The sequence below is a fragment of the Streptomyces sp. NPDC020597 genome, from assembly GCF_044335095.1.
Classification (GTDB): Bacteria; Actinomycetota; Actinomycetes; order Streptomycetales; family Streptomycetaceae; genus Streptomyces.
In genome coordinates, this window is the sequence record NZ_JBIRUL010000004.1 from 222,474 (window position 1) to 335,888 (window position 113,415).

Sequence of the window (113,415 nt, forward strand, 5' to 3'; positions counted from 1 at the left end):
GGGGGGCGCATCCGCCCGGGGGGCGGGGGGGCCCCCCCCGGGGGGGGGGGGGGGCGGGGCCCCCCCCCCCCCCCCCGCCCCCGCGTCGTGCCTAGCCGTTCTTGATGCGGTTCGTCAGCTCGGTCACCTGGTTGTAGATGGAGCGTCGCTCGGCCATCAGATTGCGGATCTTGCGGTCCGCGTGCATCACGGTCGTGTGGTCGCGGCCGCCGAACAGCGCGCCGATCTTCGGCAGCGACAGGTCCGTCAGCTCGCGGCACAGGTACATGGCGATCTGCCGGGCCGTGACCAGCGCGCGCCCGCGGGAGGTGCCGCAGAGGTCCTCGATGGTGAGGCCGAAGTAGTCGGCCGTCGCACCCATGATGGCCGTCGAGGTGATCTCCGGCGCCGAGTCCTCGCCGCCGGGGATCAGGTCCTTGAGGACGATCTCCGTCAGGCCCAGGTCCACCGGCTGCCGGTTGAGCGACGCGAACGCCGTCACCCGGATCAGCGCGCCCTCCAGTTCACGGATGTTGCGGGAGATCCGCGAGGCGATGAACTCCAGCACCTCCGGCGGGGCGTTCAGCTGCTCCTGCACCGCCTTCTTGCGCAGGATCGCGATGCGCGTCTCCAGCTCCGGCGGCTGGACGTCGGTGGTCAGACCCCACTCGAAGCGGTTGCGCAGCCGGTCCTCGAGGGTCACCAGCTGCCGGGGCGGCCGGTCGCTGGAGAGCACGATCTGCTTGTTGGCGTTGTGGAGCGTGTTGAAGGTGTGGAAGAACTCCTCCTGCGTCGACTCCTTGTCCGCGAGGAACTGGATGTCGTCGACGAGCAGGATGTCCATCTCGCGGTACCGCTTGCGGAAGCTGTCGCCCTTGCCGTCCCGGATGGAGTTGATGAACTCGTTGGTGAACTCCTCCGAACTCACGTACCGCACGCGCGTGCCGGGGTAGAGGCTCCGCGCGTAGTGCCCGATGGCGTGCAGCAGGTGCGTCTTGCCGAGGCCCGACTCCCCGTAGATGAACAGGGGGTTGTAGGCCTTCGCGGGCGCCTCGGCGACAGCGACGGCGGCCGCGTGCGCGAACCGGTTGGAGGCGCCGATGACGAACGTGTCGAAGAGGTACTTCGGGTTCAGCCGGGCCGTCGGCTCGCCGGGACCGGCCGTCGCGGGTGACTGCGACGACGAGCCCCCGGCCCCGCCGCCCTGGCCGGGGCCGGCCGGGCCGCCGCGGTGCGGGTGCCCGGGACCGGCCGGCGGCTCGGACAGTTCACGCCGGCCGTGGTCGCGCTGGTCGTAGTCGGGGCGCGACGGCTCGTACTCCGTGCGGCCGCGGTCGTACGGCGGACGGTCCACAGGCTGGGGACGGTAGTCCTGGGACGGCGGACCGTAGGAGTCCTGCGAGGGCGAACCGTACGGGTCCTGGGCCGGGGCCCCGCCGTAGGAGTCGTGGGACGAGGGCGACGCGTAGGGGTCGCGCTCGGGGAAGCCGAGCCGCTGCTGCTGCCAGCCGTACTCGTCCTGCTGCGGCCGCGGCCAGGCGCCCGGCTCGGGGCGCTGGTACTCCGACGGGTAGGCGGGCCGCGCGGTGGGCAGCTGGTCCGCGCGGGAGCCCGGCTGCTGGTCGGGGCGCGTGCCGGGCAGCTGGTCGCCGGGCCCCGGGGGCAGTTGGTCGCCGCGGTGCCGGCCATAGCCCTCGTACCGGCCCTCGTACGCGGGCTGGTTCCCGGACTCGTACCGGCCCTCCTGGCCGTCCTGGCCGTCGTAGGGCCCGGCGGGAAGCTCCTGCTCGTCGTAGCGCGCGTGCTGCGGTGCGGACGGCGACGGAGGGGGCGAGGGCTCGCCGACCGAGTCGTCGACGGTGATCGCGATGCGGATCGGGCGGCCGCACTCGCGACTCAGCGTCTCGCTGACGATCGGCGCGAGGCGGCCTTCGAGGACGCTCTTGGCGAACTCGTTCGGCACGGCCAACAGGGCGGTGTCGGCGACCAGCGCGAGCGGCTGGCAGCGGCGGATCCAGCGTTCGTCCTTCACCTCGACGCCCTGGGCGCGTCCCTCCCCGAGGAGCTGCTCCAGTACTCGTGGCCACACTGCGGCAAGATCGGCAGGCACGTCAGCCACAGGGCACGCTCTCTCGTGGGTCCCACGAACGTGTGAGTGTGGGACGGTCGGGATTCATATGGGGCGGGGCAGGGACAACGGAACGAATCGGAGTTCAGCCACGGTAGTCAGGGCGGCGGGTACGGTTCAAGTTGTTGTCCCCAGGCTGTGGACAGTGTCTCCCTGTGACCACCGGTTTGACCGGATGGCGTAGCCGCGCGTACCGTAACCAGGTCGAGTTGTCGATGGCTGCTGCCGCCTGCCTCCGATGGGCACAGATCGCGTCAGGTGATCGGGAAGCGGTGCACTCGGGCGTTGACCGCGAGCTACCTCGTGGGCGCACGGTGACAGCCAGGACGGCACCCCGCCACCACCGATTGATTTCTGGAGCCCCCGAGTGAGCAAGCGCACCTTCCAGCCGAACAACCGCCGTCGTGCCAAGACCCACGGCTTCCGCCTGCGGATGCGCACCCGCGCCGGTCGCGCGATTCTCGCGAACCGCCGCAGCAAGGGTCGCGCGAACCTGTCCGCCTGAGCCTGATCAGGTCATGACGTCGTGCTGCCTACCGAGCATCGGCTGAGGCGGCGCGAGGACTTCGCGACCGCGGTACGACGAGGTCGTCGGGCCGGCCGCCCGACCCTCGTGGTCCATTTCAGAAGCGGTGCCACGGACCCGCACGCGCCTGGGGAGAGCGCTCCCCCGACGCGTGCGGGTTTCGTCGTGAGCAAGGCTGTGGGCGGTGCGGTCGTACGCAACAAGGTCAAGCGCAGACTGCGTCACCTGATGCGCGAGCGAGTCACCCGGTTTCCCCCCGGTAGCCTGGTAGTCGTACGGGCGTTGCCCGGGGCGGGCGACGCCGACCACGCACAGCTGGCCCAAGACCTGGATGCCGCCCTCGTACGGCTACTGGGAGGGGGCGCGCGATGAAGTACCCGCTGCTGGCTCTGATCAAGCTCTACCAGTGGACGATCAGTCCGCTGCTCGGGCCGGTGTGCAAGTACTACCCGTCGTGCTCCCACTACGGCTACACGGCCATCGACCGACACGGTGCGATCAAGGGAACGGCTCTCACCGCCTGGCGCATCCTGCGGTGCAATCCGTGGTCGCTCGGCGGCGTGGACCATGTTCCGCCGCGCAAGCGCCCGCGGTGGCACGAAATGCTGCGTGACGCCTGGCGTGCACGCAGGGGCGGGACCTCCGCCGCCGAAACGGCCACCGGAGCCCCGACTGCTTCGGGCCCGGCCGCAGAGACACCGTCCCATGCCCAAGGAGCATGATTAGTGGACACGATTGCCAGCCTCTTCAGCTTCATCACGACACCTGTCTCCTGGGTCATCGTCCAGTTCCACAAGGTGTACGGGTCCATCTTCGGCCCCGACACCGGGTGGGCCTGGGGCCTGTCGATCGTGTCTCTGGTGATCCTGATCCGTATCTGCCTGATCCCGCTCTTCGTGAAGCAGATCAAGTCGACGCGGGCCATGCAGACGCTCCAGCCCGAGATGAAGAAGATCCAGGAGCGCTACAAGAACGACAAACAGCGTCAGTCCGAAGAGATGATGAAGCTGTACAAGGAGACGGGCACCAACCCGCTCTCCTCGTGCCTTCCCATCCTGGCGCAGTCCCCGTTCTTCTTCGCCCTGTACCACGTGCTCAACGGCATCGCGACGGGCGACCAGATCGGCGTCATCAACGAGCAGCTGCTGGAGAGCGCCCGCAAGGCGCACATCTTCGGCGCTCCGCTGGCGGCGAAGTTCACCGACGGCGCGGCGAAGGTGGAAGCGCTCGGCGCTTCGCTGACGGACGTCCGCGTGGTCACCGCGATCATGATCGTCCTGATGTCGGCCTCGCAGTTCTTCACACAGCGCCAGCTGATGACGAAGAACGTCGACACCTCGGTGAAGACGCCGTTCATGCAGCAGCAGAAGATGCTGATGTACGTCTTCCCGGTCATGTTCGCCGTCTTCGGCATCAACTTCCCCGTCGGTGTCCTCGTCTACTGGCTGACCACCAACGTGTGGACCATGGGCCAGCAGATGTACGTCATCCGCAACAACCCGACGCCGGGTTCCAAGGCTCAGGCCGCGTACCTGGAGCGCCTGTACAAGCACGTCACGCAGCACGGCAAGACCCGTCGCCGCAGCGAGAAGGCCATCGTCAAGGCCATCGTGGCCAAGGGCCGCGACCGCAACGACGCCGAGCGCAAGTTCATCAACGGGCTGACCAAGGTGGGCTTCGCCGCCCAGGCCGACGGCAGTGTGGTCAAGAGCGAGGCCCAGGCCGCCGCTCAGGCCGAGGACAGCGCGCAGACGAGCGCGGTCGCCAAGCGTCAGCAGCCCAAGCGGCAGTCGAAGTCCCAGCGCCAGTCCACGGCCCCCAAGGCGGCCGGTGAGACCACCTCGCTGAGCAAGTCCGACGAGCCGGAGGACACCAAGCCCTCCTCGGCCGCCGGCGACGCCAAGCAGGCCACGTCCAAGCCCGGCAGCGCCGGCCGCAGCAAGGCCCAGTCCGGGCAGCGCAAGGGCGGCCCGCAGCGCCCCAAGTCCCCGTCCAAGAAGTAGAAGGAGCCCATCCCGTGACGGAAGGCACCACCTCCGCCGCCGCCGAGGGTGCAGACACCCTGACCCGCCTGGAGCAGGAGGGCGAGATCGCGGCGGACTACCTCGAGGGTCTGCTGGACATCGCCGATCTCGACGGCGACATCGACATGGACGTCGAGGCCGACCGCGCCTCAGTGTCGATCATCAGCGACGCGGGCACCCGTGACCTGCTGAAGCTGGTCGGCCGCGACGGCGAGGTGCTGGAGGCGCTGCAGGAGCTGACGCGCCTGGCCGTGCACCGGGAGACCGGCGACCGCAGCCGGCTGATGCTGGACATCGCGGGCTACCGCGCCAACAAGCGCGCCGAGCTCTCCGAGCTGGGGGCCAAGGCGGCCGCCGACGCGAAGAACAGCGGCGAGCCGGTTCGGCTGAAGCCGATGACGCCCTTCGAGCGCAAGGTCGTCCACGACGCGGTCAAGGCCGCGGGGCTGCGCAGTGAGTCCGAGGGCGAGGAGCCGCAGCGCTTCGTCGTCGTGCTGCCCAACTGATTCGGTACGTACATCACCCCGGCCCCGTCTGTTGTGCAGACGGGGCCGGTCTTTGTCAGCCTGGTAGTTCTGGTGGTCGGCGCTCGAAGCGCTGATGCGGTACGGAAGGACGGTCCCCGTGACGGAGGCAGCGGAGCTCCCCTCTGCGCCCGATGTGGCACGCGAGGTATTCGGCGATCGCTTCGATGATGCGGTCCGATACGCCGAGCTGCTGGCCGAGGCAGGCGTGCAGCGTGGGCTCATCGGCCCGCGCGAGGTGCCTCGCCTGTGGGAGAGGCACCTGCTGAACTGCGCGGTGCTCTCCGAGGTCGTGCCGGAAGGGGTGACCGTGTGCGATGTGGGCTCGGGTGCCGGGCTGCCGGGTATCCCCCTGGCGCTCGTGCGGGAGGACCTGAAGATCACCCTGCTCGAGCCGCTGCTGCGCCGTACCAACTTCCTCACCGAGGTCGTCGAGCTCCTGGGCCTGGACCATGTGACCGTCGCCCGGGGCCGCGCCGAGGAGGTCATGGGCTCGATGCCACCGGTCCATGTGGTGACCGCCCGCGCCGTGGCCCCGCTGGACCGGCTCGCCACCTGGGGCATCCCGCTGTTGCGGCCCTACGGCGAGATGCTCGCTCTCAAGGGCGACACCGCGGAGGAGGAGCTGAAGAGTGCGGCCACCGCCCTCAGCAAGCTGGGCGCGGTGGGCACCTCCATCCTGCAGGTCGGTGAGGGAGTCGTCGACCCGCTGTCGACGGTCGTGCGGGTCGAGGTCGGGGAAAGCCCAGGCGGTGTGCGGTTCGCGGCAAAGCGGGCCAAGGCGGCGCGGACCGGCCGGGCCCGGCGACGCCGCTGAGGCGTACTCCACACAAGCTGCCCGTCCTCCTCGTCGCGGAGTGTCGCAACGGTCCGGCCGCAGGCGCTGTGCATCGTGTTTCACGTGAAACGTCGCTCCCTGCTCCACGGCATCATCAGTCGCGGCCGCGCCGCAGCCGAACCCCGCGACCGCAAGCCTCTCGGTTCACTCGATAAGGTGCGCGAGTTGTCCACAGAGGCGGATTTCTCCACAGAAGACCAGGCCTCACTGGTTCACGACCCCGAAGACATGGGAGGCTCTGTTCATTGCGAGCCTGAAGTCGAGGAGAGTGAAGCCTTGCGGTCCGACGCAAACATCGCGGGACCGATGACCGATCCGGTCCCCGGTCCCCGTACCGAGTCATTCGGGGAGGATGTTTCACGTGAAACACCGCCTCCGATGGATGACACCCCGATCGGTCGTGCTGCCCAACTCGCTGTGGAGGCTCTAGGCCGCGCCGGCGAGGGCCTGCCACGCCCTGAGCAGACCCGTGTGATCGTCGTCGCCAACCAAAAGGGCGGGGTGGGCAAGACGACGACGACCGTCAACCTTGCTGCGTCCCTGGCCCTGCACGGTGGCCGTGTCCTGGTGGTCGACCTCGACCCGCAAGGCAACGCGTCCACGGCGCTGGGGATCGATCACCACGCCGAGGTACCGTCCATCTACGACGTGCTGGTGGACAGCCGCCCGCTTTCAGAGGTCGTCCAGCCCGTTCCCGATGTAGAAGGTCTCTTCTGCGCCCCGGCCACGATCGACCTGGCCGGTGCGGAGATCGAACTGGTCTCCCTGGTGGCCCGTGAGAGCCGGCTGCAGAGAGCGATTCAGGCGTACGAGCAGCCGTTGGACTACATCCTCATCGACTGCCCGCCCTCCCTCGGCCTGCTGACGGTCAACGCGCTGGTGGCCGGCGCGGAGGTGCTGATCCCGATCCAGTGCGAGTACTACGCACTGGAGGGACTGGGCCAGTTGTTGCGCAACGTCGACCTGGTGCGGGGGCACCTCAACCCCACCCTGCATGTGTCGACCATCCTGCTCACCATGTACGACGGCCGGACGCGCCTTGCGTCGCAGGTCGCCGAAGAGGTGCGCACCCATTTCGGCGAAGAGGTGCTGCGGACGAGCATTCCCCGCTCCGTCCGCATCAGCGAAGCGCCGAGCTACGGGCAGACGGTGCTGACCTACGATCCCGGATCGAGCGGCGCCCTCTCCTATCTTGAGGCAGCACGAGAGCTTGCGCTGAAGGGCGTAGGGGTCAGCTATGACGTCACGCACGCCCATATCGGCGCTCAGAACAACCCGAACATGGTGGAGGGCGTCCAGTGAGTGAGCGACGGAGGGGGTTGGGCCGTGGTCTTGGTGCGCTGATCCCTGCTGCCCCGACGGAGAAGACGCCGGCTCAGGCCGCGGTCGGCGGAGGGTCCACCTCCCCGGCGGCTGTGCCGGTGCTGACGACCGAGCGGGGGGTGGCCGCGGCGAAGGTGGCCACGCTGCCGGCTGTTTCACGTGAAACAGAGGACTCGTCCGCGAGCAGCGTCCTTGAGTCACCTGCGCCGCCCATCGGGGCGCACTTCGCCGAGATTCCCCTCGACCAGATCACGCCGAACCCGCGCCAGCCCCGTGAGGTCTTCGACGAGGATGCCCTGCATGAGCTCATCACCTCCATCCAGGAGGTCGGGCTCCTTCAGCCGGTCGTGGTGCGACAGATCGGCCCCGGGCGCTACGAGCTCATCATGGGCGAGCGGCGCTGGCGGGCCTGCCGTGAGGCCGGCCTGGAGGCGATCCCGGCGATCGTGCGAGCCACGGACGACGAGAAGCTGCTCCTGGACGCGCTCCTGGAGAACCTCCACCGCGCGCAGCTGAACCCGCTGGAAGAGGCGGCCGCTTACGATCAACTGCTCAAGGACTTCAACTGCACGCATGATCAGCTGGCGGACCGTATCGGCCGGTCCCGTCCGCAGGTCTCCAACACCCTGCGCCTGCTGAAGCTCTCGCCGGCGGTTCAGCGCCGGGTCGCGGCCGGGGTGCTGTCCGCGGGTCACGCCCGGGCGCTGCTCTCGGTCGACGACTCGGAGGAGCAGGACCGGCTGGCCCACCGCATTGTTGCCGAGGGACTCTCGGTGCGAGCGGTCGAGGAGATCGTGACCCTGATGGGCTCGCGTCCGCAGACGGCCCAGCGGGCCAAGGGGCCGCGGGCCGGTGGCCGGCTGTCGCCGGCGCTGACCGACCTCGCGACACGGCTGTCGGACCGCTTCGAAACGCGGGTGAAGGTCGACCTCGGACAGAAGAAGGGGAAGATCACCGTCGAGTTCGCCTCGATGGAGGACCTCGAGCGCATCCTCGGCACGCTTGCTCCCGGAGAGGGGCCCGTGCTGCAGAAGGGCGTCAGCGGTGGCGCAGAGGAGACGGAAGACTGAGCGGCGGCACAGCCCGGGCAGCCTCGGGCTGAGGAGCCAGTGAGCGTGAGCGAGCCGTTTCCGGTTGTCTACCGGAACACGGCTCGCTCTTTGCTTGCGGGCAGTATCGATGGTCTCGCATGGTGGATACGATGCGGAGGGGTTGTGGCGCATCCACCTGGCAGTACCTCGGACCGGGAGGCGAGGGCATGCGAACGATGAGCCGGACCGGACTGGTGAGCGCAGGACTGGGACTGGGGGCGGTCGGCGGATTCGTCGGCAGTCTGCTCAGAGAACGGGGCGCTCTGACAGCCGCTCGCGAAGCCGCGGGCGAAGGAAGCGAGGAACAGCCTTCATGGGGCGTCGGCTCGTACCGCTCACGCTGGACAACCTTCAGGACCTTCCCAGACGCTGTCGCTCGTGTGTCTTCTGGGAACTGGACCCCGTCAGGGGTGAGGCCGCGGTAAAGGCGGGGACATCCGCTCTGGAGAAGGAGTCCTGGATCTCCGCCGTCCTGTTGGACTGGGGATCATGCGGCAGGGTCGTCTATGTGGACGACGTTCCTGTGGGCTTTGTTCTCTACGCGCCGCCCGCCTACGTGCCCCGCTCGACGGCGTTTCCCACGAGTCCCGTGTCGCCGGACGCCGTGCAGTTGATGACCGCGTTCATCATGCCGGGGTACCAGGGGCAGGGGCTCGGCCGGGTGATGGTCCAGACGGTCGCCAAGGATCTGCTGCGACGGGGCTTCAAGGCGATCGAGGCATTCGGCGACGCCCACTGGTCGGGGCCGGCCTGTGTGCTTCCTGCCGATCATCTGCTGGCGGTGGGCTTCAAGACGATGCGCTCTCATCCCGCACATCCCCGCCTGCGGCTGGAGCTGAGGACGACCCTCTCCTGGAAGGAAGACGTGGAGATGGCGCTCGACCGTCTGCTGGGGGCGGTCCAGAAGGAGCCCGCACTACGGCCTCTGTAGAGGGGCTCCGCGAGGCCTGGCGTTCGGCGAGCTCATGTTTCACGTGAAACGTGTGTGGGCCGACCCGAAGGGCCGGCCCACACACGTTCGTCGTGTAGCTGCGCGATGCCGCACGCGCGGTGCGTCACTCGGAGATGAAGGTCTCCAGGTCGCGTACGAGCGCGGCCTTCGGCTTGGCGCCGACGATGGTCTTGGCGACCTCGCCGCCCTGGTACACGTTCAGCGTCGGGATCGACATGACGCCGTACTTGGCAGCCGTGGCCGGGTTCTCGTCGATGTTGAGCTTGACGATCTCGATCTTCTCGCCGTGCTCTGCGGCGATCGCCTCGAGGGAAGGAGCGATCTGGCGGCACGGACCGCACCACTCGGCCCAGAAGTCCACCAGGACGGGCTTGTCGCTCTTGAGGACGACCTCTTCGAAGTCGGCGTCGGTCACATTCTTCAGGGTGCCGGCCACAGGGGGCTCCTTAATTCTCTGTGCGGTGGGGCGGGGAGGGGGTCAGACGGTGGTCTTCTCGGGCTCGGCCTGCTCCTCGTCGGCGAGAGCGGCGAGGTAGCGCTCAGCGTCGAGAGCGGAGGAACAGCCGGTGCCGGCTGCGGTGATCGCCTGGCGGTAGGTGTGGTCCACGACGTCGCCGGCGGCGAAGACACCGGTCAGGTTGGTGCGGGTGGACGGGGCGGCGACCTTCAGGTAGCCCTCCTCGTCGAGGTCGAGCTGACCCTTGAAGAGCTCGGTGCGCGGGTCGTGGCCGATGGCGATGAACAGACCGGTCACCGCCAGGTCCGACAGCTCGCCGGTCTTGAGGTTGCGCAGCTTCAGCCCGGCAAGCTTCGGATCGCCGTGGATCTCCGCGACCTCGCTGTCCCAGATGAACTTGATCTTCGGGTCAGCGAAGGCACGCTCCTGCATCGCCTTGGAGGCGCGCAGGGTGTCCCGGCGGTGGACGATCGTCACCGACTTGGCGAAGCGCGAGAGGAAGGTCGCCTCCTCCATCGCGGTGTCGCCGCCGCCGATCACGGCGATGTCCTGGTCCTTGAAGAAGAAGCCGTCACAGGTGGCACACCAGGAGACACCGCGGCCGGACAGGGCGTCCTCGTTCGGCAGGCCGAGCTTGCGGTGCTGGGACCCGGTGGTCACGATGACGGCCTTGGCGCGGTGGATCGTGCCGGCGGTGTCCGTGACGGTCTTGATCTCACCGGTGAGGTCCACGGAGACGATGTCGTCGGGGATCAGCTCGGCACCGAAGCGCTCGGCCTGGGCGCGCATGTTGTCCATGAGCTCGGGGCCCATGATGCCGTCCTGGAAGCCGGGGAAGTTCTCGACCTCGGTGGTGTTCATCAGAGCACCGCCCGCGGTGACGGCACCTTCGAACACCAGCGGCTTCAGCGACGCGCGCGCGGTGTACAGCGCGGCGGTGTAGCCGGCGGGACCGGAGCCGATGATGATCACGTTACGGACGTCGCTCACGGCTGGATTCCTCGTCTCTGGGGACTGCATCGGTCGAGCGGTGGGAGCCACTTGGACTCTCACCCCACCCAACGGATCCTAAGGGGCGCGCATTCCCGCTGTGTCCGGGCACACGGAGGGACGAGACCGCAGGGAACGCCGGCGCAGAGACGATGCAGGACAGCGGGTGTCGGCAGCGCGGAAAACTTCGTGTCAGCGACGGGGGTAAGAGGTCGTCAGGAGAACGTCGGCCGGACTCGCCGACGGGTGGGTCACACAGGCCTTGTCCACGATGTAGGCGTCGACCCGTGTGCTGTCCGCTGTGTCGGGGAGCACGACGAGCAGAGCTGCCGTCCCTTGATACGTGCCCTCTTCGGTGGCGAGAGCCGCGTCGCTGCGTCCGATTCCCTGCTGCACGCACGACGGAACCGTGGGCTGTCGCAGGACCCGCGGCGATCCGTTGCCGGTCTCGCCGCCGGTCTCTCCGTGGATGCCCATGCTCTGCGGGGTCCTGGAGCCGCCGGCCTTGGACAGGAGCGCGGCGACCCGGCCCTCGAGCTTGCTCGTGGAGAAGGTGTCCGGCGGGGCGGACTGATGTGCCAAGGTGCCCGGGCTCCCCGCGTCCGTGAGGGACGACACCAGGACCGAGCCGAGTCCCAGCGCCGCCGCGGTGAAGACCGCGCCGAGGACGACTACCTGACGACGACCGAGCCGCTTGCGGTTGGCGCGGCCCTCCCGGCCCGTGTGGGGTTTGCGGCCCGGCCCCGTGGTGGCGCTGCGGGCATGCCCCGGGGGGCGGCCTGACGCCGCCGCTGTTTCACGTGAAACAGCGGCCGCTTCCGCGTCGGTGGTGAGGGACGCGGATGCCTCGTGGACATCGTCCTCACCGGGGGGCGCGACGCTCGGCAGAGCCTCGGCGGCGAGGGCGGCGTCGATACGGCGGGCGACGTCGTCGGGCATCCGCGGCGGTTCGGACTGAGCGCCGAGGAGGCTTCGAATCTCCTCCAGCGAAGCATGGACGTCCGCGCACAGGGTGCAGGTGTCCAGGTGCCGGCGGACCACGGCGCTCCGGGCGGGATCGAGCAGGCCCTCGGTGAGGTCGGAGATCTCTGCGACATCCGGGTGTCCGGTCGTGTCCGTCGTCGATGTCACGCCCGCCCACCTCCGCCCTTCACAGCAGCTGAATCGCCTGTCCCGGCGCTGTCCGGACCCTCCACGTGAGGTTCCGCTGCCGGTGGGACGGATGTCCCCTGCGCCCGGTTCCGTCCTGGAGCGCCTTCTCTTCCGCCGGCCTCGGGATTCCCCTCGGTGTCACCGCCGTCCGGTCGTAGATGGGTGAGCAGGGGCAGGAGTCTTGCTCTGCCACGGGCGCAGCGGCTTTTGACCGTGCCGGTCGGCACGTCGAGCACGCGAGCGGCCTCGGCGACGGGGTAGCCCTGCATGTCCACGAGGACCAGTGCGGCCCGCTGATCGGGCGGGAGGGTGCCGAGCGCTTCGATGAGCTGGCGGTGCACGTCGTTGCGTTCCACGGGGGCGGACGCGGACTCGTGCGGCTCCAGCAACTGCTCCAGCCGCTCGGCGTCGTCGACCGGTGACGTCTTGCGGGAGGCCGCCTTGCGGGCGCGGTCCAGACAGGCGTTGACCGTGATGCGGTGCAGCCACGTCGTGACGGCGGACTGGCCGCGGAAGGTGTGGGCGGCCCGGTAGGCGGACACCAGGGCGTCCTGGACGGCGTCAGCGGCTTCCTCGCGGTCTCCCAGCGTGCGCAGGGCCACCGCCCAGAGGCGGTCACGATGTCGCCGTACGAGCTCACCGAAGGCGTCGGGATCGCCTTCGACGTGGCGGGCGAGGAGGTCCGTATCGCTCACCGCGTCGTGTGCGGCGCCGTTCGCCATGGGCCTCCTCCCCCTCCGGTGAGACGTCAGCCCGTGAACTTCACGTCGGTGATGGCCTGCTTGTAGCCGGCGCCGGTCCATTCGTCGCCGGCGTTCTTGGGCGCGGCGGTGATCCAGACGAGAACGTACCGCGTCTTCACCGCCGTCTTGGCGGAAATCTTCAGTTCCCGTCCGGACGTCCGGGCGTCCGCGATCTTCTTCATCGACGTGAGAGGCGCCGACGACGAGAGCGAGTCGGCCGCGTACAGGCCGGCGGCGGTGTAGTCGCCGCCGTAGAGAAGCCCTATCGAGACCCCCGAGACCTCCTTCTCCGAGCCGAGGTCGTAGACGATGCCCACGCCCTTCTTGTACGGCGCGAGCACGGGCCCGGCGTCGAACGAGCGCGACCGCCAGTACGTCGAGCTGTCTCCGTCGTAGGTGAGCTTCGCGTCGTTGGCGTGCTGCGGGGTGCCGTCCGGGTAGTACTCGGCGGCGTCGTGGATCTTGAGCACGCTGACCGGCTTGGGCGCCGCGCTGTTCTTGTCGCCCTCGTCCGTCGTCTGCGTCTGGTTGGTGTCGTCGGGCTTGCTCCGGTCCATCAGGGCGTCCGCGAGCTGCCAGCTGCCCAGTCCGAGTGCGGCGATGAGGAGGGCGGAGACCGCCCACTTCAGGGCCTTGCCGGTGCGGCTCTGCAGCGGAGGCGGCGGCACCGGCACACGCTGTGTGGCGGCCGGGTGCGGCGCGGGGCGGCCGTAGGTGCCCTGCTGGTAGGTCGTGCGCTGGTACTCGGGCGGGGCGGTGAAGGCCGGCTCCGGCGGGCGGATGCGGGGCATCTCGCCGATCGCCTTCACCAGTTCCTCCGGCGTGGTGCAGGCGGCCTCATGCCGGGAGGCGGTCGCGCCGTCGTTCACCAGCGCGCGCATGGACAGCTCCGACAGCCCGCGGTGGACGCCGGCACGCACCTGGTCGGGTGCGATCAGCCCGACGTCCTTGGGTAGGCCGGACAGCCCGTAGGCGTCGTTCTCGTAGGGCCAGCGCTGGGTGAGCGCCGCATAGAGCAGGGCGCCGATCGCCTCGGTGTCGGTGCGCTGAGGGGTATCGGTGGAGACGCCGCGCAGGGCGGCGTTCACGGCGAGGCCGCGGATGCGCCACTGTCCTGAGGAGGTGCGCAGCACGGCGTTGGGGTTCAGCCGCAGGTGCGACAGTCCTTCGCGATGCGCCGCGGCCATCGCGGAGGCGATCTGACTGACCATCTGGTAGGCGTCGTGCGGCTCCAGCGGACCGGCCGCGAGCAACGCGGTCAGTTCGGTGGCGTCGGGCAGCCACTCGTGGACGACGTAGACGAGGTCGTTCTCCTCGACGGCGTCCAGCACCTGGACGAAGCGGGGATCGCCCAGCAGGGCGGAGGATCGGGCCGCGGCCAGCACCGAACGGGCCCGTGAGTGGTCCGCGGGCAGGATGTGGACGCCCACGGCCCGGCGCAGTTTCTCGTCGACCGCACGCCAACTGCTGAAGCCGTCCAGACGGGTGACGCACTCTTCGAGGCGGTAGCGTCTGGCGAGCTTGTGACCGCTGTGCAGTTCCGGCGGTGAGGCCTTTCCGGGATGTTCCGTCCCGCCGCTCCCTTGTGCCTCGTCGCTGTCCGTGTCCTGCTCCCGGTTCTTGACCACCCCGTCGGCCGTGGACTGGTCCGCTTGTGCGGTCAGCGGCTCGTCACCGCTGTTGTCTGCCACGTCGACGGCAGCTGTGCTCCGTTCCGCCACCGTCGTTCCTGCCTCCCCATCCATTGCGCGCCGTCCGACCTCGTGCGCGCCGTCCGACGCCGAACCCAATTGTGCCCACAGTCCGCCGCTATGCACGACACGCGGCGGCGGACGATGGTTGTGCGCCTACCCCTTGTCTCAGCGACCCAGGCGTCCGCGCACCATACCGACGAGCGAGTTGAGCTCCTCGATGCGCATGCGGCGGGCGGCGACGAAGAAGACACCGAGCAGCAGTGCCCCGCCGGCCAGCAGCGCGGCGAACGAGCCCAGGACGCCCTGGCCGAGACTGTGGCCGATGCCGTAGCAGGCCGCGCCGCTGATCAGGGCGGCCGGCACGGAGGCGATGCACAGACGGGCATAGGTGCGCAGGACGTGGGAGCCGTCGAGGTCGCCGCCCAGCCGCTTGCGCAGCCGGTTCCAGGCGACGCCGACGCCGATCGCGTACGCCAGGCCGTAGGAGGCCGCCATGCCGACCACCGCCCAGCGGGTGGGGAGGACGAAGTAGCAGACCAGAGAGGCGCTCGCGTTGACCGCGGCCACGATGACCGTGTTGTAGAAGGGGGTGCGGGTGTCCTCGTAGGCGTAGAACGCGCGCAGGACGACGTACTGCACGGAGTAGGGGATCAGGCCGAGGCCGAAGGCCATCAGCATGAAGCCCATGTTCGTGGCCGCGCCCGTGCCCGAGGAGCCGAAGATCAGCGTGCACATCGGGATGCCGAGCGCGAGGAAGCCGAAGGCGATCGGCACGATCGCGACCGCGGTGGTGCGCAGGCCCTGCGAGATGTCGTCGCGGACCGCGCCACCGTCGTCCTCGGCCGCCGAACGGGAGATGCGGGGCAGCAGCGCGGCCATCAGGGAGACCGTGATGATGGCCTGCGGCAGGCCCCAGATGAGCTGGGCGTTGGCGTAGGCCGCGAAGCCGGTGCCGTCGATGTGCGAGGCCTTGCCCGCCGACGTGGACAGCTGGGTGACGACGAGCGCGCCGGCCTGGTTGGCCAGGACGAACAGCACGGTCCACTTGGCGAGGGTCGCCGCCTTGCCGAGGCCGTGGCCCTTCCAGTCGAAGCGCAGCCGCAGCCGGAACCCGGTCTCGCGCAGGTACGGGATCATCGCGAGGGCCTGGACGACCAGACCGAGCAGGACGCCGACGCCGAGCAGCCGCTCGGCCTCCGGCGGGATCGTCGTGACCTTCATCCCCGAGTCCGCGGAGGTGCCGTAGACCCAGATGAACATGCCCAGCGTCACGATGATGACGATGTTGTTGAGGACCGGCGTCCACATCATCGCGCCGAACTTCCCGCGCGCGTTGAGGATCTGACCCATCACCACGTGGACGCCCATGAAGAAGATCGAGGGCAGGAAGTAGCGGACGAAGGTGACGCCCACCTCGTTGGCCGCCGGTTCGCCGGCCACCGAGTCGGACAGCAGACGGATCAGGACGGGCGCGGCGGCGATCGCGGCGACGGTGAGCACGCCGAGCGCCACCATGACCAGCGTGAGCAGGCGGTTGGCGAAGGCCTCGCCGCCGTCCTCGTCCTCCTTCATGGCGCGCACGAGCTGCGGCACGAAGACGGAGTTGAGGCCGCCGCCGACGGTCAGGATGTAGATCATCGTGGGCAGCTGGTAGGCGACCTGGAAGGTGTCGCCGAGGAGGCCGACGCCCAGCGCCGAGACGATCAGCGCGGACCGGACGAAGCCGGTGAGGCGGGAGACCATCGTGCCCGCCGCCATGACGGCGCTGGACTTCAGCAGACCCGCGGCTCGTCCGCCCTTCTTCGGGGCGGCCGGGGCGTCGGGCACGGGAGCCGCGTCCGGCGTGGCGGTGAGGTTCATCGTCTGGTCCACCGCGGGGGACGGGGATGCCGGTCCCTGGCGGCGGGCAGCCGCCGCCGGTCCGCCGGGAGCCTGTGCCGGGCCCGGCACGGCCGGCGGCTCCGCCGAGCCGGCCTGCTGCGGGTGACCGCTCTGCTGCTGGTCCCGGAAGAGGTGGGCGAACGCGTCGGGCTGGTGCTGCTGCTCGCCGGAGTGCGTCACCAGGTCGTCGACGCCGACGAACCGGGTGGTGCGAGGGTCGTCGCCGTACGGCAGGTACTGGGTGGGACCCTCCGGCTCGGGCGCCGGCGTCCGGGCCCACATACGCGGGTCGGGGGCGTACGGGGACTGCTCAGGCGTGCCGTACAGCGGCTGCGGCGGCTGGTGGGAGCCCGGCGGCGGCGGGGGGTGCGCGGCACGGTCGTACAGCGCCTCGGCGACCGGGTCCTGTGCGGTGAGGTCCTGGGACCGGTAGGGATCCTGGTCGTAGGCGTCCTGGAGGTACATGTCCGCGGGGTGCTGCGGCGGCACCTGCCCGTTCTCGGGCGGCATGCCCTCGGGAGGGCCCGAGCCGCCCGCGGCCTGGCCGCGGTCACCCTCGTACGGCGCGTTCATGGTTACCCCACCTCATCGTCCCGGGCCCACCGGCCACGACATCCTCAACGGTCCACTCTCTCACCCGTGCCGGACGGGTCCGCGCTTTCCGCTGCGGTGTCCGGCGTCCCGTCACTCGCCTGCTGCGGGCCGTCCGCCCCGGTCGGGACCCCGGACTCCTCCCCGGCGTGCTCCAGGGAATCCTCGGGCTTCTCCGGGCCTGCGGAGGGCTCGTCCGCTGCGTCGGGCCCGGCCTCCTCGCTCTCCCGGGAGGCGTCCGGCTCTTCGGTCTCCCGGGCCGCTGCGCGTTTGCGGTGGGTGTACATGCGGAAGCCCGCCAGCACCAGGAGCAGGACGCCGCCGCCGATGACCAGCATCACCGTGGCCGTGATCTCGGTGACCTTCACTTCGAAGGCGACCGCGGTGCCGTACTTCTGGCCGTCCTCGGTGTACAGCTGCGCGATCACCCGTGTCTGGCCGTTGACGTTGGCGGACGTGGGGAACTTCACGGTCGACGTGTGTCCGCCGGAGACGGTGACCCGCTGCTCGGAGAAGTCGTCGCCGTCGATCTCCAGACGGGTCGGGTTGGTCGACGTGAGCCGAAGGATCAGGTGGTCGACGCCCTGCACCAGGTTGTTCTGCACGGTCACCGGGATCGTGGCGCTGCGCCCGGAGAGCTTCGTGTCCGACTTGTCGATCAGCTTGACCTGGCCGGTGAGGGTGTCGAGGTACTCCCGCACGCCCTGCCGGAAGGCGCTCGCTTCGGTGCTGCGGCCTCGCCAGGACGTGGACATCTCGCGGTTTATGGCCCGCCCGAAGGGGGTCACCACCCGGGCTTCCCGGGCGAGGATCACCTTGAAATTGTCGAGTTCTTCCTGGGTCTCGGCCATCTCCTCGAAGGCCGACCGGGGCAGCTGCTGCTTGCGCAGCGCGGCGGGATACGCCTTCTTCGACGGCACCGTGGTGCTGGCGCGCGGATCCGGCTTGGCCTTGGCGGCCGCCGTGAGCGGCTGGGACTGCGACCAGGTTGCGGTCTGGAGCGTGGTGACGGCCTGGGCGAGCGCCCTGGCCTGGGCGGCGGTCTGCATCCGCTGAGGGGCGACGACGATGCTGCGCTGCTTGTCCGTCTGCAGGTTCAGCTCGAGGCTCTGGGCGAGGAACCGCTGTACGGCGAGCGTCGCCGCGGAGGCCCTGGTCAGATCCCCCTGGAACGCCGTCGACAGCCGTGCGTCCGCCACCACGGCCGTGATGCCGCCGCCGATCGGCCGGGCCGCGGACGGCGTGTACGAGAGGTCGCCGTCCGTCAGGCTGTCGCTGCGCGCGATCACCTTGTCGGCGCCGGCGGAGGTGGCGACCTTCACGATCGAGGGGTCGACGGCGCCTTCCACCGGCCAGGCGTAGTCGGTGCTCGGGGTCACGTGGAGCACCGTCTCCACCGTGGTGGCGGCGACGTCCGTGGCGGCCTTGAGCTGGCTCAGCGAGCCGGTGACGCCGGTGCCGTTGTGCGCGAGCGAGGCCAGATCGGGGTCGGCGAAGGGCAGCGCCACGACTTCCTTGCCGGTGACCGCGCTCTGCAGATCGGCGAGCCACTGCTTGGCGACCGCCTGACGGGTGCCGGCCGTGGTGGTGTCGCCCTCGCCGCGGATCCGGTAGCTGCCGGTCATGGCGTCGACGGACGCCAGCAGGTCCGGGTCGATCACCCAGGTGACGTCGAGTTCCCTGCCGAGGCTCAGGAGCTGGTCGAGGCGGCCGCCGGGCGAGATCTCCCGGGCCAGGTCGTCGTTGAGGAAGACAGGCGTCTGCTGGGCGTTCGAGCCGGTCTCCGCCGTCATGTGGACGCTGGAGGTCAGCGGCCACAGCACGGTCGTCCGGGTGCGGGTGTCCGCGGTGTCGGGCTGCCACGGCAGGAAGGTCCGCTGCACGCCCAGCACCTGCTCCCACTGCCTGGCCGGCGTCTCGCCGGAGAGGGTGACGCTCAGTGGGTAGACGCCGTCCTTATCGAGGTCGAGCTTGTCGACCGGGACGGCGATGGTGAAGTGCTCCGCGACACCCGGCGTGAGCCTGGCGAACGCGGCGACGTACTTGCCGCCCACCTCGGCGCCGTCCGCGGGGAGGGCGTCCGCGCGGTCGGCGGCACTGTCGATCGCCGAGCGGGTGGTGAGCGGTGAGCCCACGCTCAGGCCCACGTGGGCGTCGGTCACCGCCTGCTTGCCGTTGTTGGTGACCGTGCCGGAGACGGTCACCGTGTCCCCTTCGCCGGGAACGGCGGGGGTGAGCGAGTCGACGGCGACGGCCACGGTTCCCGCGTCGGAGGAGTCCTTGGCGGCGGAGTGGCCGGCGGCCTGCGCGGGCAGCTGAAGGAGACCGGCCAGCAAGGGCGCCCCGGCGAGCAGTGCGCCGGTGCGCCGCAGCCACCGGCGGGCAGGTGAGGGGTGCATCCCCGGGAAGTCTGCCGCCTCGGCCACGCGTTCGCCCGTCCTCGTCGTCGTCAGTGGTCGTCGGAATGTGCGTCCACGCATGGTAACGATGCGCGCTGAGGGGAAGTGCCGCGGACTGCGCCACAAGATCGTGAAGGAACGGTGGCCCCGTCCGCTGTGTACCGTTATGCAGCCGGACGTTCTCCCAGGGGCTTATGGGCGGCATAAATAGAGGTTGCACCCTTACCCGAGGGTACGTCCCGCGGCGCCGAAACAGGGGGGCCTCGGCTCGCCAGGGCACGTACCCTCTTCTGTTGTGCCGAACGCCAACGAAGACAACCTCAGCGCCCTGAGTCAGGTGCAGCACCGCGCGGTGAGCGAACTCCTGCGGGTCGCTCCTGTCGCCGACGACCTCGCCCGTCGTTTCCAGGAGGCCGGATTCTCCCTCGCCCTGGTCGGCGGCTCGGTCCGGGACGCTTTGCTCGGCCGGCTCGGCAACGATCTGGACTTCACGACGGACGCCCGGCCCGAGGACGTCCTGAAGATCGTGCGCCCCTGGGCGGACTCCGTGTGGGAGGTCGGGATCGCCTTCGGCACCGTGGGCCTGCAGAAGGAGGCCCGGGTCGAAGGCGTCGACCGGTGCTTCCAGATCGAGGTCACCACCTATCGCTCCGAGGCGTACGACCGCACCTCGCGCAAGCCCGAGGTGTCCTACGGCGACTCCATCGAGCAGGACCTCGTCCGGCGTGACTTCACCGTCAACGCCATGGCCGTGGCGCTGCCCGAGAAGGAGTTCATCGACCCGCATGGCGGTCTCGGTGACCTCGCGGCCCGGGTTCTGCGCACTCCGGGCACGCCGGAGGAGTCCTTCTCGGACGACCCGCTGCGGATGATGCGTGCTGCCCGTTTCGCCGCCCAGCTCGACTTCGAGGTCGCCGCGGAGGTCGTCACGGCCATGACGGAGATGGCCGGCCGTATCGAGATCGTCTCCGCCGAGCGGGTACGGGACGAGCTGAACAAGCTGATCCTCTCCACGCACCCGCGCAAGGGGCTGGCCCTGCTGGCCGACACCGGCATCGCCGCTCATGTGCTGCCCGAGCTGCCCGCCCTGCGGCTGGAGAGCGACGAGCACCACCGGCACAAGGACGTCTACGAGCACACCTTGATCGTCCTTGAGCAGGCGATCGACCTGGAGGAGGACGGCCCCGACCTCGTGCTGAGGCTTGCCGCGCTGCTGCATGACATCGGCAAGCCGCGCACCCGCCGCTTCGAGAAGGACGGCCGTGTCTCGTTCCACCACCACGAGGTGGTCGGAGCGAAGATGACGAAGAAGCGCATGACGGCCCTGAAGTACTCCAACGAGCTGGTGAAGGACGTCTCGCGGCTGGTGGAGCTCCACCTGCGCTTCCACGGGTACGGCATGGGTGAGTGGACGGACTCTGCGGTGCGTCGCTATGTCCGGGACGCCGGGCCGCTCCTCGAACGCCTCCACAAGCTGACCCGCTCGGACTGCACCACGCGGAACAAGCGGAAGGCGGCGTCGCTCTCGCGGGCGTACGACGGGCTGGAGGAGCGCATCGCCCAGCTGAAGGAGAAGGAACAGCTGGACGCGATCCGCCCCGACCTCGACGGCAACCAGATCATGGAGATCCTGGGCGTCGGGCCGGGCCCTGCCATCGGTAACGCGTACAAGCATCTGCTGGAGCTGCGCCTGGAGCACGGGCCGATGGAGCACGACGCCGCGGTGGCCGCCCTCAAGCAGTGGTGGGCCGAGCAGGGCTGAGATCGCGACGAGGGGCATGTTTCACGTGAAACATGCCCCCAGGCGGTCTGATCGCCGGACGTGACAAGGGGCGGTGTTTCACGTGAAACACCGCCCCTTCGTACGCTGCCTTACTTCTTCGCGTAGTCCTTCAGGCAGAGCAGGAAGTTGCTGCCGTCGCCGGTCTCGGTGTACGAGTACTGGAAGTCCTTGGCCTCGGCCTTGCACTTGCTGTCGGCGGTGAGCTCCGTGAACGAGCCCTTGACCTTCGCGAGCACGATGTACTGCGCCTGCGAGGAGTCGCACTTGACGACCTCGAGGTCGGGGTCGTTGTCGTTGCTGTTGCCGCGGTGCATGCAGTCGCCGACCGCCGCCGTCTTGGCGTCGTCCTGGCTCGATATGTAGGCGCCGATGGCCGCGCCGATGACCGCGATCACGATGACCACGTTCTTGATCAGCTTGAAGCTGACCTTGCGGCGGGGCTGCTCCGGCGGAACCGCGCCGTAGGGGGCGGTGGGGTAGCCGGGCTGGCCGGGCTGCTGGGGGTAGCCGCCCTGCGGCGGGTAGGGCGCCTGGCCCTGGGGCTGGCCGTAGGGCTGCTGGCCCTGCTGCGCAAACGGGTTCTGGCCCTGGGGCGGCGGAGTCGACACTTGGGGTTCCCCCTAGAAACTTAGGTGTGGCGCGAAATCATTCGCTAAGTAAGACCCACGTAAGTTACCGGGCCCCACTGACAACGCCGCACCTGAGGGGGAGTCTGTGTCATTGATGTGACACTCGGCGACGTGCAAAGCGGGCCATAGCGCCAGCATTTGCTCCGTAGATAACGGAGATCGTGACCACCAGGGCGGCAGAGCGGCCGTCAGGCGGCAGCATCAGGGCGGAGATTGCGGCGGCGCCGACGAACGCGACGTTGAACAGCACGTCGTAGAGCGAGAAGATCCGGCCGCGGAAGCCGTCCTCCACACGGGACTGGATGACGGTGTCGGTGGCGATCTTCGCGCCCTGGGTGGCCAGCCCCAGCGCGAACGCGGCGACGAACGCGGCGGTCCGGGCGAAGGGGAGCATCAGCAGGGGCTCCAGCACCATGGCCGCCCCGGAGCAGACGACGATCCAGCGGAGCGGGCCAAGTCGCCCCACCGCCGCGGGCGTCACCACCGCCGCGACGAAGAAGCCGGCTCCGGAGACGCCCACCGCGACTCCCAGCAGGGCCAGTCCGTCGTCGGGGTCGGACGACCAGGCGTACCGGCACAGCATCAGCACCATGACGGTCAGAGCGCCGTAGCAGAACCGCATCAGTGAGATCGAGACGAGCGCCCAGGCGGCCTCCTCACGCCGCGGCTCGGACAGATGTCGTACGCCGGCCGAGAGGCCGCGCACAGTGCCCCTGAGCGCGGCCGCCAGACCGGGCGGGACCGGCCCACGGTCGGGCCCGAGCAGATCCGCGGCCATGGACAGCGACATGAGCGCTGCGCACAGATACAGGGCGCACGCCAGCAGCACCACCGCCGTATCGGAGTCGGCGACCAGCCGGACGGCGAAGGCGAGACCACCGCCCGCGACCGCGGCCAGCGTCCCGGCCGTCGGTGAAAGGGAGTTGGCCATCACAAGACGCTCGCCGTCGACCACGCGCGGAAGGGCCGCGGACAGCCCGGCGAGGACGAAGCGGTTGACCGCGGTGACGCACAGCGCGGAGGCGTAGAAGAGCCAGTCGGGCGCCCGGCCGACCATCAGTGCGGCTGTCGCGGACGCCAGCAGGGCGCGCAACAGATTGCCGTGCAGGAAGACCTGCCGACGGCGCCAGCGGTCCAGGAGGACGCCGGCGAAGGGACCGACCAGCGAATAGGGCAGCAGCAGGACCGCCATGGCGGAGGCGATCGCGGTGGCCGACGCCTGCTTCTCCGGGGAGAACACGACGTAGGTGGCGAGCGCGACCTGGTAGACGCCGTCCGCGCACTGGGAGAGCAGCCGCACGGCGAGCAGGCGACGGAAGTTCCCGAAGCGCAGCAGGACGCGCAGATCACGGACGACGGCCATGGGCACAGCCTCACATACGGGGAGGGTCCCCGGGTCGGCTGACCCGGGGACCCTTCTCAGCCCTGGCAGGAGCGAATTTCCGTTCGGTCGGGCTAGCGCTCGACCTCGCCGCGGATGAACTTCTCGACGTTGGCGTAGGCCTCGTCGTCGAAGTACTGGACCGGCGGGGACTTCATGAAGTAGCTCGACGCCGACAGGATCGGACCGCCGATGCCGCGGTCCTTCGCGATCTTCGCGGCGCGCAGGGCGTCGATGATGACACCCGCGGAGTTCGGGGAGTCCCACACCTCGAGCTTGTACTCGAGGTTCAGCGGGACGTCGCCGAAGGCACGGCCCTCGAGGCGGACGTACGCCCACTTGCGGTCGTCCAGCCAGGCCACGTAGTCCGAGGGACCGATGTGGACGTTCTTCTCGCCCAGCTCGCGGTCGGGGATCTGCGAGGTGACGGCCTGCGTCTTCGAGATCTTCTTCGACTCGAGGCGGTCGCGCTCCAGCATGTTCTTGAAGTCCATGTTGCCGCCGACGTTGAGCTGCATGGTGCGCTCGAGACGGACACCGCGGTCCTCGAACAGCTTGGCCATCACACGGTGCGTGATGGTGGCGCCGACCTGGGACTTGATGTCGTCGCCGACGATCGGGACGCCCGCCTCGGTGAACTTGTCCGCCCACTCCTTGGTGCCGGCGATGAAGACCGGGAGAGCGTTGACGAACGCGACCTTGGCGTCGATGGCGCACTGGGCGTAGAACTTCGCCGCGTCCTCGGAGCCGACGGGCAGGTAGCAGACGAGGACGTCGACCTGTCGGTCCTTGAGGATCTGGACGACGTCGACCGGGGCCTCGGCGGACTCCTCGATGGTCTCGCGGTAGTACTTGCCGAGACCGTCCAGGGTGTGGCCGCGCTGGACCGTGATGCCCTTGTTCGGGACGTCGCAGATCTTGATGGTGTTGTTCTCGCTGGCGCCGATGGCGTCCGAGAGGTCGAGGCCGACCTTCTTCGCGTCGACGTCGAAGGCCGCGACGAACTCGACGTCACCGACGTGGTAGTCCCCGAACTGCACGTGCATCAGGCCCGGCACCTTGGTCGCCGGGTCGGCGTCCTTGTAGTACTCGACGCCCTGCACCAGCGATGCCGCGCAGTTGCCCACGCCGACGATGGCTACGCGAACCGAACCCATTCCGGTTGCTCCCTGTGTGTACGAGTGAGGCCCTGGGTGGGCGCTCACGTGGCGGTGTCGTCGGGCGAATCCGTCCCGGGGATGTCCCCGGCACGGGGCAGGACGCCCGGCGATCCAGATGTGGTGTTCTGCTGAGCGGGCCCCCCGGAGTCGGAACCCTTCAGGTCCCGTCCGGCCCGCTCGCTCTCGATGAGCTCGTTCAGCCAGCGCACTTCGCGCTCCACGGACTCCATTCCGTGGCGCTGGAGCTCAAGCGTGTAGTCGTCGAGGCGCTCCCGTGTGCGCACCAGGGAGGCGCGCATCTTCTCGAGGCGCTCCTCCAGCCGGCTGCGGCGGCCCTCCAGCACGCGCATGCGCACATCACGTGACGTCTGCCCGAAGAAGGCGAAACGAGCGGCGAAGGTCTCGTCCTCGTACGCGTCGGGGCCGGTCTGTGAGAGCAGCTCCTCGAAGTGATCCTTGCCCTCGGCCGTCAACCGGTAGACGATCTTGGCGCGCCGCCCTGTGAGGGGTGCGGCGAGGGCGTCCTCGGTGGTGTTCCCCGGCTCTTCGATCAACCAGCCGTTGGCGACCAGCGTCTTGAGGCAGGGGTAGAGCGTGCCGTAGCTGAACGCACGGAACACGCCCAGTGATGTGTTGAGTCGTTTGCGCAGCTCATAGCCGTGCATCGGGGACTCGCGGAGCAGCCCGAGGACGGCGAACTCGAGGATCCCGTAACGCCGGCTCATCGTCGCCTCCCCTCGGTCCGTCTCGGCTTATCTCGCTCTGATGTATCGACTCGATACATCACGACGATAGAACGGCCTTCCGGATGCGACAAGAGGGCAAATGGTGAACGGGATCACATCACTGATTAGTTGGAGGCAGGTTGTCTGATTTGGGGTGAATTTTGGGGCTAGGCAGGTTTTGGTGGTGCGTAGTCTGTGCGCCATGCACACCACCGGGACCCATGAGACGCCGGGGGGCGTCGAGGTCCTCGGTGCAGTACGGATGAATGCGCGACCGACCGCGTCCGTACTTTGGGGGGACAGGAAACCAGCCGCCTTTTCCAGGCGCGCACGGATGCGCCTGCCCGAGGAGTAATCGTTCGATGAGCGAGCACCGTCGCAAACCGCCGCAGCCGCAGGGAGGCGGACGTGCCGCGGCCCGACGCGGCCAGTCCGGTGCGTCCTCCGGCCGCCGCGCGGCACCGCGAGGCGCCACCGGATCTCCCTCCGACTACGGCTTGGGGCAAGGGGTCGGAGGCGACGAGCAGCCGTTCGGCAGCCGTGCCGACGCCCGACGCTCGTCCCCGAGGAACGCGGGCGGACGGCGTAGAGCAGCCGAACCCGCGCAAGGCCGGCGCGGCGGCTCCACCGGCCCCGGCCGGGGCAGAGGACGGGCCACGCCGGACCGGAAGCGTCTGGCCGACTACCCGCGCGCCGGGAAGGACGGCTGGCAGCGCTGGGTGCCGTCCTGGAAGCTCGTCGCCGGTCTGTTCGTCGGTTTCGTCGGCAGCCTGGTGGCCGTGGCGGGCATCGGGTACGCGATGGTGGGCATTCCGGACATCGCCAAGACGGCGACGGCCCAGAACAACGTCTACTACTGGAAGGACGGCACCCAGATGGTTGCCACCGGTGGTGAGACGAACCGGCAGAACATCGACCTCTCGCAGATCCCGGAGGAGATGCGCTGGGCGGTGATCTCGCAGGAGAACAAGACCTTCTACGACGACAGCGGCATCGACCCCAAGGGCATCGCCCGCGCCGTGTTCAACATGGCCCGCGGCGGACAGACGCAGGGCGGATCGACGATCACCCAGCAGTACGTCAAGAATGCGATGCTCAACGACCAGTCGCAGACGCTCTCCCGGAAGTTCAAGGAGATCTTCGTGTCCATCAAGGTGGGCGCCGAGGTCGACAAGAACCAGATCATGGCCGGCTACCTGAACTCGGCGTACTACGGCCGCAACGCCTACGGCATCCAGGCTGCCGCACGCGCCTACTTCAACAAGGACGCGATCAAGCTCAACCCGGGCGAGTGCGCCTTCCTGGCCGCCATGCTGAAGGGCGCCACGTACTACGACCCGGCCGGCGCGACCTCCGTCGACCCGGTCGGCGCGACGCCCGCCGCGAACAGCAAGCGGGCCCTGCGCCAGATGCAGGACACGCTCGACAAGATGGTCGAGTACGGTCATCTGGACGCCTCCGTGCGGGCCAAGTACCCGACGCTCCCCGAGTGGGAGAACCCGCGCTCGAACACCGACCTCAAGGGCCAGGTCGGCTATCTCGTCGACCTCGCCAACGGTTACCTGGTCACCAACAGCAAGAAGACGGGGATCACCCAGGACTCGCTGCAGCAGGGCGGCTACTCGATCTACACGACCTTCGACAGGGCCAAGGTCACGAAGCTCGAGGAATCGGTCAAGAAGGTCCAGCAGGCCAACATCAAGCCGAAGCAGCGGCCGGACACGGACACCCACGTGCAGTTCGGCGGGGCGTCCGTGGAACCTTCCACCGGTGCCATCAGGGCCATCTACGGCGGTGAGGACGCCACCAAGCACTTCACCGACAACGCCGACCAGACCGGCGCGCAGGTCGGTTCGACGTTCAAGCCGTTCGTGCTGGCGGCCGCGATGACCTGGGGCGTGCGCAATCCGGACCTGGGGTCGTCGCAGGCCCAGGACGAGCGCACCATCGTCTCGCCGAAGAGCCTGTTCAGCGGCAAGAACAAGCTGAAGATCAAGAACTACGACGGCACGGTCTGGAAGAACGAGAAGGGTGAGGAGTGGCTGCAGACGAACGACGGCAACGTCTCGCTCGGCACGCCGCCCAAGTTCAAGATCGACCTGCGTGAGGCGATGCGTGAGTCGGTGAACTCCGCCTTCGTGCAGCTGGGCATGGACGTGGGCCTGGAAAAGGTGAAGGACTCGGCCGTCAAGGCGGGCCTGAAGCCGTCCAGCCTGACCAACAGCGGCTTCCCGTCCTTCTCGATCGGCATCTCCGACCCGAGCGCGATCCGGATGGCGGGCGCGTACGCCACGTTCGCCGCCAGCGGCAAGCAGCGCGACCCGTACTCCGTGGAGAAGGTCACGAGCGAGAAGGGCCAGATCTTCACGCACGAGGACGAGACCGAGCAGGCGTTCACGGACAAGGTCGCCGACAACGTCACCGACGTCCTCAAGACCGTGGTCGAGAAGGGCACCGGTACCAACGCCCAGCTTCCTGGCCGCCAGGTCGCGGGCAAGACCGGTACCACCGACGGCAACAAGTCGGCCTGGTTCGTGGGCTACACCCCGCAGCTGTCGACCGCGGTGAGCATGTTCCGCTACGACGACGACGAGTCGAACAAGAACCGGACCTTCCTGGAGATGTTCGGAACGGGCGGCCAGAAGAAGATCCACGGCGCCTCGTTCCCGGCGCAGATCTGGCACGACTACATGGCTGAAGCCTTGGAGGGCACCCCGGCGAAGGACTTCCCGGAGCCCGAGCCCATCGGCGAGGTCGTCAACGCGGAGCCGTCGCCGTCGCCGTCGCCCTCGGCTTCCGAAAGCGAGGAAGAGAAGCCGTCGCCGTCGCCGTCCCCCAGCCGGCCCTCGATCGAGCCCTCGCCCTCCTCGTCGGAGACCTGCAACAGCTTCTTCGGCTGCGACGGTCAGAGCAGCGGCGGGGTGAACGGTGGAAACGGCAACGGCGGAAACGGCAACGGCGGTAATGGCGGCACCAGCCCGTCGCCGACTACGTCGGACAACGAGGGTGACCCCAGAGGCAATACCAGCAGCGGGTTCTTCGGAGGGCCTGCTGGTTAGCCGTACATCAGCCGGCTCCTAGTCCGGCTTGGGTGTTTCACGTGAAACATGCGCATGTTTCACGTGAAACGAGGGCCGTTCCACCGCACCAGGTGGGGCGGCCCTCGGCGTTCACCCAGCTGTGTACGGCAGGATGTCGCCCATGCCCAGTGCAGAATCGACGCCGGCCCGCCTGAACGAGCCGGATCCGGTAAAGCCGACCAGCGAAGACCCGGTGGCCGCCGCCGGCAGTGAGCTGATCGGCGGCCCCCTCGGCCGACGAGCCCTGCTGGGAACGTCCTGGTGGACCCCCGTACGAATCATCGCGCTCGTGGCGATCGGGATGTTCGCCCTAGGACTGATCCAGAAGGCGCCCTGCTACAACGGCGGCTGGTTCTTCGGTGCCAGCTCCCAGTACACGCACGCCTGCTACTCGGACATCCCGCACCTCTACCAGGGGCGCGGCTTCGCCGACGGACTCGTGCCGTACTTCGACAAGCTCCCCGGCGACATGGACTACCTCGAGTACCCGGTGCTGACCGGTGTGTTCATGGAGGTGGCCGGCTGGCTGACGCCGGGCAGCGGCAGCATCCAGCACCAGGAGCAGTGGTACTGGATGGTCAACGCCGGGATGCTGATGGCGTGCGCTGCCGTCATCGCCGTCTGTGTGACCCGGACGCACGCCCGGCGACCGTGGGACGGCCTGCTGATCGCCCTGGCGCCCGCCGCTGCGCTGACCGCGACCATCAACTGGGACCTGCTGGCGGTCGCTCTGACGGCCCTGGCCATGCTGATGTGGTCCCGGGGCCGGGCCCTGGCGTTCGGCCTCCTGCTGGGCCTCGCGACTGCCGCGAAGCTCTACCCGGTCTTCCTGCTCGGCCCGCTGTTCGTGTTGTGCTGGCGTGCCGGGAAGTGGCGGGACTTCGGCAAGGCGCTGGGAGGCGCGGCCGTGGCCTGGCTCGTGGTGAACCTGCCGGTCATGCTCTTCGCCTTCGAGGGGTGGTCCAAGTTCTACCGGTTCAGCCAGGAGCGGGGTGTCGACTTCGGGTCCTTCTGGCTGATCCTGGCCCAGAACTCCAGCGACCCCCTCACCACCGACAGCGTCAACACGCTGGCCACGCTTCTGGTCGTCCTGTGCGCCGTGGGCATCGCCGCGCTCACGCTGACGGCGCCCCGCCGGCCCCGCTTCGCTCAGCTGGCCTTCCTGATCGTCGCGGCCTTCATCCTGACCAACAAGGTCTACTCGCCGCAGTACGTCCTGTGGCTGGTGCCGCTGGCCGTACTGGCCCGGCCGAAGTGGCGGGACTTCCTGATCTGGCAGGCGTGCGAGGTCGTCTACTTCCTGGGCATCTGGATGTACCTCGCGTACACGACCAGCGGCGACGCCCACAAGGGCCTGCCGACCGACGGCTACCACTGGGCCATCGGCGTCCACCTGCTGGGAACGCTCTATCTGTGCGGCGTGGTCGTGCGCGACATCCTGATGCCGGAACGGGACGTGGTGCGTCTGAGCGGCGACGACGATCCCTCGGGCGGAGTGCTCGACGGGGCGGAGGACGTCTTCGTCCTGGGCGCGGCCGCCCATCCTCCGCGGCACGCTTCGCACTTCGACGGCCCCCAGGTGGACTGGGGCAAGCAGGATGTCATCGACAGTTCGCCGTGAGCGAACACCGCCCTGCGCGGACGTGACAGAGGCCGTAGGCGGAACCTCCGCCTACGGCCTCTGTCGCGTCTGTCAGCCGCTCAGCGGTCCACGAGCCGGTCGAACTGGGTGGTGGTGTGCCGCAGATGGGCCACCAGCTCGTCGCCGACGTGCGGCTCCGGTGCGTCCGAGGGCACGAACAGGATGGAGACCTGCATGTGCGGCGGCTCGGCGAACCAGCGCTGCTTGCCGCCCCAGACGAACGGCGAGAGGTTCCGGTTCACGGTGGCGAGGCCGGCCCGGGCGACGCCCTTGGCGCGCGGCATGACGCCGTGCAGGGCCTTGGGGGCCTCCAGGCCCACCCCGTGCGACGTACCGCCCGCCACGACGACCAGGAAGCCGTCGGAGGCGGCCTTCTGCTGCCGGTAGCCGAAGCGGTCCCCCTTGGCGACCTTGGTGACGTCCAGGACGGCGCCGCGGTACTCGGTGGCGTCGTGGTCCCCGAGCCACAGCCGCGTGCCGATGCGGGCGCGGAAGCGGGTCTGCGGGAACTGCTGCTGAAGTCGAGCGAGTTCATCGGCCTTGAGGTGGCTGACGAACATCGTGTGCAGCGGCAGACGGGCCGCCCGCAGCCGGTCCATCCAGCCGATGACCTCCTCGACGGCGTCGGAGCCGTCGGTGCGGTCCAGCGGCAGGTGGATGGCGAAGCCCTCCAGCCGGACGTTCTCGATGGCCGCGTGCAGCTGTGGCAGGTCCTGCTCGCTGATGCCGTGCCGCTTCATCGACGACATCACCTCGATGACCACGCGGGCCCCCACGAGGCCGTACACGCCGTCCACCGACGACACCGAGCGCACGACCCGGTCGGGCAGCGGGACGGGCTCCTCACCGCGCCGGTAGGGCGTCAGCACCAGGAGGTCGCCGCCGAAGAAGTCCTTGATGCGCGCGGCCTCGTACGTCGTGCCGACGGCGAGGACGTCCGAACCCAGCCGGGTGGCCTCCTCCGCGAGCCGGTCGTGCCCGAAGCCGTAGCCGTTGCCCTTGCAGACCGGAACGAGCCCCGGGAACTGCTCCTGCACGTGCTTGTGGTGCGCCCGCCAGCGCGCGGTGTCGACGTAGAGCGTGAGCGCCATGGCCGGACCTGGGACCTTTCTCGGGGCTGCGGTGGTGGGGGAAGTGCGTCAGGGGTGTCGGAGACATGCAAGCACTGGACGGGACGTCAGCGGCGTGACATGTAGATGTCGAGGGCCTTGTGGAGCAGCTTGTTCAACGGGAAGTCCCACTCGCCGAGGTACTCGGCGGCCTGGCCGCCCGTGCCGACCTTGAACTGGATCAGGCCGAAGAGGTGGTCGGTCTCGTCCAGCGAGTCGGAGATGCCGCGCAGGTCGTAGACGGTGGCGCCGAGCGCGTAGGCGTCGCGCAGCATGCGCCACTGCATGGCGTTCGACGGACGGAACTCACGGCCGATGTTGTCGGAGGCGCCGTAGGAGTACCAGACGTGTCCGCCGACGATCAGCATCGTGGCCGCCGAGAGGTTCACGCCGTTGTGGCGGGCGAAGTACAGCCGCATCCGGTTGGGGTCCTCGGTGTTGAGGGCCGTCCACATGCGCTGGAAGTACGACAGAGGGCGCGGCCGGAAGTGGTCGCGCACGGCGGTGATCTCGTACAGCCGCTGCCATTCCTCGAGGTCGTGGTAACCGCCCTGGACGACCTCGACGCCCGCCTTCTCGGCCTTCTTGATGTTGCGGCGCCACAGCTGGTTGAAGTTCTTGTGGACCTCTTCGAGGGAACGGTTCGCCAGCGGCACCTGGTAGACGTACCGCGGCTGGACGTCACCGAATCCGGCCCCGCCGTCCTCGCCCTGCTGCCAGCCCATGCGGCGCAGCTTGTCGGCCACCTCGAAGGCGCGCGGCTCGATGAAGTCGGCCTCGATGTCGCGCAGTCGCTTCACGTCCGGGCTCTGGATCCCGGCCTTGATGGAGGTGGCCTCCCAGCGGCGGATGATCACCGGCGGACCCATCTTCACCGAGAACGCGCCCTGCTGCTTGAGGTGCGCCAGCATCGGTTCCAGCCACTCGGTGAGATTCGGCGCGTACCAGTTGATGACCGGACCCTCGGGCAGGTAGGCCAGGTAGCGCTTGATCTTGGGCAGCTGGCGGTAGAGGACCAGACCCGCGCCGACCAGTTCCCCGGTCCGCTCGTCGAACCAGCCGAGGCTCTCCGACCGCCACTCGGCCTTGACGTCGGCCCAGGCCGGAACCTGCATGTGGCTCGCCGACGGCAGGCTCTGGATGTACGCCAGATGCTGCTCGCGGCTGATCGTCCTCAGGGTCAGGCTCATTCGGGGCGCTCCTCGGGCTGGTGTGTCCCCATGGGTTCAGGGGCTCCGGCTCTCGCGCCGAAGCCTACTGCGCCTTTCGAGCGGCCTGACTGGGCATAGGGAACCTGCGCCCCGGCCCGTGCGCGGCCGGGGCGTTCCGTCTGGGTTCGTGGGTGTTCCGGGTGTCCTATGGGACGCGGGAGACCCGGGGCGCCGCGGTCGGCGGCGCTGGCCGGGTCACCAGAGTCCGCCGAAGAGGCCGCCGTGCGCCATGCCGATGAAGAAGCCGAAGCCCGCGGCGCCCAGACCCAGGATCAGACCGAAGCGTTCACGGGTGGTCTCGGAGACCCACTGCCCGTACGCGCCCGTCAGGATCCCGACCAGGCCGGTCCAGGAGCTGAGCAGATGCAGGCTGTGGAAGAACGACGTGATGAAGGCCGTCAGTCCGAGCACCAGCGTCACCGCGAGCAGCGCGTCCTGGAGCGGATGGGGTCTGCCGTCGGTGGCGAAGAGAGATCCGGCGGTATTGGGTCGCAATGCCTGTGCCATACGGCACCTCCTGCGGAAGGCGGCGCATCGTAGCGCCATACACACCCGACGTGTACAGATTGACGGTCACCCAGGCCGGATTTCAACCGGAAGCGCGTGTGCAGGTACTCTGTACCCTCTGCACCGGTGTCTGCCCAGGCCATGCCAGGGAGTCCGCCCAGCTCAGATCGAGGATGTCGCTCGCCGACCCTCGATTGTCAGTGGCGGCCGATACCGTTGCGAACGCATCACAACCCTCCTGCCACGGATCGACCGTGGCCGCTGAGTCCAAAGGAGGTGGGTTCCACATGCGTCACTACGAGGTGATGGTCATCCTCGACCCCGATCTCGAGGAGCGCGCTGTCTCCCCGCTGATCGAGAACTTCCTCTCCGTCGTCCGTGAGGGCAACGGAAAGGTCGAGAAGGTCGACACCTGGGGCCGTCGTCGTCTCTCGTACGAGATCAAGAAGAAGCCCGAGGGCATCTACTCGGTCATCGACCTGCAGGCCGAGCCTGCGGTCGTCAAGGAGCTCGACCGCCAGATGAACCTGAACGAGTCGGTCCTCCGGACCAAGGTCCTCCGCCCCGAGACCCACTGAGCTCACGCTCAGCTGATCTCGGGATTCCGAGTAGCAGCACCAGCAGCCAGCAGCAAACCCGCCGAGAGGTTCCCCCATGGCAGGCGAGACCGTCATCACGGTCGTCGGCAATCTTGTCGACGACCCCGAGCTGCGCTTCACCCCCTCCGGTGCGGCGGTCGCGAAGTTCCGTGTCGCGTCCACTCCCCGCACCTTCGACCGCCAGACGAACGAGTGGAAGGACGGCGAGAGCCTGTTCCTGACCTGCTCGGTCTGGCGTCAGGCGGCGGAGAACGTCGCGGAGTCGCTCCAGCGAGGCATGCGCGTCATCGTGCAGGGCCGGCTGAAGCAGCGGTCCTACGAGGACCGTGAGGGCGTCAAGCGCACGGTCTACGAGCTGGACGTCGAGGAAGTCGGCGCCAGCCTGCGCAGTGCCACGGCCAAGGTCACCAAGGCTTCCGGCCGCAGTGGCCAGGGCGGCCAGGGTGGTTACGGCGGCGGTGGCGGCCAGGGTGGCGGCGGCTGGGGTGGAAACTCCGGCGGCGGCCAGCAGGGCGGCGGCGCTCCCGCCGACGACCCCTGGGCGACCGGCGCTCCCGCCGGCGGCCAGCAGGGCGGCGGTGGCGGCGGTGGCGGCGGCTGGGGTGGAAACTCCGGCGGCGCCAGCGGCGGCGGCTACTCGGACGAACCCCCCTTCTAGACCTTCTGGCCCGGTTGTCCGGGCCGGGCCGGGTCGAAGGCGGGTCGTATCCCAACTTCTTGATCACACAGGAGAAACACCATGGCGAAGCCGCCTGTGCGCAAGCCTAAGAAGAAGGTCTGCGCTTTTTGCAAGGACAAGGTCACGTACGTGGACTACAAGGACACGAACATGCTGCGGAAGTTCATTTCCGACCGCGGCAAGATCCGTGCCCGTCGCGTGACCGGCAACTGCACGCAGCACCAGCGTGACGTCGCCACGGCCGTCAAGAACAGCCGTGAGATGGCGCTGCTGCCCTACACCGCCCAGGCGCGATAAGGGAAGGGTGACCGACAAATGAAGATCATCCTCACTCACGAGGTCTCCGGCCTCGGCGCCGCGGGCGACGTCGTCGACGTCAAGGACGGCTACGCTCGCAACTACCTGATCCCGCGGAACTTCGCTATCCGTTGGACCAAGGGTGGCGAGAAGGACGTCGAGCAGATCCGTCGCGCTCGCAAGATCCACGAGATCCAGACCATCGAGCAGGCCAACGCTGTGAAGGCCCAGCTCGAGGGCGTCCGGGTTCGTCTGGCCGTTCGCTCCGGCGACGCCGGTCGTCTCTTCGGTTCCGTCACCCCTGCCGACGTCGCCTCGGCGATCAAGGCTTCCGGTGGCCCCGAGGTCGACAAGCGCCGCATCGAGCTCGGCTCGCCGATCAAGACCCTGGGCGCTCACGAGACGTCCGTGCGTCTGCACCCCGAGGTTGCCGCCAAGGTCAACATCGAGGTCGTCGCGGCCTGATCGCGTCGCTCGCCCGGCTCGTAGAACCGGGAGTCGGCTTGAGAGCCGAGAAGGGGCCGTACCCACCGGGTGCGGCCCCTTCCGCTTGCCTGTTTCACGTGAAACGCCGGCTGGGCGCCCCTCGGTTTCCCGTGGAACGGTCAGCGGGTCGCACCGGTGATGACCCAGCGTCCCGAGCGTGCTCGCAGCCAGAGGGTGAGCAGCCGCACGGTCATCATCAACGTCATCGCTCCCCAAATCGCGGTGAGACCGCCGCCGAGGACCGGTACCAGCAGTGCCACGGGGGTGAAGACGGCCAGCGTGCCCACCATCGCCCAGGCCAGATAGGGGCCGTCTCCCGCACCCATCAGCACACCGTCCAGTACGAAGACGATGCCGCAGAGGGGCTGGGAGAGCGCCACCACGAGCAGTGCGGGCAGAGCGGCGTCCTTCACCGCCTGGTCGCTGGTGAACAGCGGCAGGAACAGCGGCCGGGTGATGACGACCAACAGGCCGAGTGCCACGCCCACGGCGATGCCCCACTCGACCATACGGCGGCAGACGTCCCGCGCGCCCTGGGCGTCATCGGCCCCCAAGTACCGACCGATGATGGCTTGTCCGGCGATGGCGATGGCGTCGAGGGCGAAGGCGAGCAGGCTCCACAGCCCCAGAGCGATCTGGTGGGCCGCGATGTCGTCGTCCCCGAGACGGGCAGCCACGGCGGTGGCGATCAGCAGAATCGCTCGCAGGGAGAGCGTTCGGACCAGCAGGGGGGCTCCGGCCTGGGCCGACGCCCTGATTCCGGCGGCGTCGGGCCGCAGGGACGCGCCATGTCGGCGGGCTCCCCGGATCACGACCGCCAGATAGACCGCGGCCATGGCCCACTGGGCGACAACGGTGCCCCAGGCGGATCCCGCGATGCCGAGCTCCGCACTGTAGACGAGCGCGGCGTTCAGGGCGCCGTTGGCGACGAATCCGCCGACCGCGACGTAGAGGGGGGTCCTCGTGTCCTGGAGCCCGCGCAGAACTCCCGTCGCCGCCAGGACGACGAGCATGGCCGGGATGCCGAGGGCCGAGATGCGCAGATAGGTGGTGGCGTACGGTGCGGCCGTGTCCGATGCGCCGAAGAGGGCCACGAGCGACGGTGCGCCGGGAAGGACGGCGATGATCACAGCGGCGCCCAGCGCAAGTGCCAGCCAGATGCCGTCCATGCCCTGCCGGATGGCGGCCGGGAGGTCGCCGGAGCCGACGCGGCGGGCAACGGCGGCGGTGGTGGCGTAGGCGAGGAAGACGAAGACGCTGACGGCGGTCGTGAGGAGGGCGGAGGCGATGCCGAGTCCGGCCAGTTGGGCGGTGCCGAGATGGCCGACGATCGCGCTGTCGGCCATGACGAAGAGCGGCTCGGCGACGAGAGCGCCGAACGCCGGCACGGCCAGTGCGAGGATCTCGCGATCATGCCGTCGTCGGGGAGCCTCGGCGGGCGCGGGAGCCTGTGTCATGAGCACTAATCTAATCGTCCACAGGTAAGAGACACAATTGTGCTGCAACCCTTACTCGGCGTTGCGTCCCACTCCTTCTCGCGCGCCGTTCGAAGGGATCTTGGTCCGACCGGGCAACTTTTTCTTCTACACAGCCGGTGGATGGGGAAACCGCAGTTCAGAGGGTATGGCCGAGAAAAATCGAGGGCTTGTTCACAGGCCTGTCCACCGGGTCGTGCACAGGTTTGGCGGAGTTCTCCACAGCATCCGGGCCGTCGTCCACACGGCCTGTGGATAACCAGATTGGCTGACGGTGCCCGCGGGCCTACCGTGGTCCGGCGCCCGCTCCGTCCGTCGACCGGTGAAACCTCACAAAACCGACGCGCCGCAAGCGGAGTTGGGCCTCTCAATTGTCAGTGTCGTGCCGTAGAACAGATGCACGGCGAGGTCCGCTCGGCGGACGGGAGGAGGTGGCTCGGTGAGCATTTCCGAGCCCTTGGACGACCCGTGGGCCGACAGCGGTCCCAGTGATCGTCTGCCCGCCTCCCGTCGGCGAGGGGACGGGGGCCGTGCACGCGAGGAGCAGCACGAACGGGGCCGGGACAGCGGCGACTGGGAGGGCGGCGGGACGCCTTTCGAGCGGGTGCCGCCGCAGGACCTCGACGCCGAGCAGTCCGTTCTCGGCGGCATGCTCCTGTCGAAGGACGCCATCGCGGACGTGGTGGAGGTCCTCAAGGGCCATGACTTCTACAAGCCGGCCCACGAGACGATCTACCAGGCGATCCTCGACGTCTACGCCAAGGGCGAGCCGGCCGACCCGATCACCATCGCGGCCGAGCTCACGAAACGCGGCGAGATCAACAAGGTCGGCGGGGCCTCCTATCTCCACACCCTCGTCCAGACGGTGCCGACGGCCGCGAACGCGGAGTACTACGCCGAGATCGTCCACGAGCGGGCGGTCCTGCGCCGGCTGGTCGAGGCCGGCACCCGCATCACCCAGATGGGATACGCGGCCGACGACGACGTCGACGAGATCGTCAACCGGGCCCAGGCAGAGATCTATGCCGTCACCGAGCAGCGCACCAGCGAGGACTACCTGCCGCTCGGCGACATCATGGAGGGCGCTCTCGACGAGATCGAGGCGATCGGCTCGCGCAGCGGTGAGATGACCGGCGTGCCCACCGGCTTCACGGACCTCGACTCGCTCACCAACGGTCTGCACCCGGGCCAGATGATCGTCATCGCGGCTCGTCCGGCCATGGGAAAGTCCACGCTCGCGCTGGACTTCGCGCGCGCGGCGTCGATCAAACACAACCTGCCGAGTGTCATCTTCTCCCTGGAAATGGGCCGCAACGAGATCGCGATGCGTCTGCTGTCCGCCGAGGCCCGTGTCGCCCTGCACCACATGCGCTCGGGCACCATGACCGACGACGACTGGACCCGGCTGGCCCGCCGCATGCCCGAGGTCTCCTCGGCCCCGCTCTACATCGACGACTCCCCGAACCTGTCGATGATGGAGATCCGCGCCAAGTGCCGCCGGCTGAAGCAGCGCAGCGACATCAAGCTCGTGATCATCGACTATCTGCAGCTGATGCAGGCCGGTGGCTCGAAGCGCTCCGAGAGCCGTCAGCAAGAGGTCTCGGACATGTCCCGTAACCTCAAGCTGCTGGCCAAGGAGCTGGAGGTGCCGGTGATCGCGCTCTCGCAGCTCAACCGTGGTCCCGAGCAGCGCACGGACAAGAAGCCGATGGTCTCCGACCTGCGTGAGTCCGGCTCCATCGAGCAGGACGCCGACATGGTGATCCTGCTGCACCGCGAGGACGCCTACGAGAAGGAGTCCCCGCGGGCGGGGGAGGCCGACATCATCGTGGGCAAGCACCGTAACGGCCCGACGGCCACGATCACGGTCGCCTTCCAGGGCCACTACTCACGCTTCGTGGACATGGCCCAGACCTGATTCCGCGCCCCGGGTGAAATGAACTCGACGCCGCGGGGTGCGGCGGGTGGACTGGGGTCATGACGACACCTCAGGAAGGCCTGCTGGCCGGCACCCGACGGGCCCTGCATCACCGGATCGCCGTGGCCCAGTCGGAAGGCCGGGCCCCGTCGCTCGTCGCCGCGGTCGTAAGGGATGGGCAGACCGTGTGGCACGGGGCGCGGACCTCGGTCGAGGGGCACGGGCCGGACCAGAACGTGCAGTACCGGATCGGCTCGATCACCAAGACCTTCACCGCCGTCCTCGTCATGCGGCTGCGTGACGAAGGAGTGCTCGGCCTCGAGGACCCGCTGGAGAAGCACCTGCCCGGCACGGGAGCGGGCGGCGCAACCGTGGCCGAACTGCTGTCCCACACCGCCGGGTTGGCCGCCGAATCGCCGGGCCCGTGGTGGGAGCGCACTCCGGGCTCGCTGCGCCCCGGGCTCGCCGACGTCCTGGGCGACCTGGCCCCTCCATGCGCGGCCGGACGGCGGTTTCACTATTCGAACGTCGGCTACACCCTTCTGGGCGCCCTCGTGGAAGAGCTTCGCGGGGTGTCCTGGGAAGAGGCCGTGCGCTGTGAGGTGATCGAACCTCTGGGTCTGACACGCACCGGTGTCCGGCCTCGGTCGCCGGCCGCGGGTGGCTGGGCGGTGCATCCGTGGGCCGACGTCATGCTGCCGGAGCCCGTCGAGGACTTCGGGCGCATGGCCGCCGCGGGACAGCTCTGGTCCACGACCGGCGACCTCGCGCGCTTCGCCGCCTTTCTGGCGCAGGGCGACGAGCGGGTGCTCGGCCCGGAGACCCTGCGCGAGATGCAGACGCCGTCCGCGCCCGCCGGGCCGGGGGATCTGGCCGAGGGAGCCACCTATGGTCTCGGGCTACAGATCCAGCATCTTGACGGCCGCATGCTCGTGGGTCATTCCGGGTCGGTGCCGGGCTTCCTGGCGTCTCTCACCATCGGCGTGGCGGACGATGTGGCCGCCGTGGTGCTCGCCAACTGCACCTCCGGCCCGATGGTGTCCCAGGTCGCGTCCGATCTCGTACGCATCGTCGCCGACGCCGAGCCGCGCATCCCCGAGCCGTGGCGCCCGCTGAAGGAAGTCGACGCCGCCGTTCTGGAGTTGGCGGGGCAGTGGTACTGGGGCACGAGCGCTTTCGCCCTGCGGGTCACGTCCGACGGCCTCGTCTCCCTCGGGCCGCTGTCGGGCGGCGGTCGGCGTTCCCGGTTCCGGCCGAACGGGGACGGTACCTGGACCGGTTTGGAGGGCTACTACGCAGGAGAGCTCCTGAGGGCCGTACGGCGGCCCGACGGGAGCGTGGACCACCTGGACCTGGGGTCGTTCGTGTTCACGCGCCAGCCGTACGACCAGGGGGCCGCAGTGCCCGGCGGAGTCGACCCCGCGGGATGGCGCGGAATCTCCTGAGCGTCCTGCGAGCGGAACGGGTTGAAGACCCGAGCCCGACGAACCGGGACTCGAGGAAACGGAGCTCGATGGCCGGGGCGCGATGAAAGGGAAGCGCCCTGTTTCACGTGAAACAGGGCGCGTCTCCGATGTGGTGTTCCGCCTTCCCGACCGCGGTCTCAGAGCTGCAGCTTGAAACCGACGTGCGAGGCCGTGAAGCCGAGCCGTTCGTAGAACCGGTGGGCGTCGGTGCGGGTGACGTCCGACGTCAACTGCACGAGTTGGCAGTTCTCCTTGCGGGACTCCTCGATCGCCCACTCGATGAACCGTGTGCCCAGTCCGCTGCCGCGCTCGTCGGCGTGCACCCGCACCCCCTCGATGATCGACCGGGTCGCTCCGCGCCGGGAGAGGCCCGGGACGATCGTCAGCTGCAGCGTGCCGACGACGCGTCCCTCGCGCACGGCGACGACCAGTCGCTGGTTGGGGTCGGCAGTCAACCGTTCCAGAGCGGCCAGATAGGGACCCAGATCCTCAGGCGACTCGCGCTGCGCGCCCAGAGGGTCGTCCGCGAGCATGCAGACGATCGCGGGAACGTCCTCAGCGACGGCGGCTCGTATTTCAAGATCTCCCATGTCGCCACCCTAGGTGGATGCGACGGCAGCGGGTGCTCCGAGTGACTCCACGACCCGGACCAGGGGGGCCAGTTCCGGGATCTCCGCGGCGTCGTCGAGGGCCTCACGCAGGGCGGCGTCGTTGGTCGGACGGGCTGCTGCGAGCAGTGTCAGGCCGGCTTCGGTGACGTTGGTGTAGATGCCCCGGCGGTCGGTGGGGCAGAGGTACCGCTCGAGGAGCTCACGGTCCTCGAGTCGGGTGACGAGCCGCGTCGTGGCGCTCTGGCTGAGAACGACCGCGTCGGCCACCTGCTTCATCTGCAGATGCCCTCCGTCACCGTCGTGCTGTCGGCTGAGCACGTCGAGCAGGGAGTACTCGCGCACGCTGAGGTCGTGCCCGGCCTGCAGGGCGCGCTCGACGTGGGCCTCGATTCTCCCGTGCAGCAGAGATAGCGCACACCAGCCCTGGGCGAGGGCGGTGAGCGCGGGGTCCGTCGCAGTCATGGGCGTTCTCCTCCGTGCCGAGTGGCCGACCCCAGGATAGGACAGCTCCGAGATAGTCGGCGGTTGCATGTATACCGCGTCTGCAATTATTGTCCACAAGTGTAAAGAGCTTCTGCAATCGTCTGGAAGGGGCTGCCCCCCATGCCTCTCGCGCTCCTGGCTCTCGCGATCGGAGCCTTCGGAATCGGAACGACCGAGTTCGTGATCATGGGTTTGCTGCCCGAGGTCGCGGACGATTTCGGGGTCCCCATCCCCACCGCGGGTCTGCTGGTGACGGCCTACGCACTCGGCGTCGTGTTCGGCGCCCCGCTGATGACCGCCCTCGGTGCCAAGGTGTCCCGCAAGCGGATGCTCATGGTGCTGATGGGCCTGTTCGTCGTGGGAAATCTGCTCTCCGCCGCCGCCCCGACCTTCGCCGTGATGCTGATCGGCCGTGTCGTGGCCTCCCTCGCCCACGGGGCGTTCTTCGGCATCGGGTCAGTCGTCGCCGCCACCCTGGTCGCCCCAGACAGGAAGGCCGGGGCCATCGCGATGATGTTCACCGGGCTCACCGTCGCCAACGTGGTCGGCGTTCCGCTGGGCACGCTCGTCGGGCAGACCATCGGCTGGCGGTTCACCTTCGCCGTCGTCGCCGCCCTGGGCGTCGTGGGTCTGGTGGGCATCGCCCGGCTCGTGCCCGAGATGCCGCGGCCCGCGGGCGTGCGTCTGCGACACGAACTGGCCGCCTTCAAGAACGCCCAGGTGCTGCTCGCCATGGCGATGACCGTCCTCGGCTTCGGCGGCGTCTTTGCGGCCATCACCTACATCGCGCCGATGATGACCCATGTGGCCGGCTTCGCCGACGGGTCCGTCACCTGGCTGCTGGTCCTCTTCGGACTCGGGATGGTGGGCGGGAACCTCGTCGGCGGCAGGTACGCCGACCGTGCCTTGATGCCCATGCTGTACATGTCGCTGGGCGCTCTGGCGGTCGTCCTGGCGCTGTTCACCCTGACCGCTCATCACAAGATCCTCGCGGCCGTCACCATCGTCCTCATCGGCGCTCTCGGCTTCGCCACCGTCCCGCCGCTGCAGAAGCGCGTCCTGGACCAGGCGCACGGTGCTCCGACGCTGGCGTCGGCGGTGAACATCGGCGCCTTCAACCTGGGCAACGCGCTGTCCGCCTGGCTCGGAGGGATGGTCATCACCGCCGGCCTCGGCTACACCGCGCCGAACTGGGTGGGGGCGGCCCTTGCCGCGGGCGCTCTCGTCCTCGCCGTCGTCTCCGCCGCCCTGGAGCGCCGTGGCAATGTCCCCGGCCGGCCCGGCACGCCGGTCGCCGAGGGCGTCGGTGACGGACGGGAGGCCGCTCTCCGGCGCTGAACGGCCGGGCGGCCGCCCGCGTCCCTGCTCGCCCCCGCCTCAGCCTCGGTCAATAGGTGTGGTCAGCCGGCGGCCACGGTCAGGGGCGCGAAACGCCGACGCCAGTCTCCTGGCAATTCCGGGATGCCATAGGTCATCACGGAGTTGAAGGCGACCGACTCCAGTCCCCGTGCCTTCACCCACGCGAGCAGCTCCTCGTGCCGTACGTCGATGTCCGTGCGCAGCGGCAGGTCAGTGCGGGCCGCGAGCGAGGCCAGAAGGGCCTGTGCGGTCTTCGTGTCCCGGGCGATCAACGGGCCGACGACCTGTGTGTCCATGTTGGGCCAAGCCGCCGCGTAGCCGATGATCCGGCCGGCCTCCTCGGCGACCCGGAACTGATCGGCGAAGGCGGGCAGGCGGGTGATCATGTGCGTGCGGTCGGCGCCGAAGACCTCCTCGTCGAGACGGAGGACCGAGGGGAGGTCGTCGGCCGTTGCGGCACGGGTGGTGCTATCGCCTGCCGGGTGCGGAGCCGGGCCTCGCGGCGTGAAGTGCCCGCGCAGCATTTCCGCCCGGCCCGTGGTCTTGAAGCCCAGTTCCTCGTAGAGCGGGCGGCCGTTCGGTGTCGCGTGCAGGGTCAGGGGCTTGGTGCCCATCAGGGAGACGATGTGCTGCATGAGGCGTCGGCCAACGCCTCGTCGGGCGTGCCGCGCGGCGACCAGCACCATGCCGACGGCCCCGAAGGACGGATTGCCGTACGGGCCGTACTCGGTGACGACGCAGGCACTGATGAGGCCTCCGTCGGGGTCGTCGATGCCGTAACCCTTCCCCGCTGACAGGAGAAGGCCCCACTTGTGCTCCTCGCGTGGCCACCCCCGATCCTCGGACAAGTCGGCGCAGGCGGCGAGATCGCGGTGCGTGAGACGGCGGATGGGCAGATCGGCGAGGGAAGGAGTCGGCACGCTGTTCAGGCTGTCCGACCAGCGCTGTTGGCGTCCACTCGTTTCCCCGTGAGTGCGGGTGCTTTTCGCCATACCCCATCCGTCTGCTCAGGACGCGGAGATGTTTCACGTGAAACGTGGAACGAGAGCGTCCAGCAGTACCAGATGCGGACGTCAGCCGAGGTCGGGTGCGTGCATGGCGCGGACGCCCTCGATGTTGCCGTCGAGGTAGTGCCGCAGTGACAGCGGCACCAGGTGGACGGAGGCGATTCCGACGCGAGTGAACGGCACACGGACGATCTCGTACTCACCCGCCGGTTCCTCGATCTCGGGTCCGTGCCGCTGCGCCGGGTCCATGGACTCCAGACGGCAGACGAAGAAGTGCTGCACCTTCACGCCGGTCGCACCCCCGTCGTCGCCGATGTGCTCGACGGTGTCCACGAAACAGGGAACCACATCCGTGATCTTGGCCCCCAGTTCCTCGTGGACTTCGCGGTGCAGAGCGTCCACGACGGTCGCGTCGTCCGGCTCGACCCCGCCACCGGGTGTGACCCAGTAGGGATCCACGCCGGGCTTGGTGCGTTTGATCAGGATCAGGTTGTCGCCGTCAAGCAGTACGGCTCGTGCGGTGCGCTTGACCACGGGTCGGACGGTCATGGGAGAAATGTGGCCCGGCTGGTTCCACGTGAAACATCGTGATGCGTGTCCGGACCGAGCCAGGCTGTGACATCGCCCGGAAAGGGCGTCAGCACCACCCGGCAGCGGCCGCCAGCAAGCGTTCGTGGGCCCTTGCCACCTGGGGCACTGCCAGCGTCCCGGTGCGCACGACCAGGACGTAGGTGCGCAGCGGGGGAACCGCCGGCTCGTGCAGTGCGACGACCTCACCTCGTTCGAGAGCGGTCGCGCACAGATATCGGGGCAGCACCGCCAGGCCGGCCCCCGCGATCGCACAGGCGAGCACCGCGCGCAGGTCCGGGACGATGACGGCGCCCGAGGCCGCCGGGCGGGAGTCGAAGACCGTGGCCCAGTAGCGGGAGACCAGGGGAAGCGACTCATGAACCTCGATGACCGGCAGGTTCTCCAGCGCGGACGCGCCCTTGCGACAGAGCTTCCCGGCGTCGATCAGTTCGTCCCACTGGGGGGCGGCGACCAGGACGTGCTCCTCGTCGCACAGCGGGGTGGCCGTGAGAAGCCCTCCGCGCGGCCGGACCGTACTGATGGCCAGGTCATGGTGCCCCGCCGCCAGTCCCTCCAGAACCTCTTCCGCGGTGCCGAAGGAGGCGCGCACGGAGAAGCCCTGCCCGTCTTCGTGGGGCGGCCCGGTGAGCGCGGGGAGGGCCCGCTCGGCGGTGAACTCCGGAGGTCCGGCAAGGTGCAGAGTGCGCTCGGTGGACTCGTCGTCCAGGCCCGTCTGAGCGATCTCCGCCAGGGCGTCGAGATGGGGGGCGGCCTTGTGGGCGAGCTCGTCGCCGATGCTGGTCGGGGTGACGCCGCGAGCCTGGCGCAGAAACAGCGGGCGACCCAGCTGTCGCTCAAGAGTGCGGATCTGAGAGGTGACGGCCGGCTGGGACAGACCCAGCAGAGCGGCGGCACGCGTGAAGGAGCCGGCCCGGTGCACGGTCACGAACGTGCGTAGCAAGGCCAGATCCATGGCGCCTCCTCCTCTTTCCCGACTCCCTCCCGGCTCTGAGGCAGGGCCCAACTATAAATAAGTCGATAGGTCTCTGCCGCTAGAGTGATTGGACACTGACACAGAGTCAACTAGCCTTGTGGACGCGGTTCTTCGCGCGCAGAACCGCGGGCGGTCCGAGCCACGAGGGGGGAGGCTCGGACCGTCCGTCGCGACCGCGGGACGCTTGGAGGGGATGCGTAAACCGGTCATCGCGCCGATACCTCCAGCGCACGCAGCACGTCCGCCACCAGGTCCTCGGTGTCCTCGGCGCCCACGGACAACCGGATGAACCCTTCCGGCACCGCGTCCCCGCCCCAGCGGCCCCGCCGCTCCGCGGTGGAGCGGACCCCGCCGAAGCTCGTGGCGTCGTCCACCAGGCGCAGGGCCTCGAGGAAACGCTCGGCACGCGCGCGCGTGGGCAGCGTGAAGGAGACGACGCAGCCATAACGCCGCATCTGCTGCGAGGCGACCTTGTGCGAGGGATCGTCCGGCAGCCCCGGATATCGCAGCCCGCTCACCTCGGGCCTCCCCCGCAGCGCCTCGGCCACGGCCAGAGCGCCGGCGCTCTGCCGTTCGACGCGCAGCTGCAGGGTGGCGATCGACCGGTGCGCGAGCCACGCCTCCATGGGCCCCGGAATCGCCCCGACGATCTTGCGCCAGCGTCGTACGGCCGCCATCGGCTCGCCGCCGCGCCCGGTGACGTAGCCGAGGAGAACGTCACCGTGCCCGGTGAGCTGCTTGGTGCCGCTGGCCACCGAGAAGTCGGCCCCGAGCGCCAGCGGCCGCTGACCGAGCGGGGTGGCGAGCGTGTTGTCCACGGCCACCAGCGCGCCGCGTGCGTGTGCCGCCTCGACCAGTCGGCCGATGTCGCACACGTCGAGTCCGGGGTTCGACGGCGACTCGATCCACAGCAGCTTCGCGCCGTCGAGCAGGGCGAGCTGCGCGTCGCCGGCCGTGGGCGCGGTGCGTACCTCGATGCCGAACGCCTCCAGCTGGGAGCGTGCCAGGGGCAGTGCCTGGTAGCCGTCGTCGGGCAGTACGACGGCGTCGCCGGCACGCAGCTGGGAGAAGAGAACCGAGGAGATCGCGGCCATGCCGGAGGCGAAGACGAGCGTCTCGACGTCGTCCTGCCCCGGCGCCTCGAGCTCACCGATGGCGTGCTCCAGGCGGGTCCACGTCGGGTTCTCGTCGCGTCCGTAGGTGTAGGGCCCCGTGGGCTCGCCCGGCAGGTGGAAATGGGCTGCGAACACCGGACCGGGGAGGGTCGGCTCGTACTTCACGGGCTCGGGCAGACCGGCCCGCACCGCGCGGGTGCCCTCGCCGTCGCCCCTCCGAGGGTCCCCGTTCGCAGCGGAAACGTTCATGCCACTCGTCCTTCCACGTCGTCCTGTACAGCGGCGAGCAGACCGTCGCTCGCCTCCTCCACCATCTCAAGACACTCCTCGAATCCGTCCCGGCCCCCGTAGTAGGGGTCGGGGACGTCGAGGTCTCCGTCGGCCGGGTCGCAGGAGACGGGCGAAGCGGCCCCCGGGCGGCGGACTGCCTCCGGGAGGGCGTAGGACCGCAACAGCCTTACCTTCGCCGCGTCCTCCTGCGTGGGGGCGAGCCGGCGCAGGTCCCTGAGGTGGCCTGAGTCCAGGGCGATCACCAGGTCGAGGCCGGCGAACCAGGACGGCTCGAACCGCCGGGCCGTGTGGTCGAGGGCGTACCCGTGCTCCGCCAGGACGGCGAGGGCGCGCGGGTCGGCGCCCTCGCCGTCGTGCCAGTCGCCCGTGCCGGCGCTGTCGACCTCGACCAGTCCCTCGAGACCGGCGTCCGTCACGCGCGCGCGGAAGACCGACTCGGCCATCGGCGAGCGGCAGATGTTGCCGGTGCAGACGAAACAGACGCGGTAGGGCATCGACCGGTCAGTCCCCGTCCGGCAGGACGACGTTGAGCGCCCAGGACACGACCGAGATGATCAGGCCGCCCAGGACCGCGGTCCAGAAACCCTCCACGTGGAAACTCAGGTCGAACGTGTCGGCCAGCCAAGAGGTGAGCAGCAGCATCAGCGCGTTGACCACCAGGGTGATCAGACCGAGCGTGAGGATGAACAGAGGGAAGGTCAGCACCTTCACTACCGGCTTGACCAGGGAGTTCACCAGGCCGAAGAGCAGGGCGACGAGTATGAGGGTGCCGATCTTCTTGCCCGTGCTGTCACCGGTCAGGGTGATCTTGTCGAGCAGCCAGACGGCGACCGCCAGGGCGCCTGCGTTGGCGATCGTCTTGACTACGAAATTCTTCATGTGTCTGATCGTGGCAGAGAGATCGGCAACGAGCACCGGACGAGGGCGGACTAGGTCGATGAAGGCATTCCGGTTGGATGAACTGGAGGCGGAACGCGCCGCCAACGACGGGGCCTACCTGCAGTTCCTGCGCGAACGGAACATGTCGGTCGGACTGTACGCGCTCGACGCCGGCACGCAGGATCCACAGAACCCGCACAACCAGGACGAGGTGTACTTCGTCGTGAGTGGTCGGGCGTCGATCACCGTCGGTCTGGAGACCACGCAAGTGGCGCGTGGCAGCGTGGTGTACGTCCCGGCGGGCGTCGCCCACAAGTTCCATCACATCAGCGAGGACCTGCGGGTCCTCGTCGTGTTCTCGCCGCCGGAGGGCTGACCGTCTCCGCCTCGCAGCCGAGGCCCGGCCTCGGGGTTCCCTAGGGGATCGGTCAGGGGAGGACAAGGGGTGCGAGGCCCCCGCGGGCACCCCTCCCGGCCCTAGCATCGACGCAGGACATCGAAATGATCCGGCCCGACCAAGGCGCCGGACGTCGAGCGAAGAGGATGAGGGCCAGGGCGATGCAAGAGATCTTCTCGGGACTGCCGTGGTGGGTGAAGTGGGTTGCGGTGCCGGTCATCGCCCTGGTCGTGTTCGGCGGGCTGATAGCCAGCGTCGTCGGGTTCGTGATCGGCCTGCTGTTCAAGCTGCTGGTCTTCGTCGCGCTGGTCGGCGGACTGATCTACGTGGTGCGGAAGTTCCTGTCGAGTTCGTCCTCGCGCAGCAACTGGTGAGCGGTGCGGGGCGCGGGAGACCGGCGACCGGTAACACGATTCGCCGGTTCCCTCGCCCGGGGGAAGTTTTCCTGACAGCCCGTCTGCATGCGGTGGCAGCCGGTTAAAGTCCGGAACTCGACGCGGGGACGACCCCCGCGAGCGGCGTACACCCCCACCCGTGTTCCCCACACGGACCGCCCCCTCGCCCTTCGAGAGTGACCTTGGCCATGGTTGACACCGCATCCGCAGAGCCGCACGCGCCTCCCGACCAGCCGCGCGCGTCGGCGCCTCCCCTCCAACGCCCGCACCCCGGCGTCCCCGAGCAGCCGCATCCGGCGGCCACCCTGATCGGCTCGGTCCAGCGCGCCATGCGGCTGCTGGAATCCGTAGCGGAGCACGCGTACGGAGCCCCGGCCAAGCAACTGGCCCGGGAGACCGGTCTGGCGCTTCCCACGGCCTACCACCTGCTTCGCACCCTGGTGCACGAGGGCTATCTGCGCCGGGACAAGGGACTGTTCTTCCTCGGCGAGGCCGCGGAGCGCCTCGGCAGCAGCGGAGCGGCGCAGAAACGTCGCAGCACGGTCGCCGACACGCTCGCGCAGTGGCGCGATTCGATCGGTGTGCCGGTGTACTACGCCCGCTACCGCGAGGGCGAGATCGAGATCATGTGCGTCTCGGACACCCCGGGGAACCCGGCGGTGGAGGAGTGGGCCGACTTCCGCGAGACCGCGCACGCGCACGCCATCGGCCAGTGCCTGCTGTCCCAGCTCGACGAGGACACCCGTCGCGACCACCTGGGCCGCTACCCGGCGCAGTCGATCACGCCGTACACCGTGCGGGACAACCACGCACTGTTGCGGCGCCTGGAGCGCATGCGGCGCATGGACCCCGTCGTGGAGCGGCAGGAGTACGCGCTGGGCACGGTCTGCGCCGCGATTCCGATCACCGTGGGCACCACGGCCGCCACCATGGCGATCTCCCTGCCCGCCCATCACGCCGACCGGTTGCTGCCCGCGGCCCGGGAGTTGCAGAACGAGGTGGGGCGGCTGTTGGGGTCGCTCGCGATCTCTATCAGTATCTGAAAACTCACTCCTTGTGATCTGTTGTGTACTTTCTGCAAGATGCGTGCAGTGTCAGATGGTCCATTCCCGGCCAGTCGACGGCAAATGACGGGGTAAGGCGATGCGCGAGTCCGTGCAGGCAGTACAGGCAGAGGTCATGATGAGCTTCCTCGTCTCTGAGGAGCTCTCTTTCCGCATCCCCGTGGAGCTGGGGTACGAGTCGTGCGATCCCTACGCCGTGCGGCTCACCTTCCATTTGCCCGGCGACGCCCCGGTGACCTGGGCTTTCGGGCGTGAGCTGCTCATCGACGGGGTCGGCAGGCCGTGCGGGGAGGGAGACGTCCGGGTTTCACCTGTGGAACCCGACATGCTGGGCGAGGTTCTGATCCGGCTTCAGGTCGGCGGCGACCAGGCGCTCTTCCGCTCCTCCGCGGCCCCTCTCGTGGCGTTCCTCGACCGCACCGACAAGGTGGTGCCGCTCGGCCAGGAGGGTGCGCTGGCCGACTTCGACGCTCATCTCGACGAGGCGCTGAACCGCATCCTGGCGGAGGAGCAGAACGCGGGCTGAGGTGAGAGTGGCGGGCGGTGTCGGATCGGGGTGCCTCGCTGCGGACGGCGTCGCGCAGTAACGGTTCTTCGTCTGCTGGCGGCACGTGCAGGACGGCAAGCGCCGCCGTTGCGGACGCCGACGGTCCAGGGGCGGCCCCGCCGGACCGGCGGTTCGATCAGTGCTTGCGCCGTCGGCCCCGGCCGCCCCGGGCCGGGGCGGCCGGACCGGCAGGCACCGCCCCCGCCGAAGCCGTCGACGCCGCCGGAGACGCACTCCGAGCCGTCATGGGCGCCGCTCCCGAGGACGGGCGGTCCGCGGCGACCACGAGGGCCGCCAGCGCCGTCGTGACGGGCACGGAGGCGACCAGGCCGATCGAGCCGACCAGCGTCCGCACGATCTCCTCGGCGACCAACTCGCTGTTGGCGACCGTGCCCACGCTGCTCTGCGCGATCGAGAAGAGCAGCAGCAGGGGCAGTGCCGCACCCGCGTAGGCGAGAACGAGCGTGTTCACCACGGACGCGATGTGGTCCCGGCCGATGCGGATGCCGGCGCGGTACAGGGCGCGCCAGCCCATCGAGGGGTTGGCCTCGTGCAGTTCCCAGACCGCCGACGTCTGGGTGACGGTCACGTCGTCGAGGACGCCGAGCGAGCCGATGATGATGCCGGCGAGCAGCAGACCGCTCATGTCGATGGACGGGTACAGGCCGTGGATCAGGCCCGTGTTGTCGTCGGTGTTGCCGGTCAGGAAGGCCCAGTCGATGAACAGCGAACCGAGGATGCCGATCAGCAGCAGTGAGATGAGCGTGCCGAGCACGGCGACGGACGTACGGGCCGAGAGGCCGTGACAGAGGTACAGCGCGATCAGCATGATGGCGCTCGACCCCACCACCGCCACGATCAGCGGATTGGAACCCTGCAGGATCGCGGGGAGGACGAAGAAGTTCAGCACCATGAAGCTGATGGCCAGCGCGATCAGCGCCATGACGCCACGGAGCCGCCCGACGACCACGACGGCGACCGCGAAGATGATGGCCAGCAACGCCATCGGAACACGGCGGTTCACGTCGGCGACCGAGTACTGGAGGTCCTTCGGCGCGGAGGGCTCGTAGGCGACCACGACCTTCTCGCCCTGTTCCAACTGCCGTGACTGGTCCGGCTGGACGATCTCGGTGAACGTGCGTCCCTTGTCGTCGCCGGTGTCCACCCGGATCGTGGCCTTCTTGCACGTGCCGCTCGCCTGCTGCTGGGCGGAGGATCCCTCGGCCGTGGAGGTGTCCCCGGTGGGGGTGTCACCGGAGGCGTTCACCGACGCGCAGCTCACGCGCAGCACCTTGGTGACCGTGGCCTGCTGCGTCTGCCGGTCGAAGCCGACGCCGGTGCGCTCGTGCGCGGGGGCCCCGCCGGGCCACAGCACCACGAGGCCCACCAGCACCGCGGCGCCGAAGGGGATCAGGATGGCCGCGATGACCTTGCGCAGATGCTGGGAGACGGGCGCGGCCGGACCGTGGCTGTGACTGTGACCGTGCGTGTGCCCGGATCCAGGCCCGTGTCCGCCGCTCCCCTGCCCGCTGCTTCCCCCGCTGCCGTCGCCGGCGGAACCGGGACCAGCGGCATCGTGAGCGTGGTCGGCGTCGTGACCGTGGCGGGAGGCAAGGCCGTGACCGTGGCCCGGCCCTTGGGCCTCGGCGTGGCCGGGCCCCTGAGCGCCGCCCCGGCTTTGCCCTTGGACGCCGCTGCGGTTGTGCCCTTGGGTGTCGCCTCGGCTGTGCCCCTGAGTGTCGTCGGGCCGGTGCCCGTGGCCGACGTCGTGTCCCTCGCCGGGGCCGTTCCCCCAGCCGCCGTGACGAGGTGCATCGGCGAACGGGTGCCGGTCGTTGCCGGGGCTCTGACTCTGCCCGTACCCGGGCGGCTGCCCAGGCGGATTGCCGCGCGCCGAAGGGGCGTGCCCGTAACCCTGAGCAGGAGCATCGCCGGCGCCTCGGTCCTGGCCGCCGTCCGGAACCGCACCACGACTCTGGCGACGCAGACCGCCCAGCCCCCTCGGACCGCCGGCGTATCCCGGCGGCCGATCAGGACCGGAGCCGTGGGGGCGCTCGTCCAGGCGACCGCGGTCGACACCGCTGTCGTCGACATCGCGGTCCCCTCCGGGCCCGCGCCCGAGGCCTTGTTCGAAGCCGTTGCCGGCACCGGCGCCCGGGCCATTGCCGGGACCGTTTCCGGCGGCAGGCCGGCGGGGCGGCTCAGACGGCGGGTACGGGGGCTGGTGTGTCGTCACCGCCCGATCATCGCAAGAACGAAAGAGGCCCACTGTTCACCGCGCCACATGAGCCGCTAGCGTGGAGCCACCTTTTGCACACGCGGGAGCTCGGAGCACCGGGCTGAGAGGACGCTGACCTCCGTCTTCGCGATGTTTCACGTGGAACGTCTCTCGAATCGAGTGATGTTTCCCATGAGCGTCGGGAGACGGTAGCCGCTGCGTCGACCGCCGAACCTGTTACCGGGTAATGCCGGCGTAGGGAGTAGGTCTCATGACCAACAAGGACGCACGCACGCCTGCCTCCACGCAGGACGTCACCAGCGAGAACGCGGTCGACGTCAACGCTGTGGAGGACGGGAGGTCCATCGGCTGGCACAAGGGGTATGTCGAGGGCGATCGCCCCGACCTCCGGGTGCCGGTCCGACAAGTGCACCTCACCAACGGCCGGTCGGTCACGCTGTACGACACCTCCGGCCCGTACACCGATCCGGCCGTCGAGACGGATGTGCGCAGGGGACTGCTCCCGCTGCGCGAGAACTGGATCATCGCTCGTGGTGACACGGAGGAGTACTCGGGCCGTCCCGTCCGTCCGGAGGACGACGGCATCAAGCACACCTCGCCGCGCGGAGGTCTGCGCAACCTCGACGCGGTCTTCCCGGGCCGGCCGCGTCTGCCTCGCCGTGGCCGGGACGGCAAGGCCGTCACTCAGCTCGCGTACGCGCGCCGGGGGGAGATCACGCCCGAGATGGAGTTCGTGGCCATCCGGGAGAACGTCGCTCCCGAGGTGGTGCGCGACGAGATAGCCGCAGGCCGGGCCGTACTGCCGGCCAACGTCAACCACCCGGAGATCGAGCCGATGATCATCGGCAAGCGGTTCCTGGTGAAGGTCAACGCCAACATCGGCAACTCGGCGGTGACGTCCTCCATCGAGGAGGAGGTCGAGAAGATGACCTGGGCGACCCGCTGGGGCGCCGACACGGTCATGGACCTGTCCACCGGGCGCAACATCCACACCACGCGCGAGTGGGTGCTGCGCAACTCCCCGGTCCCCATCGGCACGGTGCCGCTGTACCAGGCACTGGAGAAGGTCGACGGGCGCGCCGAGGAGCTGACCTGGGAGATCTACAAGGACACGGTCATCGAACAGGCCGAGCAGGGCGTGGACTACATGACGGTCCACGCGGGCGTCCGTCTCCCGTACGTCCCGCTCACGGCCAACCGCAAGACGGGCATCGTGTCGCGTGGCGGCTCGATCATGGCCGCCTGGTGCCTCGCCCACCACAAGGAGTCGTTCCTCTACGAGAACTTCGAGGAACTCTGCGAGATCCTCGCCGCCTACGACGTCACCTACTCGCTGGGCGACGGGCTGAGGCCGGGATCCATCGCGGACGCCAACGACGAGGCGCAGTTCGCCGAGTTGAGGACGCTCGGGGAACTCAACAGGATCGCCAAGCGTTTTCATGTACAGACGATGATCGAAGGCCCGGGGCATGTCCCGATGCACAAGATCAAGGAGAACATCGACCTTCAGCAGGAGATCTGTGATGAAGCTCCGTTCTATACGCTCGGCCCGCTGACGACGGACGTCGCGCCCGCCTACGACCACATCACCTCCGGCATCGGCGCCGCGATGATCGCCTGGTGGGGGACCGCGATGCTGTGCTACGTCACCCCCAAGGAACACCTCGGTCTGCCCAACCGCGACGACGTCAAGACCGGTGTCATCACCTACAAGATCGCCGCCCATGCCGCCGACCTCGCCAAGGGCCACCCCGGCGCGCAGGAATGGGATGACGCGCTGTCCGACGCCCGTTTCGAATTCCGCTGGGAGGACCAGTTCAATCTCGCCCTCGACCCGGACACGGCACGGGAATTCCACGATGAGACCCTTCCGGCCGAGCCCGCGAAGACGGCGCACTTCTGCTCGATGTGCGGGCCGAAGTTCTGCTCGATGAAGATCTCCCAGGACATCCGTCGGACTCACGGAGGCAGCAGGGCGGAGATCGAGGAGGGCATGGCGCAGAAGTCCAAGGAGTTCGCGGAGAGCGGCAACCGGGTGTATCTGCCCCTCGCCACCTGACGGCGATGGCCGACGGACGACCTGGGCCGTCCTGAGGCCGGGTGCGGCTCACCGGAGTTCCCGGTCGGGGAGGCTCGCCCCGGCCGGGGACCGGGAGCGGGCCGCGGTGCTTGACTGTGCTCATGACTGCGCGATCCATGAGCAAGGGCGCCAACCTGGCGGTCGACTCGTCCGCCGTTCGTGTGGAACTGAGCTGGTCCGAGGAGGCCGGGGGGCCGGACGTCGACGCCTCGGCGCTGTTGCTGACCGCCGACGGACGGGTGCGGGGCGACGGTGACTTCGTCTTCTACAACCAGCCCCGCCACGCGTCCGGCGCGGTGCGGCACCTCGGCAAGCAGCGCGCCGGCGGCTCGACGACCGACACGGTGGAGGTGGACTTCGGTGCGCTGGAGAGCGTCGTCACGCGGGTGGTGCTGTGCGCGTCGGCCGACGGCGGGGTGTTCGGGCAGGTCTCCGGTCTGACGCTGCGGGTGCTGGACCGGGACGGGCGGTCGGAACTGGCTCGCTTCGCGATGGAGGCCGGCACGGAGACGGCGTTCATCGGCGGTGAGTTGTACCTGCGCGAGGGCCGCTGGAAGTTCCGGGCGGTCGGGCAGGGGTACGCGTCGGGACTCGCGGGACTGGCCACCGACTTCGGGATCACGGTCGACGAAGAGCAGGAGGAGGCGCCCGCTCGGTCGAGCAGGCCGGCTCACGTCCGCCCGGACACGTCCGGGGCCGGGAGCCCGGGCATGCCCCCGACCGTCCCGCAGGCCTCGCCGGCATTCGTTCGCCCGGTCGGGCCGGAGCCGGGCGCGGCGGCTGCCGGGCCCTCGGGTCCCCGCCTGACCAAGGAGGAGGAGCGGCTTCCCGTGGACATGCGCAAGCGCCTGTCGCTGCGCAAGGAGCAGGTCGCCGTGAGCCTGAGCAAGCGGGGGGCGGCCGGGATCACCGCCCGGGTCGTGCTCGTCCTCGACGCCTCCGGTTCCATGGCGTTCTTGTACTCCCGGGGGGTGGTGGCCGACGTCGTGGAGCGGATGGCGGCCGTGGTGGCGCAACTCGACGACGACGGCGAGATGCAGGCCTGGACGTTCGCCAGCGAAGCCGCGCGCCTCCCCGACCTGCGTCTGGGGGACCTGCCCGAGTGGCTGCGGCTGCATGTGCGCGGGGGAGAGATGAGTCTGTTCCGGCGCGGCAAGAAGCCCCGCAAGGGGCTGGAGCCCGGGCAGGTCGACATGCGCTCGGTCGGCATCCAGAACGAGGAGCAGAAAGCGATCGCGCAGGTCAGGGCCTACGTCCGGGAGAATCCGGCGCCCGTTCCGACGCTGGTGCTGTTCTTCTCCGACGGAGGGGTCTATCGGGACGCGGCGATCGAGCGGGAGCTGCGGGCGGCGGTCGAGGAGCCGATCTTCTGGCAGTTCGTGGGCCTCGGCCGGTCCAACTACGGGGTGCTGGAAAAGTTCGACACGCTGCCCGGGCGCCGCGTGGACAACGTGGGCTTCTTCGCCGTCGACGACATCGGCAGCGTCCCCGATCCGGAGCTGTACGACCGGCTGCTCTCCGAGTTCCCCAGCTGGATCAGGGCGGCGGGGCAGGCCGGCATTCTCTGACGGGCCTTCCGACCGCAGGACGCGCCCCCTCGTTCACCGCCGTCCGTCCGCCGTCTGTCCGCCGTCCGTCCGCCCGCCGGTCCGTCCGTCGTCCGGGCGAGGACAGGCTGCAGTCGAGCATCGGCACGGGATGCCGCGCCCGAGCCTCGGCGGTACGCCTCTTCCGAGCCCTGGTAACGCCTGAGCCGGTTGGGTCCTCTCGCGGCACCGCCTCGACTCCGACCAGCCGGGCCTCGGACCCGGGCCCCGGGCGTCGTCCCGCCGTCGGCACGCGCTTCCGGTACCGGGCGGCGCACCTGTCGGCGTGGCGGCCGGGTCCGCCGGGGGCGTGGGCCGGACTCACTCCTGTCCGGACTCACTCCTGTCCGAACCCACTCCTGTCCGAACCCACTCCTGTCCGAACCCACTCCTGTCCGAACCCACTCCTGTCCGGACCCACATCCGGACGCACTCCTATTCCGGCGGGTGGTCCGGCCCGCCGAAGTCCGGGCTGGTGTAGTCGGGGCTGCTGAAGCTGGGCCGTGAGCCGGCCGAGCGGCCGTCGTCGGGGCTGCTGAAGCCCGGGCGGTCGTAGCCGATCTTCGGAAGGCGGCTGACGGGCGCGGGCGGTACCGGGTCGCTGGGCACCGGGGTCACCGCCCCGGGAGTGGTGAGGGCCTCCTGGAGGAACGGCAGGATGCCGCGCTCCAGCAGGGCTTCCCGCCAGGCCTCTCTGGCCTGGTCCACCTCTTCGCTCAGTTCGCCGTACGGTCCGGCTTCCAGGGAGGGACGGTTGCGCAGGGCGGTGATCAACAGTGCGACGGTGGCGACGAGGATCGCGGCCGCGGCCACGGCCCCGAAGGTCCAGCCCGCCGTGAGCATCGTCCGGGCGAAGGCCTCCTGAGGATCGAGCACGCTGAGGATGTAACCGACGAGGAGGAATATCGCCGCGGCGGTCGCGGCGAGGACGGGGGTGAGGACGGCGGCGACCGCGCCGGCGCCGGCGGCTTCGGCGGCCTGGGCCGCCTCCCCCACGCTGGTGGCGAAGCCCATCGCGGTCGCTCCCGGCTCCGCGGGACCGGTCCCGGCGGTGGACGACGGGCCCGAGGGGGTTGCCTGGGTCGTCGTCGGCGCGGGATGGCGCAGTTCCTCGCGAAGCTTCACGTAGTGCTGGTACTCGGCCGCCGCGGCCACCGTGATGAGCGCGGAGGCGTTGAGGGCCATGGTGCGCAGTTGTTCGGAGTTGAGCCGTTGTCCGACAGCGGCCAGTTCCGGGTGGTGTGGGGCGGAGCGCAGCGCCTCGTCGAGGATCCGCTCGTATTCCTGGCGGTCCTCGCTGTGCAGGTGCTGCGGAACGCTGTTCATGTGCATCCCCCGATGCTCCGTAGGGCTTGGGGCTCGCATGCCAACGAGCCGTCGGGCAGAAACGGAGGGGAGCCTGCTACGGATGAACCGATGGTAGAGCGGCGACGGCATGGCGTGACAGGGGGTTTGCCGAAATTGGCCCCTGGCCTGCGGCGCGGACGGCGCGTCCGGAGCGGGACGGGTGACGTACCGCAAGCGTCAGGTGACTCTCAGATGTTCAGAGGCAGTTGCTGCACCAGGAGTTTCCCGGCCATCGTCACGCCGCCGTCCATCGCGATGGCCAGCCCGTCGGCGTAGACGTGCGGTCCCTCGACCACCGGTCCGCGGTTGTCCTCGCCCTCCTCGGAGCCGACTTCGCCGAGCAGGTAGGGAATCGGGCTGTGGCCGTGAACGATGCGGGTGCCGCCGTACGTATCGAGGAGGGAGCGCACGGCGTCGGCGCCGCCCTCGTCGCGGAAGGAGAAACGCTTCGTGAACTTGCGGAACAGATCCCACACCTCGTCCGCGTCGTTACGCGTGATCGTTTCGCGGACGGTGTCGTTGACCGCCTCGATCGAGTCGCCGTAGTCGAGGTAGGCGGTGGTGTCGGAGTGGACGAGCAGATGGCCGTCGACCTCCTCCATGGCGTCCAGACGGGACATCCACTGCAGGTGGTGGTCCTGGAGCCGGTCCATGTCGTACTTCTGGCCGCCGTTGAGCAGCCAGGCCGCCTGGAAGGTGGCGGTGCCCGCGCCGGAGTTGACCGGGGTGTCGCCGAACCGCTTGGCGCCGAGCAGCAGCAGCTCGTGGTTGCCCATGAGCGCCTTGCAGTACCCGCCGGCCGCGGCGGCTTCGGCGGACAGCCGCATGACGAGGTCGATGACGCCGATGCCGTCGGGGCCGCGGTCGGTGAAGTCGCCGAGGAACCAGAGGCGGGCCGTGCCCGCGCACCAGTTGCCGGCCGCGTCGACCAGGCCCTTGTCCCGCAGGGCGGCGACCAGGTCGTCGAGGTAGCCGTGCACGTCGCCGACGACGAACAGCGGGCCCGGGCCGGTCGCGGTGACCGGCGCCTGGACGGCCGCCGGGTCCACGGCCACCTGGAGGGTGTCGCCGCGACGGTTGATGACGGGCAGGTCGCGCTGGGTCGGCGTGTAGCCCTCCGGGTGTTCGAGCGGCTCCTCGAGGGGCGGTGCGGCGTTCCCGGGATGGATGTCGTGGTCGTACGGACCGGTCTCGTTGACGTACGCGGGCACCCGGAAGTCACGCAACGTCGCCGTCCGCTCCACCTCGGGTCCCTGACCGGCCCCCTGAGTCATCAGACCCCTCCACCATCGCGCCGCATCTGCACCCTTCGGGCTGCCTGGTCGCAGCGGCCCGGGGTGCCGTGCGCCCATCATAGGAATGCGGATCGCGCCGTGTGATGACCCAGGGGTGGGGAATCGAGGCGGTGCTCCGGTTCGTCGTGGCTTTCGCCCCGATTGGCCCGGGCTTCGGCAGTCCCCGCCCGTCCCACGCACACCGTGTCCGCACCACCGCACCGCCGGAGGACTCCCGCCGGTCGGCGGGGTGGGCGCCCGGCGGGGACCCGGTGAGGGGCGTTGCACCGGCCGTGGCGCGTGTGACTTCGGTGACTGCAGAGGACGGACGCGGGGCGCCGGGGAGTGGCCGGAGCCCGCTGCGGCGGTCCGCCGGGACCATGGCCGCCGCCCGACGGAGCCCGGGCGCTCCGTTCGCCCGAGCAGACCGGCGCCCGATGGAAAACGCCCATACGTGCTGTTTCCTCAACGGAGTTGACGCGGTGCGGACCCTCGACGGGCCGCCCCGGTCACCCCTTCTCCGGTGTCCTGGGCGGGCTGACCGTCGTGCGTGGCGGGCGGCGCTGGGACGACGTTCGCACCATCAGCTCGGTCGGTACCACCTGCTCGACCGTCTGTTCCGACTCCACGCCCTCGATGGCGTCGATGAGGAGCTGCACCACCGCCGTTCCGATGCGGCGCGGTTTGAGGGAGAGGGTGGTGACGGGCGGCTCGGTGTTGGCGTACACCGTGGACTCGCTGCAGCAGACGATCAGCAGCTCCTCCGGCACGCGCAGTCCGTAGCGGCGTGCGGCGGCGAGGAGGTCGGTGCCGTTGGGGTCGAACAGGCCGTAGACGGCGTCGGGGCGGTCCGGGCGGGCCAGGAGGCGGTCGGCGGCGACGGCGCCCGCGCACGGGTCGTGGGCGGGGTAGGCCTCGTAGACGGGGTCCTGGCCGACCCGCTCGCACCATCGCAGGTACGCGCTGGTGGACAGGTGGGTGTAGGTGTCGGTGGTGGTGCCCGTGAGCAGGCCGATGCGGCGGGCGCCGGCGTCGGCCAGGTGGTCGAGGATGTCGAGGACGGCCGCCTCGTGGTCGTTGTCCACCCACGCGGTGACCGGGAGCGTGCCGGCCGGACGGCCGTCGGAGACGACCGGTAAACCCTGCCGGACCAGCTCGCTGACCACCGGATCCTGGTCGGAGGGGTCGATGACGACCGTGCCGTCCAGGGCGACGTTCGACCACACGTCGTGGCGCGAGGTCGCGGGGAGGATGACGAGCGCGTAGCCGCGGGCCAGCGCGGCCGACGTGGCGGCGCGCGCCATCTCCGCGAAGTACGCGAACTCGGTGAAGGTGAAAGGTTCATCCCCGTACGTGGTCACGGTCAGGCCGATGAGGCCCGACTTGCCGGTACGGAGGGTTCGGGCGGCCGCGGAGGGGCGGTAGCCCAGTCGGTCGGCGACCTCGCGGACATGGCGTCGGGTGGCGTCGGGGAGCCTGCCCTTGCCGTTGAGGGCGTCCGAGACGGTCGTGATGGACACTCCGGCGGCGGCGGCCACGTCCCTGATGCCCGCCCGGCCCGGCCGGCTGCCTCGGCGTGAGGTTTCCGCGCGGCTCACCTGGTGCTTCCCTGCTGCTGTCATGGCGAGCCGATAGTAGGGCTCATTCGGTGGGGTAGGGCGGACGCATATGCACGCATTGACAGGCACGTTTCTGCAAGGTGTTAGGGGGTCAAGTGCACTAGAAACAAAGTCAGTTGGCGGTTTGAACCCCAGGTCGTGACGTGTCGGCACGGATGAGCCTGCCAACGCACCGATGTTTCGAAGAGGTCTCAACTCACCTGCACGAGGGATGCGCGCCACGGCGCGAGCCACCGGCGCATAGATATATGTACGGCGCGCCCCCGGGTGTCCGCCCATTCATCCGCCTTCGTCCATAGAAGTCGCGGAGGTCCTCGTGTCCCGAGGCGGCCGGGCGGGACGTCCGCTCCCGTCCGTCCCCGTCGCCGGCTCCTCACCTGTACGCACCGGGGCCGAATCCTCATAAGGTGAGCAGTATTGAAGCCGGTGGTGTCACGAGGAGGACTGCGGTGAGCGAGACGAGCCCCAAGCTGCGCGCCGAGCTGGAGGGTATCCCCACCTACAAGCCGGGCAGGCCGGCTGCGGCGGGCGGTCCCGTGGCCTACAAGCTGTCCTCCAACGAGAACCCCTATCCGCCGCTGCCCGGGGTGATGGAGAGCGTGACGGCCGCGGCGGCCTCCTTCAACCGCTATCCGGACCTGGCCTGCACGGCGCTGGTCAACGAGATCTCCGAGCGCTTCGGCGTCCCCACCGCCCATCTGGCCACCGGCACCGGTTCGGTCGGCGTGGCCCAGCAGCTGGTGCAGGCCACCGCGGGCGCGGGCGACGAGGTCGTCTACGCCTGGCGGTCCTTCGAGGCGTATCCGATCATCACGCGGATCAACGGCGCACGGCCGGTGCAGGTGCCGCTGACGCCGGGGGACGTCCACGACCTGGACGCGATGGCCGACGCGATCACCGACCGGACGCGGCTGGTCTTCGTCTGCAACCCCAACAACCCCACGGGCACCGTCGTCGGACGGGCCGAGCTGGAACGTTTCCTGGACCGGGTGCCGCGGGACGTGCTGGTCGTGCTGGACGAGGCCTATCGCGAGTTCATCCGCGACCCCGAGGTGCCCGACGGCGTCGAGTTCTACCGCAAGCGCCCCAACGTGTGCGTGCTGCGGACCTTCTCCAAGGCCTACGGTCTGGCCGGTCTGCGGGTGGGATTCGCCATCGCCCACGAGCCGGTCGCGGAGGCGCTGCGCAAGACGGCGGTGCCGTTCGGCGTCAGCCAGCTCGCCCAGGAGGCGGCGATCGCCTCGCTGCGCGCCGAGGACGCGCTGCTGGGCCGGGTCGGCTCCCTGGTGTGCGAGCGTCTGCGGGTGGTCGAGGCCCTGCGCGCGCAGGGCTGGACGGTGCCCGAGACGCAGGCCAACTTCGTGTGGCTGCGGCTGGGCGAGCAGACGGCCGCCTTCGCGGGGGCGTGCGAGCAGGCCGGTGTCGTGGTGCGGCCGTTCCCGGGTGAGGGCGTGCGGGTGACGATCGGCGAGAACGAGGCGAACGACATCTTCCTGAAGGCGGCGGAGGGCTTCCGCAAGGAGGTGTAGCCCCCGCTGGGGGCGTGCGTCGCCGTCCCCGGGCCGTATGGGCAGGTCAGGTGGGGTGTGGGGGGTTTCCGCGACTGGGCGGGTACCCCCCTTCTCATGTCGAAAGTCCGTGCGGCATAATGGCTTGTGAATGTGAACGCATTCACAAGCGTGAGTAAGGAGCGGCGACGTGGACCTGGCTTTGGCGCCGGAGACCCTGGCGCGCTGGCAGTTCGGCATCACCACCGTCTACCACTTCCTCTTCGTCCCCCTGACGATCTCCCTGGCGGCCCTGACCGCCGGACTGCAGACCGCCTGGGTGCGCACGGAGAACGAGAAGTACCTCAGGGCGACGAAGTTCTGGGGCAAGCTCTTCCTGATCAACATCGCGATGGGCGTCGTCACCGGCATCGTGCAGGAGTTCCAGTTCGGCATGAACTGGTCCGACTACTCGCGCTTCGTCGGCGACGTCTTCGGCGCCCCGCTCGCCTTCGAGGCCCTGATCGCCTTCTTCTTCGAGTCCACCTTCATCGGTCTGTGGATCTTCGGCTGGGACAAGCTGCCGAAGAAGATCCACCTGGCCTGCATCTGGATGGTCTCGATCGGCACGATCCTGTCGGCCTACTTCATCCTCGCGGCCAACTCGTGGATGCAGCATCCCGTGGGCTACCGGATCAACGAGAAGAAGGGCCGGGCCGAGCTGACCGACTTCTGGGCCGTGCTCACCCAGAACACCGCGCTCGCCCAGGTCTTCCACACCCTGTCGGCGGCCTTCCTGACCGGTGGCGCGTTCATGGTCGGCATCGCCGCCTTCCACCTGTACCGCAGGAAGCACATTCCGGTGATGAAGACGTCACTGCGGCTGGGTCTCGTCACCGTGGTCATCGCCGGTCTGCTCACGGCGGTCAGCGGCGACGTCCTCGGCAAGGTGATGTTCAAGCAGCAGCCGATGAAGATGGCGGCCGCCGAGGCGCTGTGGGACGGCGAGGCACCCGCTCCCTTCTCCGTCTTCGCCTACGGCGACGTCGAGAAGGGCCACAACACGGTCGCCGTCGAGATCCCGGGTCTGCTGTCCTTCCTCGCGAACGACGACTTCAGCTCGTACGTCCCCGGCATCAACGACGTGAACAAGGCCGAGCAGGAGAAGTTCGGGCCCGGCGACTACCGGCCCAACATCCCCGTCGCCTACTGGGGCTTCCGCTGGATGATCGGCTTCGGCATGGCCTCGTTCACGATCGGGCTGGCCGGCCTGTGGCTCACCCGCCGCAAGTTCCTGCTGCCGCAGCACCTGAGGGTCGGCGAGGACGAGGTGCCGCACGTGGTGCTGTTCGGGAAGAAGGCGCTCGGCCCCAAGCTCACGAGGCTCTACTGGCTGGTGGCGATCTGGACCCTGGGCTTCCCGCTGATCGCCAACTCCTGGGGCTGGATCTTCACCGAGATGGGCCGCCAGCCCTGGGTCGTCTACGGCGTCCTGCAGACGCGGGACGCGGTCTCCCCCGGGGTCTCCCAGGGGGAGGTCCTCCTCTCGATGACCGTCTTCACCGCGCTGTACGCCGTACTCGCCGTCGTGGAGGTCAAGCTGCTGGCCAAGTACGTGAAGGCCGGCCCGCCCGAGCTCACCGAGGCCGACCTCAACCCGCCCACGAAGATCGGCGGCGACTCCCAGGACGCCGACAAGCCGATGGCCTTCTCCTACTAGGCCGAGGGAGCTGCACAGTCATGGAACTGCACGACGTCTGGTTCGTCCTCATCGCCGTCCTGTGGACCGGCTACTTCTTCCTGGAGGGCTTCGACTTCGGAGTCGGGATCCTCACCAGGCTGCTCGCCCGCGACCGGCCCGAGCGACGGGTGCTCATCAACACCATCGGGCCGGTCTGGGACGGCAACGAGGTGTGGCTGCTCACGGCGGGCGGCGCGACGTTCGCCGCCTTCCCCGAGTGGTACGCCACGCTCTTCTCCGGCTTCTATCTGCCCCTGCTGCTCATCCTGGTCTGCCTGATCGTGCGCGGCGTCGCCTTCGAGTACCGGGCCAAGCGGTCCGAGGAGAACTGGCAGCGCAACTGGGAGACCGCGATCTTCTGGACCTCGCTCCTCCCGGCGTTCCTGTGGGGCGTCGCCTTCGGCAACATCGTGGGAGGCGTCAAGATCGACCGGAACTTCGAGTACGTGGGCGGCTTCTGGGACCTGCTCAACCCGTATGCGCTGCTCGGCGGTCTGGTGACGCTGACGCTGTTCACCTTCCACGGGGCGGTGTTCACGGCGCTCAAGACGGTGGGCGACATCCGGGGGCGTGCGCGGAAGCTGGCGTCGAAGGTCGGTGTCCTCACCGCCGTCCTCGCGCTGGTGTTCCTGACCTGGACGCAGATCGACAGCGGTGACGCCAAGAGCCTGGTGGCCCTCGTCGTGGCGGTCGCCGCGCTGATCGCGGCCCTCGTGGCGAACCAGGCAGGACGGGAGGGCTGGTCGTTCGCCCTCTCCGGCGTGACCATCGTGGCCGCCGTGGCGATGCTCTTCCTGTCGCTCTTCCCGAACGTGATGCCGTCCTCGCTCAACGAGGACTGGAGCCTGACGGTGACCAACGCCTCGTCGAGTCCGTACACCTTGAAGATCATGACCTGGTGCGCGGGGGTCGCCACTCCGCTCGTCCTGCTCTACCAGGGCTGGACGTACTGGGTGTTCCGCAAGCGGATCGGCACACAGCACATCGCCGAGCCGGTGCACTGAATCCGGCGCAGCCCGGGCGTAGGTGGTGTTTCACGTGAAACACCACCTACGCGGGAGAGAGGGTGTGTTTCACGTGAAACACACCAGCCGAGAAGAGGGTGTTTCACGTGAAACCGATCGACCCGCGTCTCCTGCGGTACGCCCGAGCCACCCGTGCCTTCCTGGTGGCGGTCGTCGGCCTGGGCGCTGCGGGGGCGGTGCTGGTCATCGCACAGGCGATGCTGATCGCCGAGGCAGTGGTCGGAGCCTTCCAGCACGGCATGACGGTCACGGAACTGCGCACCCCGCTGGTGCTGTTGGCGGCAGTGGCGGTCGGCCGTGCGCTGGTCGCCTGGCTCACCGAACTCGCCGCGCACAGGGCCAGCGCCGCCGTGAAGTCCGAGCTGCGGGGCAGGCTGCTGGAGCGGGCCACCGCCTTGGGGCCCGGCTGGCTCACCGGTCAGCGCACGGGTTCTCTGGTCGCCCTCGCCACGCGTGGTGTGGACGCCCTCGACGACTACTTCTCGCGTTATCTGCCACAGCTGGGTCTGGCGGTGGTCGTGCCGGTCGCTGTGCTGGCGCGGATCGTGACCGAGGACTGGGTGTCCGCCGCGATCATCGTCGGGACCCTGCCACTGATCCCGGTCTTCATGATGCTGATCGGCTGGGCCACGCAGTCGCGGATGGACCGTCAGTGGCGACTGCTGTCCCGGCTGTCGGGACATTTCCTGGACGTCGTCGCCGGCCTGCCCACGCTGAAGGTGTTCGGGCGGGCGAAGGCGCAGGCCGAGTCGATCCGCCGCATCACCGGGGAGTACCGGCAGGCGACCATGCGGACGCTGCGGATCGCCTTCATCTCGTCGTTCGCGCTGGAGCTGCTGTCGACACTGTCGGTGGCCCTGGTCGCCGTGACGATCGGCATGCGGCTCGTGCACGGCGAGATGGACCTGTACATCGGGCTGGTGGTCCTCGTGCTCGCCCCCGAGGCGTACCTGCCGCTGAGGCAGGTCGGAGCGCAGTACCACGCGGCGGCCGAGGGCCTCGCGGCCGCCGAGGAGATCTTCGAGGTGCTGGAGACGGCGGTGCCGGAACCGGGCACGGTCGCGGTGACCGGCGGCGGCCTGGCCTTCGAGGAGGTGACCGTCCGCTATCCCGGACGGACCGTCGACGCCGTCTCGTGCGCGTCGTTCACCGTCCGGCCCGGCGAGACCGTCGCGCTCGTCGGGCCCAGCGGCGCGGGCAAGTCGACCCTGCTGAACACGCTGCTCGGCTTCGTTCAGCCGGCCGAGGGCCGGGTGCTGGCAGGGGGCGTGGATCTGGCGGAGGCCGACCTGGAGCAGTGGCGGTCGCAGGTCGCGTGGGTGCCCCAGCGACCGCACCTCTTCGCAGGGACGATCGCCGAGAACGTACGGCTGGCGCGCCCCGAAGCCGACGACGCGGACGTGCGGCGGGCGCTGGCGGACGCGGGGGCTCTGGAGTTCGTGGACGGTCTGCCCGCCGGGACCGGCACCGTGCTCGGTGAGGACGGTGCCGGGCTGTCCGCCGGACAGCGGCAGCGGCTCGCGCTGGCGCGGGCGTTCCTCGCGGATCGTCCTGTGCTGCTGCTGGACGAGCCGACGGCGGCGCTCGACGGGGAGACCGAGGCGGGGATCGTGGCAGCCGTGCGGCGGCTGGCGGCCGGACGGACCGTGCTGCTGGTCGTGCACCGGCCCGCGTTGCTCGCGGTGGCGGACCGCGTGGTGCGGCTGGAACCGGCCGGGATCGGGACCGACACGACGGCCGGGATCGGGACCGACACGACGGCCGGGACCGGGACCGACACGACGGCCGGGACCGGGACCACGGCCGGGACCGGGACCGGGACCGACATCGGCTTCGGCACCGGGCCGGGCGCGGCGGCCGGGGAGATCGCGCGCGGTCGCCTGGAGGCCGCGCCCCCGGATGATCACGTCCCTTCGGCGGAGACGCCGGAGACGGCGGTCGCGGCCGGCCCGGGCGCGCTCGGGCCGCACCGCGACGGGCAGGGCGACGGAAAGGGCGACGGCGTGCTCGCGCGGATCCGTGCCATGGCCCGGGCGAGGCGCGGGCGGCTCACCCTCGCGCTGCTGCTGGGGAGCCTCGCCCTCGGGAGCGCGGTGGGCCTGATGGCCACCTCCGGCTGGCTCATCTCGCGGGCCGCGCAGCAGCCGCCCGTGCTGTACCTGATGCCGGCCGTGACGGCGACCCGCGCCTTCGGCATCGGACGGGCGGTGTTCCGCTACGCCGAGCGGCTCGTGTCGCACGACGCCGTGCTGCGGATGCTGGCCGACACCCGGGTCGCCGTCTACCGGCGGCTGGAGCGGCTGGCGCCTGCCGGGCTGCGCACGACGCGGCGCGGCGATCTGCTGTCGCGGCTCGTCGCCGACGTGGACGCCCTCCAGGACTACTGGCTGCGCTGGCTGCTGCCCGTCGGCGCGGCCGTGGTCGTCTCGACGGGGTCCGTCGCCTTCTCGGCGTGGCTGCTGCCCGAGGCCGGGGCGGTGCTCGCCGCCGGGCTGCTGGCGGCCGGGGTGGGCGTCCCGCTGGTCACCGGAGCGGTGGCACGCCGGGCGGAGCGCCGGCTCGCCCCCGCCCGGGGGACGCTGGCCTCCCGCACGGCCGACCTGCTCACGGGCACCGCCGAGCTGACCGTGGCGGGCGCCCTGCCCTCCCGTACCGCCGGGGTGCGCGCGGCGGACTCCGTGCTCACCCGGATCGCCTCACGCACCGCCACCGCCACCGCGCTCGGCGACGGACTGACCGCGCTGGTGTCCGGGCTGACCGTGACGGCCGCGGCGCTGGTGGGGGCCCGGGCGGTCGCGGACGGCCGGCTGGCCGGCGTGATCATGGCGGTGGTGGTGCTGACGCCGCTGGCCGCCTTCGAGGCCGTCCTCGGACTGCCTGCGGCCGTGCGGTACCGCCAGCGGGTGCACCGCAGCGCGGAGCGGGTGTTCGAGGTGCTGGACTCCCCCGAACCGGTGCGTGAACCGGAGCGGCCCGTCCGTGCGCCCGCGTCGCCGTTCCCGCTCGTGGTCCAGGGGCTGGCCGCCCGTCACGCCGGGCAGGACCGGGACGCGCTCACGGGTGTCGACCTCACGCTGACACGGGGGCGCAGGATCGCCGTCGTGGGAGTCTCCGGCTCCGGCAAGACCACGCTCGCGCAGGTGCTGCTGCGGTTCCTGGACCCGGGCGCCGGTTCGTACACGCTGGCCGGGGTGGACGCGCGCGCACTGGACGGCGACGACGTGCGCCGGTTCGTCGGGCTGTGCGCCCAGGACGCGCACCTCTTCGACAGCTCGGTCCGGGAGAACCTGCTGCTGGCGCGGAAGGGGGCGAGCGAGGCGGAGCTGAGGGACGCGCTCGCGCGGGCCCGGCTGCTGGAGTGGGCCGACGGCCTGCCCGAGGGGCTCGACACCCTGGTGGGCGAGCACGGAGCCCGGCTGTCCGGCGGACAGCGGCAGCGGCTGGCACTGGCCCGGGCGCTGCTCGCCGACTTCCCCGTCCTGGTGCTCGACGAGCCCGCCGAGCATCTGGACCTGCCGACCGCCGACGCGCTCACCCATGACCTGCTGGCCGCCACCGAGGGCCGCACGACCCTGCTCATCACCCATCGGCTGGCCGGCCTCGAGGAGGTCGACGAGGTGGTCGTCCTGGACGAGGGCCGGGTGGTGCAACGCGGCCGGTACGCGGAGCTGACCGCCGTGGCGGGCCCGCTGCGCCGCATGACCGAGCGGGAGGAGGCCGCGGAACTCCTGGCGGCACCGTGACCGGACGGCTGTGGCGCGGACGGCCCGTGCGGGCGGCCCGTTCGTCCGTGTCCGCCGTGGGCGGTAGCCGATCCGGCGGTAGCGGGCTGCCGGGACAGTCGCGGGCGAGCGGCCGGGTGGGGGGGCTAGCCCCGCTCGGCGAGCAGCCGCTCGATGACGACGGCGACGCCGTCCTCGTTGTTGGCGACGGTGTGCCCGGAGGCGGCCGCGAGGACGTCCGGGTGGGCGTTGCCCATCGCGTACGACCGGCCGGCCCAGGTGAGCATCTCGACGTCGTTCGGCATGTCCCCGAACGCGACGACCTCCTCGTGGGAGATGCCGCGCTCCGCACAGCACAGGGCGAGCGTGCTGGCCTTGGAGACGTCGGGGCCGCTGATCTCCAGCAGGGCGCTGGGGCTGGAGCGGGTGACGTTGGCGCGGTCGCCGATGGCCAGCCGGGCGACGGTGAGGAAGGCGTCGGGGTCGAGCGTGGGATGGAACGCGAGGATCTTCAGCACCGGCTCACCGGCGCCCGGCGCGTCCGGGGCGAGCAGCTGCTCGGCCGGAGCGAGGTGGTCGGGGATCTCCATGTGCATCTTGGGGTACTGCGGCTCCTGGTAGAAGCCGTAGGTCTGCTCGACGGCGTACATGGTCCCGGGCGCGGCCTCGCGCAGCAGCCGGACGGCGTCCAGCGCGTTGTCCCGTGCCAGCTCGCGCACCTTGACGAAGCGGTGGGCGCCGGGGCCGCCGTGCAGGTCGACCACGGCGGCGCCGTTGCCGCAGATGGCGAGGCCGTGCCCGTGGACGTGGTCGCTGACGACGTCCATCCAGCGGGCCGGGCGGCCGGTGACGAAGAAGACCTCGATGCCCGCCTCCTCGGCTGCGGCGAGTGCGGCGACCGTGCGCGGGGACACGGACTGGTCGTCGCGCAGCAGTGTGCCGTCGAGATCGGTGGCGATGAGCCGCGGCGGGAGGGCGGCGGCCGGGGTCTCGGGCTGTCGGGTCGCTGAGGTCACCGGGCCATTCTCCCGCATATGCCCGCACGACCGTGCGAGGGCCCGCACGCCTAAAAGGCGGGCACGCCTACGGGGTGGGTGCGCACGTCTGCGGGGGCGGGCACGTCCGCGGCGCGGGCGCGCGGCACGGGCGGTCCGATGCCGGGCGGCTGTGGTGCTTCGGGGGTGTCGTGGGGCACCTCCGGAGCCGACGTAGGCTCGAGGGCATGAACCTGCGGCTGAGTACCGTGATCCTGCCCGTCGACCGCTGGCACGAGGGAGGCCGGGCCAAGTGGCGGCGTGCCGAAGAGCTCGGCTTTCACGCCGCGTACACCTACGACCACCTGTCCTGGCGTTCCTTCCGGGACGGCCCCTGGTTCGGGGCCCTGCCCACGCTCACGGCTGCCGCCACGGCCACGGACCGCCTGCGCCTGGGCACCCTGGTGACCTCGCCCAACTTCCGCCACCCGGTGACCCTCGCCAAGGAGCTGATCTCGCTCGACGACGTCTCCGGCGGCCGGGTCACGCTGGGCATCGGCGCGGGCGGCAACGGCTTCGACGCCGAGGTGCTGGGCCAGGAGGCGTGGACGCCGCGGGAACGTGCGGACCGCTTCGGCGAGTTCCTTCCGCTGCTCGACCGGCTGCTCACGGAGGACGCGGTGAGCCACCGGGGCGTGCACTACTCCGCCGAGGAGGCCCGCAACATCCCCGGCTGCGTCCAGCGGCCCCGGCTGCCCTTCGCGGTGGCCGCCACCGGGCCGCGCGGGCTGAAACTGGCGGCCCGGTACGGGCAGGCGTGGGTGACGACGGGCGACCCCAGGCTGTACGAGGCGGGCACCCCGGAGCAGTCGGACGCGGCCCTGCTGGGCCAGCTCGACAAGCTCGCCAAGGCGTGCGCCGACGTCGGGCGGGACGCGGCGGAGCTGGACCGGATCCTGCTGACCGGGTTCACGCCGGACCGGGCCGGGCCGCTGGAGTCCGTGGAGGCCTTCGTCGACTTCGCGGGGCGGCAGCGCGAGCTCGGCTTCACCGAGATCGTGGTGCACTGGCCGATCGCGGACTCGGACTTCGCCGCCGATCAGGCCGTCTTCGAGGACATCGCGACCGAGGCCCTCACCCGCCTGGGCTGAGGAAGGGGGCGCCGGGGCGCCGGTGTGTCGGGCGCTCCCGCGCCCCGGCGCCCCGGCGCTCCCCGCCTCAGTTCAGCCAGCCCTTCTCGAGCGCGAGGAGTGCGGCCTCCACACGGTTGGCGGCGCCGAGCCGGCGCATGATGACCGCCAGATGCTTGCGGTAGGTGCGCACGGACACGCCGAGGCGACGCGCCGCCGTCTCGTCCTTGTCGGCTTCTCTGAGCATGACGAGGATCTCGCGTTCGATGTCGGACGGCAGGTCCGTGTCCTCGCCGGGGAGTTCCTCCGCGGCGGCCCACATGCGCTCGAAGAGCGTGACCAGGGTGGCCACCAGCCCGGGTTCGCGCACGAGCAGCGCTCCCACCGCGGTGTGGGCGGGGTCGATGGGGGTCAGCGCGGCCGACCGGTCGACGATGATGACGCGCTCGATCGGGTGGTGGGAGATCCGCACCTCGGCTCCGTGCGAGACCAGGTCGCGCATGTAGGTGAGCGTGGTGTCGTGCTGCAGGATCGCCGACCCCATGATCATGCGCATGCGCACGCCACGGCGCAGCAGCCGCATGTTGATCGGGTGTGACACGGCGATGGACTCCTCGGTGAGGCGTCCCATCGGCTCCGTGGTCAGGTCCTCGGTCCGGGCGAAGAAGGTCAGCTCGTCGATGGCCTCACGGACCGCCTCGATGCCGTGCAGCTGGGTGATCATCCGGCTGTGGTCGTCCGTGGCCGCGCGGGGCGAGGGAGCGGCGGTCAGGCGCTCCCGGAACAGGGACTCGATGACCGAGTGCCGGGCGGCCTCGCCCTCCAGGTCCTCCCGCAGCCGGCGCAGGCGGCCGTCGATCAGGGCGTCCACGGCCCGGGGCGGCGGGACCGGGCGTATCGCACCCTGGGTGTTCCGGGTGGCGAGCCCCAGTGCGACCAGCCGGTCCAGGGCCGGCTGCTCCGACGACGCGGACTCGTCCTGACCCGGCTCCTGGGAGCCGGACGCGGACGAGTCGCGACGCAGCAGAGCGCGGTACAACCGCTCCTCCTCGTCGTTCACCCCTAGGAACGCGAGCAGATTGCCCATGTTTTTCCCCCTGTTTGATGATCGATCACACCGCGGTCCCTGGAATCCTCAGACGCACGTACCCGACTGTCAACGAAGGGTTGACGTCATACGTCCCCCGGTTGCGTATCGGATGCGGGCTCGGCCCTGAGGCGGGCCCGGCGGGACGGGGGAGCCGCTGCAGCTTGAGGAATCCGAGGGTGCAGCAAGCTGCGCGCAGATGGCCTCGTTCCGGCCCCCGCCAGACGGCAGAGTCGTTCTCGCAAGGAAGCACGAACACCGCAGAACGAACACCGCAGAACGAACGCCGCATCGAGCATCCGAGGAGACATCCCGTGAACCGTTCCACGTCCCGCAGCGCGCTGTCGTCCCGTCGTCGTGGACACGTCGTCGCCGGTCTGCTGACCGCGGTGACGATCGCCCTGGCCGGCCAGGGAACGGCCGCCGCCGCCGAGCAGCCGGCGCAGAGCCGGACGGCGTCGGAGACCGTGGCGGCGCACGGGGCCGGGAACGAGACGGCGCACGGGACCGGGAACGGGGCGGCGTCCGCCGCCGGCCTCGGCGGGCTGCTCCACGTCCTCGGCGGTCTGCTGCCCGACGTGACGCTGCCGAAGAACAACAACGACTGGCAGTAGTCCGCGGCCCAGGCCGATCCGACCCGACGACCGAGGAGAACCCGAAGCCATGACCGACTACTCCGTGCTCCTCCCCTGCGTCCCCCGCCGCCTGGAGCAGGCCCTCCCCTTCGCCGGACTCGTCCGGTGGACCGGGGCGACCCGTCTCTGGCAGGGACAGGCCATGGTGATGGAGCCTCATCAGACCTTCGCCGGTCTGGCCGGGGCCGGGTTCCGGGTCCCGACCGGCTTCGGCGTCACGCTGATGCCGCTGCGCCACCCGTACGAGGCCGCCCTGCAGGCGCGGTCGGTGGCGCTGGCCACCGGGGAGCCGGTGATCGCGGGCTTCGGTCCGGGAGCGACGGCCTTCCAGGAGAACATCCTCGGAGCCCCGTACGACAAGCCGCTCCAGGTGGCGCGGCAGTACGTGACGGCGGTGCGCCGTCTGCTCGACGGCGAGACGGTCGTCATGGACGGTCCGCAACTGACCTTCCGGGGGCAGCTGGCTCCGGTCGCGGCGCCCCGGGTCGACGTGGGTCTGGGAGTGCTGAGGCCGGCGATGGCGCGGCTGGCGGGCGAGGTGGCGGACGTGGTGATCACCTGGCTGACGCCGCCCGGATATCTGCGGGACGTCATCCTGCCCGCGGTGGCCGAGGGCGCCGAACGGGCGGGGCGGACGTCACTGCCCCGGGTCGTCGCCATGGTCCCGACGGGACTGGAGAAGGAGGGGCGGGAGGGTGCCGGGCCCGAACGGCTGGCGCTGGCCGGCAACGCGGCCCACATGCAGGCCCCGCACTACCTGGACATGCTCGGCCGGGCGGGAGTCGACGTGGGCTCCGGGCGGCTCGAGGACGTGGCGCGCGGCGTCGTGGAGACCGGCGCGTTCGCGGGCGGCGATCTGCCGCAGGCGGTCAAGGCGCTCCGGGCGTACGAAGACGTGGGAGTGGACGAGATCGTCCTGAACACCACCGCCGTGTGCAAGCTCTTCGGCGCCCAGGAGTCGCTCGCGGACCTGTCGGCGATCCTGCGGGCCGTCCCGGCGCCGCACTGAGCGACCGCTCGCCGTCGGCTGCCCCGGCCGGCCGGCCGTTCGGCGTCGGCTGCCCACAGCCGGCCGCCCGTCGGCCACCGGTCCGTCGACAGGCGTTCGTCGCCGGCCGTCGCCCGGCCGCTCGTGACCGGCGCCCCGCGCCGCACCCGATTCCCTGCTGCCCCGAGGCAGAGGGGGAAGCAGACCAGCAAAGGATTCTCTGGCATGGACATGACTGATCGTGGGCGTCTGAAGCAGCACCTCATCTCCTGGGCCACCGCCTCCCCGCTCGCCGGACCCTCCGGCGCAGGCATCGGCACGCTCGTCCTGGCCGACGCGCAGCACATTCCCGCCGTCACCGCCGCCGGACTCGTCGGCCCCCGCACCCTCCTCCTGGCGCCCGACGACGGCGCCGGCGACCTCGCCCCCGCCGTCGGCTACCAGGGCAGCCTCACGGAGCCCGGCGACGAGTTCTCCAACGGCCAGGACTTCTTCCTGCAGACCCACGCCTACGCCGCCAGCCCCTTCATGACCGTGTTCGGGCCGACCGTCGTCCGCGTCTTCGACCGACACGACTTCGAGGTCTTCCTCGCCGACGCCGACCGGGCGCTCACCCAGGGCGTGTTCCCCGAGTTCCTGCTCACCTCCTCGGTGCTGCTGGCCGATCCGGCCGCGCTGAGCGGCGCCGACGACCCGGCGGACGGACCGGCCCTGCGCCTGTACGCCGACCGGAACGGACAGGTGTCCACCAGTCCCACGGGAGCGGTGCTCGGCACGGTCCACGACAGCCTCGACGTCCTCGCCGAGCGCTTCGCCGGGGCCGGGAACGGCGCCGCCGCGCTCGACGCGGCACTGCCGGCGCAGACCCGGGCCGAAGCCCTGAGCAGCCGCCCGTTCCTCGCCCGCTACCTCGCGGCGGTCGCCGCGCTGCGCAGCCTCATGGCACGCGGAGCGACCGGACTGAAGGTCTCCGGGTTCGGTCACCGGCTGACGCCCGGGCTCGCCGTGCCCGGCGACGACCTGGCGGACCCCGCGCTGCCGATCGTGCTCTACGGGGACGAGGACTCCTACGTCGTGGCCGGCAGCCGGCTGTTCGCCGTCGACCGGCGGGCCGCCCGCACCCTGGAGTGCCTGCTCGCCACCTCCGGAGCGGTGGACGACCGCGTCCCCGCCGCCCACGTGGACCAGCTGGCCGACCTGTTCGCCTCGCACGGCCTGGAGCTCCCCGTACCGGTGCGCGTCCCGGCGGCCGCCCGATGAGCGCCCCGGCCATGCCCCTCACGACGGCCGAAGGCGGCGTCCTCGCCGCCCGCCGGAGGGCGGAGCTCGCCGACAGGGTCCGCGTCTGCGGCCTGTACGACGCCGCCGGCGCGCCGGTCTACCACGACCTCGCCACCTACGACGACCCGGAGACCCGGGCCCTGCTGACCGCCGTGCGGACGACGCCCGGCCCCCTGCTCGACCTCGCGGCCGGCTCGGGACGGTTCACCCTGCCGCTGCTCGCCACCGGCCGGGAGGTCACCGCCCTCGACCTGTCCACCGACATGCTGGCGCTGCTGAGGACCCAACTGGACCGGGCCCCGGCGTCGATGCGGGCCCGCTGCACCGTGGTGCAGGGCGACATGTCCCGGTTCGACCTGGGACGCAGCTTCCCGCACATCCTGCTCGGCACCACGTCGCTCTCGCTCCTCGACGAGGACGGCCGCGCGGGTCTGTACCGCAGTGTCCTGGCGCACCTGGCCGAAGCGGGCCGGTTCCTGCTGACCGTCCTGGAACGGGGCGACGGCGACGGACCCGACGAGACCGTCGTCCGGGCCACCGGCGCCGGCGGCACCGTCTACGAGCTGTACGAGCACTGGCCCGCCGGCGCCGACAGCCGCACCGTCACCCTGTTCCCCGCCGACCCGCCGCAGGACGACAGCCCCGTCACCGTCTGCACGGACCGCGTGGCCGTCCTCGAGCTGCCCCGCATCGAGGAGGAACTCGCCGCGTCCGGCCTGACGGTCACCTCCCGCCGGCTCCTCTCGCCGCCCGACGAGCGTCACCGCGTGACACTCCTGACCACGGAAGCCTCCCGATGACCGCGCTCTGGCCCTACCTCATACCGCCCTCCAGCCACGGCGACGACAGCCTCTGCGCCGTCGGCGCGGCCGGACACCGCGTCACCTTCGCGGACGGCAGCACCGCCCTCGACGCCGACAGCGGGCTCTGGAACGTGAACCTCGGCTACGGCAACGCGAGGATCGCCGAGGCCGTCGCCGAAGCCGCCGCACACGCCTCCTACCTCGGGGCCTTCCGCTTCGAGAACAGCTACGCCCGTCGCGCCGCAGACGACCTGCTGCGGGTCTGCGGGCCCGACCACTACGCCCGGGTGCTCTTCTCCACCGGCGGCGGCGTCGCCAACGACGCGGTCATGAAGCTGGCGCGGATCTACCACGCCGTGCAGGGCAGTCCCGGACGCAACCTGGTGGTCGCCCTGCGGGGCAGCTTCCACGGACTGACCTTCGGCGGCTTCGCCCTGACCGGCGAGGACCTGGGACAGCGGGTCTACGGAGTGGACCAGCGGCTGATCCGCCACGTCACCCCGAACGACACGGCCGAACTGGGCCGGCTGATGACCGCCCTCGGCGGCCAGGTCGCCGCCGTCGTGGTGGAACCCGTCGTCGGCACCGGCACCCTCCCGCTCGACGAGGCGTTCGTCGCCGAACTGGGCCGTCTGCGCGACGAGTACGGCTTCCTCCTGGTCGCCGACGAGGTCGCCACCGGCTTCGGCCGCACCGGAAGCTACTTCGCCTCCGAGAGCTGGCCGGGCCTGCCCGACGTGCTCGTCACGTCCAAGGGCCTGACCAACGGGGCCTGCCCCGCCGCGGCCCTGGTGATGTCCCACCGGGTGACGAAGGCCCTGGTCGAGCACGACACGGTGTTCGCCCACGCCGAGACGCAGGGCGCGACCGCACTCGCCTGCGCCGCGGTCAGCGCCACGATCGCCGAGATGGAGCGCCTCGACGCGGTGAACGCGGGCCGCGACGTCGCCGCCTGGCTCGAGCAGGGGCTGGCGGAACTGGTCGAGCGGCATCCGCTCGCCACGCACGCCACCGGCGTCGGCTGCTTCCGCACCCTGCATCTGACGCACCCCGACGGCCGCGCCCTGGCCGGAACGGACGTCGCCGAACTCATCACCCGGATCCGGCACGCGGGCGCCCTCGTCCACCCCGGTCCCTCCGGCATCCAGCTCGTGCCCTCCCTGACGTACCGCCGCGCCGAGGTCGCCGAGCTCATGACCTGTGTCGAGGAGGGCCTCGACAGCCTGCTGCCGGCGACCTCCCTGGCCGCGAGGAGCTGACCCCATGCCCGTCTCTCTCGACGCCTACGACCGGATTCCCGGACTGCTGCGGGAACTGCGCCCCACCGGCGTGACCGTCCTGGCCGACCCGGCCGTGGCCGCCCACGCCGTCACCCGGAACGTCACCGCCGAGATCGTCCGCGCCGGGTTCACGCCCACCGTGGCGGTCACCCCGGCGGACGGAGGGATGCGGGCCGTGGAGGCCCACGCCTCCCGGTTCTCTCCCGGTGAGCTGGTCGTCGGCGTCGGCGGGGGCAGCACCCTCGACTTCGCGAAGCTCTCGGCCGCCGTCGGCCGGCGTCCCGGACTCCTGCGCTACCTGACCTCAGCGCAGCGCAGCGGCCTCGTGGCGCTCCCGCTCTCGGAGGGAGAGCACGCCGAGGTCCTCGCGGTACCCACCACCCTGGGCACCGGCAGCGAGGCGGGGCCCGTGGCCTGCTTCCCGCACGGGGACGGCAAACGCATCGCGATGGGGGAGTGCCTGCGCCCCCTCGCCGCGCTCAGGGTGCCGGAGGCCACCGAGACCCTCCCGGGGCCGCTCGTCCTGGACGGCGTCCTCGAAGCGATCTTCAGGACCGTCATCCCGTACAGCAGCGACACCCTCGACCTTCCGCAACAGGACGCCGCCGTAGAGGAGTTGGCGGGAGAACTGCTGACGGCCGGTGACGAACTGGCCCGGAGTCTCGCCGCCGGCCGGCCGGCCCCCGCGGCGGAGCGGCTGCGGGTCGCCCGGCTCAGCGCCGAGAGCCAGCGCGGAGCCATCAACGTCGGCCGCAGCCCCTACGCGGTGAAGTGCTGGGCCCTCGCCAACGAGCTCTCCACCACGCTGGGCCTGGCCAAGATGCGCGCGGTCGCCGCCCTGTGGCCGGTCGTGTGGCGGCAGGCCCTGCGGGGAGACACCCGCTTCGGCAGCGCAGACCGCGTCCACCGCCTGTGGGAACGCCTGGGGCAGCGGGCCCCGTGGCTCGCGCCGCGGCCCGACGACGGCCTCGAACAGCTGATGCACCGCTGGCGGATCGACCGCACCGTGCACCTCGCCCCGCACCTGCGCCACCACGTCGCCCTGCGCAGCGTGCGCGCCTGGGGCGCAGGACTGCCCACCCTCGCCGGGTTGAGCGCCGACGACGTCGTCGCGCTCCTCGCCGAGGCCACCGAGCCGACCGCCTTCCCGGCCGGCTCCCCCGAACCCCTCCCGGCGGCCTGAGCGCCGACCGGGAGGACCACCCGCACCACCCGCACCACCCGCACCACCCACACCACCCGCACCACCCGCACCATCCCACCGGACAGCGCCCCGGAGAAGCCGGGACGCACCGAACACGAGGAGAACGTCATGACGAAGCACACGCTGGTCGAGCAGGAGCTGCAGGAGCTCGGCACCGAGCTGGAGATGCAGGAGCTCGAGGCAGTGCAGGCCCCGGGCTGGGCCACGAGCGTCGGCGTCAGCGTCGGCATCTCGATCGTCTCCGTCGCCTGGAGCCTCACCTGATCGAGCCGGCTCCGGCCGTCCGGTCCACCGTGCCGTGCCCCGCGCACGGCAGGACACCCCCCGACGGCTGCCGCCCGGCCCGGTAAGCCGCGTGGCAGCCGGGGGAACCCCGGAACCCCCGGGTCAGCACGCACCACATCCGCCGTAACAGCCGAGAGAGGCAACTGACATGAGCGAGAACCCGGGCACCGTCGAGAGCTTCGACAACGCCGACCTGGTCGAGCTGGAGATGCAGGAGCTGGAGGCGCTGGAGGCGCCGGGCTGGGGCACCATCAGCGCCGTCTTCTCCGCCGGTGTCTCGGTCGGTGTCTCGATCACGCTGACCTGATCCGTTCCGTCCCGTTCCCTTCCGCACCGCGCCGACACCCGTCGAACCACCGAGAGAGGCAACCGACATGAACGACAACCCGGGCACCGTCGAGAACTTCGACAACGCCGACCTGGTCGAGCTGGAGATGCAGGAGCTGGAGGCGCTCGAGGCGCCGGGCTGGGGCACCATCAGCGCCGCCTTCTCGGTCGGCGTCTCGGTCGGCGTCTCCGTGACCCTCACCTGAGCCGCACCACGCCCCAACTGCACCACCGCACCACCCGCACCAACTGCACCACTCACACCAACCCGTAGAACACCTCTGAGAGGACATCACCATGGCTGAGAACCTGGGCGCCATCGAGAACGCCGAGCTCGTCGAGCTGGAGATGCAGGAGCTCGAGACCCTCGAGGCCCCCGGCTTCTGGACCGGCGTCTCCATCGGCACCGCCATCAGCGCCTCCGTCGCCACCTCGATCACCCTCACCTGAGAGCGACTCCGGCGAGCGCACTGACGCGGTGGGGGACGGAGTGACCGCATCCCTTCCGCACCTCGGAACCCGACTCGGGTGAGACCGAGGATCTGCGGTGGTCCGGCCGGCTACGGCCGGCCGGACCACCGAAAGGGTGCCGCGCGCTCTCCCCCTCCCCGCCGCCGTCCCGCAAAGGAAACGCCAGTGAGCGCTGTCACGAGCCCCCCGCCTCCCACCGTCCCGGCCCACACGAGGCGCCCCCGCCTCGCCCCGAGCGCCGAGGTCCACTCGCCCGCCGACGGACAGGGCGACTGGGTTCTCCAGCACGGCGCCCGCTACGTGCGGATCACCGAACACGTCGCGGATCTCGTCCAGGAACTGGACGGGGAGCGCGACCACGAGACCCTCGCCGCCCGGCTGGGCGGCTCCTGGAGCACCGAGCGGGTGGGCAGCGCGATCTCCCGGCTCGACTCCCTCAGACTGCTCGACGACGGCGAGACCAAGGCGCCCGCCGTCGCCCCCCGCTTCCAGATCGTCCCGCCGATGACGCTCCAGCTCACGCTGCTGCGGCCGGGACGCACGATGCAGGCCCTGCGCCCCGTGTTCGCCCGCCTCTTCTCCCGGGGGGTCGTGGCGGCCGGGATGCTCTGCGTCCTCCTCGGCGCCGGCGCCCTGATCGCCCAGCGCGACGCCGTCGCGGTGACGCTGAACAGCCCGCTCTCCGCGGTCTCGTTCACCGGAGTGCTCGTCGCGCTGCTGCTCGGCGTCTCCCTCCACGAGCTGGGTCACGCCGCCGTCCTCATCCGCTACGGGGGCCGGCCCTCGCGCATCGGCGTCATGCTCTTCTACCTGATGCCGGCGTTCTTCTGCGACGTCTCGGACGCCTGGCGGCTCCCCGACCGCAGGCAGCGGGTGCACACCGCGCTCGCCGGTCCCGCGGTCCAGACGTCCCTGGCGGCCGCTTCGGCCCTCGCCGCCTGGCCCCTCGCGGACGGCACCGCCAAGACCTGCCTGCTGTTCTTCGCCGTCACCAGCTACGGAACGGCCCTGCTCAACCTGACGCCGTTCATCAAACTCGACGGCTACATCGCCCTGATGAGCCACGTGGACGTCCCGTACCTGCGCGACCGCGCCATGGCCGACGCCCGCCGCGCCCTCGCCCGCTTCCTGTTCGGCGGCACGTACCAGCGCGAACTGCCCACCCGGTGGACCGTCGTGTACGGCTTCGCCTGCCTCGCCTTCCCCGTGTACTTCCTGAGCACCGCCCTGCAGACCTGGCTCGGCACGCTCCAGCGGGTCGGCTGGGTCGGACTCCTGCTGGCCGCTTCCGGGCTGTCGTACATCGGGTGGATGCTGGTCCGCGGCGCGCTGCGGCTCTCCGCCGAGGTCAAGGCCGCCGGCGTCCGCAGGGCCAGGGTCGGCGCCGTCTGCGCCGCACTGGGCGCCGCCGTGTGCGCCGCGCTGTTCCTGCCCGTCCACCAGACGGTGGCCGCCGCCTACGTCACCGACGCCTCCGGCACCCGGCTCGTCCTGCCGCAGGGCTCCTCGGCCGAACTGGTCCACGGCGGGCAGCGCGTGATGCTGAAGACGAACGGCCTGGTGCTGCAGGACGACGTCGCGACCGCCCGGGTCGGATCCGCCCCGGCCGCACAGACCGAGGTCCCGGTCTCCACCTACTTCCCCGTCGACCTCGGAAGCGCCGTGGACATGGACTCGACGGCCTTCCCGCTGGACCTCGACCGCACCCCGACGCCGGCCACCGGCACCGCCGAGGTGGAGCTGGGCAGCGTGCCCCTGTGGAAGTCCCTCCACCGCACCTACGTGCTCCCGTTCCTGCCCTTCTGACTCTGGAGACACCGTGCTCGACACCCGGTTCATCAACTTCTGCCGCGCGGACTCGCTCTTCTACGACGCCGCCGCCGCCGAATCCACCGGCGCGGACTTCCACGAGGGCCGGACCCTGCCCGAGGGCTGGACCGCCACCCGAGGACGGGAGTGGACCGTCTGCGTCCCGCCGGACTCCCGCATCCCCGACCAGGGCTGGAAGATCCACGTCGCGGCCTCCCCCGACAACGCCGCCGAACTCCTCGACGCCGTGGTCCCGTACTGCGTCGAGCACGGGCTGATGTTCAAGTACATCTCCGACCTGGAGACGCTCGGCCGGCGCGGCAGCAAGTACGGGGACCGCACCGCCAGCGGCAAGTTCATCACCGTCTACCCCGTCGACGAGGCGGCTCTGCGCACCGCCCTGGACGGCCTCGACGACCTCGTCGGAGGGACGCCCGCACCGTCCGTGCTGAGCGATCTCCGTTGGAAGCAGGGGCCGTTGTACGTGCGTTACGGTGGCTTCGTGCTGAAGACCACCCGCCTCAAGGATGGCACCCTGGCACCCGCGATCACCGCACCGGACGGCGAACTCGTCCCCGACGAGCGGCGCCCCGGCTTCCGTCCCCCGGCATGGGTCACCCTCCCCTCCTTCCTGCAGGAGGCGGCCGACGAGCGGCGCCGGGGCACCCTCACCGATTTCCCCTTCCGCGTCTACAAGGCCCTGCACTTCTCCAACGGAGGCGGCGTGTACCGCGCCGTCGACAAGCGCGACGGAACCGAGGTGCTGCTCAAGGAGGCCCGTCCGCTCGCCGGTCTCGACGCGGCCGGCGACGACGCCGTCACCCGCCTCGAGCGCGAGCACTGGGCGCTGTCCCGGCTCTCCGGCCTCCCGTCCGTGCCCACCCTGAGGGACGTGCGCAAGGGCAACGAACACCTCTTCCTGGCCCGCGACTACGTCGACGGCACTCCGCTGACGGAGCTCGTCCGCCTGCGGCACCCCTACGGCACCACCGACAACACGCCGCGGGCCCGCGCGGAGTACACGGCCTGGACGCTGCGCATCCTGGACCAGGTCGCCGAGGGCGTGGCCGCCATGCACGAGCGCGGTGTCGTCTTCGGCGACCTGCACCCGGGCAACGTCCTCGTCCGCCCCGACGACACCGTCGCCTTCATCGACATGGAGACCGCCACGCCCGCCGAGGAGATGCGCGCGCAGGCCATGGGCTCCCTCGGCTTCCGGGCCCCCGACCACCTCCGGGGCCCCGACGTCGACCTGTTCGCGCTCGACGTGCTCCGGCTGACCATGTTCGTCCCCATGCCGCACGTCGTGCCGTGGGGCACCGAGAAGATCCGCACGCTGATCGACGTGGCCGCCCGCGACTTCCCGCTCCCCGAGTCCTTCGTCCGGCAGATCGAGCGCGGCCTCGGCGACGACGTCCTGGGCGCGCGGACGGAGTACGGCGTGCGCTGGCCCGCCGCCGGGGAGGAGACCGGGGGCCTGATCGCGGACATCGCCGGCTCCATCGTCGAGGCGGCCACCCCCGAGCGGACCGACCGCCTCTACCCGGGCGACGTCTCGCAGTTCATGGTCGACGACGGCGGCGTGACCTTCGCGTACGGGGCCGCGGGTGTGCTCTGGGCCCTGCACCGCGCCGGCGCCGAGGCTCCCGCCGAACACGTCCAGTGGTTTCTCGACCGGTCCGAGCAGGTCGCCGGAGACGGTCCCGGTTTCCTCACCGGCCTCGCCGGCGTCGCGTACACCCTGGAGGAGCTCGGTCATCCCGACGCCGCCGACGCGGTCATGGACCGTGCCTTCGCCGGGTGCGACGCCAACGTGGGGTCCACCCTGGCGACCGGGCTCTCCGGACTCGGCCTGACCGCACTGCACCTGGCCGCCCGGCGCGGCGACGACCGCCGCCTGCGCCAGGCGCTCGAACTCGCCGACCGGCTGCCCGACACCCCGGCGCCCCAGCGCGTCGGACTGCTGCACGGTCGCTGCGGCCGTGCGCTCCTGCTGCTGCGCCTGTACGAACACACCGGCCGCACCGACCTGTTGGAGCGGGCCCTGACCGAACTCCACGCCGAACTTGAGCGCATCGGGGGCGACGACTTCGACGACCGCTTCCTCAGCGGCGGACTCGAGGGCTCCGCGGGCATCCTGATCGCGCTGCGCGCGGCACTGCGGCACACCCCCGACGACGCGCGGATACGTTCCGCCGTGGACCGGCTGCGGACCCTGCGGCGCGGCGGCTTCGCCACCTCGTGCGGCCTCCTGCACGGCCGGAGCGGTGAGCTCCTCGCCCTCGAGGACGGCGGCAGCGAGATCGAGCGGGACGTGCTGCGCTTCCACCTGGACGCCCTCGGCTGGGAGGCGATAGCCGCCGAGCCCGGACGCGTCGACTTCCTCGGCAACTACGGCTACCGCCTCTCCACCGACCTGGGCACCGGTTCGGCCGGAGTCCTCCTGGCCCTCGCCGCCCTGCGGGACGGCGCCCCGGCCCTGTCCTTCCTCGCCCCCTCGGCCGCCGGGGCGCGACGGTGATCGACATCCCGGCCACCCTCGACCCGGCCTCGGGCATCGCCCTGCGGTACGCGGTCACACCGCCGCACGACGGCGATCCGCTGTGGAGCAGCGCGGTCGAACTCCAGCCGGTGGACGGGTTCGAGGGCATCGTCGGCGCGCACGCTCCCACGGGTGCCACGGGTGCCACGGGTGCCACGGGTGCCACGGGTGCCACGGGTGCCACGGGTGCCACGGGTGCCACGGGTGCCACGGGCTCCGGGGGCGCGGGGGTTGTGCGTGCGGGCGTCACCGCCTCGGCGGGCTCCGTCGCCACCGCGGCTCCCGCCGGGCCGGGCGCCGGCGCCGGCGACCTCCCGCTGTCCGCCCGGTTCGCCGGGGCCAGCGGCTCCTCCCGGATCGACGCGCTGCTGCGCGGAGCGGGAGAGGCCGTCGAGCGGCGCGCTCTGCACCCCTCGGCCGCGCACCCCGCACGCTTCGGCCCCGCGGCCGGCCTGGCGGCCACGACGCTGTACGCGCACCACCCGGGCCACGCCCTGTCGCACCCGGACGCCGCGACGGCCGCCCTGTCCTGGTACGAGGCCCGCGACCTGGACACCGGTGTCCCCGTCCTGGTCCCCGCGGACCTCGTGGACTGGCCCGCCCGCCGGGCCGACCTGTTCGATCCGAGCCCGTCCGGGGCGGCGGCCGGCGCGAGCCACGAGACCGCTCTCGCCGCCGCGATGGTCGAGGTGACGGAACGGGACGCCCTCACCGTCGCCTGGGGCCGCCGGCTGTGTCTGCCGACGTACGTCCCCTCGCCCGCCGACACCGGGCTCTCGGCGATGTGGCGGCGGGCGCGCGCGGAGGGGCTGACCCCCGTGCTCGCCCGGATTCCCACCGCCGTCCCCGGGCTGTGGTGCATGACCGGCTTCCTGATCGACCCGGAGGGGCCGGGCGCCGTGGCCGCCGTCGGCATGAAGGCGTCGACCCGGCCGGCGGAGGCGGCCGTCAAGGCGTTCCAGGAGGCGTGGCAGGTACGGGCCGCGCTGCGGGCGCTGCGCGGCCAGGGCGGGGCCGGGCGCCTCGCCCCGATCGTGACGGAGCACGACCGGCTCTGCCACATGCTGACCCGCCCCGCGTACGAGAGCGTGCGCGACTGGGTCGCGGGCTTCCGGCAGCCGGACCCGCTGCCCGCTCCCTCGCCCGCGCGGGACCTGGAGGCCGAGGAGATCAGGCGGGCCATGACGGCCGACGGCGCGGGTCTCCTCGCCGTGGACCTCACGCCGCGCCTTCCGTCGGCCGTCGCCGCCATGGGCTGGCACGTCGTCAAGGTGCTGGCGCCCGGCTACCAGAGCCTGCGGATGGACGAGACGCACCTGTGGAGCTGGCACCTGCCCCGGCTGGCGTCGGCGCCGGAGCGCACCGGCTGCGCCGCCGGCCTGGACGATCCGCGCGAAGCGGCCCCGCACCCGCTGCCCTGACGTGACGGCGGTCCGCCGCCGCTCGATTCCCCCCACCAGAGCAACCGATCAACCGAGCTGAGAGAAGACACAGATGCTGGAACTGGAAGAACTCGTCCGAGACTTCGGCGATCACCGTGCCGTCGACCGGGTCTCCTTCCGGGTGTCCCGAGGCCGGTTGACCGGATTCGTCGGCGGAAACGGTGCGGGCAAGACCACCACCATGCGCATGATCATGGGCGTTCTGGCCGCGAACGGCGGCGAGATCCGCTGGGACGGCGCGCCCGTCACGGCCGCCGACCGCAGGGACTTCGGCTACATGCCGGAGGAGCGCGGCCTCTACCCGAAGCAGACGGTGCTCAGCCAGCTCGTCTACCTGGCCCGCCTCCGGGGCCAGAACGCCGCCGACGCCCGCCGCCACATGCTCGAACTGCTCGAGCGTCTCGGTCTGGCGGAGAAGAGCCAGGCACGGCTGGAGTCCCTGTCCCTGGGTAACCAGCAGCGTGTGCAGATCGCGGCCGCCCTGCTGGGCTCCCCCAAGCTGCTCGTCCTCGACGAGCCCTTCTCCGGGCTGGACCCGCACGCCGTGGACACGATGGCCGAGCTGCTGCGCGAGTACGCCGCCGCGGGCATCCCGGTGTTGTTCTCCTCCCACCAGCTCGACCTGGTCGAGCGGCTCTGCGACGACCTGGTGATCATGGCCACCGGTCACGTCGTCGGCAAGGGCACCGCGGACGAGCTCCGGCACCGCGACAAGCCCCGGTACCACCTGGTCACCGGCACGCCGGCCGGCTGGGCCCGTGACGTCCGCGGCGTGACCGACGTCGAGGAGCTGCCCGACGGAGCGCACGTCGAGCTCGCCGCCGACGCCGATCCCGGCGTGCTCCTGACGGAGGCACTGCGCCGCGGACCCGTCCACGCCTTCACCCCTGTCGTTCCCAGCATCGCCGACGTCTACCGGGAGATGACCTCCGCATGAGCACCGTGACCTCGAACCCCGCGCACCGGTCCGAGACGTCGCCCGATCCGCAGGGCACGCCCGCGGCTTCCGGTACCCCGCCCCGCACGGCCACCGCGGCCGCCTGGCGGATCGTCGCCGCCCGCGAGATCTCGGTGAAGCTCACCAACCGAGGCTTCCTGCTGTCGACGCTGGTCACCCTCGCCCTGATCGTGGGGGCGATCGGACTGCAGCTCTACCTCGCGGACTCGATGGGGAAGATCACCGTCGCGGTGGCCGACCAGCAGGCGGGCCGGATCGCCGGCCAGGCCGAGCAGCTGGCCGTCACGGCGGACCAGGACGTCGAGATCACGGTCCGGCAGGAGTCGTCCGCCGACCAGGTCCGCGAGGCCGTGCGGTCCGGCGACGCCGAGGCCGGGCTCCTCCTCGAGGGCGGCCGCTGGGTCCTGCTGGGCGACACCGGCCAGAACGACATCGCCGCCACGTGGATCGGCGCTGCCGTGCAGTCGAACGCCCTCGCCGAGAACGCGCAGGCCGCCGGCACCAGCCTGACGGCCCTCAGCAAGGGCGCGGAGGTCAAGCACGTCCTGCTGTCCGCCGACAAGACGCCCGAGGGCGCGGTCCGGATGACGACGTACTTCTTCGGCTTCCTCTTCTACCTGGCCGCGGTCCTGCTCGGTGCGGCGCTGGCGACGAGCGTCGTGGAGGAGAAGCAGAACCGCATCGTCGAGCTCATCGCCTCCTCGGTGCCGCTGCGGTCGCTGCTCGTCGGCAAGATCGTCGGTTCCACGCTGCTGGCGCTCGCCCAGATGGCTCTGTTCTGCCTGGTCGGCATCGGCGGCCTGGTGGCCACCGGCGAGCAGGACTTCCTGGCGGACATCAGCTCGGGACTGGGCTGGTTCCTCGTCTTCTACGTCGTCGGCATCGCCGTCCTGGCCTGCCTGTTCGCCGCCGCGGGCGCGCTCGCCACCCGCAGCGAGGACATCCAGTCCACCACGACCCCGGTGAACGCGATCACCGCGCTGGTGTTCATCGTCGGTGTCACCGTGACCGGCAATGTGCGCGAGATCCTCTCCTTCATCCCGCTGACCTCGACCGTCACCATGCCGGCCCGCGTCCTGGCGGGAGAGACCGCCTGGTGGGAGCCGGCCGCCGCGCTCGGCCTGTCGATCGCCGCCGCGGTGCTCATCGTCGGGGTGAGCAGCCGGGTGTACCGCCGGGCGCTCCTCCAGACCGACCGCAAGCTCTCGTTCCGCCAGGCCATGAAGCTGACGGACTGACCGCCCGGCCCTCCACGCCACCGCAGCACCACCGGCGCCACACACCACCGGCGCCACGCACCACCGGCGCCACGCATCACCCGCATCACCCGCATCAGACCTGTCTGTACTGCGAGAACACCCCCCTCAACCGGAAGGAACTCCGATGATCGCCTCCTCTTCCCGCAACGCCCTCGCCGCGCTCCTGGCCGTGCTCGCCTGTGTGGAGGTGGTGCTGATGAGCAGCGACACCTCCGACGGCGCCCGCTACGGCGTCGGCGCGGCACTCGCCGTCGGGATCCTCGTGCTGGTCGGCCGGCTCGCCAAGCGCGGCTCGTCCGACTGACCGATGACTCGACTCCTCGTCCGGGGCCGGCCGTACGCAGGTGGCCGACCCCGGACCACGGTCGGCGCACGGACCCCAGGGGCCGGGGGCGGCGGCCTGCCCACCCCCTCCCCTCACTTCGTCATGCGGAGCCCGTTCATGAGCTTCTCCCATCAGGTGTCGATCACCGGTCCGTCCGGGGCGCCACCAGAGACCGCCGTGATCCGTTTTGTGGCCCTCCTCCCGGAGGGCTGGCACGCCGAGGTCGGCGAGTTCCAGGACGACCTCGCCCGTCTCCGGATCACGGCCCCGCCCGGAACCACCACGTCCGAGGCCACTCGGATGGCCGCCGACATCCTGTCCCGGCCGGGCCTTCAGGGCTGGCGGCTGACCGACGGCTGACGCACGCTCACGCCCCTGTGTACGCCTGGTTTCACGTGAAACCTTCAGCGTGCGCGTCCGCCGAGCCACGGGCTCAGCCCGACCAGGATGAACTCCTTGTGCACCCGGTCCCGGGGCAACGGCACCATCAGGAAGTGGGCCGGGGGAAAGCGCCGGGTCTTCACCCAGGCGTGGCCGTCGTAGAGGGCGCGGAGGAAGGCGGGGACGTCGTCGCGGTCCACGTCGGGGCACTCGACGCCGTCGACGGTGATCAGGGCGTCGCCGTCGGGATAGAGCCGCACGCTCACACTGGGCCGACCACCCACCTCCACGTAGGCCTCGTGCGGCAGCGAGCCGTCGGGATCGGCGGTGACGCCCACGCCGGCGGCGGAGCGGCGCGAGGTCTGGTCGGCGCCGATGTCATGGGTGACCTCGATCTCCCGCGCGTACTCGGCGGCGAGGGCACGAAGGACGGTGACGGCTGCCTCGGTGGTGGGCAAGTGGTCCATACCTGTGATCATGCCAAGAATCGTTCGGCGCGGCGGCCGGAAGGCGCTCAGCGGTGCTCAGCTCGGGGAACCCCGGGGAATCACTCAGTGGTGTTCGGGGAACCGCAGGTACTGCGGGGGCACGGACTTCGTCAGCCACACGCCGTTGGCGCTGAGATGGAAGACAAGACCGTCCCGGTGCATGGCGCCCGCGTCGACGGAGAGCACCACGGGGCGGCCTCGGCGGGCGCCGACCCTCGTCGCGGTCCCGCGGTCCGCCGAGAGGTGCACGTCGTGCCGGTTCATCGGCCGCAGCCCCTCGGCCCGGATGGCGTCCAGTGAGCGCGCAACGGTCCCGTGGTAGAGGTACGGTGGCGGGACGGCCGGGTCCAGCCCGAGGTCGACCTCGACGCTGTGGCCCTGGCTGGCGCGGATCCGGGTGCCGTCGATCGCGAACCGCTTCTTGTCATTGGCCGCGACGACGTGGTCCAGCTCGTCCCGCGTGACGCGGAACCCGTGGGCGGCGCACGCCGCGATGAGCTCGTCGATCTCGACCCAGCCGGCCTCGTCGAGAGTGAGACCGATGCGCTCGGGCTGGTGACGCAGGTGCTTGGAGAGGTACTTCGACACCTTCACGGTGCGTCTTTCGTCCCTGCCGTGGTCGGGTCCGTCCTTTTCGTTCATCCGCTCAGCATGCCGGGAGAGACGCGTATCACGCATTCTGTTTTGACGCCGAGGTTTGGTCCACAAGCAACTGCGGTTATCCACAAGCAATGTGACGATTCTGTGGACAACTGGGCTGCCCTGCAAGGGACTTCCCCAACTCATCCGTGATGCGCCGTCACTTGCGAGCACGCAGGCAACGACCGTGCGTGCAAAACGCGTTCGGTGACTGCGGCCTCTCACAGGGGCGGACCCACCCGTGCCAGCCTCCTCAACGCCCGCGGGAGGAAACGGGACAGCACGTGCGCGGTCCTGGCCTCCGGAGTGACCGCGACCATCGCCTCGTCGCGTACGACCGCGCGCAGGATCGCCCTCGCGACCTTCTCCGGCGGATAGTTGCGCATTCCGTACAGGCGCGCGGCACGCTTCTGCCGACGCCGCTCCTCCTCGGCGTCGACTCCCACGAACGTCGCCGTGGACGTGATGGCGGTGTTCACCAGGCCGGGGCAGATCGCCGTCACCCCGACGTCCCTGCCCGCCAGTTCGGCGCGCAGGCACTCGCTCAGCATCAGCACCGCCGCCTTGGAGGTGCTGTAGGCGGGCAGCGCCCTGGAGGGCAGGAACGCGGCCGCCGAAGCGATGTTGACGATGTGACCGCCCTGCCCGCGCTCGGCCATCGGCCGGCCGAGAAGGCGGCAACCGTGAATGACGCCCCACAGGTTGACGTCCAGCACCCGACGCCAGTCGTCGGACGTCGTGTCGAAGAAGGAGCCCGACAGGCCGATGCCGGCGTTGTTCACCAGCACGTCCAGCACTCCGTGGTCGGTGTGCACCTTCGCGGCGAGTTTTTCCATCGCCCGCTCGTCGCAGACGTCAACTGCCTCCGCCCAGGCGTCCGGTGCGCCGACCCGGCGGGACAGCTCGGCGGTGCGGGCCGCGCTGTCCGCATCCCGGTCCACGGCGATGACGCGCGCGCCCGCCTCGGCGAACGCGAGCGCCGTGGCCCGTCCGATGCCGCTGCCCGCACCGGTGACGAGCACCAACTGCCCGGCGAAACGCTCGCGGTAGGAATCGGCGGCACGCCTGCGCCCCGGTCGGCCGCCGTTCCCGGCGTTCTTCCCGCTCCTGCCGGCCGTCTCGAGCGCCGTTGCGTCGCCGCCGGCCGTGCGGCCCGCGTCGTGCGCCGTCCCGGAGGCGTCTCCCGCGCCGCTGCCGTTCACGCCGGCCTCGACCGACGTGACGAAGTCGTCGATCCAGGACGCGAGTCGGTCGGGACGGGTGCGCGGGATCCAGTGCCCGGCCGGCAGGGTGCGTCGCGTCAACCGCGGCACCCAGTCCTCCAGTTCGTCGTACAGCCGCTCCGACAGGAACCGGTCGCCGAGGGGCGTGATCAGCTGCACGGGCACGTGCGCGTGCGCGTCGGCGCGTGGACGGCGCAGCCGGGTCCGGACGTTGTCCCGGTACAGCCAGGCGCCGTTGGCCGCGTCCGACGGCAGCGACGGCGTCGGATAGGCGTCGGCGGGAACCTTCTCCATCCGGCGCAGGATGCCCGGCCAGCGCTTGCCGAGCGGCCCCCGCCAGGCGAGTTCGGGCAGGGCGGGGGTGTGCAGCAGGTACACGTACCAGGACTTGGCTCCCTGACCGAGGAGTTGGCCGACCCGGCGCGGGGTCGGCCGGTTCACGCGCGCGGCGATCCAGTGGCCGAAGTGGTCGAGGGACGGCCCGGACAGGGAGGTGAAGGACCTGACGCGGCCCTCGGTGCGCCGGACGGTCACGAACTCCCAGGCCTGTACCGAACCCCAGTCGTGCCCCACCAGGTGCACCGGGCCGTCCGGGCTGACCGCGTCCGCGACCGCGAGGAAGTCGTCCGTCAGCTTCTCCAGGGTGAACCCGCCCCGCAGCGGCTTCGGCGTCCCGGACCGGCCGTGGCCCCGGACGTCGTACAGCACCACGTGGAAGCGGTCGGCCAGCCGGGACGCGACCTTCGACCACACTTCCTTGCTGTCCGGATAGCCGTGCACCAATACCACCGTCGGCCGCCGCGGGTCGCCGAGTTCGACGACGCACAGCTCGATCCCGCCGGTTCGCACCCGGCGCTCGCGCCCGCCCTCCAGCAACGTCACTTCTCCTCCGCCCCGGCCTACGCCGACCGCTGTGCGCGTCCCCGACCCGACCAGGGTGAATCTGGCACTTGTTAGAGAGGCCGTCAACAGGGCGGGTTCGAACCGCGGCGAGCCCGCCCCGTAGCTCTCAGGCATGGGATCCCCTACGGACCCGTACATCTGAGGTCTGAGGTGAAGACGGCTCTGAGGTCTGACGAAATTCGTGGCGTGCGTCACTAATTTTATGGACGTGACTGTGATCGCGACCGAAAGCCTGAGCAAGCGGTTCCCCCGGGTGACCGCTCTTGACCGGCTCTCCGTGGACGTCGGGCCCGGTGTGACCGGGCTCGTCGGAGCCAACGGAGCCGGCAAGTCCACACTGATCAAGATCCTGCTGGGTCTGTCGCCCGCCACGGAGGGCCGCGCCGAGGTGCTCGGCCTCGACGTCGCCACCCGGGGCGCCGACATTCGCGAGCGGGTCGGCTACATGCCGGAGCACGACTGCCTGCCGCCCGACGTCTCGGCCACCGAGTTCGTCGTGCACATGGCGCGGATGTCCGGCCTGCCGCCCACCGCCGCGCGCGAGCGCACCGCGGACACCCTGCGCCACGTCGGCCTGTACGAGGAGCGCTACCGCCCCATCGGCGGCTACTCGACCGGCATGAAGCAGCGCGTGAAGCTCGCCCAGGCCCTCGTCCACGACCCGCAGCTGGTCTTCCTCGACGAGCCGACCAACGGCCTCGACCCGGTCGGCCGCGACGAGATGCTGGGCCTGATCCGGCGCATCCACACCGACTTCGGCATTTCGGTCCTGGTCACCTCCCACCTGCTGGGCGAACTCGAGCGCACCTGCGACCACGTCGTCGTCGTCGACGGCGGCAAGCTCCTGCGCTCCAGCTCCACCACCGACTTCACCCAGACCACCACGACCCTCGCCATCGAGGTCACCGACACCGACGAGCACCCGGACGGCACCCGCGCGATCCGTGAGGCGCTCCTCGCGCGCGGGGTGGAGGTCGCCGAGGCGGGCAGCGGCCTGCCGGGCGCCGGCCACGTCCTGCTGCTGACCGCGCAGGGCGAGGAGACCTACGACGTCGTCCGCGACACGGTCGCCGACCTCGGGCTCGGGCTGGTGCGCATGGAGCAGCGCAGGCACCACATCTCCGAGGTCTTCAAGGACAGCGACGCGAGCAGCGACCAGCAGCGGAAGGAGGCCGTCGGCCATGGCGGTTGAGCACCCGGTCGCCGCCCCCTCGGGCGACCAGACCCGTATCCACAACATCGGCTACCGCAGCTACGACGGCCCCCGCCTCGGACGCGCCTACGCCCGCCGCTCCCTGTACTCGCAGTCACTGCGCGGCGCGTACGGCCTCGGCCGCTCGGTGAAGTCCAAGGTCCTGCCGATGCTGCTGTTCGTGGTGATCTGCGTGCCCGCGGCCATCATGGTCGCCGTGGCCGTCGCCACCAAGGCCAAGGAACTGCCGGTCGACTACACGCGCTACGCGATCATCATGCAGGCCGTCATCAGCCTGTACGTCGCCTCGCAGGCGCCCCAGTCCGTCTCCCGCGACCTGCGCTTCAAGACGGTGCCGCTGTACTTCTCGCGGCCCATCGAGACCGCGGACTACGTGCGCGCCAAGTTCGCCGCACTGGCCTCGGCGCTGTTCTTCCTCACCGCCGCCCCGCTGCTCGTGCTCTACGTCGGCGCCCTGCTGGCCAAGCTCGACTTCGCCGACCAGACCGAGGGATTCGGTCAGGGACTCGTCTCCGTGGCACTGCTCTCCCTGCTGTTCGCCGGCATCGGCCTGGTCATCGCCTCGGCCACGCCGCGGCGCGGCTTCGGCATCGCCGCCGTCATCGCCGTCCTGACCATCTCCTACGGCGCCGTCTCCACTCTCCAGGCCATCGCCGAGGCCCAGAACAGCACCGGCGCCATCGCCTGGATCGGCCTCTTCTCGCCGGTCACGCTGATCGACGGCGTGCAGTCGGCCTTCCTCGGCGCCGCGTCCGCCTTCCCCGGCGGAGTCGGTCCCACGCACGGAGAGGGCGTGGTCTACGTCCTCGTCCTCCTCGGCCTGATCGCCGCGAGCTACGGCCTCCTGATCCGCCGCTACCGGAAGGTGGGCCTGTGACCACGCTCAGCATCGACCACGTCTCCCGCTGGTTCGGCAACGTCGTCGCCGTCAACGACGTCACCATGACCATCGGCCCCGGCGTCACCGGCCTGCTCGGACCCAACGGCGCCGGCAAGTCCACCCTCATCAACATGATGGGCGGGTTCCTGGCGCCCTCCACCGGCACGGTCACCCTCGACGGACAGCCCGTCTGGCGCAACGAGGACATCTACCGGCACATCGGCGTCGTCCCCGAGCGCGAGGCGATGTACGACTTCCTCACCGGCCGCGAGTTCGTGGTCGCCAACGCCGAACTGCACGGCCTCGGGGCCAAGGCCGCCCAGAAGGCGCTGGCCACGGTCGAGATGGAGTACGCGCAGGACCGAAAGATCGACACGTACTCCAAGGGCATGCGCCAGCGCGTGAAGATGGCGAGCGCCCTCGTCCACGACCCGTCGCTGCTGCTCCTCGACGAACCCTTCAACGGCATGGACCCGCGCCAGCGCATGCAGCTGATGGACCTGCTGCGGCGCATGGGCGACGAAGGCCGCACCGTGCTGTTCTCGTCGCACATCCTCGAAGAGGTCGAGCAGCTCGCCTGGCACATCGAGGTGGTCGTCGCGGGCCGGCACGCCGCCAGCGGCGACTTCCGCAAGATCCGCCGCCTGATGACCGACCGGCCGCACCGCTACCTGGTGCGCTCCAGCGACGACCGCGCCCTCGCGGCCGCGCTGATCGCCGACCCGTCGACCTCCGGCATCGAGGTCGACCTGGCGGAGGGCGCGCTGCGCGTCCAGGCCGTCGACTTCGGCCGCTTCACCACGCTGCTGCCGAAGGTCGCCAGGGACCACGGCATCCGGCTGCTCACGGTCTCGCCGTCCGACGAGTCCCTCGAGTCCGTCTTCTCGTACCTGGTCGCGGCGTAGGAGGCCTTGGAGATGTACGACCCCACAGTCGCCCGGCTCACGTACCGGGCTCTGCTCGGCAAGCGCCGGGCCCTCATCCTGGGCGCCCTGCCCCTGTTGCTCGTCGCGATCTCCGTGGTCGTGCGCGCCCTGGCCGGAGCCGACGACCAGACGGCGTCGGACCTGCTCGGCGGGCTCGCGCTCGCCACGATGGTCCCGATCATCGGCGTCATCGCGGGCACGGGCGCGATCGGCCCGGAGATCGACGACGGCTCCGTGGTCTATCTGCTGTCCAAGCCGCTGAAGCGGCCCACGATCATCTTCACCAAGCTGATCGTGGCGATCGCGGTCACCATGGTCTTCTCGGCCCTGCCGACGCTGATCGCCGGCTTCATCCTCAACGGCAACGGCCAGCAGATCGCCGTGGCCTACACGGTGGCCGCGCTGGTCTCGTCCATCGCCTACGCCGCCCTGTTCCTGCTGCTGGGCACGGTGTCCCGGCACGCGGTGGTCTTCGGTCTGGTCTACGCCCTCGTCTGGGAGGCCCTGTTCGGCTCCCTGGTGCCGGGCGCCCGCACGCTCAGCGTCCAGCAGTGGTCGCTGGCCGTCGCCCACAAGGTGGCCGGAGGGGACCTGGTCACCTCGGACGTCGGACTGACCACGGCCACGGTGCTGCTGGTCGCGGTGACCGTGCTGGCCACCTGGTACGCCGGCCAGAAGCTGCGGACGCTGACGCTCGCGGGGGAGGAGTGAGCGGCCCCCGCCGGGCCGGCCGCCCGAAGCGTTCCTGACGGTGCTTTCACCGGCGTCCGCGCACACTGGGCCGGGCGGTCGCCCTTCGGCGCCGCTCGGCACGGCTGGACGCCGCTCGACACGGCTCGGCACGTCTGGGAGGACGCGATGGCGGACGACATAGCGGCGGACGACGGCCGCGGACGGCCCGGGGAGGACGAGGTCTGGGACGACCTCGTCCTGGACGAGGCCTTCGTACGGGCCGCCGGGACGTCCGAGCCGTCCGCCAGGGCCCGGATGCTCGCCGCACGGTGGCGCGCCGAGGAGCCGGAGCCCCAGCCCTGGCGATCGGACGAGCCGCCCGCGGGCTGGTTCTTCAGCAAGGCCCGCCGGCGCAGGTGGCGCCGCCGATAAGTGCCCGGCCAGAGCCGTTTTTCGCACTGCTGTTTTATTCGGTGGCGTCCGACTCGCCGCACGGGCAGAGTGGTTGTACGCGCCAGGCGCACAACGGCGGCGCGGACAGCCGGAGATGATCCGGCGTCACCGGACCGGGAGAGGAGTTCGACGATGCCCATGCACGGCAGTACGTCGGACTCCCTTCAGGGCAGCCGGCGGCGGGTTCCGGAGTAGTTACCCCTCCGGAGAACCGCACCGCACAGGGACTGCCCGGGGCGGCCGCTTCGAGCACGCGATGTCGCTCTCGCGTGGGCCGCCCACCCGGAGGATTGGCCGAGAGGCAAGGCACCGGCTTGCTGAGCCGTGGTCGGGGGCGACCCCGCGCACGTTCGATCCGTGCATCCTCCGCGAGACGTTCGTCACTGGGACCGGGCGAGGTTCGGCGCGGGCTTCCCCGATGCGCGCCCAGACAGTCGGTGGGCATCGGGTCTGCGTGCGGGCCGGTGGGGGCGGGCCGCGCAGTTCCCCGCGCCCCTTGGCCGCGCCCCTCCCCGGGTGCTCCTGGGGGTCAGGGGAGGAGGGCTTCCAGGGTGGTGGCGATGCCGTCGGCGTCGTTGGATGCGGTGATCTCGTCCGCCACCGACTTCAGTTCCGCGTGGGCGTTGGCCATGGCCACGCCGTGCGCGGACCAGGCGAACATCGGGATGTCGTTGGGCATGTCGCCGAAGGCGATCGTGTCGGCCGCCTTGAGCCCCAGGCGGCGGGCCGCCAGCGAGAGGCCCGTGGCCTTGGAGAGGCCCAGGGGGAGCAGCTCCACGATGCCCGCACCGGCCACGGCGACCGTGACGAAGCCTCCCGCGGCCTTGCGGGCCGCTTCGGCCAGCGCGTCGTCCGAGAGCTCCGGATGCTGGATGAAGATCTTGTTCAGCGGCGCCGACCACAGATCGGACGCGTCCGTCAGCGGGGTCGACTGCAGGGCGCCGCTGAGCGCGTAGCCGGGTCCCACCAGCACTTCGCCGTCCAGACCGCCCCGGCTGGCCGCCAGGTGCAGCGGACCGACCTCCGCCTCGATCTTCGCGAGCGCCACGCCGGCCAACTGCCGGTCCAGCGTCACCGACGTCAGCAGACGGTGCTCGCCCGCGTGGTACACCTGGGCGCCCTGTCCGCAGACCGCGAGGCCGTCGTAGCCGAGGTCGTCGAGGATGTGCCGGGTCCACGGGACCGCGCGGCCGGTCACGACGATGTGCACGGCCCCCGCCGCGGTGGCCGCGGCGAGGGCGTCCCGGGTGCGTTGCGAGACCGTGTCGTCGGAGCGCAGGAGCGTCCCGTCGAGGTCGGTCGCGATCAGACGGTGCGGGAAACGTCCGGGAGCAGGCTCGGCGCTCACTTGGCGACCGGCTCCAGGACCTCCCGGCCGCCGAGGTACGGGCGCAGCACCTCGGGCACGTACACGGAGCCGTCGGCCTGCTGGTGGTTCTCGAGGATGGCGACGATCGTGCGGGGGACGGCGCACAGCGTGCCGTTCAGCGTGGCCAGCGGGCGGACCTGCTTGCCCTCGCGGACGCGGATCGACAGACGGCGGGACTGGAACTCGGTGCAGTCCGACGTCGAGGTCAGCTCGCGGTACTTGCCCTGGGTCGGGATCCAGGCCTCGCAGTCGAACTTGCGGGCGGCCGAGGATCCGAGGTCGCCGGAGGCGACGTCGATGACGCGGAACGGCAGCTCCAGCGCGGACAGCCACTGCTTCTCCCACGCCAGCAGGCGCTGGTGCTCGGCAGCCGAGTCCTCGGGCGTGACGTACGAGAACATCTCGACCTTGTCGAACTGGTGGACCCGGAAGATGCCCTTGGTGTCCTTGCCGTGCGAACCGGCCTCGCGGCGGAAGCAGGGCGAGAAGCCCGCGTAGCGCAGCGGCAGCCTGTCCGCGTCGATGATCTCGTCCATGTGATACGCGGCGAGGGGGACCTCGGAGGTGCCGACCAGGTAGAGGTCGTCCTTGTCGAGGTGGTAGACGTCCTGGGCGGCCTGGCCGAGGAAGCCGGTGCCGGCCATCGACTGCGGGCGCACCAGCGCGGGGGTGAGCATCGGCGTGAAGCCGGCCGCCGTGGCCTGCGCGATCGCCGCGTTCACCAGGGCCAGCTCCAGCAGGGCGCCGACGCCGGTGAGGAAGTAGAAGCGGGAGCCCGAGACCTTGGCGCCGCGTTCGACGTCGATGGCGCCGAGGATCTGGCCGAGCTCGAGGTGGTCCTTGGGCTCGAAGCCCTCGGCGCCGAAGTCACGGATCGTGCCGTGCGTCTCGAGGGTGACGAAGTCCTCCTCGCCGCCCACGGGCACGTCGGGGTGCACGAGGTTGCCGAGTCGCTGGAGGAGTTCCTGGGTCTCGGTGTCGGCGGCGTCGCGCTCGGCGTCGGCGGCCTTGACGTCGGCGGCGAGCTGGCTCGCCTTCTTCAGCAGCTCGGCCTTCTCGTCCGCGGAGGCCTTGGGGATGAGCTTGCCGAGCTGCTTCTGCTCGGCGCGCAGCTCGTCGAAGCGGACGCCGGACGACCTGCGCCGTTCGTCGGCGGACAGGAGAGCGTCGACGAGCGCGACGTCCTCTCCACGGGCGCGCTGGGAGGCGCGCGCACGGTCGGGGTCCTCACGGAGCAGGCGAAGGTCAATCACGCGGTCAAGGCTACCCGTGCGGGGTCGGCGCTCACGACTCCCATTCCGAACCGTCGCTTCGCCCTTCCGAATCGCGACTTACGTTGCGTTATGAGGGAATTGCCCAGCGTGTCAATAAAGAGCGTCTCACTCCCTGGGACGGACTATGTGACGGGCGTCTCATTGACTCGATTTCCTTGCGGCGCACGGGATTTGGGGGCCGGGTTGTCCACAGGGATCCGCGCCTCGTGCGAGTTATCCACAGGGTGTGCGAAAGCTCTGTGGACATCGGAATTGATCATTCCCAAGCTTGTCCACCCCGGGTCGAATTCCTGGTCCGAAGGCCGTTCGCGGCCACTTTCGGGTGGAATTGCGTCGCCCCAAGGGATTGATCGAAGGAAACAGGTGGACGAAGGGTGACGTGCGGGTTGCGAGTCGCCCTGAGGCGACACAGGCCGATTTGTCGACTGCACGGCACTTCGTTGTCGACTTGTCCCCAGGTCGAGAAGCGAGCCTGTGGATAACTTCTGTGGATAACGAAGATATGCAGGTAGGACTGGCTAGAAGCGGCCGTCCTGGCAACGCGCCACCCAGTCCGAGGCCGCCATGAACTCCCCGTCCGAGGTCCCCGGCAGCGGCGACGGGATGTCCGCCGCGCTCACCTCCGCACGCGGGTACGAGCCCAGGAAGCGCACCTCGCGGCAGATCCGCTTGAGCCCCATGAGGGCCTCGGCCATCCGGCGGTCGGTGATGTGTCCTTCGGCGTCGATGCAGAAGCAGTAGTTGCCGATGCCGGCGCCCGTCGGCCGGGACTGCAGCAACATGAGGTTGACGCCCCGGGTGGCGAACTCGCCCAGCAGGTCGCGCAGACCGCCGGGATGGTCGTCCCGCTGCCACAGCACCACGGACGTCTTGTCCGCACCGGTCGGCGCGGCGGGCCGGGCGGGCCGGCCCACCAGCACGAACCGGGTCTGCGCGTTCTCGGCGTCGTGGATCCCCGTCTCCAGGGCGGTGAGCCCGTACCGGGCCGCCGCGAACTCGCCGGCGAATGCGGCGTCGTAGCGGCCCTCCTGGACCAGCCGGGCGGCGTCCGCGTTCGAGGCGGCCGACTCCCACACGACGTCCGGCAGGTTCGCCTTCAGCCAGTTCCGCACCTGCGGCTGCGCCGCCGGGTGGGCGGAGACCGTCTTGATGTCCGACAGTTCCGTGCCGGGCCTGGCGAGCAGCGCGAAGGTGATCGACAGGAGCACCTCGCGGTAGATCATCAGCGGCGTGCCCGCGACCAGCGCGTCCAGCGTGGTGGTGATCCCGCCCTCGACGGAGTTCTCGATGGGCACGAACGCGGCCTCGGCCTCGCCGGTGCGCACCGCGTCGAGCGCGGACTGCACCGACACATAAGGGATCAGCTGCCGGGTGGCCGCCTCCGGAAGCGTGCGCAGGGCGACCTCCGTGAAGGTGCCCTCGGGGCCGAGATACGCATAGCTCGCTGGCATGACCTCACCCTAATGGCCCTTGCGTGACGGGGCGCAGGCGTCTCAGGACTCCCCCTCGCAGGAATGAATCCGCAGGCGAAGGCGTAACCTCCCGCCTCCCACCTCCCGCCTCCCGCTGCCGCTGCCGCTGCCGCTGCCGCTGCCGCCGCCTCCGTCGCGGTCCGGCTTCGTCCTGCCGGGGTCGGGCCGCCCGTCTCACGCCTCCAGCAGTCGCTGCCCCACGTACTCGCCCTTGGCCGCGCCGCCCGGCACCGCGAACAGTCCGCTCGACTCGTGGCGGATGTACTGCGACAGGGCGTCCCCGCGGTCCAGCTTGCGCTGCACGGTGACGAAGCCGCGCAGCGGGTCCGCCTGCCAGCAGACGAACAGCAGGCCCGCGTCCGGAGTACCGTCCGGGTCGATGCCGTCGTGGTAGGAGAAGGGACGTCGCAGCATCGCCGCGCCGCCGTTCTGGTCGGGGCGGGTGATACGGGCGTGCGCGTTGAGCGGGACGACCAGATCGCCGTTGGCGTCGGTCTTCTCCAGGTCCATCTCGGTCGTCTCGGTGCCTCCCGACAGCGCCGCCCCGTCTGCCTTGCGGCGCCCGATGACCTGCTCCTGCGCCTTGAGCGACAGCTTCTCCCAGTCGTCGAGGAGCATCCGGATCCGGCGGACGACGGCGTAGGAGCCGTTCGCCATCCATGCCGGGTCCTTCCCGCTGTGCGCGGGCACGAAGATGCGCTGGTCGAAGTCGGACTCTTCCGGCTTGGGGTTGCGCGTCCCGTCCATCTGGCCCATCAGGTTGCGGGCGGTCATCGGGTGGGCGGTCGCGCCCGGCGTCCGGTTGAAGCCGTTCATCTGCCAGCGGACCTTCGCCGCGCTGCCCGCGTCCTTCTGGATCGCCCGGAGGGCGTGGAAGGCGACCAGGGCGTCGTCCGCGCCGATCTGCACCCAGAGGTCGCCGTTGCTGCGGGTCGCGTCGAGGTGGTCGGAGGAGAAGGCGGGAAGCGGGTCCAGAGCGACCGGGCGCTGCTTCTCCAGTCCGGTGCGGGTGAAGAAGCTGCTGCCGAAACCGAAGGTGACCGTCAGGGAGGACGGTCCCGCGTCCCGGGCCACATCCGTGTCGTCGTGTGCGGCCGCCTCACCCGCCATCAGCCGCCGGGCCGTCTCCGACCAGCGGCGCAGCAGTGCGGCGGCCTCCTTGCGCCCTGCGCCGGCCGCGAGGTCGAAGGCGACGAGATGACCGCGGGCCTGGAGGCCCTGGGTGATGCCGGGCTGGTGTTTCACGTGGAACATCGCCTGTCCCGCTCCGACCGACGACAACGGCGTCGCCTGGGCGGGTGCCGCCGCGTATCCCGCGGCCGCGCCTGCCGTGCCGAGGACGAGGCCGGAGGCGCCGGCCGCGCCGAGCAGTCGGCGTCGTGTCAGGTCCTTGGCGGGGGAGTCCGCCGAGGCGGGCTGCGGGGAGCTCCCGCCGGCCGGGGCAGCGGTCTTCGGGGCGCGGGCCCCGGTGGAGCGGGTCACGGGAGTGGGGGCCTCGGGGAGGGACTGGTCGGGCATGTGGGGGTCAGCCGATCTGCGCGTTCTTGGAGACGGTCACCTGGTCGATGTCGGAGGTCCGCACGGTTACGGCGATCTTCCATTCGCCGGCCATGGGAATCTGCACGCCGTTCGCCGACCAGTGGCCGGTGGTGAGGTGGTCGGGGGCGACGGGCAGCGGCCCGATGCTCTTGGCCTCGAGAGTGAAGGCGACCTTCACCTCGGGCACGTCGAAGGCGCGGCCGTTGGGCCGCGTCACGTACACGTGCATCTCGTTGGCGCCGGCGCGTGCGGGATCGAGGTCCACGCTCACCACGCCCTTGCCGTCGGCGCCGCCGGTGTCGAAGGGCATGTCCAGGGTCAGGGCGCCCGAGGCGGAGTCCGCCGCCGCGGCCGAGGAGGACCGGCTGGCCCGGGCGGCGTCCTGCTCCGTACGTCCAGGCTCGGTCGACGTCAGGACGGTGGTGACGGCGAGCAGGACGACGGCGACCCCGGTCTCGGCGAGCACCGAGCGGCGCAGGCCGAAGCGCTCGCCGTCCGCGTTCCGCAGCCGCTTCCGCCGTGCGGCGTCCACGGCCGCCTGCTGCCGGGCGAGCTGTGCGGCCCGCTCGCCGCCGTCGGACGCGGCGGCGGCGGTCCGGGCGCCCCCGGAGCCGTCCTTGTTCCCGTCCTGCGTGCCCTGCGTGTCCTGAGAGCCCTTGGCGGGCTTGGGGCCCTCGGCGCTCCCGGAGTCGTCGGGGGCCGCCGCTTCTGCCGTGCCGACGCTTCCCCCGGCAGCCGTCGCCGCAACACGCTGCCTCCCGGATGCCGGCTTCTCGGATGCCGACTTCCCGTCGGCCGACTTCTCGGCGGCGGACTTCCCCGCCGCCGCCGTGGAGGCGGCCGCCTGGACCGCCGTCCCGGCGGCCGTCGGAACCGCCAGCCGTGCCGTCCACCGGCGGGAGATCCAGGCGATGCCGACGAGCAGCGCCACCAGCCCGATCTTGACGAGCAGCAGCTGCCCGTAGCGGGTGTCGGTGAACGCGGACCAGGAGCCGAGCTGACGCCAGGACTGGTAGACGCCGGTGGCGACAACCACGACGACGCTGCCGAAGGCGACCTGCGAGAAACGCCGGACGGCGGTGGCGTCGACGGGCCGTTCGACGGGCGCGCGGTACAGCGCGACGAGCAGCGCGGCGAGCCCGCCGAGCCAGGTCGCGACCGCCAGCAGGTGCAGCACGTCGACCGGCATCGCGATGCCCGGCTGCAGCCCGGTCGAGGCGTGCTCGGCCATGGCCCAGCTCGCCGCGAGCCCCGCAGCCACGACGGCCCCTCCGATGGCGAGCCCGAAGGTCAGGTCCCGCTTCTCGTCGTCGTCGCGCTTGTCGTAGGCGCCGAACAGCACGGCGATGAACAGGGCGGCCGCGGCGAGCAGCAGCAGCCGGGAGACCAGGGCCGCGCCGGTCTTGGTCTGCAGGGCCTCGCCCAGGAGGTTGAGATCGAAGACGTCGCCGAGCGTGCCGGAGCGGCTGTAGGAGCCGCGCAGGAGCAGCAGGAACAGAGTGGCCGCGGTCATCGCGAGCCAGCCGGAGACGACGAGCCGCTGCAGGGACCGCACTCCGGTGCCGCGCTGCCAGCAGGCCAGCACGAAGGCGCCCCCGCCGACCATCACGATGAACCCGGCGTACGACACGTACCGGCCGAAGCCGTACAGCCACCCGACGACCCCGCCGCCGGCGTCCTGGCCGGACACCGAGACGCTGGTCTCGGAGGGGGAGCCGATCGAGAAGGTGTAGGCGCCGGCGACGGGATGGCTGTCGGCCGACACCACCTGGTACGTCACGGTGTACGTGCCGTCGGGCAGTCCCGCGTGCAGCTGGACGGCGTAGCTGGTGCCGCTGACCTCGGAGGGCTTGCCGTCGTCGACGCGGGCCCCCTTGGGGTCGAGGACGCGCAGCGAGTCGTCGTTCAACGAGACGGTCTCGGAGAAGGTCAGCGTCACCTGCGTGGGAGCCTTGTCGACCACCACCCCCTGCGCGGGGTCGCTGCCGGTCAGCGCGGCGTGCGCGGAGGCGGGCCCGGCGCCGGCGAGGAGCGCGCCGGCGACCGCCAGGATCAGCAGCACGAGCATCCGGACGCGCGCGGCGATGGTGGTCTGCATCAAGGTGGTCCCTCCCTCAGTGTCCGGTCGTCGGGTCGTACGTGGCGGACTTCACCGGTATGTCGACCTTTAGCGGGTCGGACGAGGCGAAGTGGAGTTCGACGGTCACCGTCCCGCCCTGCACCGGCTTGCTCTTCAGCTTCTCGAACATCAGGTGGTTTCCGCCGCTCTTGAACACGAGTTGACCGTGGGCCGGGACGTCGAGGGCGGTGACCTCCTCCATCGACGACCCGACGGTCGTGTGGAGAGTGACGCTGCCCGCAGCGGTGCTGGTGACGGAGGTCAGCTCGTCCTGCGCGCCGCCCTTGTTGACGACGGTCAGGAATCCGGCGGCCATGGTGTCGGAGACGGGCTGCGGAATGTAGGCCTCACGGACGGACAGCTCCGCCCGGCCGTCCGCGTCCGATCCGCACGCCGCCAGCAGCAGCGTCCCCGTGACGACCGCGGAGGACGCGGCCAGCAGCCGCCCCCGCCCTGGCGCCCGTCCCGGCGCCCGTTCCGTCCGGCCGGACCTCTGCCCGCCCGGCAGTGCCGCGCTCACGGCGTCCCACCCTTGATGATCTTGGGCAGGTCCTTGATGTAGTCGTCGACCTTGGCGTCCTCGCCGTACAGGAGGTATCCGCCGTTCGTCTTCGGGGAGAAGGCGACGACCTGGGTTCCGTGGGTGGAGACGATCTTGCCGTTCTTGTCCTTGTGCGGCGCCTCGACGGAGATGCCGAGCGAGCGGGCGGCGGCCTGGATCGTCGCGAACTTCCCGGTCAGGCCGACGACCTGGGGGTCGATGCCCTTGAGCCAGGCCCCGAGCGCGGCGGGGGTGTCGCGGTCCGGGTCCGTGGTGACGAAGACGACGCGCAGCTCTTCCTGCTCCGCCTTGGGCAGCTGCTTCTTGGCGACGGCGATGTTGCTCATCGTCAGCGGGCAGACGTCGGGGCAGTTGGTGTAGCCGAAGTAGATGAGCGTCGGGTGTCCGTCCGTCTCCTTGCGGAGGTCGTACGAGGCGCCCCGGGTGTCGGTGAGGACCAGGGCGGGCTTGGTGAAGGGCTGGTCGAGCACGGTCGCGGCCTGCCGCTTGCCCTCCTCGGACACCACGGCCACGGGGCTCGTGCCGTCGTCGCTGCTGCAGGCGGAGAGGGTGAGAGCGGCGGCGGCGAACAGCGCGGCCACGGCGAACGTCTTCTTGCGCATAGAGAAATGTCCCAGATGTATGAATTCGGGCCGACCCCGGGGTGGGTGGCGAGAGGCCGGGCGCGAGCGCCGGACGAGCCGGCACCCCGGGGTTGCGCGCCGTCGAGGAGCCGGCGCGGGCGGTGGCGGCCGCCCGCGCCGGCCGGGGGCTCAGGCCTCGGTCGTGGTCCGGCGGCGGCCGGCGAGCACGCCGTACGCCACACCGGCGACGCCGACGACGATGCCGACCACGCCGAGGACGCGGGCGGTGGTGTCGCTGCCGTCCACGTCGGAGGCGGCCTCGGTCGTCTTGGCGGCGGCCTTGGCGTCGTCGGACTTCTCAGCGGCGTTCGAGGCGGCCGCGCCGTGGTGGCCGTTCTCGGAGGCGGCGGTCAGGGCGAGCACCGGGGCCGGGTTCTCGGGCTCCTCCGCGCCGTCGGCCTGGACCTCGATCCAGCGCACGACCTCCTTGTTGGAGTACGTCTGGATCGCCTTGAAGACCAGTTCGTCGGCGTCCTCGGGCAGCGCGCCCACAGAGACCGGGAACTTCTGGAAGAAGCCCGGCTTCACTCCGTCGCCGGAGGCGGTCCAGGTGATCTTGGAGACCGCCTCGGAGATCTGCTTGCCGTGCAGCTCGATGGGCTTGGCGAGCTTGGCCTTCGTGACCTCGATCGTCCAGCCGTTGATCGGCTCCGGCATCGCGGAGGCCAGCGGGTGGTCGGTCGGGAAGGCGACCTCGAGCTTGGTGGTCGAGGCGTTGTCCCGCTCGTTGGGGACCTTGAAGTCGACGACCGCGTAGCCGCCCTTCGCGGCGGAGCCCTCGGCGGCGACGCTGACGTGAGCGAAGGCGGGCGAGGACAGGACGAGCACGGCGCAGCCGGCGGCAGCGGCAGCGGCGGCCACCCGGCGGGCGGTACGGGAAGCGATGCGTGAGGTCTTCATGAAAGCGAGCACTCCACTCTGAGTGATTCCGAGGGTGAGGGTGAGGCGCGGGCACGCCGGTGCGCACGCGCAGGCGCCGCGCGACGGCGGCCGCCCCCGGATGGAGTGCAGGTCGTGTCGCGTCAGGCAGCGAGGACGAGAACGGATACGACCGGCGGACCTCGTCTGATCACCGAGTGCTGGAGCGTGGCGGCGCCGGGTGACTCCGGCGTGAGAAGCGCCGTGCGCGGGACGCCCACTCCCGCGGCCGGCGCGGTGGGCAGCCCCGCGAGCAGGGCGCGCACCAGCGCGAGCGCTCCGCGCAGGGACCGCACGAGCGCCCCCTCGGCGACACCGTGGGCGGACAGGGCGAGCAGCCGCAGCAGAGCCGTGTCGCCGCGCCGCAGCAGCCACCCGGCGGCGACGGCCGCGAGGACGTGGCCGAGCACCATGGGCAGGGACGGCAGCAGCGACATCGCCGAGCCGTCGCCGGCGCCGCCGACGGCGTCCGCGGGATGCTGCATCGAACTCATCCCGGGCATGCCGCTCATGCCGGCGCCGCTGCCGCCCATGCCGCCGCTCGCCCCGTCGCCGGGGGAGTACAGCCGGGCGTCGACGAGTATCTTCCGGGCCTGGGCAGGACTGATCGGCGCCGCCGCGGCCCCGCACACCAGCCGGGCCGCCCGTTCGACGAGCGAGGCGTCGGACGCTGACAGCGCGGCGGAGGCGGAAGCAGCGGAAACCGAATGCGGAACGGACGTCGACGCGGCGGCCGAGACGGAGGCGGTGTGCTGTCCGAACCCGAACAGGGTGTGCAGCACGGTCTGTCCGAGCGCGAGGAGCGCGGCGATGCCCGGCGCCGAGCGCGCGCGTCCCGCGAGCGGCGCCGCCACCGCGACCACGGCGAGGAAGCCCACGCCCAGGGTCCACAGCGGAACGGCGGCGCAGGAGGCCGCCGTGTGCCCGACCGCGGCCAGCACGACGCAGACCGCGGCGAACACCGCGGCCCGCAGCAGCCGGAGATCGCGTCCGGAGCGCTCGCTGGAGGGGGCAGTCATGGCGGGCTCATCATCGCACTGGCCCTGCCGCCGCCCCACGGCAGGTCCGCGCGGCCCGCGCCCTGGGTCCGCGCGGCCCACACGATCCGGAAGATCGTCTTCTGTGGTGAGCGGTGTGCCTGATGCTCCTGCGTCCCACATACACCGATTTCCCGCCTGCGGGCATCCCCCATATGGGCGGCATCACGCGGAATTCACGCTTACATACGGCTGCGGGCGGCAATACGTATCGGTATGTCGAGCCGCAGCCAGGAGGCTGGAGCATGAGCATCTGGTGGTCACTCCATCTGCGGCGCGAAGCCGCGAGCGTGCCGCTCGCCCGCCGCCTGCTGCTCGGCACGATGGAGACGGCGGGCGTCGATCCCGACGTCAGCTACGACCTCTCCGTCGCCCTGAGCGAGGCCTGCGCCAACGCCGTCGAGCACGGTGGGGACACCGGGACCGGCGGCTGTTCCGAGGCGTACCGGGTGACGGCCTACCTCGACGGCGAGACGTGCCGCATCGAGGTCGCCGACTCCGGTCCGGGGTTCGCCGGTGAGCGCCCCGCCGCCGCGCGGGTGCGCACGAACGCCGACGCCGAGCAGGGCCGGGGCCTGTTCCTCATCCAGGAGCTCGCCGACCACGTCCACATCGGCAACACGCCGGGGCGCGGCGGGGCGGTCGTGAGCTTCGACAAGATCCTGAAGTGGCGCAAGGACGCCCCGCTGATGGCCGTGTGAAGCCTGTCGATCCGTCAGTTATCTCTCCGGGGCATGGATTTCGTCCTTCCGTCCGCACTCACAGGTTCCTCTCAGCGGCCGTCCAGCCGGCTGACGGGCGGTGTTCCTACCCTGCTGTCCATGACGGGACACCACCAGGACACCACCCTCCCCCTCCCCCGGCGCCGCGCCCTCCTGGTCGCGTGCGGCCCGGGCGGCACACCCCCGGGCGACGCCCCGACGGCGTCCGCGTCCTCCTGAGTCAGCACATGCCCGGCCGAGAGGACGAGGAGCTCGCGCAGGCCGCGGTGGCCGCGCTGAAGGACCAGCTGGCGCTGGCCCCCAAACCCGGCCTGCCCGATCCCCGCGACCGGGCCGCCCGGGTCACCCGCAGGGACCACTGCGCGCTGCGCTGGTCGGCCGGCGCGCTCGCACCCGGACTCGCGGCGATGGCCGCGGCCGCCCGCCGCACCGGCGAGCCCACGCCCCGGCTCCGCGCGGAGCTGGGCGCGATCGGACGGTGCACCGAGCACTCGGTGGGCCTCGCCGGCGGCGGGCACCGGGGCGCCCTGTGGACGCTCGGCCTGCTGGTCGCGGCGGCCGCCCTCGACCCCGGGGCGCGGGGCGTCGAGGTCACGGCGACCGCCAAGCGGATCGCCGCGCACCCCGACCGTGCGGCCCCGCGCCGGCCCTCGCGGGGCGCGACGGTCTCGGCGAGGTACGGCGCGGCCGGCGCCCGGGGTGAGGCCCGCGCCGGGTTCCCGCACGTGCGCAGGGCGTTGGACGCCCTGGCGCGGGCGCGCACGGCCGGCGCCGGTGAGGCGGAGGCCCGCCTCGACGCCCTGCTCACCGTGATGTCGACCCTCCAGGACACCGAACTCCTGCACACGGCCGGACCCTTGGGCCTGCGTCACGTCCAGGCGGGCGCCCGCGCGGTCCTCGAAGCCGGCGGCACGTCGACGGAGCCCGGCGCGAAGGCCCTGGACGCCTTCGACACCGACCTCCACGCGCGCGCGTGGAGCCCCCGCGGCAGCGCGGGCCTCCTGTCGGGCGCCCTCTTCGTCGACTCCCTTGCGGCCACTGAGCACTGTGCATCGTGAGCTCCACCCCGCCAGGGCTCCACCGCTCCACCCCGCCGGCGCTCCACCGCGTCACCCGGTCGCGGGGGCCGCTGCCGTCGCCGGTACCGCTGCCGTCGGCGTCCCCGCGGCCGCGGTCGCCGCCGCCGCACCGGCCGTCTCCGCGTCCCGTCCCGCCGCTGCCCGTCGCGCCGCCGGGCCCATGGCGTAGGACGCCGCCACCATCGCCGCCCCCAGCAGCAGCCAGCCCGGCGTGCCCCACTCGACGAGCAGCCAGGTGAGGACCAGCGGGCCGAGGGTGCGGGCCACCGTGACGCCGGTGCCGAACAGGCCCTGGTACTCGCCGACGCGGTCGGCCGGGGCCAGGTCGAAGGAGAGCTGCCAGGAACCCGCGGACTGCCCCATCTCGGCCACCACCTGCAGCACCGACCCCAGCACCAGGACGCCCGCCGCCACCCACGGGGACGCCCCCGCGGACAGGGCGAACACGGCGCAGGCGGCGCACATCACCCAGCCCGCGCGGCGCACCGCGCGCGTGGCGCTCGCCGGCCCGGTCACCCCGCGCGCCGCCCGTACCTGGAACGCCGTGACCGCGGCCGTGTTGAGGACGAACAGCGCGGAGACCAGCCAGGCGGGCGCCCCCGTCCGCTCGGTGATCCACAGTGGCAGCACGAGGCTCAGCAACGGCATCCGCAGCAGCAGCACGGTGTTGAGGAGCGCCACCAGCGCATAGGGACGGTCCCGGAGCACCCCGAGGCCGCTTCCGCCCGGGTGGAGCGCCCGGGGCGCCACCCGGGGCAGCGCGGCGAGCAGCAGCGCGCACACCAGGAAGCTCACCGCGTCGACGGCGAACACGCCGAGGTAGGCCGCCCGGGTGCCGGCGTGCAACGCGAGCCCGCCGAGCCCCGCGCCCACGGCCAGCCCCGCGTTCAGCGTCGCCTGGAGGCGCGCCAGCAGCCCCGTCCGCTCGCCGGCCGGCACCAGCCCGGCCAGCAGGGCCTGCCGGGCCGCCGCGAGCCCCGACTGGGCGGCCGCGTAGCCGCACGCCACGAGGACGAACGGCACGAACCCGCGCACGAGGGTGAAGGACGCCACCGCCAGCCCCGTCGCCAGCGCCAGCAGCACCGCCGTCCCACGGGCCCCGTGCCGGTCGGCGAGTCGGCCCAGGGGCACCCCGGCGAGCGAGCCGACCGCCCACCCGAGGGTGAGACCGAGCCCCACGCGCGCGGGGGCGAGACCGATCATCTGCGTGAAGTACAGGGCCGACGTCGTGTAGTACGCCCCGTCCCCGACCGAGTTGCTCAGCTGGGCGAGCGCGAGCAGACGTTGGGGGCCGCTCCGCCGGGAGCCGGTTCGGTGAGGGCGGGTCCGCTGGTCGAGAGTCTTCGGCATACCCCTGACGCTAGGACCCGGATGGGTCCCCCGACAGCACCAATACGGGCCTGGGAAACTGGTCCAATCACTCCCCGTCCAGCACCTTCGCCAGCACGTCCAGCGCCTGCGGATACAGCCGTTCCCTGGGGGTGCCGTACCCGACGACCAGTCCCTGCGCGGCTCCGGCGCCGGGTGTGTGCCAGTGGTCGCCGAGCCGGCCCACCGCCAGCCCTTCGGCCTCCGCCCGGGCGATCGTCGCCTCCTCGTCGCCGACGTCCACCAGTGCGTGCAGCCCGGCCGCGATCCCGCGTACGCCCCGGCGCCTTCCCAGCCGTTCCAGCAGCAGGTCACGGCGGCGCCGGTAGCGCAGCCGGGACGCGCGGACGTGCCGGTCGTAGGCGTGGCTGTCGATCAGCTCGGTGAGCGCCAGCTGGCCGATCGACTCGGTGTGGTGGTCGCTGTGCAGCTTGGCGTCCGCGACCGCGTCGACCAGCTGCGGCGGCAGCACCATCCAGCCGAGCCGCAGCGCGGGACCGAGGGTCTTGGAGGCGGTGCCCAGATAGGCGACCTGCCCCGGCGCCATGCCCTGGAGCGCCCCCACCGGCTGTCGGTCGTAGCGGAACTCCCCGTCGTAGTCGTCCTCGACGATCAGCGCGTCACGCGCGCGTGCCCACTCGGTCAGGGCGCGCCGCCGGCCCGGAGCCAGCGTCACGCCCGTGGGGTACTGGTGGGCGGGCGTGACGACCACGGCGCGCGCGTCGCCCAGGTCGGCGACGCGCACTCCCTGCTCGTCGACCGGCGCGGGCATCACGGTGCCGCCGTTGCGGCGTACGACCTCGCGGTGGAACGGCAGCCCGGGGTCCTCCATCGCGACCCGGCCGCCGTCCAGCACGCGCGTGAGGAGCGCGAGGCCCTGCACGTACCCGGAGGTGACCACGATCCGCTCGGGCGGCGCGATGACGCCCCGCGCCCGCCCCAGGTACTCCGACAGCGCGGTGCGCAGCTCGATGCGGCCGCGCGGGTCGCCGTAGTCGTACGCGAGCGAGGGCGCCGTCGCGATGGCGCGGCGCAGCGCGCGCAGCCAGGCCGCCGCCGGGAAGGTCCCGACGTCGGGGCTGCCGGGACGCAGGTCGAAACGCGGCTCACGCGCGCGGGTGGCGGCGCCCAGCGGGTCGGCCGCGGCGGGCGGCAGGACGGCGACCCGGGTTCCCGAGCCCTGCCGTGCCGTCAGATAGCCCTCGGCGACCAGCTGGTCGTAGGCGGCCTTCACGGTGTTGCGGGAGATGCCGGTCTCGGCGGCGAGCCGCCGGGTGGCGGGCAGCCGGCTCCCCGGCGCCAGCCGCCCCTCCCGCACGGCGTCCCGCAGCGCCCGCTCCAGCCCCGTCCGCCGCCCCTCGCCGCTGTCGGGCTCGAGATGCAGATCGACGCCGACCCCGGACCAGAAATCGTTCACCAAGTCCCCCCTGGACATGAAAAACCCCGGACGGTGCGGTCGCCCGACCCGGCAGGAGCCCGACCCGGGCCCAGCGCACGGGAAGGGCCGGGCACTCACCAGTACCCGGCCCTCTACCCGGCCGTCGTCCGGACCGTCAGCCCTTCAGCGAAGCCATCCAGGCCTCGACCTCGTCGGAGCGGCGCGGCAGGCCGTCCGACAGGTTCCGGTTGCCGTCCTGCGTGACGAGGATGTCGTCCTCGATGCGGACGCCGATCCCCCGGTACTCCTCGGGCACCGTCAGGTCGTCGGCCTGGAAGTACAGGCCGGGCTCGACCGTGAGCACCATGCCGGGCTCCAGCGTGCCGTCGACGTACGACTCCACGCGCGCGGCGGCGCAGTCGTGGACGTCCATGCCGAGCATGTGACCGGTGCCGTGCAGCGTCCAGCGCCGCTGCAGGCCGAGCTCGAGGACGCGCTCCACCGGGCCCTCGACGAGGCCCCACTCGACGAGCTTCGCGGTGAGCACGCGCTGCGCGGCGTCGTGGAAGTCGCGGTACTTGGCGCCCGGACGCACGGCCTCGATGCCGGCCTCCTGGGCCTCGTACACCGCGTCGTAGATCTGCTTCTGGATCTCGGTGAAGCGGCCGTCGACGGGCAGCGTGCGCGTGACGTCGGCGGTGTAGTACGTGTGCGTCTCGACGCCCGCGTCGAGCAGCAGCAGGTCACCGGAGCGCACGGGCCCGTCGTTGCGCACCCAGTGCAGGGTGCAGGCGTGCGGGCCGGCCGCGGCGATGGTGCCGTAGCCGACGTCGTTGCCCTCCACGCGCGCGCGGAGGAAGAACGTGCCCTCGATGTACCGCTCGCTCGTGGCCCGGGCCGAGTCGAGGACCTTCACGACGTCCTCGAAGCCGCGGACCGTGGAGTCGACGGCCTTCTGCAGTTCGCCGATCTCGAAGTCGTCCTTGACCAGCCGGGCCTCGGAGAGGAAGACGCGCAGCTCCTCGTCGCGTTCGGCGGTGACCTTGTCGGTCAGGGCCGCCTCGACGCCCGCGTCGTGACCGCGCACGACGCGCACCGGGCCGGTGGCCTCGCGCAGCCGGCCGGCCAGCTCGCGCACGTCGGAGGCCGGGATGCCGTACAGCTTCTCGGCCTCCGTGAGCGAGTGCCGGCGGCCCACCCACAGCTCGCCCTGGCCGGACAGCCAGAACTCGCCGTTCTCGCGGTCGGAACGCGGCAGCAGGTGGATCGTGGCCCGGTGACCGTCGTCGACGGGCTCCAGCACCAGGACGCCGTCCTCGGTCTGGTTGCCGGTGAGGTACGCGTACTCGACGGAGGCGCGGAAGGCGTACTCGGTGTCGTTGGAGCGGGTCTTCAGGTTGCCCGCCGGGATCACCAGCCGCTCGCCCGGGAAACGCGCGGAGAGCGCGGCCCGGCGGGCGGCGGTCTCGCCGGCCTGGGCGATCGGCTCCAGGTCGTGCATCTCGGTGTCCGCCCAGCCGGACTTCATGTTCTCGGCCAGCTCGTCGGAGACGCCCGGGTACAGGCCGTTCTTCCGCTGCTTGACGGGCTCCTCGGGCTCGGTCTCCGGGCCGGCTGCGGTGGCAGCGTCATCCGGCGCAGCCGGGGTGGGCTCGTCGGCCATGGTCATCCTCCTAGGTACGGCACTGGACCCCCTCCATCGTACGGTCGTACGGAAGGGGGCCCAGGCCCGAATGACCTCTTACGCCGCTGTCGCCGCCGCCCTACTCGAAACGGGCCGCCAGCAGCACCACGTCCTCGTCGCTGTCCTGGTCGTACAGGCCGTCCGGCAGCATCGTGCGCAGTACGTGGTCGGCGACCGCCCCGGGGTCCTGACGCAGCGCCTTCGGCACCCCGGCGGCGGCCGCGTGCAGCCGGGCGAAGGCGCGGTCGGCGGGGTCGCCGGTGCGGTGCAGCAGTCCGTCGGTGTAGAGCAGCACCGTCTCGCCGGGCTCCGCCTCCAGCTCGACGCTGGGCGCCTCCCAGCAGGCCAGCATGCCCAGGGGCGCGGAGACGGAGGTCTCCACGAACTCCGTGCGCCGCTCCCCGACCAGCAGCGGCGGGCAGTGCCCCGCGCCGGCCAGGGTGATCTTGCGCAGGGCGGGCTCGCAGTACGCGAACAGCGCGGTGGCGGACCGCGCCGGCTCGGTCAGCCGCAGCAGCAGCTCCAGGTCGGACAGGACGGCGACGGGGTCCTCGCCCTCCATCACCGCGTACGCCCGCAGGGAGGCGCGCAGGCGGCCCATCGCGGCGACGGCGCTCGGCCCGGACCCGGTGACGGACCCGACGGCCAGCCCCAGGGCGGCGTCCGGCAGCGGCAGCGCGTCGTACCAGTCACCGCCTCCGCGGGGGCCGGTGCGGTGCCGGGCGGCGAGCTGGACGCCGGGCACGCGCGGCAGCCGGGACGGCAGCAGCTCCTCGGACATGGTCCGCATGCACGTGCGGGTGCGCTCGAGCTCCACGAGTCGCGCCAGGTGCTCGGCGGCGTACCGGACGTACAGGCCGATCAGGTGGCGCTGGCGTTCGCCCGGCTCGGCGGGCTCGTCGTACAGCCACACGGCCGCACCGAGCCGGCCAAAGGCGCCGTCCGGCTCCAGCGGCAGCGCGTAGCTGGCGGCGTAGCCGAGGCGGGCGGCCACCTCGCGGTGGCGGGGGTCGAGGCCGTCGCCGGAGAGGAGGTCGGGCTCGGTGATCTCCCCTTCGCCGCCGGGCAGTCCGTCGAGGATGCGGCCGTAGGACAGGGCGCTGCGCGGGACGGTTTCGATGTGGCCGAGGTCGGCACGGCCGAGGCCCAGTCCGATGGTGGTGTCGGGGCCCAGTCCGTCGGCCGGTTCGAGGACGACGAGGCCGCGGCGGGCGCCCACGAGGGCGGCTCCGGCGTGCAGCAGTTCCTGAAGGGCGTCCTGGAGGACGACCGTGCGGGCCAGGCGTTCGGTGAGCTCGTGCAGGGTGGTGAGGTCCGAGACCCAGCCGGCCAGCCGGTCCGTCAGCAGCGCTCCGGGGCCCGACATGCCGGGAGGGCCGGACGACGGGTCCGGGGATACGGAGGTGGCGGCCGGGACGGCGGAACCGCCCGGGACGGCGGGCGCGGGCGGGACAGTGTGTGCGGGCGAGGGAACCGTTGGATCGATTCCGGCCACTTTCGGAGGGTGAGGGGCGTTCATGGCGTCCGGCTCTCGGACCGGAGCGTATTGCTCAAAAGCATCGCAAACCCCCATGTCATTCTGCGCCGCTAGCGGTGTCTCCACATGTACACGCACTCGTGAGGGGATGTCCAGCATTGTCCTGCCGAGCTCGCTGGTGTCCACGGGGTCTTTGGGAGAATCGCGCACGGTTCTTCCGGCTCCCTTGCGAAATTGCAAGATTGGCTTAAAACTGCCTCGGGTAACGGTTGATTGCGGTCGACTGGCCTTGTTCCACGGAGCGTCACAGCGGTCGTGTTGGGTACGTACTCGGTAAGGGCCAGGGGTCGTCGGGAGCTCGTGGGGAGCCTCCGGAACCTGGTGACCGCGCCGGGCGTCATAGCCATCGACGACCGTGCCCCATCCTCCCGCGGCGGAGGCGGAGAGAAATACGTGCGACGTTAAACGCCAGACTTCGCCACCCCACGCCACGCCCAAGCATTTAGATGGACGCGAGTCGGACCGAGTGGCCGCGTGAGCAGCCACCGCTCGACCCTGAGGGGTTCCCCTTGTTCCGTACAGGGGTGTGATGCGCCAACAGGTACGCACAGTGAAGTGATCGACACATGGTGTGATGTGGCCCACGGTGTTGCCAGCGGTGCAACGGAAAGGAACGAGCGCTCATGCGCGAGATCCTCGGAAAGCGACGCAGGCTCCTGTCCCAGTCCGGCGACGCAGGACCTGAGTTGATCGACTCGGCCCTGACGTTCGCGACGGACTGGCAGTGGCCCGTCCTCCCGGGAGCGGCGGCGGACCAGCGGAGCACCTCCCGCTGCACCTGCCCCGACCCGGAGTGCACGGTCCCCGGTGCTCACCCCTTCGACCCCGGCCTGCTCGCGGCCACCTGCGACGCCCGCATGGTGCGCTGGTGGTGGGGCAACCGGC

The 113,415-nt window shown here is 70.8% G+C and carries 101 protein-coding genes, 1 tRNA gene and 1 riboswitch (1 of these 103 cut by a window edge); of the genes, 56 read left to right on the plus strand and 46 right to left on the minus strand.

Going from position 1 to position 113,415, the window contains the following annotated elements:
• Positions 1-91 precede the first annotated feature (91 nt).
• On the minus strand, positions 92-2,098 hold the full coding sequence (dnaA, locus tag ACH4ZA_RS09595; RefSeq protein ID WP_319276853.1) for a chromosomal replication initiator protein DnaA: 2,007 nt from the start codon (positions 2,096-2,098) through the stop codon (positions 92-94).
• Between the two features lie 376 nt (positions 2,099-2,474).
• Between dnaA and rpmH the strand changes: the two genes are divergently transcribed.
• From rpmH to ACH4ZA_RS09640, 9 genes are all read left to right on the plus strand, one after another.
• Entirely contained in the window at positions 2,475-2,612 is a 138-nt protein-coding gene (gene rpmH / locus ACH4ZA_RS09600) for a 50S ribosomal protein L34 (protein WP_018846094.1), read from the plus strand.
• Between the two features lie 21 nt (positions 2,613-2,633).
• On the plus strand, positions 2,634-3,005 hold the full coding sequence (gene rnpA, locus ACH4ZA_RS09605; RefSeq protein ID WP_079041073.1) for a ribonuclease P protein component: 372 nt from the start codon (positions 2,634-2,636) through the stop codon (positions 3,003-3,005).
• A complete protein-coding gene (gene yidD, locus ACH4ZA_RS09610) occupies positions 3,002-3,355 on the plus strand; it encodes a membrane protein insertion efficiency factor YidD (protein ID WP_319276855.1) in 354 nt (117 codons plus the stop codon). The genes rnpA and yidD overlap by 4 nt, the downstream gene beginning before the upstream one ends.
• A 3-nt stretch (positions 3,356-3,358) precedes the next feature.
• Positions 3,359-4,636, plus strand: a complete 1,278-nt coding sequence (yidC, locus tag ACH4ZA_RS09615) for a membrane protein insertase YidC (RefSeq protein ID WP_319276858.1) — start codon at positions 3,359-3,361, stop codon at positions 4,634-4,636.
• 14 nt (positions 4,637-4,650) lie between these two features.
• Complete coding sequence (locus ACH4ZA_RS09620) at positions 4,651-5,163, plus strand: R3H domain-containing nucleic acid-binding protein (RefSeq protein WP_319276861.1); 513 nt, start codon at positions 4,651-4,653, stop codon at positions 5,161-5,163.
• Positions 5,164-5,281: 118 nt separating this feature from the next.
• Positions 5,282-5,998: a 16S rRNA (guanine(527)-N(7))-methyltransferase RsmG gene (rsmG, locus tag ACH4ZA_RS09625; protein ID WP_319276863.1), complete on the plus strand. Its 717-nt coding sequence runs from the start codon at positions 5,282-5,284 to the stop codon at positions 5,996-5,998.
• A gap of 249 nt (positions 5,999-6,247) precedes the next feature.
• On the plus strand, positions 6,248-7,321 hold the full coding sequence (locus tag ACH4ZA_RS09630; protein WP_398428890.1) for an AAA family ATPase: 1,074 nt from the start codon (positions 6,248-6,250) through the stop codon (positions 7,319-7,321).
• Positions 7,318-8,412 (plus strand): ParB/RepB/Spo0J family partition protein, encoded by a 1,095-nt coding sequence (locus ACH4ZA_RS09635; RefSeq protein ID WP_319276866.1) that lies wholly within the window; start codon positions 7,318-7,320, stop codon positions 8,410-8,412. The genes ACH4ZA_RS09630 and ACH4ZA_RS09635 overlap by 4 nt, the downstream gene beginning before the upstream one ends.
• 334 nt (positions 8,413-8,746) lie before the next feature.
• A complete protein-coding gene (locus ACH4ZA_RS09640; RefSeq protein WP_319276869.1) occupies positions 8,747-9,364 on the plus strand; it encodes a GNAT family N-acetyltransferase in 618 nt (205 codons plus the stop codon).
• 124 nt (positions 9,365-9,488) lie between these two features.
• On the opposite strand, the gene trxA is transcribed toward ACH4ZA_RS09640, so the two are convergent.
• The 7 genes from trxA to ACH4ZA_RS09675 all read right to left on the minus strand — a co-directional run bounded on the left by trxA (position 9,489) and on the right by ACH4ZA_RS09675 (position 19,319).
• Entirely contained in the window at positions 9,489-9,821 is a 333-nt protein-coding gene (gene trxA / locus ACH4ZA_RS09645) for a thioredoxin (RefSeq protein ID WP_057576621.1), read from the minus strand.
• A 42-nt stretch (positions 9,822-9,863) separates the two neighbouring features.
• The gene (gene trxB / locus ACH4ZA_RS09650) at positions 9,864-10,832 is read right to left on the minus strand and encodes a thioredoxin-disulfide reductase (RefSeq protein WP_306950472.1); all 969 of its coding nucleotides are present in this window, start codon (positions 10,830-10,832) and stop codon (positions 9,864-9,866) included.
• 192 nt (positions 10,833-11,024) lie between these two features.
• On the minus strand, positions 11,025-11,963 hold the full coding sequence (locus ACH4ZA_RS09655) for a hypothetical protein (RefSeq protein ID WP_319276873.1): 939 nt from the start codon (positions 11,961-11,963) through the stop codon (positions 11,025-11,027).
• Positions 11,960-12,706, minus strand: a complete 747-nt coding sequence (gene sigM / locus ACH4ZA_RS09660; protein WP_319276875.1) for an RNA polymerase sigma factor SigM — start codon at positions 12,704-12,706, stop codon at positions 11,960-11,962. Before sigM ends, ACH4ZA_RS09655 begins: the two co-directional genes overlap by 4 nt.
• 26 nt (positions 12,707-12,732) lie before the next feature.
• On the minus strand, positions 12,733-14,448 hold the full coding sequence (locus tag ACH4ZA_RS09665) for a serine/threonine protein kinase (protein WP_398428730.1): 1,716 nt from the start codon (positions 14,446-14,448) through the stop codon (positions 12,733-12,735).
• 138 nt (positions 14,449-14,586) lie between these two features.
• Positions 14,587-16,875, minus strand: coding sequence for a murein biosynthesis integral membrane protein MurJ (gene murJ, locus ACH4ZA_RS09670; RefSeq protein WP_398428731.1), 2,289 nt, complete (start codon positions 16,873-16,875; stop codon positions 14,587-14,589).
• 44 nt (positions 16,876-16,919) lie between these two features.
• Positions 16,920-19,319, minus strand: coding sequence for a DUF6049 family protein (locus tag ACH4ZA_RS09675; RefSeq protein WP_398428733.1), 2,400 nt, complete (start codon positions 19,317-19,319; stop codon positions 16,920-16,922).
• A gap of 268 nt (positions 19,320-19,587) precedes the next feature.
• Here ACH4ZA_RS09675 and ACH4ZA_RS09680 point away from each other — a divergent pair, with 268 nt between their 5' ends.
• Positions 19,588-21,054, plus strand: coding sequence for a CCA tRNA nucleotidyltransferase (locus tag ACH4ZA_RS09680; protein ID WP_319276887.1), 1,467 nt, complete (start codon positions 19,588-19,590; stop codon positions 21,052-21,054).
• Positions 21,055-21,164: 110 nt separating this feature from the next.
• Here ACH4ZA_RS09680 and ACH4ZA_RS09685 read toward each other — a convergent pair whose 3' ends face one another.
• From ACH4ZA_RS09685 to ACH4ZA_RS09700, 4 genes are all read right to left on the minus strand, one after another.
• Entirely contained in the window at positions 21,165-21,683 is a 519-nt protein-coding gene (locus ACH4ZA_RS09685) for a hypothetical protein (RefSeq protein WP_319276889.1), read from the minus strand.
• A gap of 109 nt (positions 21,684-21,792) precedes the next feature.
• Positions 21,793-23,067, minus strand: coding sequence for an MFS transporter (locus ACH4ZA_RS09690; RefSeq protein WP_319276892.1), 1,275 nt, complete (start codon positions 23,065-23,067; stop codon positions 21,793-21,795).
• Positions 23,068-23,159: 92 nt separating this feature from the next.
• A complete protein-coding gene (locus tag ACH4ZA_RS09695; RefSeq protein ID WP_319276894.1) occupies positions 23,160-24,242 on the minus strand; it encodes an inositol-3-phosphate synthase in 1,083 nt (360 codons plus the stop codon).
• A 44-nt stretch (positions 24,243-24,286) separates the two neighbouring features.
• The gene (locus tag ACH4ZA_RS09700; RefSeq protein ID WP_398428734.1) at positions 24,287-24,970 is read right to left on the minus strand and encodes a helix-turn-helix transcriptional regulator; all 684 of its coding nucleotides are present in this window, start codon (positions 24,968-24,970) and stop codon (positions 24,287-24,289) included.
• 362 nt (positions 24,971-25,332) lie between these two features.
• Between ACH4ZA_RS09700 and ACH4ZA_RS09705 the strand changes: the two genes are divergently transcribed.
• Together ACH4ZA_RS09705 and ACH4ZA_RS09710 are read left to right on the plus strand one after the other, a co-directional pair.
• Complete coding sequence (locus ACH4ZA_RS09705) at positions 25,333-28,029, plus strand: transglycosylase domain-containing protein (RefSeq protein WP_398428735.1); 2,697 nt, start codon at positions 25,333-25,335, stop codon at positions 28,027-28,029.
• A gap of 142 nt (positions 28,030-28,171) precedes the next feature.
• Positions 28,172-29,671 (plus strand): glycosyltransferase family 87 protein, encoded by a 1,500-nt coding sequence (locus ACH4ZA_RS09710; RefSeq protein WP_398428737.1) that lies wholly within the window; start codon positions 28,172-28,174, stop codon positions 29,669-29,671.
• Between the two features lie 80 nt (positions 29,672-29,751).
• Here ACH4ZA_RS09710 and ACH4ZA_RS09715 read toward each other — a convergent pair whose 3' ends face one another.
• From ACH4ZA_RS09715 to ACH4ZA_RS09725, 3 genes are all read right to left on the minus strand, one after another.
• Positions 29,752-30,783 carry an alanine racemase gene (locus ACH4ZA_RS09715; RefSeq protein WP_306950460.1) on the minus strand — a complete coding sequence of 344 codons (1,032 nt, stop codon included), beginning with the start codon at positions 30,781-30,783 and terminating at the stop codon, positions 29,752-29,754.
• 86 nt (positions 30,784-30,869) lie between these two features.
• Positions 30,870-31,991: a peptidoglycan bridge formation glycyltransferase FemX gene (gene femX / locus ACH4ZA_RS09720; protein WP_319276905.1), complete on the minus strand. Its 1,122-nt coding sequence runs from the start codon at positions 31,989-31,991 to the stop codon at positions 30,870-30,872.
• A 216-nt stretch (positions 31,992-32,207) separates the two neighbouring features.
• Complete coding sequence (locus ACH4ZA_RS09725) at positions 32,208-32,519, minus strand: hypothetical protein (RefSeq protein WP_057576590.1); 312 nt, start codon at positions 32,517-32,519, stop codon at positions 32,208-32,210.
• Positions 32,520-32,806: 287 nt separating this feature from the next.
• Between ACH4ZA_RS09725 and rpsF the strand changes: the two genes are divergently transcribed.
• The 4 genes from rpsF (at position 32,807) to rplI (ending at position 34,559) form a co-directional block, all read left to right on the plus strand.
• A complete protein-coding gene (gene rpsF, locus ACH4ZA_RS09730) occupies positions 32,807-33,097 on the plus strand; it encodes a 30S ribosomal protein S6 (protein WP_006604399.1) in 291 nt (96 codons plus the stop codon).
• Between the two features lie 76 nt (positions 33,098-33,173).
• On the plus strand, positions 33,174-33,776 hold the full coding sequence (locus ACH4ZA_RS09735; RefSeq protein ID WP_398428738.1) for a single-stranded DNA-binding protein: 603 nt from the start codon (positions 33,174-33,176) through the stop codon (positions 33,774-33,776).
• An 81-nt stretch (positions 33,777-33,857) separates the two neighbouring features.
• Complete coding sequence (gene rpsR, locus ACH4ZA_RS09740; RefSeq protein WP_020130672.1) at positions 33,858-34,094, plus strand: 30S ribosomal protein S18; 237 nt, start codon at positions 33,858-33,860, stop codon at positions 34,092-34,094.
• 18 nt (positions 34,095-34,112) lie between these two features.
• Positions 34,113-34,559, plus strand: a complete 447-nt coding sequence (rplI, locus tag ACH4ZA_RS09745; protein WP_107443001.1) for a 50S ribosomal protein L9 — start codon at positions 34,113-34,115, stop codon at positions 34,557-34,559.
• 140 nt (positions 34,560-34,699) lie between these two features.
• Here the strand turns inward: rplI and ACH4ZA_RS09750 are convergent, their stop codons facing one another.
• Positions 34,700-36,037: an MATE family efflux transporter gene (locus ACH4ZA_RS09750; RefSeq protein WP_398428739.1), complete on the minus strand. Its 1,338-nt coding sequence runs from the start codon at positions 36,035-36,037 to the stop codon at positions 34,700-34,702.
• Between the two features lie 457 nt (positions 36,038-36,494).
• Here ACH4ZA_RS09750 and dnaB point away from each other — a divergent pair, with 457 nt between their 5' ends.
• Together dnaB and ACH4ZA_RS09760 are read left to right on the plus strand one after the other, a co-directional pair.
• A complete protein-coding gene (gene dnaB / locus ACH4ZA_RS09755) occupies positions 36,495-37,973 on the plus strand; it encodes a replicative DNA helicase (protein ID WP_319188031.1) in 1,479 nt (492 codons plus the stop codon).
• A 59-nt stretch (positions 37,974-38,032) separates the two neighbouring features.
• Entirely contained in the window at positions 38,033-39,418 is a 1,386-nt protein-coding gene (locus ACH4ZA_RS09760; protein WP_398428740.1) for a serine hydrolase domain-containing protein, read from the plus strand.
• 158 nt (positions 39,419-39,576) lie between these two features.
• Here the strand turns inward: ACH4ZA_RS09760 and ACH4ZA_RS09765 are convergent, their stop codons facing one another.
• Entirely contained in the window at positions 39,577-40,029 is a 453-nt protein-coding gene (locus tag ACH4ZA_RS09765; protein ID WP_319276916.1) for a GNAT family N-acetyltransferase, read from the minus strand.
• Positions 40,030-40,038: 9 nt separating this feature from the next.
• Entirely contained in the window at positions 40,039-40,512 is a 474-nt protein-coding gene (locus ACH4ZA_RS09770) for a MarR family transcriptional regulator (RefSeq protein WP_319276918.1), read from the minus strand.
• 141 nt (positions 40,513-40,653) lie between these two features.
• Between ACH4ZA_RS09770 and ACH4ZA_RS09775 the strand changes: the two genes are divergently transcribed.
• Positions 40,654-41,871, plus strand: a complete 1,218-nt coding sequence (locus tag ACH4ZA_RS09775) for an MFS transporter (RefSeq protein ID WP_398428741.1) — start codon at positions 40,654-40,656, stop codon at positions 41,869-41,871.
• 62 nt (positions 41,872-41,933) lie between these two features.
• Here ACH4ZA_RS09775 and ACH4ZA_RS09780 read toward each other — a convergent pair whose 3' ends face one another.
• From ACH4ZA_RS09780 to ACH4ZA_RS09805, 6 genes are all read right to left on the minus strand, one after another.
• Positions 41,934-42,812 (minus strand): GNAT family N-acetyltransferase, encoded by an 879-nt coding sequence (locus tag ACH4ZA_RS09780; RefSeq protein ID WP_398428743.1) that lies wholly within the window; start codon positions 42,810-42,812, stop codon positions 41,934-41,936.
• A 153-nt stretch (positions 42,813-42,965) separates the two neighbouring features.
• A complete protein-coding gene (locus ACH4ZA_RS09785; protein ID WP_020130685.1) occupies positions 42,966-43,448 on the minus strand; it encodes an NUDIX domain-containing protein in 483 nt (160 codons plus the stop codon).
• Positions 43,449-43,536: 88 nt separating this feature from the next.
• Positions 43,537-44,442, minus strand: a complete 906-nt coding sequence (locus tag ACH4ZA_RS09790) for a LysR family transcriptional regulator (protein WP_319276928.1) — start codon at positions 44,440-44,442, stop codon at positions 43,537-43,539.
• 227 nt (positions 44,443-44,669) lie between these two features.
• Positions 44,670-45,827 (minus strand): cystathionine gamma-lyase, encoded by a 1,158-nt coding sequence (locus ACH4ZA_RS09795; protein WP_398428745.1) that lies wholly within the window; start codon positions 45,825-45,827, stop codon positions 44,670-44,672.
• Positions 45,824-46,363 carry a low molecular weight protein-tyrosine-phosphatase gene (locus ACH4ZA_RS09800; RefSeq protein ID WP_319276934.1) on the minus strand — a complete coding sequence of 180 codons (540 nt, stop codon included), beginning with the start codon at positions 46,361-46,363 and terminating at the stop codon, positions 45,824-45,826. Before ACH4ZA_RS09800 ends, ACH4ZA_RS09795 begins: the two co-directional genes overlap by 4 nt.
• A 7-nt stretch (positions 46,364-46,370) precedes the next feature.
• Positions 46,371-46,748, minus strand: coding sequence for a phage holin family protein (locus tag ACH4ZA_RS09805; protein ID WP_319276937.1), 378 nt, complete (start codon positions 46,746-46,748; stop codon positions 46,371-46,373).
• Between the two features lie 58 nt (positions 46,749-46,806).
• Here ACH4ZA_RS09805 and ACH4ZA_RS09810 point away from each other — a divergent pair, with 58 nt between their 5' ends.
• The 4 genes from ACH4ZA_RS09810 (at position 46,807) to ACH4ZA_RS09825 (ending at position 49,130) form a co-directional block, all read left to right on the plus strand.
• Positions 46,807-47,124, plus strand: coding sequence for a cupin domain-containing protein (locus tag ACH4ZA_RS09810; protein WP_319276939.1), 318 nt, complete (start codon positions 46,807-46,809; stop codon positions 47,122-47,124).
• A gap of 182 nt (positions 47,125-47,306) precedes the next feature.
• The gene (locus ACH4ZA_RS09815; RefSeq protein ID WP_319276942.1) at positions 47,307-47,519 is read left to right on the plus strand and encodes a DUF5326 family protein; all 213 of its coding nucleotides are present in this window, start codon (positions 47,307-47,309) and stop codon (positions 47,517-47,519) included.
• 209 nt (positions 47,520-47,728) lie between these two features.
• A complete protein-coding gene (locus ACH4ZA_RS09820) occupies positions 47,729-48,583 on the plus strand; it encodes an IclR family transcriptional regulator C-terminal domain-containing protein (protein ID WP_319276945.1) in 855 nt (284 codons plus the stop codon).
• 100 nt (positions 48,584-48,683) lie between these two features.
• Positions 48,684-49,130, plus strand: a complete 447-nt coding sequence (locus tag ACH4ZA_RS09825) for an SsgA family sporulation/cell division regulator (RefSeq protein WP_319276946.1) — start codon at positions 48,684-48,686, stop codon at positions 49,128-49,130.
• Positions 49,131-49,287: 157 nt separating this feature from the next.
• On the opposite strand, the gene ACH4ZA_RS09830 is transcribed toward ACH4ZA_RS09825, so the two are convergent.
• The gene (locus ACH4ZA_RS09830; protein WP_398428748.1) at positions 49,288-50,544 is read right to left on the minus strand and encodes a YibE/F family protein; all 1,257 of its coding nucleotides are present in this window, start codon (positions 50,542-50,544) and stop codon (positions 49,288-49,290) included.
• 915 nt (positions 50,545-51,459) lie between these two features.
• A riboswitch (TPP riboswitch) is annotated at positions 51,460-51,648 on the plus strand.
• Between ACH4ZA_RS09830 and thiC the strand changes: the two genes are divergently transcribed.
• On the plus strand, positions 51,641-53,449 hold the full coding sequence (gene thiC, locus ACH4ZA_RS09835) for a phosphomethylpyrimidine synthase ThiC (RefSeq protein WP_319276949.1): 1,809 nt from the start codon (positions 51,641-51,643) through the stop codon (positions 53,447-53,449). (Overlaps the previous riboswitch by 8 nt.)
• 122 nt (positions 53,450-53,571) lie before the next feature.
• Positions 53,572-55,038 (plus strand): VWA domain-containing protein, encoded by a 1,467-nt coding sequence (locus ACH4ZA_RS09840; RefSeq protein WP_319276952.1) that lies wholly within the window; start codon positions 53,572-53,574, stop codon positions 55,036-55,038.
• Between the two features lie 453 nt (positions 55,039-55,491).
• On the opposite strand, the gene ACH4ZA_RS09845 is transcribed toward ACH4ZA_RS09840, so the two are convergent.
• The 3 genes from ACH4ZA_RS09845 to ACH4ZA_RS09855 form a co-directional block, all read right to left on the minus strand.
• On the minus strand, positions 55,492-56,388 hold the full coding sequence (locus tag ACH4ZA_RS09845) for a hypothetical protein (protein ID WP_398428750.1): 897 nt from the start codon (positions 56,386-56,388) through the stop codon (positions 55,492-55,494).
• A gap of 203 nt (positions 56,389-56,591) precedes the next feature.
• Complete coding sequence (locus ACH4ZA_RS09850; RefSeq protein ID WP_319276959.1) at positions 56,592-57,677, minus strand: metallophosphoesterase; 1,086 nt, start codon at positions 57,675-57,677, stop codon at positions 56,592-56,594.
• Between the two features lie 509 nt (positions 57,678-58,186).
• Entirely contained in the window at positions 58,187-59,299 is a 1,113-nt protein-coding gene (locus ACH4ZA_RS09855; protein WP_319276961.1) for a LacI family DNA-binding transcriptional regulator, read from the minus strand.
• A gap of 446 nt (positions 59,300-59,745) precedes the next feature.
• Here ACH4ZA_RS09855 and hisC point away from each other — a divergent pair, with 446 nt between their 5' ends.
• The 4 genes from hisC to cydD all read left to right on the plus strand — a co-directional run bounded on the left by hisC (position 59,746) and on the right by cydD (position 67,292).
• A complete protein-coding gene (gene hisC / locus ACH4ZA_RS09860; RefSeq protein ID WP_319276964.1) occupies positions 59,746-60,825 on the plus strand; it encodes a histidinol-phosphate transaminase in 1,080 nt (359 codons plus the stop codon).
• 169 nt (positions 60,826-60,994) lie between these two features.
• Positions 60,995-62,503, plus strand: coding sequence for a cytochrome ubiquinol oxidase subunit I (locus ACH4ZA_RS09865; protein WP_319276966.1), 1,509 nt, complete (start codon positions 60,995-60,997; stop codon positions 62,501-62,503).
• A gap of 20 nt (positions 62,504-62,523) precedes the next feature.
• Complete coding sequence (cydB, locus tag ACH4ZA_RS09870) at positions 62,524-63,528, plus strand: cytochrome d ubiquinol oxidase subunit II (RefSeq protein WP_398428752.1); 1,005 nt, start codon at positions 62,524-62,526, stop codon at positions 63,526-63,528.
• 107 nt (positions 63,529-63,635) lie between these two features.
• A complete protein-coding gene (gene cydD, locus ACH4ZA_RS09875; RefSeq protein ID WP_398428753.1) occupies positions 63,636-67,292 on the plus strand; it encodes a thiol reductant ABC exporter subunit CydD in 3,657 nt (1,218 codons plus the stop codon).
• Between the two features lie 125 nt (positions 67,293-67,417).
• Here the strand turns inward: cydD and ACH4ZA_RS09880 are convergent, their stop codons facing one another.
• Positions 67,418-68,305, minus strand: a complete 888-nt coding sequence (locus tag ACH4ZA_RS09880) for a Cof-type HAD-IIB family hydrolase (protein WP_319276973.1) — start codon at positions 68,303-68,305, stop codon at positions 67,418-67,420.
• Between the two features lie 188 nt (positions 68,306-68,493).
• Between ACH4ZA_RS09880 and ACH4ZA_RS09885 the strand changes: the two genes are divergently transcribed.
• Positions 68,494-69,396, plus strand: a complete 903-nt coding sequence (locus ACH4ZA_RS09885; protein ID WP_398428755.1) for an LLM class flavin-dependent oxidoreductase — start codon at positions 68,494-68,496, stop codon at positions 69,394-69,396.
• 67 nt (positions 69,397-69,463) lie between these two features.
• Here the strand turns inward: ACH4ZA_RS09885 and ACH4ZA_RS09890 are convergent, their stop codons facing one another.
• Complete coding sequence (locus ACH4ZA_RS09890) at positions 69,464-70,462, minus strand: LuxR C-terminal-related transcriptional regulator (protein ID WP_319276979.1); 999 nt, start codon at positions 70,460-70,462, stop codon at positions 69,464-69,466.
• Positions 70,463-70,776: 314 nt separating this feature from the next.
• Between ACH4ZA_RS09890 and ACH4ZA_RS09895 the strand changes: the two genes are divergently transcribed.
• The 17 genes from ACH4ZA_RS09895 to ACH4ZA_RS09975 all read left to right on the plus strand — a co-directional run bounded on the left by ACH4ZA_RS09895 (position 70,777) and on the right by ACH4ZA_RS09975 (position 86,431).
• Positions 70,777-71,076, plus strand: a complete 300-nt coding sequence (locus tag ACH4ZA_RS09895; RefSeq protein WP_319276981.1) for a hypothetical protein — start codon at positions 70,777-70,779, stop codon at positions 71,074-71,076.
• A 49-nt stretch (positions 71,077-71,125) separates the two neighbouring features.
• A complete protein-coding gene (locus tag ACH4ZA_RS09900; protein ID WP_319276984.1) occupies positions 71,126-72,106 on the plus strand; it encodes an LLM class flavin-dependent oxidoreductase in 981 nt (326 codons plus the stop codon).
• A 204-nt stretch (positions 72,107-72,310) separates the two neighbouring features.
• Positions 72,311-73,345 carry a daptide biosynthesis RiPP recognition protein gene (gene mpaB / locus ACH4ZA_RS09905; protein WP_319276987.1) on the plus strand — a complete coding sequence of 345 codons (1,035 nt, stop codon included), beginning with the start codon at positions 72,311-72,313 and terminating at the stop codon, positions 73,343-73,345.
• 11 nt (positions 73,346-73,356) lie between these two features.
• Positions 73,357-74,166: a daptide-type RiPP biosynthesis methyltransferase gene (gene mpaM / locus ACH4ZA_RS09910; RefSeq protein ID WP_398428757.1), complete on the plus strand. Its 810-nt coding sequence runs from the start codon at positions 73,357-73,359 to the stop codon at positions 74,164-74,166.
• A complete protein-coding gene (gene mpaD / locus ACH4ZA_RS09915) occupies positions 74,163-75,428 on the plus strand; it encodes a daptide-type RiPP biosynthesis aminotransferase (protein WP_319276991.1) in 1,266 nt (421 codons plus the stop codon). The genes mpaM and mpaD overlap by 4 nt, the downstream gene beginning before the upstream one ends.
• Positions 75,429-75,432: 4 nt before the next feature.
• Positions 75,433-76,632, plus strand: coding sequence for a daptide-type RiPP biosynthesis dehydogenase (gene mpaC, locus ACH4ZA_RS09920; RefSeq protein ID WP_398428759.1), 1,200 nt, complete (start codon positions 75,433-75,435; stop codon positions 76,630-76,632).
• A gap of 129 nt (positions 76,633-76,761) precedes the next feature.
• Entirely contained in the window at positions 76,762-76,917 is a 156-nt protein-coding gene (locus ACH4ZA_RS09925) for a daptide-type RiPP (RefSeq protein WP_199863707.1), read from the plus strand.
• Between the two features lie 169 nt (positions 76,918-77,086).
• Entirely contained in the window at positions 77,087-77,245 is a 159-nt protein-coding gene (locus tag ACH4ZA_RS09930) for a daptide-type RiPP (protein ID WP_266722724.1), read from the plus strand.
• A 67-nt stretch (positions 77,246-77,312) separates the two neighbouring features.
• Positions 77,313-77,471, plus strand: coding sequence for a daptide-type RiPP (locus ACH4ZA_RS09935; protein ID WP_319276998.1), 159 nt, complete (start codon positions 77,313-77,315; stop codon positions 77,469-77,471).
• 91 nt (positions 77,472-77,562) lie between these two features.
• Positions 77,563-77,715 (plus strand): daptide-type RiPP, encoded by a 153-nt coding sequence (locus tag ACH4ZA_RS09940; protein WP_173985607.1) that lies wholly within the window; start codon positions 77,563-77,565, stop codon positions 77,713-77,715.
• A gap of 186 nt (positions 77,716-77,901) precedes the next feature.
• On the plus strand, positions 77,902-79,542 hold the full coding sequence (mpaP, locus tag ACH4ZA_RS09945; protein WP_398428762.1) for a daptide biosynthesis intramembrane metalloprotease: 1,641 nt from the start codon (positions 77,902-77,904) through the stop codon (positions 79,540-79,542).
• A 13-nt stretch (positions 79,543-79,555) separates the two neighbouring features.
• Positions 79,556-82,066 carry a class III lanthionine synthetase LanKC gene (gene lanKC, locus ACH4ZA_RS09950; protein WP_398428764.1) on the plus strand — a complete coding sequence of 837 codons (2,511 nt, stop codon included), beginning with the start codon at positions 79,556-79,558 and terminating at the stop codon, positions 82,064-82,066.
• The gene (locus ACH4ZA_RS09955) at positions 82,063-83,508 is read left to right on the plus strand and encodes a YcaO-like family protein (protein ID WP_398428765.1); all 1,446 of its coding nucleotides are present in this window, start codon (positions 82,063-82,065) and stop codon (positions 83,506-83,508) included. Before lanKC ends, ACH4ZA_RS09955 begins: the two co-directional genes overlap by 4 nt.
• A gap of 73 nt (positions 83,509-83,581) precedes the next feature.
• On the plus strand, positions 83,582-84,466 hold the full coding sequence (locus ACH4ZA_RS09960) for an ATP-binding cassette domain-containing protein (RefSeq protein WP_319277008.1): 885 nt from the start codon (positions 83,582-83,584) through the stop codon (positions 84,464-84,466).
• Positions 84,463-85,725: an ABC transporter permease gene (locus ACH4ZA_RS09965; protein WP_319277011.1), complete on the plus strand. Its 1,263-nt coding sequence runs from the start codon at positions 84,463-84,465 to the stop codon at positions 85,723-85,725. Before ACH4ZA_RS09960 ends, ACH4ZA_RS09965 begins: the two co-directional genes overlap by 4 nt.
• A 145-nt stretch (positions 85,726-85,870) precedes the next feature.
• Entirely contained in the window at positions 85,871-86,050 is a 180-nt protein-coding gene (locus ACH4ZA_RS09970; protein ID WP_319277014.1) for a hypothetical protein, read from the plus strand.
• Between the two features lie 138 nt (positions 86,051-86,188).
• Positions 86,189-86,431, plus strand: coding sequence for a hypothetical protein (locus tag ACH4ZA_RS09975; RefSeq protein ID WP_319277016.1), 243 nt, complete (start codon positions 86,189-86,191; stop codon positions 86,429-86,431).
• Positions 86,432-86,475: 44 nt separating this feature from the next.
• On the opposite strand, the gene ACH4ZA_RS09980 is transcribed toward ACH4ZA_RS09975, so the two are convergent.
• From ACH4ZA_RS09980 to ACH4ZA_RS09990, 3 genes are all read right to left on the minus strand, one after another.
• On the minus strand, positions 86,476-86,919 hold the full coding sequence (locus ACH4ZA_RS09980; protein WP_319277018.1) for a hypothetical protein: 444 nt from the start codon (positions 86,917-86,919) through the stop codon (positions 86,476-86,478).
• Positions 86,920-87,003: 84 nt separating this feature from the next.
• The gene (locus ACH4ZA_RS09985) at positions 87,004-87,582 is read right to left on the minus strand and encodes an RNA 2'-phosphotransferase (protein WP_398428767.1); all 579 of its coding nucleotides are present in this window, start codon (positions 87,580-87,582) and stop codon (positions 87,004-87,006) included.
• Between the two features lie 218 nt (positions 87,583-87,800).
• Positions 87,801-89,684, minus strand: a complete 1,884-nt coding sequence (locus ACH4ZA_RS09990; RefSeq protein ID WP_398428768.1) for an SDR family oxidoreductase — start codon at positions 89,682-89,684, stop codon at positions 87,801-87,803.
• Positions 89,685-89,919: 235 nt separating this feature from the next.
• Here ACH4ZA_RS09990 and ACH4ZA_RS09995 point away from each other — a divergent pair, with 235 nt between their 5' ends.
• From ACH4ZA_RS09995 to ACH4ZA_RS10020, 6 genes are all read left to right on the plus strand, one after another.
• Positions 89,920-90,897, plus strand: a complete 978-nt coding sequence (locus tag ACH4ZA_RS09995; protein ID WP_398428892.1) for an ABC transporter ATP-binding protein — start codon at positions 89,920-89,922, stop codon at positions 90,895-90,897.
• Positions 90,887-91,795: an ABC transporter permease gene (locus tag ACH4ZA_RS10000; RefSeq protein WP_398428770.1), complete on the plus strand. Its 909-nt coding sequence runs from the start codon at positions 90,887-90,889 to the stop codon at positions 91,793-91,795. The genes ACH4ZA_RS09995 and ACH4ZA_RS10000 overlap by 11 nt, the downstream gene beginning before the upstream one ends.
• A complete protein-coding gene (locus ACH4ZA_RS10005) occupies positions 91,792-92,703 on the plus strand; it encodes an ABC transporter ATP-binding protein (protein ID WP_319188343.1) in 912 nt (303 codons plus the stop codon). The genes ACH4ZA_RS10000 and ACH4ZA_RS10005 overlap by 4 nt, the downstream gene beginning before the upstream one ends.
• Before the next feature lie 12 nt (positions 92,704-92,715).
• The gene (locus ACH4ZA_RS10010) at positions 92,716-93,435 is read left to right on the plus strand and encodes an ABC transporter permease (RefSeq protein WP_319277028.1); all 720 of its coding nucleotides are present in this window, start codon (positions 92,716-92,718) and stop codon (positions 93,433-93,435) included.
• Positions 93,436-93,582: 147 nt separating this feature from the next.
• Positions 93,583-93,828 (plus strand): hypothetical protein, encoded by a 246-nt coding sequence (locus ACH4ZA_RS10015; RefSeq protein ID WP_319277030.1) that lies wholly within the window; start codon positions 93,583-93,585, stop codon positions 93,826-93,828.
• Between the two features lie 305 nt (positions 93,829-94,133).
• A tRNA-Ser gene (locus ACH4ZA_RS10020) sits at positions 94,134-94,218 on the plus strand.
• A gap of 160 nt (positions 94,219-94,378) precedes the next feature.
• On the opposite strand, the gene ACH4ZA_RS10025 is transcribed toward ACH4ZA_RS10020, so the two are convergent.
• From ACH4ZA_RS10025 to ACH4ZA_RS10065, 9 genes are all read right to left on the minus strand, one after another.
• Complete coding sequence (locus ACH4ZA_RS10025) at positions 94,379-95,197, minus strand: HAD family hydrolase (protein ID WP_319277032.1); 819 nt, start codon at positions 95,195-95,197, stop codon at positions 94,379-94,381.
• Positions 95,194-96,471 carry a serine--tRNA ligase gene (serS, locus tag ACH4ZA_RS10030; protein WP_319277034.1) on the minus strand — a complete coding sequence of 426 codons (1,278 nt, stop codon included), beginning with the start codon at positions 96,469-96,471 and terminating at the stop codon, positions 95,194-95,196. Before serS ends, ACH4ZA_RS10025 begins: the two co-directional genes overlap by 4 nt.
• 539 nt (positions 96,472-97,010) lie before the next feature.
• Positions 97,011-97,943 carry a prephenate dehydratase gene (gene pheA / locus ACH4ZA_RS10035; protein ID WP_398428772.1) on the minus strand — a complete coding sequence of 311 codons (933 nt, stop codon included), beginning with the start codon at positions 97,941-97,943 and terminating at the stop codon, positions 97,011-97,013.
• Positions 97,944-98,138: 195 nt separating this feature from the next.
• Entirely contained in the window at positions 98,139-99,482 is a 1,344-nt protein-coding gene (gene efeB, locus ACH4ZA_RS10040; protein ID WP_398428773.1) for an iron uptake transporter deferrochelatase/peroxidase subunit, read from the minus strand.
• Between the two features lie 7 nt (positions 99,483-99,489).
• Positions 99,490-101,601 (minus strand): copper resistance protein CopC, encoded by a 2,112-nt coding sequence (locus tag ACH4ZA_RS10045; protein WP_398428774.1) that lies wholly within the window; start codon positions 101,599-101,601, stop codon positions 99,490-99,492.
• A 16-nt stretch (positions 101,602-101,617) separates the two neighbouring features.
• Positions 101,618-102,064 carry a copper chaperone PCu(A)C gene (locus ACH4ZA_RS10050; protein WP_319277064.1) on the minus strand — a complete coding sequence of 149 codons (447 nt, stop codon included), beginning with the start codon at positions 102,062-102,064 and terminating at the stop codon, positions 101,618-101,620.
• Positions 102,065-102,138: 74 nt separating this feature from the next.
• Positions 102,139-102,786 carry an SCO family protein gene (locus ACH4ZA_RS10055; RefSeq protein WP_319277041.1) on the minus strand — a complete coding sequence of 216 codons (648 nt, stop codon included), beginning with the start codon at positions 102,784-102,786 and terminating at the stop codon, positions 102,139-102,141.
• Positions 102,787-102,936: 150 nt separating this feature from the next.
• The gene (locus tag ACH4ZA_RS10060) at positions 102,937-103,707 is read right to left on the minus strand and encodes a YcnI family protein (protein ID WP_319277043.1); all 771 of its coding nucleotides are present in this window, start codon (positions 103,705-103,707) and stop codon (positions 102,937-102,939) included.
• A gap of 122 nt (positions 103,708-103,829) precedes the next feature.
• A complete protein-coding gene (locus tag ACH4ZA_RS10065; protein ID WP_319277045.1) occupies positions 103,830-104,744 on the minus strand; it encodes a hypothetical protein in 915 nt (304 codons plus the stop codon).
• Positions 104,745-105,007: 263 nt separating this feature from the next.
• Here ACH4ZA_RS10065 and ACH4ZA_RS10070 point away from each other — a divergent pair, with 263 nt between their 5' ends.
• Positions 105,008-105,463 carry an ATP-binding protein gene (locus tag ACH4ZA_RS10070; RefSeq protein ID WP_319277047.1) on the plus strand — a complete coding sequence of 152 codons (456 nt, stop codon included), beginning with the start codon at positions 105,008-105,010 and terminating at the stop codon, positions 105,461-105,463.
• A 248-nt stretch (positions 105,464-105,711) separates the two neighbouring features.
• Entirely contained in the window at positions 105,712-106,542 is an 831-nt protein-coding gene (locus ACH4ZA_RS10075) for a triphosphoribosyl-dephospho-CoA synthase (protein ID WP_398428775.1), read from the plus strand.
• Between the two features lie 51 nt (positions 106,543-106,593).
• Here ACH4ZA_RS10075 and ACH4ZA_RS10080 read toward each other — a convergent pair whose 3' ends face one another.
• From ACH4ZA_RS10080 to ACH4ZA_RS10095, 4 genes are all read right to left on the minus strand, one after another.
• A complete protein-coding gene (locus tag ACH4ZA_RS10080; RefSeq protein WP_398428776.1) occupies positions 106,594-107,913 on the minus strand; it encodes an MFS transporter in 1,320 nt (439 codons plus the stop codon).
• 67 nt (positions 107,914-107,980) lie between these two features.
• On the minus strand, positions 107,981-109,348 hold the full coding sequence (locus ACH4ZA_RS10085) for a PLP-dependent aminotransferase family protein (RefSeq protein ID WP_319277052.1): 1,368 nt from the start codon (positions 109,346-109,348) through the stop codon (positions 107,981-107,983).
• 136 nt (positions 109,349-109,484) lie between these two features.
• A complete protein-coding gene (locus tag ACH4ZA_RS10090) occupies positions 109,485-110,978 on the minus strand; it encodes an aminopeptidase P family protein (protein ID WP_398428777.1) in 1,494 nt (497 codons plus the stop codon).
• A 94-nt stretch (positions 110,979-111,072) separates the two neighbouring features.
• On the minus strand, positions 111,073-112,629 hold the full coding sequence (locus ACH4ZA_RS10095) for a PP2C family protein-serine/threonine phosphatase (RefSeq protein WP_319277066.1): 1,557 nt from the start codon (positions 112,627-112,629) through the stop codon (positions 111,073-111,075).
• Between the two features lie 524 nt (positions 112,630-113,153).
• Between ACH4ZA_RS10095 and ACH4ZA_RS10100 the strand changes: the two genes are divergently transcribed.
• Positions 113,154-113,415, plus strand: the 5' portion of a protein-coding gene (locus ACH4ZA_RS10100) for a bifunctional DNA primase/polymerase (RefSeq protein ID WP_319277054.1). Its footprint extends 404 nt past the window's final position; the window shows 262 of its 666 coding nt (coding positions 1-262); its start codon is at positions 113,154-113,156; the stop codon falls past the right edge of the window.

Excerpts from the sequence above, each read along its gene's own strand:
- ACH4ZA_RS09765 (WP_319276916.1), bottom strand. The coding sequence starts at position 40,029 with ATGGGAGATCTTGAAATACGAGCCGCCGTCGCTGAGGACGTTCCCGCG.
- cydB (WP_398428752.1), top strand. The coding sequence starts at position 62,524 with ATGGAACTGCACGACGTCTGGTTCGTCCTCATCGCCGTCCTGTGGACC.
- ACH4ZA_RS09820 (WP_319276945.1), top strand. The coding sequence starts at position 47,729 with ATGGTTGACACCGCATCCGCAGAGCCGCACGCGCCTCCCGACCAGCCG.
- ACH4ZA_RS09825 (WP_319276946.1), top strand. The coding sequence starts at position 48,684 with ATGCGCGAGTCCGTGCAGGCAGTACAGGCAGAGGTCATGATGAGCTTC.
- ACH4ZA_RS10075 (WP_398428775.1), top strand. The coding sequence starts at position 105,712 with ATGCCCGGCCGAGAGGACGAGGAGCTCGCGCAGGCCGCGGTGGCCGCG.
- ACH4ZA_RS09735 (WP_398428738.1), top strand. The coding sequence starts at position 33,174 with ATGGCAGGCGAGACCGTCATCACGGTCGTCGGCAATCTTGTCGACGAC.
- ACH4ZA_RS10045 (WP_398428774.1), bottom strand. The coding sequence starts at position 101,601 with ATGCAGACCACCATCGCCGCGCGCGTCCGGATGCTCGTGCTGCTGATC.
- ACH4ZA_RS09975 (WP_319277016.1), top strand. The coding sequence starts at position 86,189 with ATGAGCTTCTCCCATCAGGTGTCGATCACCGGTCCGTCCGGGGCGCCA.
- ACH4ZA_RS09785 (WP_020130685.1), bottom strand. The coding sequence starts at position 43,448 with ATGACCGTCCGACCCGTGGTCAAGCGCACCGCACGAGCCGTACTGCTT.
- ACH4ZA_RS10060 (WP_319277043.1), bottom strand. The coding sequence starts at position 103,707 with ATGAAGACCTCACGCATCGCTTCCCGTACCGCCCGCCGGGTGGCCGCC.
- ACH4ZA_RS09760 (WP_398428740.1), top strand. The coding sequence starts at position 38,033 with ATGACGACACCTCAGGAAGGCCTGCTGGCCGGCACCCGACGGGCCCTG.
- femX (WP_319276905.1), bottom strand. The coding sequence starts at position 31,991 with ATGAGCCTGACCCTGAGGACGATCAGCCGCGAGCAGCATCTGGCGTAC.
- ACH4ZA_RS10080 (WP_398428776.1), bottom strand. The coding sequence starts at position 107,913 with ATGCCGAAGACTCTCGACCAGCGGACCCGCCCTCACCGAACCGGCTCC.
- ACH4ZA_RS10055 (WP_319277041.1), bottom strand. The coding sequence starts at position 102,786 with ATGCGCAAGAAGACGTTCGCCGTGGCCGCGCTGTTCGCCGCCGCCGCT.
- ACH4ZA_RS09700 (WP_398428734.1), bottom strand. The coding sequence starts at position 24,970 with ATGAGCCGGCGTTACGGGATCCTCGAGTTCGCCGTCCTCGGGCTGCTC.
- ACH4ZA_RS09925 (WP_199863707.1), top strand. The coding sequence starts at position 76,762 with ATGACGAAGCACACGCTGGTCGAGCAGGAGCTGCAGGAGCTCGGCACC.
- ACH4ZA_RS09775 (WP_398428741.1), top strand. The coding sequence starts at position 40,654 with ATGCCTCTCGCGCTCCTGGCTCTCGCGATCGGAGCCTTCGGAATCGGA.
- ACH4ZA_RS09705 (WP_398428735.1), top strand. The coding sequence starts at position 25,333 with ATGAGCGAGCACCGTCGCAAACCGCCGCAGCCGCAGGGAGGCGGACGT.
- ACH4ZA_RS09900 (WP_319276984.1), top strand. The coding sequence starts at position 71,126 with ATGACCGACTACTCCGTGCTCCTCCCCTGCGTCCCCCGCCGCCTGGAG.
- ACH4ZA_RS09795 (WP_398428745.1), bottom strand. The coding sequence starts at position 45,827 with ATGAACGTTTCCGCTGCGAACGGGGACCCTCGGAGGGGCGACGGCGAG.
- ACH4ZA_RS09940 (WP_173985607.1), top strand. The coding sequence starts at position 77,563 with ATGGCTGAGAACCTGGGCGCCATCGAGAACGCCGAGCTCGTCGAGCTG.
- ACH4ZA_RS09965 (WP_319277011.1), top strand. The coding sequence starts at position 84,463 with ATGAGCACCGTGACCTCGAACCCCGCGCACCGGTCCGAGACGTCGCCC.
- ACH4ZA_RS10070 (WP_319277047.1), top strand. The coding sequence starts at position 105,008 with ATGAGCATCTGGTGGTCACTCCATCTGCGGCGCGAAGCCGCGAGCGTG.
- ACH4ZA_RS09805 (WP_319276937.1), bottom strand. The coding sequence starts at position 46,748 with ATGAAGAATTTCGTAGTCAAGACGATCGCCAACGCAGGCGCCCTGGCG.
- ACH4ZA_RS09985 (WP_398428767.1), bottom strand. The coding sequence starts at position 87,582 with ATGAACGAAAAGGACGGACCCGACCACGGCAGGGACGAAAGACGCACC.
- ACH4ZA_RS09695 (WP_319276894.1), bottom strand. The coding sequence starts at position 24,242 with ATGGGTTCGGTTCGCGTAGCCATCGTCGGCGTGGGCAACTGCGCGGCA.
- ACH4ZA_RS09750 (WP_398428739.1), bottom strand. The coding sequence starts at position 36,037 with ATGACACAGGCTCCCGCGCCCGCCGAGGCTCCCCGACGACGGCATGAT.
- thiC (WP_319276949.1), top strand. The coding sequence starts at position 51,641 with ATGACCAACAAGGACGCACGCACGCCTGCCTCCACGCAGGACGTCACC.
- ACH4ZA_RS09725 (WP_057576590.1), bottom strand. The coding sequence starts at position 32,519 with ATGGCACAGGCATTGCGACCCAATACCGCCGGATCTCTCTTCGCCACC.
- ACH4ZA_RS09970 (WP_319277014.1), top strand. The coding sequence starts at position 85,871 with ATGATCGCCTCCTCTTCCCGCAACGCCCTCGCCGCGCTCCTGGCCGTG.
- ACH4ZA_RS09980 (WP_319277018.1), bottom strand. The coding sequence starts at position 86,919 with ATGGACCACTTGCCCACCACCGAGGCAGCCGTCACCGTCCTTCGTGCC.
- ACH4ZA_RS09930 (WP_266722724.1), top strand. The coding sequence starts at position 77,087 with ATGAGCGAGAACCCGGGCACCGTCGAGAGCTTCGACAACGCCGACCTG.
- ACH4ZA_RS10090 (WP_398428777.1), bottom strand. The coding sequence starts at position 110,978 with ATGACCATGGCCGACGAGCCCACCCCGGCTGCGCCGGATGACGCTGCC.
- ACH4ZA_RS09770 (WP_319276918.1), bottom strand. The coding sequence starts at position 40,512 with ATGACTGCGACGGACCCCGCGCTCACCGCCCTCGCCCAGGGCTGGTGT.
- ACH4ZA_RS09850 (WP_319276959.1), bottom strand. The coding sequence starts at position 57,677 with ATGACTCAGGGGGCCGGTCAGGGACCCGAGGTGGAGCGGACGGCGACG.
- ACH4ZA_RS10000 (WP_398428770.1), top strand. The coding sequence starts at position 90,887 with ATGGCGGTTGAGCACCCGGTCGCCGCCCCCTCGGGCGACCAGACCCGT.
- ACH4ZA_RS10010 (WP_319277028.1), top strand. The coding sequence starts at position 92,716 with ATGTACGACCCCACAGTCGCCCGGCTCACGTACCGGGCTCTGCTCGGC.
- ACH4ZA_RS10015 (WP_319277030.1), top strand. The coding sequence starts at position 93,583 with ATGGCGGACGACATAGCGGCGGACGACGGCCGCGGACGGCCCGGGGAG.
- mpaM (WP_398428757.1), top strand. The coding sequence starts at position 73,357 with ATGCCCCTCACGACGGCCGAAGGCGGCGTCCTCGCCGCCCGCCGGAGG.
- ACH4ZA_RS09790 (WP_319276928.1), bottom strand. The coding sequence starts at position 44,442 with ATGGATCTGGCCTTGCTACGCACGTTCGTGACCGTGCACCGGGCCGGC.
- ACH4ZA_RS09935 (WP_319276998.1), top strand. The coding sequence starts at position 77,313 with ATGAACGACAACCCGGGCACCGTCGAGAACTTCGACAACGCCGACCTG.
- ACH4ZA_RS09845 (WP_398428750.1), bottom strand. The coding sequence starts at position 56,388 with ATGCACATGAACAGCGTTCCGCAGCACCTGCACAGCGAGGACCGCCAG.
- ACH4ZA_RS09800 (WP_319276934.1), bottom strand. The coding sequence starts at position 46,363 with ATGCCCTACCGCGTCTGTTTCGTCTGCACCGGCAACATCTGCCGCTCG.
- sigM (WP_319276875.1), bottom strand. The coding sequence starts at position 12,706 with ATGGCGAACGGCGCCGCACACGACGCGGTGAGCGATACGGACCTCCTC.
- ACH4ZA_RS09710 (WP_398428737.1), top strand. The coding sequence starts at position 28,172 with ATGCCCAGTGCAGAATCGACGCCGGCCCGCCTGAACGAGCCGGATCCG.
- ACH4ZA_RS09855 (WP_319276961.1), bottom strand. The coding sequence starts at position 59,299 with ATGACAGCAGCAGGGAAGCACCAGGTGAGCCGCGCGGAAACCTCACGC.
- ACH4ZA_RS09630 (WP_398428890.1), top strand. The coding sequence starts at position 6,248 with ATGGGAGGCTCTGTTCATTGCGAGCCTGAAGTCGAGGAGAGTGAAGCC.
- ACH4ZA_RS09840 (WP_319276952.1), top strand. The coding sequence starts at position 53,572 with ATGACTGCGCGATCCATGAGCAAGGGCGCCAACCTGGCGGTCGACTCG.
- ACH4ZA_RS09715 (WP_306950460.1), bottom strand. The coding sequence starts at position 30,783 with ATGGCGCTCACGCTCTACGTCGACACCGCGCGCTGGCGGGCGCACCAC.
- murJ (WP_398428731.1), bottom strand. The coding sequence starts at position 16,875 with ATGAACGCGCCGTACGAGGGTGACCGCGGCCAGGCCGCGGGCGGCTCG.
- efeB (WP_398428773.1), bottom strand. The coding sequence starts at position 99,482 with ATGCCCGACCAGTCCCTCCCCGAGGCCCCCACTCCCGTGACCCGCTCC.
- ACH4ZA_RS09690 (WP_319276892.1), bottom strand. The coding sequence starts at position 23,067 with ATGGCCGTCGTCCGTGATCTGCGCGTCCTGCTGCGCTTCGGGAACTTC.
- ACH4ZA_RS10065 (WP_319277045.1), bottom strand. The coding sequence starts at position 104,744 with ATGACTGCCCCCTCCAGCGAGCGCTCCGGACGCGATCTCCGGCTGCTG.
- pheA (WP_398428772.1), bottom strand. The coding sequence starts at position 97,943 with ATGCCAGCGAGCTATGCGTATCTCGGCCCCGAGGGCACCTTCACGGAG.
- rpsR (WP_020130672.1), top strand. The coding sequence starts at position 33,858 with ATGGCGAAGCCGCCTGTGCGCAAGCCTAAGAAGAAGGTCTGCGCTTTT.
- ACH4ZA_RS09880 (WP_319276973.1), bottom strand. The coding sequence starts at position 68,305 with ATGCGGGAGAATGGCCCGGTGACCTCAGCGACCCGACAGCCCGAGACC.
- rpsF (WP_006604399.1), top strand. The coding sequence starts at position 32,807 with ATGCGTCACTACGAGGTGATGGTCATCCTCGACCCCGATCTCGAGGAG.
- mpaB (WP_319276987.1), top strand. The coding sequence starts at position 72,311 with ATGGACATGACTGATCGTGGGCGTCTGAAGCAGCACCTCATCTCCTGG.
- ACH4ZA_RS09885 (WP_398428755.1), top strand. The coding sequence starts at position 68,494 with ATGAACCTGCGGCTGAGTACCGTGATCCTGCCCGTCGACCGCTGGCAC.
- ACH4ZA_RS09960 (WP_319277008.1), top strand. The coding sequence starts at position 83,582 with ATGCTGGAACTGGAAGAACTCGTCCGAGACTTCGGCGATCACCGTGCC.
- mpaC (WP_398428759.1), top strand. The coding sequence starts at position 75,433 with ATGCCCGTCTCTCTCGACGCCTACGACCGGATTCCCGGACTGCTGCGG.
- yidD (WP_319276855.1), top strand. The coding sequence starts at position 3,002 with ATGAAGTACCCGCTGCTGGCTCTGATCAAGCTCTACCAGTGGACGATC.
- rplI (WP_107443001.1), top strand. The coding sequence starts at position 34,113 with ATGAAGATCATCCTCACTCACGAGGTCTCCGGCCTCGGCGCCGCGGGC.
- ACH4ZA_RS09640 (WP_319276869.1), top strand. The coding sequence starts at position 8,747 with ATGGGGCGTCGGCTCGTACCGCTCACGCTGGACAACCTTCAGGACCTT.
- ACH4ZA_RS09890 (WP_319276979.1), bottom strand. The coding sequence starts at position 70,462 with ATGGGCAATCTGCTCGCGTTCCTAGGGGTGAACGACGAGGAGGAGCGG.
- ACH4ZA_RS09815 (WP_319276942.1), top strand. The coding sequence starts at position 47,307 with ATGCAAGAGATCTTCTCGGGACTGCCGTGGTGGGTGAAGTGGGTTGCG.
- ACH4ZA_RS09810 (WP_319276939.1), top strand. The coding sequence starts at position 46,807 with ATGAAGGCATTCCGGTTGGATGAACTGGAGGCGGAACGCGCCGCCAAC.
- mpaD (WP_319276991.1), top strand. The coding sequence starts at position 74,163 with ATGACCGCGCTCTGGCCCTACCTCATACCGCCCTCCAGCCACGGCGAC.
- ACH4ZA_RS10095 (WP_319277066.1), bottom strand. The coding sequence starts at position 112,629 with ATGCTGGACATCCCCTCACGAGTGCGTGTACATGTGGAGACACCGCTA.